The 113,429-nt window shown below is 66.9% G+C and carries 106 protein-coding genes, 3 pseudogenes and 1 riboswitch (2 of these 110 running past the window's edge); of the genes and pseudogenes, 73 read left to right on the top strand and 36 right to left on the bottom strand.

The features are described from left to right. Positions 1-342, top strand: the 3' portion of a protein-coding gene (locus tag BXA03_RS01400) for a DUF6806 family protein (protein WP_076503385.1). Its footprint begins 300 nt before the window's first position; 342 of the gene's 642 nt are visible here — the last part of the coding sequence; its start codon lies off the left edge, out of view; the stop codon is at positions 340-342. 23 nt (positions 343-365) lie between these two features. Here the strand turns inward: BXA03_RS01400 and BXA03_RS01405 are convergent, their stop codons facing one another. The 3 genes from BXA03_RS01405 to BXA03_RS01415 are packed head-to-tail and all read right to left on the bottom strand — an operon-like array spanning position 366 to position 3,560. Next, complete coding sequence (locus BXA03_RS01405; protein WP_143476181.1) at positions 366-1,136, bottom strand: PA3715 family protein; 771 nt, start codon at positions 1,134-1,136, stop codon at positions 366-368. A 21-nt stretch (positions 1,137-1,157) separates the two neighbouring features. Beyond that, positions 1,158-2,003, bottom strand: a complete 846-nt coding sequence (murI, locus tag BXA03_RS01410; RefSeq protein WP_076503387.1) for a glutamate racemase — start codon at positions 2,001-2,003, stop codon at positions 1,158-1,160. A gap of 3 nt (positions 2,004-2,006) precedes the next feature. Next, positions 2,007-3,560 (bottom strand): fumarate hydratase, encoded by a 1,554-nt coding sequence (locus tag BXA03_RS01415; RefSeq protein WP_076503388.1) that lies wholly within the window; start codon positions 3,558-3,560, stop codon positions 2,007-2,009. A 245-nt stretch (positions 3,561-3,805) separates the two neighbouring features. Between BXA03_RS01415 and BXA03_RS01420 the strand changes: the two genes are divergently transcribed. The 9 genes and pseudogenes from BXA03_RS01420 to BXA03_RS01445 form a co-directional block, all read left to right on the top strand. Then, complete coding sequence (locus BXA03_RS01420) at positions 3,806-4,495, top strand: sugar transferase (protein ID WP_083715810.1); 690 nt, start codon at positions 3,806-3,808, stop codon at positions 4,493-4,495. A 109-nt stretch (positions 4,496-4,604) separates the two neighbouring features. Beyond that, positions 4,605-5,603: a hypothetical protein gene (locus tag BXA03_RS26450; RefSeq protein WP_143476182.1), complete on the top strand. Its 999-nt coding sequence runs from the start codon at positions 4,605-4,607 to the stop codon at positions 5,601-5,603. Position 5,604: 1 nt separating this feature from the next. Next, positions 5,605-6,312 (top strand): hypothetical protein, encoded by a 708-nt coding sequence (locus BXA03_RS26455; RefSeq protein WP_143476183.1) that lies wholly within the window; start codon positions 5,605-5,607, stop codon positions 6,310-6,312. Between the two features lie 29 nt (positions 6,313-6,341). Beyond that, positions 6,342-7,835, top strand: coding sequence for a lipopolysaccharide biosynthesis protein (locus BXA03_RS01425; RefSeq protein ID WP_083715811.1), 1,494 nt, complete (start codon positions 6,342-6,344; stop codon positions 7,833-7,835). Between the two features lie 92 nt (positions 7,836-7,927). Continuing rightward, on the top strand, positions 7,928-9,142 hold the full coding sequence (locus BXA03_RS26460) for a hypothetical protein (RefSeq protein ID WP_143476184.1): 1,215 nt from the start codon (positions 7,928-7,930) through the stop codon (positions 9,140-9,142). Continuing rightward, complete coding sequence (locus BXA03_RS01430; RefSeq protein WP_159444693.1) at positions 9,139-9,897, top strand: glycosyltransferase family 2 protein; 759 nt, start codon at positions 9,139-9,141, stop codon at positions 9,895-9,897. Before BXA03_RS26460 ends, BXA03_RS01430 begins: the two co-directional genes overlap by 4 nt. Positions 9,898-9,927: 30 nt before the next feature. Beyond that, positions 9,928-11,046, top strand: a complete 1,119-nt coding sequence (locus BXA03_RS26285; protein WP_083715813.1) for a glycosyltransferase — start codon at positions 9,928-9,930, stop codon at positions 11,044-11,046. Between the two features lie 48 nt (positions 11,047-11,094). Further along, on the top strand, positions 11,095-12,303 hold the full coding sequence (locus tag BXA03_RS26290; RefSeq protein ID WP_083715836.1) for a glycosyltransferase: 1,209 nt from the start codon (positions 11,095-11,097) through the stop codon (positions 12,301-12,303). Positions 12,304-12,614: 311 nt separating this feature from the next. Beyond that, positions 12,615-13,223 (top strand): annotated as a pseudogene (locus BXA03_RS01445) (transposase); the annotation flags it as partial. A gap of 25 nt (positions 13,224-13,248) precedes the next feature. Here BXA03_RS01445 and BXA03_RS27525 read toward each other — a convergent pair. Together BXA03_RS27525 and BXA03_RS01450 are read right to left on the bottom strand one after the other, a co-directional pair. Beyond that, the gene (locus BXA03_RS27525) at positions 13,249-13,386 is read right to left on the bottom strand and encodes a hypothetical protein (RefSeq protein ID WP_200803317.1); all 138 of its coding nucleotides are present in this window, start codon (positions 13,384-13,386) and stop codon (positions 13,249-13,251) included. A 146-nt stretch (positions 13,387-13,532) separates the two neighbouring features. Continuing rightward, positions 13,533-14,321, bottom strand: a complete 789-nt coding sequence (locus tag BXA03_RS01450) for an ATP-binding protein (RefSeq protein WP_234983560.1) — start codon at positions 14,319-14,321, stop codon at positions 13,533-13,535. Between BXA03_RS01450 and BXA03_RS01455 the strand changes: the two genes are divergently transcribed. Beyond that, on the top strand, positions 14,244-15,593 hold the full coding sequence (locus BXA03_RS01455; protein ID WP_076503392.1) for an IS5 family transposase: 1,350 nt from the start codon (positions 14,244-14,246) through the stop codon (positions 15,591-15,593). The genes BXA03_RS01450 and BXA03_RS01455 overlap by 78 nt on opposite strands. A 22-nt stretch (positions 15,594-15,615) precedes the next feature. On the opposite strand, the gene BXA03_RS01460 is transcribed toward BXA03_RS01455, so the two are convergent. From BXA03_RS01460 to glmM, 8 genes and pseudogenes are all read right to left on the bottom strand, one after another. Further along, positions 15,616-15,816: an ATP-binding protein gene (locus tag BXA03_RS01460; protein ID WP_076503393.1), complete on the bottom strand. Its 201-nt coding sequence runs from the start codon at positions 15,814-15,816 to the stop codon at positions 15,616-15,618. A gap of 16 nt (positions 15,817-15,832) precedes the next feature. After that, positions 15,833-17,374 carry an IS21 family transposase gene (gene istA, locus BXA03_RS01465; RefSeq protein WP_076503394.1) on the bottom strand — a complete coding sequence of 514 codons (1,542 nt, stop codon included), beginning with the start codon at positions 17,372-17,374 and terminating at the stop codon, positions 15,833-15,835. Between the two features lie 162 nt (positions 17,375-17,536). Further along, positions 17,537-18,711, bottom strand: a pseudogene (locus BXA03_RS01470) (IS5 family transposase); the annotation flags it as partial. Positions 18,712-18,882: 171 nt separating this feature from the next. Then, positions 18,883-19,704 carry an IS3 family transposase gene (locus BXA03_RS01475; protein ID WP_076503395.1) on the bottom strand — a complete coding sequence of 274 codons (822 nt, stop codon included), beginning with the start codon at positions 19,702-19,704 and terminating at the stop codon, positions 18,883-18,885. Continuing rightward, positions 19,701-20,015, bottom strand: coding sequence for a DUF1153 domain-containing protein (locus BXA03_RS01480; protein WP_076503396.1), 315 nt, complete (start codon positions 20,013-20,015; stop codon positions 19,701-19,703). Before BXA03_RS01480 ends, BXA03_RS01475 begins: the two co-directional genes overlap by 4 nt. A gap of 246 nt (positions 20,016-20,261) precedes the next feature. Next, positions 20,262-21,227, bottom strand: a pseudogene (locus tag BXA03_RS01485) (IS5 family transposase); the annotation flags it as partial. Positions 21,228-21,367: 140 nt separating this feature from the next. Then, positions 21,368-22,390, bottom strand: coding sequence for an acyltransferase family protein (locus BXA03_RS01490; protein WP_076503397.1), 1,023 nt, complete (start codon positions 22,388-22,390; stop codon positions 21,368-21,370). A 57-nt stretch (positions 22,391-22,447) separates the two neighbouring features. Then, positions 22,448-23,776 carry a phosphoglucosamine mutase gene (gene glmM / locus BXA03_RS01495; RefSeq protein WP_076503398.1) on the bottom strand — a complete coding sequence of 443 codons (1,329 nt, stop codon included), beginning with the start codon at positions 23,774-23,776 and terminating at the stop codon, positions 22,448-22,450. Positions 23,777-24,067: 291 nt separating this feature from the next. On the opposite strand from glmM, the gene gmd reads away from it, so the two are divergent. Then, positions 24,068-25,186, top strand: coding sequence for a GDP-mannose 4,6-dehydratase (gmd, locus tag BXA03_RS01500; RefSeq protein WP_076503399.1), 1,119 nt, complete (start codon positions 24,068-24,070; stop codon positions 25,184-25,186). Between the two features lie 44 nt (positions 25,187-25,230). Here gmd and BXA03_RS01505 read toward each other — a convergent pair whose 3' ends face one another. The 3 genes from BXA03_RS01505 to BXA03_RS01515 form a co-directional block, all read right to left on the bottom strand. Beyond that, positions 25,231-26,214, bottom strand: coding sequence for a GDP-L-fucose synthase (locus tag BXA03_RS01505; RefSeq protein WP_076503400.1), 984 nt, complete (start codon positions 26,212-26,214; stop codon positions 25,231-25,233). A gap of 768 nt (positions 26,215-26,982) precedes the next feature. Then, positions 26,983-27,777, bottom strand: coding sequence for a peptidoglycan recognition protein family protein (locus BXA03_RS01510; protein ID WP_076503401.1), 795 nt, complete (start codon positions 27,775-27,777; stop codon positions 26,983-26,985). A 298-nt stretch (positions 27,778-28,075) separates the two neighbouring features. Next, positions 28,076-28,714 (bottom strand): TIGR00645 family protein, encoded by a 639-nt coding sequence (locus tag BXA03_RS01515; protein WP_076503402.1) that lies wholly within the window; start codon positions 28,712-28,714, stop codon positions 28,076-28,078. Between the two features lie 193 nt (positions 28,715-28,907). Here BXA03_RS01515 and acs point away from each other — a divergent pair, with 193 nt between their 5' ends. From acs to BXA03_RS01540, 5 genes are all read left to right on the top strand, one after another. Beyond that, the gene (acs, locus tag BXA03_RS01520; protein WP_076503403.1) at positions 28,908-30,911 is read left to right on the top strand and encodes an acetate--CoA ligase; all 2,004 of its coding nucleotides are present in this window, start codon (positions 28,908-28,910) and stop codon (positions 30,909-30,911) included. 172 nt (positions 30,912-31,083) lie between these two features. Then, a complete protein-coding gene (gene galE, locus BXA03_RS01525) occupies positions 31,084-32,088 on the top strand; it encodes a UDP-glucose 4-epimerase GalE (protein ID WP_076503404.1) in 1,005 nt (334 codons plus the stop codon). Positions 32,089-32,133: 45 nt separating this feature from the next. Next, positions 32,134-33,561, top strand: coding sequence for a mannose-1-phosphate guanylyltransferase/mannose-6-phosphate isomerase (locus BXA03_RS01530; protein ID WP_076503674.1), 1,428 nt, complete (start codon positions 32,134-32,136; stop codon positions 33,559-33,561). A 172-nt stretch (positions 33,562-33,733) separates the two neighbouring features. Next, positions 33,734-34,291 (top strand): Signal transduction histidine kinase, encoded by a 558-nt coding sequence (locus tag BXA03_RS01535; protein ID WP_076503405.1) that lies wholly within the window; start codon positions 33,734-33,736, stop codon positions 34,289-34,291. A gap of 134 nt (positions 34,292-34,425) precedes the next feature. Then, positions 34,426-35,346 carry an SDR family NAD(P)-dependent oxidoreductase gene (locus BXA03_RS01540; RefSeq protein ID WP_076503406.1) on the top strand — a complete coding sequence of 307 codons (921 nt, stop codon included), beginning with the start codon at positions 34,426-34,428 and terminating at the stop codon, positions 35,344-35,346. A 90-nt stretch (positions 35,347-35,436) separates the two neighbouring features. On the opposite strand, the gene BXA03_RS01545 is transcribed toward BXA03_RS01540, so the two are convergent. Both BXA03_RS01545 and BXA03_RS01550 read right to left on the bottom strand, forming a co-directional pair. Continuing rightward, positions 35,437-37,668 (bottom strand): hypothetical protein, encoded by a 2,232-nt coding sequence (locus BXA03_RS01545; RefSeq protein ID WP_234983561.1) that lies wholly within the window; start codon positions 37,666-37,668, stop codon positions 35,437-35,439. Next, positions 37,665-38,030 (bottom strand): HPF/RaiA family ribosome-associated protein, encoded by a 366-nt coding sequence (locus tag BXA03_RS01550; RefSeq protein WP_076503408.1) that lies wholly within the window; start codon positions 38,028-38,030, stop codon positions 37,665-37,667. Before BXA03_RS01550 ends, BXA03_RS01545 begins: the two co-directional genes overlap by 4 nt. A 267-nt stretch (positions 38,031-38,297) precedes the next feature. On the opposite strand from BXA03_RS01550, the gene ylqF reads away from it, so the two are divergent. From ylqF to BXA03_RS01565, 3 genes are all read left to right on the top strand, one after another. Beyond that, positions 38,298-39,302: a ribosome biogenesis GTPase YlqF gene (ylqF, locus tag BXA03_RS01555; protein WP_076503409.1), complete on the top strand. Its 1,005-nt coding sequence runs from the start codon at positions 38,298-38,300 to the stop codon at positions 39,300-39,302. 5 nt (positions 39,303-39,307) lie between these two features. Beyond that, positions 39,308-40,762, top strand: a complete 1,455-nt coding sequence (locus BXA03_RS01560; protein WP_083715815.1) for a SulP family inorganic anion transporter — start codon at positions 39,308-39,310, stop codon at positions 40,760-40,762. An 89-nt stretch (positions 40,763-40,851) separates the two neighbouring features. Continuing rightward, complete coding sequence (locus BXA03_RS01565; protein ID WP_076503410.1) at positions 40,852-41,793, top strand: M14 family metallopeptidase; 942 nt, start codon at positions 40,852-40,854, stop codon at positions 41,791-41,793. A 21-nt stretch (positions 41,794-41,814) separates the two neighbouring features. Here BXA03_RS01565 and BXA03_RS01570 read toward each other — a convergent pair whose 3' ends face one another. Beyond that, entirely contained in the window at positions 41,815-42,078 is a 264-nt protein-coding gene (locus BXA03_RS01570) for a c-type cytochrome (protein ID WP_076503676.1), read from the bottom strand. 145 nt (positions 42,079-42,223) lie between these two features. On the opposite strand from BXA03_RS01570, the gene BXA03_RS01575 reads away from it, so the two are divergent. Next, positions 42,224-42,481: a TIGR04438 family Trp-rich protein gene (locus tag BXA03_RS01575; RefSeq protein ID WP_076503411.1), complete on the top strand. Its 258-nt coding sequence runs from the start codon at positions 42,224-42,226 to the stop codon at positions 42,479-42,481. A gap of 42 nt (positions 42,482-42,523) precedes the next feature. On the opposite strand, the gene ilvD is transcribed toward BXA03_RS01575, so the two are convergent. Beyond that, complete coding sequence (gene ilvD, locus BXA03_RS01580) at positions 42,524-44,215, bottom strand: dihydroxy-acid dehydratase (RefSeq protein ID WP_076503412.1); 1,692 nt, start codon at positions 44,213-44,215, stop codon at positions 42,524-42,526. A gap of 98 nt (positions 44,216-44,313) precedes the next feature. On the opposite strand from ilvD, the gene BXA03_RS01585 reads away from it, so the two are divergent. Then, on the top strand, positions 44,314-45,261 hold the full coding sequence (locus tag BXA03_RS01585) for a LysR family transcriptional regulator (RefSeq protein WP_076503413.1): 948 nt from the start codon (positions 44,314-44,316) through the stop codon (positions 45,259-45,261). On the opposite strand, the gene bfr is transcribed toward BXA03_RS01585, so the two are convergent. Further along, complete coding sequence (bfr, locus tag BXA03_RS01590; RefSeq protein ID WP_076503414.1) at positions 45,262-45,756, bottom strand: bacterioferritin; 495 nt, start codon at positions 45,754-45,756, stop codon at positions 45,262-45,264. A 177-nt stretch (positions 45,757-45,933) separates the two neighbouring features. Between bfr and lgt the strand changes: the two genes are divergently transcribed. Next, positions 45,934-46,755, top strand: a complete 822-nt coding sequence (gene lgt / locus BXA03_RS01595) for a prolipoprotein diacylglyceryl transferase (protein ID WP_076503677.1) — start codon at positions 45,934-45,936, stop codon at positions 46,753-46,755. Between the two features lie 6 nt (positions 46,756-46,761). Here lgt and BXA03_RS01600 read toward each other — a convergent pair whose 3' ends face one another. From BXA03_RS01600 to mprF, 5 genes are all read right to left on the bottom strand, one after another. Beyond that, positions 46,762-47,946, bottom strand: a complete 1,185-nt coding sequence (locus BXA03_RS01600; protein WP_076503415.1) for an MFS transporter — start codon at positions 47,944-47,946, stop codon at positions 46,762-46,764. Between the two features lie 119 nt (positions 47,947-48,065). Continuing rightward, a complete protein-coding gene (locus BXA03_RS01605) occupies positions 48,066-49,103 on the bottom strand; it encodes a GlxA family transcriptional regulator (protein ID WP_076503416.1) in 1,038 nt (345 codons plus the stop codon). Positions 49,104-49,186: 83 nt separating this feature from the next. Further along, on the bottom strand, positions 49,187-50,131 hold the full coding sequence (locus BXA03_RS01610; protein WP_076503417.1) for a pseudouridine synthase: 945 nt from the start codon (positions 50,129-50,131) through the stop codon (positions 49,187-49,189). Between the two features lie 126 nt (positions 50,132-50,257). Then, the gene (locus BXA03_RS01615; protein WP_076503418.1) at positions 50,258-51,751 is read right to left on the bottom strand and encodes a virulence factor family protein; all 1,494 of its coding nucleotides are present in this window, start codon (positions 51,749-51,751) and stop codon (positions 50,258-50,260) included. A gap of 31 nt (positions 51,752-51,782) precedes the next feature. Beyond that, entirely contained in the window at positions 51,783-54,398 is a 2,616-nt protein-coding gene (mprF, locus tag BXA03_RS01620; RefSeq protein ID WP_076503678.1) for a bifunctional lysylphosphatidylglycerol flippase/synthetase MprF, read from the bottom strand. Between the two features lie 101 nt (positions 54,399-54,499). On the opposite strand from mprF, the gene BXA03_RS01625 reads away from it, so the two are divergent. The 4 genes from BXA03_RS01625 (at position 54,500) to BXA03_RS01640 (ending at position 59,443) form a co-directional block, all read left to right on the top strand. Beyond that, entirely contained in the window at positions 54,500-55,966 is a 1,467-nt protein-coding gene (locus BXA03_RS01625; protein ID WP_076503679.1) for a malonyl-CoA decarboxylase, read from the top strand. 82 nt (positions 55,967-56,048) lie between these two features. After that, a complete protein-coding gene (locus BXA03_RS01630) occupies positions 56,049-57,038 on the top strand; it encodes a Bug family tripartite tricarboxylate transporter substrate binding protein (protein WP_076503419.1) in 990 nt (329 codons plus the stop codon). An 11-nt stretch (positions 57,039-57,049) separates the two neighbouring features. After that, positions 57,050-57,826, top strand: a complete 777-nt coding sequence (locus tag BXA03_RS01635) for an enoyl-CoA hydratase/isomerase family protein (protein ID WP_076503420.1) — start codon at positions 57,050-57,052, stop codon at positions 57,824-57,826. Between the two features lie 69 nt (positions 57,827-57,895). Then, positions 57,896-59,443: a malonate--CoA ligase gene (locus tag BXA03_RS01640; RefSeq protein WP_076503421.1), complete on the top strand. Its 1,548-nt coding sequence runs from the start codon at positions 57,896-57,898 to the stop codon at positions 59,441-59,443. Positions 59,444-59,699: 256 nt separating this feature from the next. On the opposite strand, the gene BXA03_RS01645 is transcribed toward BXA03_RS01640, so the two are convergent. Both BXA03_RS01645 and BXA03_RS01650 read right to left on the bottom strand, forming a co-directional pair. After that, positions 59,700-60,125, bottom strand: coding sequence for a universal stress protein (locus BXA03_RS01645; RefSeq protein WP_076503422.1), 426 nt, complete (start codon positions 60,123-60,125; stop codon positions 59,700-59,702). Between the two features lie 73 nt (positions 60,126-60,198). Further along, entirely contained in the window at positions 60,199-60,642 is a 444-nt protein-coding gene (locus BXA03_RS01650) for a universal stress protein (protein ID WP_076503423.1), read from the bottom strand. A 104-nt stretch (positions 60,643-60,746) separates the two neighbouring features. On the opposite strand from BXA03_RS01650, the gene BXA03_RS01655 reads away from it, so the two are divergent. From BXA03_RS01655 to BXA03_RS01695, 9 genes are all read left to right on the top strand, one after another. Beyond that, on the top strand, positions 60,747-63,110 hold the full coding sequence (locus BXA03_RS01655; RefSeq protein ID WP_076503424.1) for a heavy metal translocating P-type ATPase: 2,364 nt from the start codon (positions 60,747-60,749) through the stop codon (positions 63,108-63,110). Between the two features lie 12 nt (positions 63,111-63,122). After that, the gene (ccoS, locus tag BXA03_RS01660; RefSeq protein ID WP_017761492.1) at positions 63,123-63,260 is read left to right on the top strand and encodes a cbb3-type cytochrome oxidase assembly protein CcoS; all 138 of its coding nucleotides are present in this window, start codon (positions 63,123-63,125) and stop codon (positions 63,258-63,260) included. A 68-nt stretch (positions 63,261-63,328) separates the two neighbouring features. Beyond that, entirely contained in the window at positions 63,329-64,768 is a 1,440-nt protein-coding gene (ccoN, locus tag BXA03_RS01665; protein WP_043118453.1) for a cytochrome-c oxidase, cbb3-type subunit I, read from the top strand. A gap of 19 nt (positions 64,769-64,787) precedes the next feature. Further along, complete coding sequence (ccoO, locus tag BXA03_RS01670) at positions 64,788-65,420, top strand: cytochrome-c oxidase, cbb3-type subunit II (protein WP_076503425.1); 633 nt, start codon at positions 64,788-64,790, stop codon at positions 65,418-65,420. A gap of 22 nt (positions 65,421-65,442) precedes the next feature. Beyond that, positions 65,443-65,580, top strand: a complete 138-nt coding sequence (locus BXA03_RS01675; protein WP_017761489.1) for a CcoQ/FixQ family Cbb3-type cytochrome c oxidase assembly chaperone — start codon at positions 65,443-65,445, stop codon at positions 65,578-65,580. Positions 65,581-65,617: 37 nt separating this feature from the next. Further along, the gene (ccoP, locus tag BXA03_RS01680) at positions 65,618-66,541 is read left to right on the top strand and encodes a cytochrome-c oxidase, cbb3-type subunit III (protein WP_076503426.1); all 924 of its coding nucleotides are present in this window, start codon (positions 65,618-65,620) and stop codon (positions 66,539-66,541) included. Between the two features lie 67 nt (positions 66,542-66,608). Beyond that, entirely contained in the window at positions 66,609-68,057 is a 1,449-nt protein-coding gene (gene ccoG, locus BXA03_RS01685) for a cytochrome c oxidase accessory protein CcoG (RefSeq protein ID WP_076503427.1), read from the top strand. A 43-nt stretch (positions 68,058-68,100) separates the two neighbouring features. Continuing rightward, positions 68,101-68,397 carry a FixH family protein gene (locus BXA03_RS01690; RefSeq protein ID WP_076503428.1) on the top strand — a complete coding sequence of 99 codons (297 nt, stop codon included), beginning with the start codon at positions 68,101-68,103 and terminating at the stop codon, positions 68,395-68,397. Then, entirely contained in the window at positions 68,394-68,657 is a 264-nt protein-coding gene (locus BXA03_RS01695) for a hypothetical protein (protein ID WP_143476185.1), read from the top strand. The genes BXA03_RS01690 and BXA03_RS01695 overlap by 4 nt, the downstream gene beginning before the upstream one ends. 87 nt (positions 68,658-68,744) lie before the next feature. On the opposite strand, the gene fnr is transcribed toward BXA03_RS01695, so the two are convergent. Further along, on the bottom strand, positions 68,745-69,464 hold the full coding sequence (gene fnr / locus BXA03_RS01700; RefSeq protein WP_076503429.1) for a fumarate/nitrate reduction transcriptional regulator Fnr: 720 nt from the start codon (positions 69,462-69,464) through the stop codon (positions 68,745-68,747). Between the two features lie 197 nt (positions 69,465-69,661). Here fnr and hemN point away from each other — a divergent pair, with 197 nt between their 5' ends. From hemN to BXA03_RS01745, 9 genes are all read left to right on the top strand, one after another. After that, positions 69,662-71,083: an oxygen-independent coproporphyrinogen III oxidase gene (hemN, locus tag BXA03_RS01705; protein WP_076503430.1), complete on the top strand. Its 1,422-nt coding sequence runs from the start codon at positions 69,662-69,664 to the stop codon at positions 71,081-71,083. Positions 71,084-71,127: 44 nt separating this feature from the next. Beyond that, positions 71,128-71,883 carry a sulfite exporter TauE/SafE family protein gene (locus BXA03_RS01710; protein ID WP_076503431.1) on the top strand — a complete coding sequence of 252 codons (756 nt, stop codon included), beginning with the start codon at positions 71,128-71,130 and terminating at the stop codon, positions 71,881-71,883. Between the two features lie 421 nt (positions 71,884-72,304). Then, complete coding sequence (locus BXA03_RS01715) at positions 72,305-74,476, top strand: hypothetical protein (RefSeq protein WP_076503432.1); 2,172 nt, start codon at positions 72,305-72,307, stop codon at positions 74,474-74,476. 133 nt (positions 74,477-74,609) lie between these two features. Continuing rightward, positions 74,610-75,230 (top strand): hypothetical protein, encoded by a 621-nt coding sequence (locus tag BXA03_RS01720; protein WP_076503433.1) that lies wholly within the window; start codon positions 74,610-74,612, stop codon positions 75,228-75,230. Continuing rightward, the gene (locus tag BXA03_RS01725; protein ID WP_234983562.1) at positions 75,230-75,877 is read left to right on the top strand and encodes a hypothetical protein; all 648 of its coding nucleotides are present in this window, start codon (positions 75,230-75,232) and stop codon (positions 75,875-75,877) included. Before BXA03_RS01720 ends, BXA03_RS01725 begins: the two co-directional genes overlap by 1 nt. 43 nt (positions 75,878-75,920) lie before the next feature. Continuing rightward, positions 75,921-76,520: a hypothetical protein gene (locus BXA03_RS26975; protein WP_076503682.1), complete on the top strand. Its 600-nt coding sequence runs from the start codon at positions 75,921-75,923 to the stop codon at positions 76,518-76,520. A 5-nt stretch (positions 76,521-76,525) separates the two neighbouring features. Next, a complete protein-coding gene (locus BXA03_RS01735; RefSeq protein WP_076503434.1) occupies positions 76,526-77,011 on the top strand; it encodes a hypothetical protein in 486 nt (161 codons plus the stop codon). Beyond that, positions 77,008-77,874 (top strand): fimbrial biogenesis chaperone, encoded by an 867-nt coding sequence (locus BXA03_RS01740; RefSeq protein ID WP_234983563.1) that lies wholly within the window; start codon positions 77,008-77,010, stop codon positions 77,872-77,874. The genes BXA03_RS01735 and BXA03_RS01740 overlap by 4 nt, the downstream gene beginning before the upstream one ends. Continuing rightward, entirely contained in the window at positions 77,871-78,494 is a 624-nt protein-coding gene (locus BXA03_RS01745; RefSeq protein ID WP_143476186.1) for a hypothetical protein, read from the top strand. The genes BXA03_RS01740 and BXA03_RS01745 overlap by 4 nt, the downstream gene beginning before the upstream one ends. 15 nt (positions 78,495-78,509) lie before the next feature. On the opposite strand, the gene BXA03_RS01750 is transcribed toward BXA03_RS01745, so the two are convergent. The 3 genes from BXA03_RS01750 to BXA03_RS01760 all read right to left on the bottom strand — a co-directional run bounded on the left by BXA03_RS01750 (position 78,510) and on the right by BXA03_RS01760 (position 80,278). Continuing rightward, on the bottom strand, positions 78,510-79,325 hold the full coding sequence (locus tag BXA03_RS01750; protein WP_076503436.1) for a sulfite exporter TauE/SafE family protein: 816 nt from the start codon (positions 79,323-79,325) through the stop codon (positions 78,510-78,512). A gap of 393 nt (positions 79,326-79,718) precedes the next feature. Then, positions 79,719-80,036, bottom strand: a complete 318-nt coding sequence (locus BXA03_RS01755; RefSeq protein WP_076503437.1) for a cell division protein ZapA — start codon at positions 80,034-80,036, stop codon at positions 79,719-79,721. Continuing rightward, entirely contained in the window at positions 80,033-80,278 is a 246-nt protein-coding gene (locus BXA03_RS01760; RefSeq protein WP_076503438.1) for a DUF904 domain-containing protein, read from the bottom strand. Before BXA03_RS01760 ends, BXA03_RS01755 begins: the two co-directional genes overlap by 4 nt. 192 nt (positions 80,279-80,470) lie before the next feature. Further along, a riboswitch (cobalamin riboswitch) is annotated at positions 80,471-80,618 on the top strand. A gap of 121 nt (positions 80,619-80,739) precedes the next feature. Between BXA03_RS01760 and BXA03_RS01765 the strand changes: the two genes are divergently transcribed. The 10 genes from BXA03_RS01765 to BXA03_RS01810 are packed head-to-tail and all read left to right on the top strand — an operon-like array spanning position 80,740 to position 90,277. Further along, on the top strand, positions 80,740-82,668 hold the full coding sequence (locus BXA03_RS01765) for a TonB-dependent receptor domain-containing protein (protein WP_076503439.1): 1,929 nt from the start codon (positions 80,740-80,742) through the stop codon (positions 82,666-82,668). Continuing rightward, complete coding sequence (locus BXA03_RS01770) at positions 82,653-84,023, top strand: cobyrinate a,c-diamide synthase (RefSeq protein WP_076503440.1); 1,371 nt, start codon at positions 82,653-82,655, stop codon at positions 84,021-84,023. Before BXA03_RS01765 ends, BXA03_RS01770 begins: the two co-directional genes overlap by 16 nt. Further along, on the top strand, positions 84,023-84,598 hold the full coding sequence (locus BXA03_RS01775) for a bifunctional adenosylcobinamide kinase/adenosylcobinamide-phosphate guanylyltransferase (protein WP_076503441.1): 576 nt from the start codon (positions 84,023-84,025) through the stop codon (positions 84,596-84,598). Before BXA03_RS01770 ends, BXA03_RS01775 begins: the two co-directional genes overlap by 1 nt. After that, the gene (locus BXA03_RS01780) at positions 84,595-85,497 is read left to right on the top strand and encodes an ABC transporter substrate-binding protein (protein WP_083715817.1); all 903 of its coding nucleotides are present in this window, start codon (positions 84,595-84,597) and stop codon (positions 85,495-85,497) included. Before BXA03_RS01775 ends, BXA03_RS01780 begins: the two co-directional genes overlap by 4 nt. After that, on the top strand, positions 85,497-86,510 hold the full coding sequence (locus tag BXA03_RS01785) for a FecCD family ABC transporter permease (protein ID WP_076503442.1): 1,014 nt from the start codon (positions 85,497-85,499) through the stop codon (positions 86,508-86,510). The genes BXA03_RS01780 and BXA03_RS01785 overlap by 1 nt, the downstream gene beginning before the upstream one ends. Further along, positions 86,507-87,310 carry an ABC transporter ATP-binding protein gene (locus BXA03_RS01790; protein WP_076503443.1) on the top strand — a complete coding sequence of 268 codons (804 nt, stop codon included), beginning with the start codon at positions 86,507-86,509 and terminating at the stop codon, positions 87,308-87,310. Before BXA03_RS01785 ends, BXA03_RS01790 begins: the two co-directional genes overlap by 4 nt. A 21-nt stretch (positions 87,311-87,331) precedes the next feature. Further along, positions 87,332-87,901: a cob(I)yrinic acid a,c-diamide adenosyltransferase gene (gene cobO, locus BXA03_RS01795; protein ID WP_076503444.1), complete on the top strand. Its 570-nt coding sequence runs from the start codon at positions 87,332-87,334 to the stop codon at positions 87,899-87,901. Between the two features lie 6 nt (positions 87,902-87,907). Beyond that, the gene (gene cbiB / locus BXA03_RS01800) at positions 87,908-88,855 is read left to right on the top strand and encodes an adenosylcobinamide-phosphate synthase CbiB (protein ID WP_076503445.1); all 948 of its coding nucleotides are present in this window, start codon (positions 87,908-87,910) and stop codon (positions 88,853-88,855) included. After that, on the top strand, positions 88,855-89,895 hold the full coding sequence (locus BXA03_RS01805) for an aminotransferase class I/II-fold pyridoxal phosphate-dependent enzyme (protein ID WP_076503685.1): 1,041 nt from the start codon (positions 88,855-88,857) through the stop codon (positions 89,893-89,895). Before cbiB ends, BXA03_RS01805 begins: the two co-directional genes overlap by 1 nt. Before the next feature lie 52 nt (positions 89,896-89,947). Continuing rightward, positions 89,948-90,277, top strand: coding sequence for a hypothetical protein (locus BXA03_RS01810; RefSeq protein WP_234983564.1), 330 nt, complete (start codon positions 89,948-89,950; stop codon positions 90,275-90,277). A gap of 97 nt (positions 90,278-90,374) precedes the next feature. Here BXA03_RS01810 and BXA03_RS01815 read toward each other — a convergent pair whose 3' ends face one another. Together BXA03_RS01815 and BXA03_RS01820 are read right to left on the bottom strand one after the other, a co-directional pair. Continuing rightward, a complete protein-coding gene (locus BXA03_RS01815) occupies positions 90,375-90,974 on the bottom strand; it encodes a GbsR/MarR family transcriptional regulator (RefSeq protein ID WP_076503446.1) in 600 nt (199 codons plus the stop codon). 16 nt (positions 90,975-90,990) lie between these two features. After that, entirely contained in the window at positions 90,991-91,413 is a 423-nt protein-coding gene (locus BXA03_RS01820) for a cupin domain-containing protein (RefSeq protein ID WP_076503447.1), read from the bottom strand. 101 nt (positions 91,414-91,514) lie between these two features. Between BXA03_RS01820 and aroC the strand changes: the two genes are divergently transcribed. The 4 genes from aroC (at position 91,515) to BXA03_RS01840 (ending at position 95,802) form a co-directional block, all read left to right on the top strand. Then, the gene (gene aroC / locus BXA03_RS01825) at positions 91,515-92,651 is read left to right on the top strand and encodes a chorismate synthase (protein WP_076503448.1); all 1,137 of its coding nucleotides are present in this window, start codon (positions 91,515-91,517) and stop codon (positions 92,649-92,651) included. Further along, entirely contained in the window at positions 92,651-93,835 is a 1,185-nt protein-coding gene (locus BXA03_RS01830) for an MFS transporter (RefSeq protein WP_076503449.1), read from the top strand. The genes aroC and BXA03_RS01830 overlap by 1 nt, the downstream gene beginning before the upstream one ends. Next, entirely contained in the window at positions 93,832-95,049 is a 1,218-nt protein-coding gene (locus BXA03_RS01835; RefSeq protein ID WP_076503450.1) for an MFS transporter, read from the top strand. The genes BXA03_RS01830 and BXA03_RS01835 overlap by 4 nt, the downstream gene beginning before the upstream one ends. Positions 95,050-95,130: 81 nt before the next feature. Then, positions 95,131-95,802 (top strand): DsbA family oxidoreductase, encoded by a 672-nt coding sequence (locus BXA03_RS01840; RefSeq protein WP_076503451.1) that lies wholly within the window; start codon positions 95,131-95,133, stop codon positions 95,800-95,802. On the opposite strand, the gene opgC is transcribed toward BXA03_RS01840, so the two are convergent. Then, entirely contained in the window at positions 95,756-96,904 is a 1,149-nt protein-coding gene (gene opgC / locus BXA03_RS01845) for an OpgC domain-containing protein (RefSeq protein ID WP_083715840.1), read from the bottom strand. The genes BXA03_RS01840 and opgC overlap by 47 nt on opposite strands. Positions 96,905-97,229: 325 nt before the next feature. On the opposite strand from opgC, the gene BXA03_RS01850 reads away from it, so the two are divergent. The 4 genes from BXA03_RS01850 (at position 97,230) to BXA03_RS01865 (ending at position 102,114) form a co-directional block, all read left to right on the top strand. Continuing rightward, on the top strand, positions 97,230-98,708 hold the full coding sequence (locus tag BXA03_RS01850; RefSeq protein ID WP_234983565.1) for a DUF1800 domain-containing protein: 1,479 nt from the start codon (positions 97,230-97,232) through the stop codon (positions 98,706-98,708). Between the two features lie 8 nt (positions 98,709-98,716). Then, a complete protein-coding gene (locus tag BXA03_RS01855; protein WP_083715818.1) occupies positions 98,717-99,952 on the top strand; it encodes a DUF1501 domain-containing protein in 1,236 nt (411 codons plus the stop codon). 58 nt (positions 99,953-100,010) lie between these two features. Further along, entirely contained in the window at positions 100,011-101,066 is a 1,056-nt protein-coding gene (locus BXA03_RS01860) for an NAD(P)H-dependent flavin oxidoreductase (protein WP_076503454.1), read from the top strand. 148 nt (positions 101,067-101,214) lie between these two features. After that, on the top strand, positions 101,215-102,114 hold the full coding sequence (locus BXA03_RS01865; protein WP_076503455.1) for a DUF3014 domain-containing protein: 900 nt from the start codon (positions 101,215-101,217) through the stop codon (positions 102,112-102,114). 145 nt (positions 102,115-102,259) lie between these two features. Here BXA03_RS01865 and BXA03_RS01870 read toward each other — a convergent pair whose 3' ends face one another. Then, complete coding sequence (locus BXA03_RS01870) at positions 102,260-103,072, bottom strand: outer membrane protein assembly factor BamD (protein WP_076503456.1); 813 nt, start codon at positions 103,070-103,072, stop codon at positions 102,260-102,262. A 48-nt stretch (positions 103,073-103,120) separates the two neighbouring features. Between BXA03_RS01870 and BXA03_RS01875 the strand changes: the two genes are divergently transcribed. From BXA03_RS01875 to BXA03_RS01920, 10 genes are all read left to right on the top strand, one after another. Next, positions 103,121-104,110, top strand: coding sequence for an RluA family pseudouridine synthase (locus BXA03_RS01875; protein ID WP_076503457.1), 990 nt, complete (start codon positions 103,121-103,123; stop codon positions 104,108-104,110). Positions 104,111-104,275: 165 nt separating this feature from the next. Then, the gene (gene scpB, locus BXA03_RS01880; protein WP_076503458.1) at positions 104,276-105,043 is read left to right on the top strand and encodes an SMC-Scp complex subunit ScpB; all 768 of its coding nucleotides are present in this window, start codon (positions 104,276-104,278) and stop codon (positions 105,041-105,043) included. Next, entirely contained in the window at positions 105,036-106,580 is a 1,545-nt protein-coding gene (locus BXA03_RS01885) for a pseudouridine synthase (protein WP_076503459.1), read from the top strand. Before scpB ends, BXA03_RS01885 begins: the two co-directional genes overlap by 8 nt. 252 nt (positions 106,581-106,832) lie before the next feature. Then, positions 106,833-107,258 carry a nucleoside-diphosphate kinase gene (ndk, locus tag BXA03_RS01890; protein ID WP_076503460.1) on the top strand — a complete coding sequence of 142 codons (426 nt, stop codon included), beginning with the start codon at positions 106,833-106,835 and terminating at the stop codon, positions 107,256-107,258. A gap of 25 nt (positions 107,259-107,283) precedes the next feature. Then, entirely contained in the window at positions 107,284-108,438 is a 1,155-nt protein-coding gene (rlmN, locus tag BXA03_RS01895) for a dual-specificity RNA methyltransferase RlmN (protein ID WP_076503461.1), read from the top strand. After that, positions 108,435-109,286: a type IV pilus biogenesis/stability protein PilW gene (gene pilW, locus BXA03_RS01900; RefSeq protein WP_076503462.1), complete on the top strand. Its 852-nt coding sequence runs from the start codon at positions 108,435-108,437 to the stop codon at positions 109,284-109,286. The genes rlmN and pilW overlap by 4 nt, the downstream gene beginning before the upstream one ends. Next, positions 109,279-110,214, top strand: a complete 936-nt coding sequence (locus BXA03_RS27485) for a helix-turn-helix domain-containing protein (RefSeq protein ID WP_083715819.1) — start codon at positions 109,279-109,281, stop codon at positions 110,212-110,214. The genes pilW and BXA03_RS27485 overlap by 8 nt, the downstream gene beginning before the upstream one ends. 61 nt (positions 110,215-110,275) lie before the next feature. Continuing rightward, the gene (gene ispG, locus BXA03_RS01910) at positions 110,276-111,571 is read left to right on the top strand and encodes a flavodoxin-dependent (E)-4-hydroxy-3-methylbut-2-enyl-diphosphate synthase (protein WP_076503688.1); all 1,296 of its coding nucleotides are present in this window, start codon (positions 110,276-110,278) and stop codon (positions 111,569-111,571) included. Between the two features lie 17 nt (positions 111,572-111,588). After that, positions 111,589-112,887 carry a histidine--tRNA ligase gene (gene hisS, locus BXA03_RS01915; RefSeq protein ID WP_076503464.1) on the top strand — a complete coding sequence of 433 codons (1,299 nt, stop codon included), beginning with the start codon at positions 111,589-111,591 and terminating at the stop codon, positions 112,885-112,887. Between the two features lie 8 nt (positions 112,888-112,895). Continuing rightward, positions 112,896-113,429 carry the 5' portion of a YfgM family protein gene (locus BXA03_RS01920; protein ID WP_076503465.1) on the top strand. The gene runs 135 nt beyond the window's last position, so the window shows 534 of its 669 coding nt (coding positions 1-534); it begins with the start codon at positions 112,896-112,898; its stop codon lies off the right edge, out of view.

Raw genomic sequence — 113,429 nt, forward strand, 5'->3', positions numbered from 1 at the left:
GTGAGCTTCTACGACACCGAGTTCGACGAAGAGGAAGACGGCGACCCCGAGGCCGACTCCCGCGACGACTTCGTCATGCTCTTCGTGGGCCCCAACCCCGCCGCCATCATGCAGGTCCAGCGCGACCTGCTCGTGGAAGACGTGGTGCACCTCATGGAGCGCCACTTCGACGGCGCCGAACTCGGCGGCGTCGTGGGCGAGATAGACAAGCTCTTCAGCGACCGTTTCGACGCACTGGTCAATTCGCTCGAAATTGGCCGGCCCCCGCGCGGTGGCGGCAGCAGCGGCGGACCGGGTGCCGGTGGGCACGGCAGCGGTCGCCGACCGCGGCACCTGCACTGAACGGTCGGCGCCCAGCGCGCCGATCAGGGCGCGCGCAGCGCAGGCGGAATTTCATAGCGGCCATTGCGGGCCTTGAGCGTCACGGTGCTATAGCTCGGCGGCTCCGCGAGCTCCTGACAGTCGCCGGCCGCATCCAGCACCATGTTGCGTACCAGCGTGATGCGCCTCACCGTCAATTCCGCCCAGGCGTCCGATGAACGAGCGGCAGGCGGGCGCACGCCGAACTGGCTGCGCATCTCCTCGAAGCGCCCATGGCAGCTCAGGTCCCAGCGACCGGAGTCGCGCCGCAGCACCAGTTCATCCAGCACCGGCCTGATCGTCTTGCGGTCGTAGGCGAACAGCCGCAGCGTCTCGGCAAAGTAGGGCTTGGCAGGGTCCTGGCCACGGTAGAGCACCCGCAAGCCGAAGGCATGCACCCCGTCCGAGAGCCGGTACCTCCCGGTGTCCACATGCAGTTCCTGCACGCGCAGGTCGGCGTCCTCTATCAGCAGTTCTGGCATCAACAGCCGCGCGGCGATCTGGTCGCGCTCGGTGTTTCCGTTGTCGGGCCGCTGCACCACCACCAGCTCGACATCGAAGGTGCGCGCGCCGCGGTCTGTCACCGCGTGTTGCAGTGGCAACACAACGATGGTTTTTCCGACGAATGTGGACCAACTTTTGCAATCGCTGAGCGTGGCGTCGCTGGCGCGGTGGGGATGGGTCTGCGCAAGCATCCGTTCTGCCAAACCGCTGTCACACGCCGCTGTTGCGATACCACTTGCCAAGCTCAGTGTCATCAACAGAAACAGTGTCAAGAATGATTGCACCATCTCGTATCATGCCGCGCCAGAGTGGCGCATCGGCGCACCTTGTAGGTGTGGTTGCCTCACCAATTGAGGGATAAGAAGCCAGCGATCGGCCGCCCGATGCAGATTTCCACCGTCTCCGCTGCTCAGCAGTGTCAATCCGCCGCCGGTGTCCTCCGGCTGGTCGAGCTTCGCCTCGGCGAGGAGGCGGGCGGTCTGCTTTGCCACGGGCTCCCCGGTTTCGACGAAGCGCACGCCGCCGCCGGCAGCCGCCGTGAGATGGACCTGGGCAAACGGGTAGTGCGTACAGCCCAGCACCACCACATCGACTTGGCCGACGTGGTCGCCCAGCGGGCCGACCTCCTGGATGTAGCGTTGGCACAACGCTCGAACGCTTTCTGTGTCGGCCTGCTCGATGGCATCGGCCAGGCCGTCGCAAGCCACCGTGCGCACAGTGTGGGCAGCGCCAGCCAGTCGCTCGACCAACACGCCGAACTTGCGACTGGCCAGCGTGCCGCGGGTGGCGAGCACCGCCACGTGCCCGGTGCGCGTCAGGGCCAGTGCGGGCTTGAGGGCCGGCTCCACCCCCACGATGGGCATGCCGGGCCACGCCTCGCGCAGCAGGTGGATGGCCGCCGCGGTGGCCGTGTTGCAGGCAACCACCAGCGCCTTGACGCCGTGTTCTCGCACCAGCAACTCGGCGACCTGCAGCGTCCGGTCGACCACGAAGGCGTCGCCGCGCTCGCCGTAGGGCGCATGCGCCGTGTCCGCGTAGTAGATGAAGCGCTCGCCCGGCAGGCGCGACCGCAGCGCGGCCAGTACGCTCAGGCCGCCCACGCCGCTGTCGAACACGCCCACCGGCGCGCTGCGCTCCATCGCTCAGGCCGAAGCCAGTTCGATGCCCTTGAACTCGCCCGTGGCGATGCGCTTGCTCCACTCGGCCGGGCCGGTGATGTGTGCGCTGGTGCCGCCGGCGTCCACGGCCACCGTGACGGGCATGTCGACCACGTCGAACTCGTAGATGGCTTCCATGCCCAGGTCTTCGAAGCCCACCACCTTGGCCTGCTTGATCGCCTTGCTCACCAGGTAGGCAGCGCCGCCCACGGCCATCAGGTACGCGCTCTTGTGCTTCTTGATGGCCTCGATGGCGACCGGGCCGCGCTCGGCCTTGCCGATCATGGCGATCAGGCCCGTCTTGGCCAGCATCATGTCGGTGAAGCCGTCCATGCGGGTAGCGGTCGTCGGACCAGCGGGGCCCACGGCCTCGTCACCCACCGGATCGACCGGGCCCACGTAGTAGATGACGCGGTTGGTGAAGTCCACCGGCAGCTTCTCGCCCTTGGCCAGCATGTTCTGGATGCGCTTGTGCGCGGCGTCGCGGCCGGTGAGCATCTTGCCGTTCAGCAGCAGCGTGTCGCCCGGCTTCCAGCTGGCGACGACCTCGGGCGTGAGGGTGTTCAGGTCGACGCGCTTGCTCTTGTTGTAGTCGGGCGCCCAGTCGATCTTGGGCCACAGGTCCAGCGATGGCGCCTCGATGAACGAGGGGCCGGAGCCGTCCAGCACGAAGTGCGCATGGCGCGTGGCTGCACAGTTGGGAATCATCGCCACCGGCTTGCTGGCCGCGTGCGTCGGGTACATCTTGATCTTGACGTCCAGCACCGTGGCCAGGCCGCCCAGGCCCTGCGCGCCAATGCCCAGGGCGTTGACCTTCTGGTAGAGCTCCAGGCGCAGTTCTTCGACCTGCGTCAGTGCCTCGCCGCGGGCCGACCTGGCCTGCAGCTCGTGCATGTCGAGGCTGTCCATCAGGCTCTCCTTGGCCATCAGCACGGCCTTTTCGGCGGTGCCGCCGATGCCGATGCCCAGCATGCCCGGCGGGCACCAGCCGGCGCCCATGGTCGGCACCGTCTTGAGCACCCAGTCGACCACGCTGTCGCCCGGGTTGAGCATGACCATCTTGCTCTTGTTCTCGCTGCCCCCGCCCTTGGCCGCCACCGTCACGTCGACGGTGCTGCCGGGCACGATCTCCGTGAAGATCACGGCGGGCGTGTTGTCTTTGGTGTTCTTGCGGGCGAACTGCGGGTCGGCGACAACCGATGCGCGCAGCATGTTGTCGGGGTGGTTGTAGCCCTGGCGCACGCCTTCGTTGATGGCGTCGTCGAGGCTGCCGGTGCCGAAGCCTTCCCAGCGCACGTCCATGCCAACCTTCAGGAAGACGTTGACGATGCCCGTGTCCTGGCAGATGGGCCGGTGGCCGGTGGCGCTCATCTTGCTGTTGGTGAGGATCTGCGCCATCGCATCCTTGGCGGCGGGGCTCTGCTCGCGCTCGTAGGCCTTGGCCAGGTGGGCGATGTAGTCGGCGGGGTGGTAGTAGCTGATGTACTGCAGCGCCGCTGCGATGGACTCGACAAGGTCGGACTTGGAGATCGTGGACATGGAAGCGTGTCGTTGTGGATCGGGGGAGCCGCGGATTATCTGCGCCCCAAGGCAGCGCGCCGGACCTGCGCAAGGGGACGGGGCATGCGGCGTATGCCTACATGCTGCAGTGCGTCAAGTGAGGAGACTCCTCAAAAATTTGTTAAGAGACTGTTAAACGCAGTCTCGTATGATGCGGGTTTACGCCTAGCCCTAGGCGGAGTACAGCCCGGACAAGCCAACAATTTCACACAAATTGCCCGACCATGAAGCCTCCCTATAACGAACTGAGCCTAGGCGCCGGTTTCAGCCATCCGCACGCCGTCCCGACGCAAGGGACTGTGTCTCGCTTCTTCAAGCGCGCGATGGACATCGTGGGGGCGCTGATCTTCTTCGCGCTCCTCGGGTGGCTCTTCATGATCATCTGGGCACTGGTCCTCATGACCACGGGCGGCCCCGCCATCTACAAACACCCCCGCATGGGCCGGGGCGGTCGCGAGTTCAAGTGCCTCAAATTCCGCTCGATGGTCACCAACTCCGAAGAGGTGCTGCGCCACCTGCTGGAGACCGACCCCGCCGCTCGCGCGGAGTGGGAAGCCACCTTCAAGCTCAAGAACGACCCGCGCATCACCCGCTTCGGTCGCTTCATCCGCAAGACCAGCCTGGACGAACTGCCCCAGTTCTGGAACGTGCTGATGGGCGACATGAGCCTGGTCGGCCCGCGCCCCGTGGTGCGCAAGGAACTGGAGCAATACTACGGCCTGTATGCCCCCCTGTATGGCAGTGTGCGTCCGGGCATCACCGGACCCTGGCAGGTTGGTGGGCGTTCCGATCTGAGTTACGGTGAGCGAGTCGCTCTGGACGTGAGCTATGTACACACCCGCAGCGCTTTTGGTGATATTTGCTTGCTATTAAAGACGGTGAGTGTATTTGTGAAACACAAAGGCTCCTACTAACTTCGCACCTCAGTTTATTTATTTAATAAAATAAATATTAGCTCGTGGTCAACAGCAAATGCCGCAAACGCGGCATTTGTTGTTTAAAAAACGTATTATCTAAAAATTTATGATGTTCCAAATAAAAAAGATTCTTAGAATTTTTAAGATCGAAACTAAGAATCTAATTAAGATTAGAAATATACAATGTGGCAAGGTCACATTATCGTATGACTCATCTCCTCCATATTACATTAAGGAATGGTACAACTACTGTTTACGCCTACTCACCGAGGCAGCACGTGCATCAGAAGCGTCATTCAATATAGTTTTAGGGGAACATCAGCCTAGAATAAAAAACGGACGGCCAACATATCGAATTGCTCTTCAAATTGAACATACGTTGGTTAGGGAAGGAGGGCGCGACAGCGAGGGAGCAGAGGCTGGCTCTATACGAATTGATGACTCAACGGCAGAAACATATCTTGTTCGACTAGTAAATTTAGGCGCGCTTGAAGCAGCGGACATCATCCTAGATTACAGCCGAGCGAATTTAATAAACGTCAAGCATTCCCCTGCCTACGTTACGCTAACAAAAAAACACTTTTATTTCGTACCGCTAATAAATGATGACGCTTCACGAGCAATAGCAGATAGGACGCATCAGTGCATAACCATGTTCGGCAATCCTGATATTGGCCGCCGAAAAAAAATACTCGAAGAACTCGCGAAAGTCGTTCCAGTAAAAAACATAAACGGAATTTATCGGGGCGTCGCGAAAGTCTATCAGTCAACTAAAACAATAATAAATATTCATCAGACTGAGCATCACTGCAATGCTGAAGAGCTACGTATTGTACCGGCCGCCCTCAATGGTGCCATCGTTATTGCTGAACGCTCGCCGTTGACGGAAAAGATATTTACCCGTCACTTTGCTATCTGGGCGTCGATTGAGAACATCCCAAAAGTAACCGCCGAAGTTGTTAAAAATTATCCTGAATTCTATCAAAAAATGTTCAGCGAAAAATTTATGAATCGTGTTAGAAGACTAAGTATAAGAAATAGTTTGGCGGCTAAGAAAATAATAAATCAATTAGAAAAAAAATCCGTAGATCAGCGAATTATCTGACATGGCAGTAGACTCAATTCCTCTGGTTCTGACTGGTACTATAACCCCACGCTCCATTCTGACCGCTTACGCGAATCCAACTCAAAGAAGGAACGAATACCTACTTGCGCTTAGATACTACTCCGAACATGCTCAAGTGTATTTTGTTGAAAACTCCGGCTACCAACTTAATGAAGACGCTGATTTCACTAGCATTCCTAATTGCAAATTAATAGAGCTGGCGCCGAGCGATGAATTTGACAAAGGAAAAGGCTTTCAAGAATTTTTAATGCTGGATAATTGGATCGATCAGTTCGGACAAAATCATAAAGGATTTATAAAAATTACTGGTCGTTATTTGGTGCAAAACATCAATAAAATAATTCATGATATTCAATTTGGCAAAAAGAACAAGATAATTATAGAGCGACTTGCTTCAAACCTTGGCGTTGCACTTACAGATGTTTTTTACATTGCTACGGAACAATATAACGAACATTTGAAAGGATGTTATAAAGAGGCAAACGACAAGCTCGGTGTATATATCGAGCACGTAGTAGGAATAAAAATTCGTGATTTGTTAAATGTAGAGGTTTTTCCAAACCTCCCGAAGAAAGCGGGTATAAGCGGCTCGACCGGTCAACCGTTACCCGAAGGAATGAAAAAAGCAATACAAAGGGTGATAAGAAATAGCCTTTATCCGTTGCAACCGCGTTACAGATTAATTTGAGGCTATAGAAATATTAGCAGGCTCTCGCCATGAAAAAATTGATAAAACGTAATCTGATTGCAAACTACGCGGGTCAGATGTGGGTCGCATTCATCGGCTTGGCGTTCATTCCTACTTACATAAAAATACTCGGCATTGAAGCATATGGGATAATCGGAATTTTTTCGGTTATTCAAGCTTGGATGTTTATGCTGGACATGGGCATGACGCCAACACTAGGGCGAGAGATGGCTAGCATTCAGAATAATCCTGCTAGCAGGCAAGGCGTCCGAGATTTACTTCGAACCATCGAAATCCTTGCCGTTGTGCTATCGGTGGGCGTAATAATTTTGCTAGCGCTATCTGCCTCATGGATATCCGCAGTATGGCTCAAGCCGGCTCAAATTTCCAAAGGGACGATAGTCCACTCGTTTCAAATAATGGGCATAGTTGTCGCTTTAAGATTTCTTGAAGGTCTTTATCGAAGTTCATTAGTAGGTCTGCAGCGCCAAGTCCTGTTTAATACCGTTAGCGCGGCAACGGCGACTCTCCGAGCCGTGGGCGCCGTTGTTGCCTTAAAGTACATATCCCCGACCCTAGAAATGTTCTTTATTTGGCAAGCTATCATCTCCCTGTTGTCAACCCTTGTGCTGGCGGCATGCAGTTATGTTTATCTGCCCAAGGCGCCTCTCAAAGCCAAATTCAGCGTGCCTTCTTTAAAACGAGTAAAAAATTTTGCGATAGGGATGATTGGTGTGAATATCATGACATCAATTTTCACTCAGTCAGACAAGGTATTCGTCTCTAATCAAATAGAGCTAAAAAGTGTTGGCTATTATATGCTTGCAACAACTCTGTCAGGTTCGTTGTTTATGCTTGTAGGACCAATTACACAAGCATATTATCCTAATTTTTGCAGGCTGCACTCAGAAGGGAATGAAAAGGCGCTGATTAATAGTTTCCGAGGTGGTTCCAATTTGGTTGCAATAATAGTTGGATCTGCAGCGTCAATATTGTCAATTTTTGGATCGTACATAGTGCTAATATGGACCGACGACGTCGCGATGGCTCAAGCTTCTGGCGCCATCCTGACGCTACTAGCAATAGGAAACTTAGTTAATGCAATTACCTGGACTCCGTTGCAGCTTCAGTTAGCTCACGGCTGGACTACCTTAGCTTCTCGCAGCATGGCAGTTAGCCTTATGCTTGGCGCTCCCTTGTACTTTTTACTTTCAAATGGCTACGGCGCGATTGGTGTTGCGAGTACGTGGGTCTTTATAAACATTCTTTATCTCGCATTTGTGACATCTCAAATGTTTAAAAAAATCGCTCGCGGTATCCGCTTTCAATGGATGGTCTCAGACACAACGTATCCGATATTGGCGGCGTTCATCACGTCTTATTTATGCGCTAAGCTATATCCAAGTGAAGTAGAGAAATCAATGCAGATTATATTTATTTTCGCTTGCGGCGCAACTGTACTTTTGGTCGCTTCTGCTCCAACAATGCTAAGAGTAAAAAATAAATTCATTAGTCAAAATTAAATTATTTTAAATGAAAATTTAATAAAATCATAAACTGTCGAAAAATAATAATGGAATCAATACAAAAAAAAGGGAAGTTCGTCTTGATTCTGATGGCACTGATTTACCTTTTTGATCAGCGAATCGGTGACTGGAGTGCGGTCAATGCGGCAGGATTTATTGCATTCTGCATTGCGCTATTTTTTCTAAAAGCCACTTCCGAAAGGACTGGTAAAGTAAAAAAGAACTGGATTTATTTGCTATTGGCAATAATAGCCTACAGTTCGACTGCATATTTGTTGAATGATCAGTGCTCCGTTGAACTAAAGGGCGCTTTGTCTTTAACCCTGCTATGTATCGCATTCTACATATTGGGAGACGGTAATTTCGGGGAATTTGTACGGTCACGTTTTTTTTCGAATTTTGTAATGCTATTGGCCTCGAGCTTCGTAATCCTAAATTACGTTGGAATCACTCCTTTTAGGTCTGATAGGAATTCCGGCCTCTTCTTCGAAGCGTCACATTTGGCGATATACCTTCTTCCATTTTTGGCCTATAGACATCTTAAGTCTAAAAAAGATTTAATAACTTGGATGACTACATTAATCATGTTGGTTTTCTCATCCTCGACTACTCTGATTGTAGGTTTGCTAATTATATTTGTGATAAAATTTATTAAGCGATACAATCGTCGGCTTATCATCGCGAGCAGTGCGGCCGCGTTAATAGTCGGGGCACTTATCGGAATTTTATTGAGCGGTGCTATTGATGCGCCTGAGTTGCGAGCCCGAGTCATTAACTTATTTATTGGGGGCGACGCATCAGCCGCGGACCACGAAAATTTAAGCTCATTAGTTTGGTTAAACGGTTGGTCGCAGATGACCGAAACCCTCCGTTTAACTAACGGAATAGGTCTGGGTTTCAACCAAATGGGCTGTGGAAACTTCATGTACGTCGGTAAATACACCGCCCTCATATCAGATGCAATTCTCGGTATTATTTTGAACGCCGAAGACGGTTCTTTTATGTCCTCTAAGCTCGTTTCAGAATTAGGGTTTCTTGGATTTTTAATAATTGCATTTCTGCTAATCAAGGCCTGGCGTGCGCTGTTCAAATTCATACGGGTGGAGGCTGGAATGAGACAGCCTGATACGTACGATGTTTTAATAAGAGCTTCAGGTGCAATTTGTCTTATAGGCCTACTTTTTGTGCGCGCACCTGGCTCGTATTTTTCCCTGCCGGTCTATGCCGCTATGTCGATGCTTTTTTCTAATCAATTGATTAGATCTAACCGTATTCGAAAAAACTCTGAATCGAGTCCAACGTGAATTTGACGAAAGAATTGCCATTAATTTCGGTCATTATAAGTGTCTTAAATGATTTAAAGAATTTAAAAGAGACACTTTTGCACCTGTCGGAGATTGAGTATAAAAATCTTGAAATCGTAGTCGTAGATTGCGTTTCTACCGACGGCACCCGTGCATTTCTGGATGCTTATGCCGACAAAAGGCTTCGATATATATCCGAACGTGATAATGGGATATATGATGCTTGGAATAAAGGCGTGCGTTTTGCTAAGGGCGACTATCTGGCATTTTTGGGTGCAGGGGATTATTACAATAGGAGTGGACTACAGAAACTAGTGCAGTGCGCGACCGAACATCCGACTGCAGAACTCATCACCGGAAAAGTGCTTGTTCACAATGGGGTGAAAATTATTAAAGAAAGAGGGAGCGCTTGGAGTTGGCGCAAGTTTCGGAACAACATGAATATTGCGCATCCCGGAGCCCTCCACTCTAGAGGGCTCTTTGAGCGGGTGGGAAGCTTTGATGTGTCGTTTCGGATCGCAGGGGACTATCAGCTGCTTCTCAGGGCCGGCGAGACGTTAAGAACCGCATATTTGAATGAGCCTGTGGCGCTCATGTTATCGGGTGGAATCAGCCACGGTGGGCGAGACGCAATATTTGAGGCTCATCGCGCGAAGGTCTCCACGGATTCCGTGGCGAGGCTCAATGCCAATTTGACCACAGCTTGGATGTTATTTAAATTTTATATAAAACAAGCACTGCGCCAGAAATTATAGGATCGCCCCTGGAAATTTTAAATTTTGATTATGTTTGCCCAAAAAAAACATCGCTCGTTTGGAAATATCTCTCAAGTTTGCGTGGTAGGAATGTTTCCCCCGCCACTGAACGGGATGTCAGCCGTAACGTCAATGATTCATTCTTTGTTGGTTGCATACGGATCAGAGAATGTGGAAACTATTGACTGTTCCCCTAAAGTCTACCGACTGAGAACACCGGTCGCTCGCGCGCGAAAATTCATTAGAATAATAGGTTTGCTATATAAATTTCATCTCTGGTGTATTAGCCGGGAAGGTGGAAAAATATATCTTTCTGTTTCTGGTCGTCTTGGGCAGATTTACGACCTCTTATTCGTATGCATTGCTAGGTTTCACGGAAAAAATGTATATCTCCATCATCATGGCTACCTATATATTGAAAGAAAAAATTTTCTAGCTAGCATTTTATTCAAGGTTGCCGGAAAAAGCGCTATTCACATAGCAGCTTGCGAAAAAATGGCGCTTGAACTAGCCAACATGTATTCAATAATTTCGAACACCAGAGTGATATCAGGTGTAATTTGCTTGCCGGAGGTTGAGAAAGTACCGTCGGTACGAGCGAAGCTCAGGACGGTGGGTTTCCTAAGCAATATTTCTGCGGAAAAGGGGATATTTGAGTTCATAGATTCGGCCATTGTTTTGTCCAAGGTATTCCCGGAGTTAAATTTTATCATTGCTGGTCAATTTCAAGACGCTTCTTCAGAGCGGGCAGTTACAAATTTCATCCAGCAAGTGAAATCAGCACATTATGTGGGCCCTGTTTACGGTAACGACAAGACAGGCATGCTCGACTCCATAGACTGCTTGCTTTTCCCTACCCATACTGAATCAGAAGGCCTCGTCATTCATGAGGCACACAGCAGATGCGTTCCCGTTATAGCAAGATCCACAGGATGTATTGCGTCATTTAACGAAAAGGGTTTGAATTTGACTGCATCCGATGCAACAGACTTTGTCGAGCAAGCCGTCGCTATCATTTCTAAATGGATTAGCGTAAGTGAAGATTTCTTAAAGCTATCGGCTAAGGTATATCATAACCATTTAGAATTTCGTAAGAAAAACGATAAGGCCGTCAGAGAAATTGTTAAAGAAATTGCAATCGAGCGATGAAGTTCCTAAAGCAATATTGATTAAATCGTCGCTGCTCATTATTTTATCATGATCCTATTTTTGTCGCCATTTTTCGCGCCTGAACCAATTTCTACCGGAAAATATAATGCTTCTTTAGTAGAAGGCTTAGTCTTAGCGGGTGAAAAGGTCACAGTGGTATGCGGGTATCCAACTTATCCAGATTGGCGGCCACGTAAATGCAACGATGGTGATACTACGTATTCTGTCGTTCGTGGCGGTCTCGCAGTAAGATATCCAAAGTCTCCAATATTGCGCCGAATTATTTTGGAGAGTTGGTTTTTCATTTTTATCGCAATAACTATTTTAAAATTTAAGAAAAATGTTGATCGAGTGATTTGCGTTTTACCTCCCAGTCTTTATATACTGCCAATTTTATGGAAATTCTCAAAAAAAATTCCTGTCATTGGTGTGGTTCATGATCTTCAAGGTATACATGCTGAAGCCAGCCCCTCAGGTTTTAGGCGGTTTGTCGCCACGACGGTAAAGGTCGTCGAGAGGGCTTTGTTTCGCCGATTGGATAAGCTCATATTCCTTTCTGAGTCAATGAGAAATGTCGCTATTAAAGAATATGGCGTTGACGGAGATAAAGCAGAAGTATGCTACCCCTTTGTAACAATGTCAAATTGTAAGGGGGAATCGAATTTTTTTGAAGATTACTCAAATGGCGATGAAAATGTTGCTCATGTTGTTTATTCGGGCGCATTGGGTGAAAAGCAGAATCCGGCGCAATTGTTTTCTTTCTTTCTGAATTTGGCAGAAAACGATGAAGGCATCCATTGTCATATTTTTTCTTCTGGGCCCGAGATTGAAAAGATGAAAATTGCCTTAGATCTCAAAGGTGGTTCCTCCAGGATGCATTTGCACGATCTTGTTGCCGAGGATAAATTGCAGAGCCTATATCTGTCATCAACGATCCAAATAATACCTCAGAGAGTTGGCACTGGTGATGGTTCTCTCCCGTCTAAGCTACCTAATTTAATTGCTGCAAAATGCCGAATTTTGGCCATATGCGATGATGATTCAGAGTTGGCTACCTTGGTCGGTAAATATAATCATGGGCATGTCTGTTCCGGTTGGCAATTGCAGATGTTTTCTGCAAAGGTTTATGAAGTTTTAAAATTGAGAAATTGTGATCTAGCACCGTCCGCTAGTGTTGGTGAACAGGCCCGTAGTTCGGATGCTGAGGGAGTTCAGTACATTTTTTCTAGACAGCGTACGATAGACGCCCTACTGTAATGAGGTTAAAAAATTTGGCGTACAAGCTCGCGTAAGAAATAGTTAAAGATAGCTGCGAGTGAGTTGCCGTTGAAGTTGTAGGCTTCGGCGGATTTAACCTGAAGTGCGATAGCTGCGAGAAACTACAGCCAACATGTTCCGAGCATGTCGACCAAGAGATATCACAAACTGCAGTCTGAGGATCGCATGATGCTAGCAATTCGGCCCTGCAAAACCCCTCCCTCCCGCAAGAATGCCGGCCTTCTTGCGCGTTACGGTGCACCGAATCCCCAGGAATCGTTGTACAGGCAGCTGATTTCTAAGCGGTTTGCATGGCTGAGCGTAGCGACACGCCCGACTTCTTTCGCCCCCGTCTGGCCGAAATGATCAACCTTCGCATCCGCTGGCGGTGCTGGTGAGCCGGCTGCCCTGGGCGCAGATCGAAGCGGCTCTGGCGCCTTACTTCGCACGTCGCGCACGCGCCGGCCGGCTGCTCGAATAAGACGATCTCTTCGGCCCTCACTGCAGCTTGCCGGCGCCGGTGTCGCCGCGGCAGGGCGCCCGCGCCTTCCCATCCGCCTGATGGCCAGCCTGTTGTACCTGAAGCATGCCTACACGCTCAGCGACGAGGAACTGGTCGAGCGATGGGCCGAGAACGTGCAATGGCAGTTCTTCAGCGGCATGACCTACTACGAGCCGCGCCCGCCCTGCAATGCCACGCAGATCGGACGCTTTCGCGCCGCCATCGGCGAGGCCGGCAGGAGTTCCTCAAGGCCACCATCGACACGGCCGTGTCCGCCAAGGCGATCGGTCCCGCCGAGTTCGAGTGGGTGATCGTGGACATCACGGTGCAGGAGAAGGCCATCGCGCACCCGGTGGATTCGCGCCTGTTGGAGATCGCGCGCCACAAGGTGGTGGCCGCAGCCCGGCGTGCGTGTATTGAGTCTGCCTTGAACAATCCCGTTCTCAGCCGCAGGCAGGTCGGTTGTTGAGCGAATGGGCGATCAGCGCGGCGATGACCTTCTGCACCGAAAGCCCGATGCGGGCGCAATAAAGCCGCAGGGCGGCCAGGATCAGGCGCAGGTTGTGCCCGGCGCCGCACATCACCGCGTGCAGCGCATCTCCCAGCGCGCCCTTGAGCGGGTTGCGAGCCAGGTGCGTATTTCGGCGATCGTGACCGCTGATTTCGGGATCGTGACCGGCGCGAGGCTGTAGAGGCGGGTTGCGCGGGGTCAGTGTAGTTTTGGGGCTTACTGGGTCTGTTCGGGGCCTCCCTTGTCGTTGGGCTGAGCGCTGCCCGCAGCGCGGCGCAGCGAGTCGCCCCTGAGGCTGAGGCGGTGCTCCTTGGCCAGCAGTCGGTCCAGGATGGCATCGGCCATGGTCGGGTCGCCCAGCCAGGCATGCCAGTGCTCCACCGGCAATTGCGTGGTCAGGATCGTGGCGCGAGCGGCGGTGCCGGCACGGTCGTCAATGACCTCCAGCAGGTCGGCCCGGCTTGCCGGCTCCAGCGGGGCCAGGGCCCAGTCATCGAGCACCAGCACCTCGGTGCGCGCCAGATTCGCCAGCCACGCCGCAAAGCCACCCTTGCCGTGCAGGATGCGCAGTTCCTCGGCCAGGCGCGGCACCCGCAGGTACAGCGCCGAGTGCCCCCGCCGGCAGGCCTGCTGCGCCAGCGCGCACGCCAGCCAGCTCTTGCCCGAGCCCGTCGGGCCAATGATGGACACCGTCATGCCCTGCTCGACCCAGCGCGACAGCGCCAGCTGCGTGAAGGCGTTGCGCTCCAGGCCCCGGCCGGTGCCAGCCTGAACGTCCTCGATGCAGGCTTGCGGGTACTTCGTCCGCCCTGAACAACTCGCAAGTCCCTGATGAACCTGTAGATTCCTTACTTTCGCTGGTGCGCAATTTGCAAGGTAATAGGGTGTAGAGCGCCATTTCCCTGCAATTTCTGACGAGGTTTGTGCATGAGACCCAAGCCAGCAGCGCCCGAGAGCGAAGACCTGTTCCGCTCTCGCCTGGACCAGCAGATCAACATGCGCCACGCGCTCGTGCGCCTGGCCGGCCTGATCGACTGGGCCGAGATCGAGCGCACCTTCACCGAGCCTTTCACGTCCGCGCGAGGGCGGCCGGCCCTGGCGCCGCGCCTGATCGCGGGCTTGCTCTACCTGCAGCACACCTTTGATGCCTCCGATGAAGCTGTGGTCAGCACCTGGGTCGAGAATCCGTATTGGCAGTACTTCTGCGGCGAGGTGTTCCTGCAGACCGAAGCGCCCATCGATCCGAGCAGCCTCACGCGCTGGAGGAAGCGCATCGGCGAGCAAGGCGTGGAGACCCTGTTGATGGCAACCATCGAAGCAGCCCGGCGCGGTGGCGTCGTAAAGGCGTCCAGTGTGGATCGAGTCATCGTCGACACCACTGTCATGCCCAAGGCGATCGCGCACCCCACCGACAGCGCTCTGCTGGAGAAGAGCCGGCAGCACTTGGTGAAGGTGGCCGAAGAACATGGCCTGAGCCTGCGCCAGAACTACAACCGCATCGCACCACGACTGGCCACCCAGATCGGACGCTACGCCCATGCCAAGCAATTCAAGCGCATGCGCCGTACGGGTCGTACCCTGCGCTCGCGTGTCGGCCGGGTGCAGCGCGAGGTGGCGCGTCGGCTCGGTGAATTGCCCGAGAAGGCGCAGGCCAAGGTGAAGGACCTGCTGGCTCGCACCGGCCGCATCCTCACGCAGCGCACCAAAGACAAGAACAAGCTCTACGCCTTGCACGCCCCCGAGGTCGAATGCATCTCCAAAGGCAAGGCCCGAACGCCCTACGAGTTCGGTGTGAAGGTGAGCATCGCGACGACCTTGAAGGAGGGGCTGGTCGTTGGAATGCGCAGCATGCCGGGCAATCCATACGACGGTCACACGCTGGCCGAGACACTGGAGCAGGTGAGCATCCTGGCCGAGCGCAAGCCGATCATCGCCATCGTGGACAAGGGCTATCAGGGCGTGGAGATCGAAGGAGTCCGGATCCTGCGCTCGGGCCAGAAGCGAGGTGTCACACGGACCTTGAAGGCAATGATCCATCGGCGCAGTGCCATCGAACCGGCGATCGGTCACATGAAGACGGATGGGCGCTTGGGCCGAAACCCGCTCAAGGGAGCGCTTGGCGATGCGCTGCACGCGGTGATGTGCGGCGCCGGGCACAACCTGCGCCTGATCCTGGCCGCGCTGCGGCTTTATTGCGCCCGCATCGGGCTTTCGGTGCAGAAGGTCATCGCTGCGCTGATTGCCCATTCGCTCAACAACCGACCTGCCTGCGGCTGAGAACGGGATTGTTCAGGGCGGACTACTTCAGTCGGGCGCGTTTGAGCAGGGCCGCCAGGCGCTTGTCGTGGCGGTGATGCAGCTCCCGGTCCACCAGCAGCGCCAGGCGCTCCTCGAAGCCCAGGCCCGCGCAGGCGCTGTTGGTGAGCTGCTCCTGCAGACCTGCGGCCATGCCGGCCAGGCGCAGTTCGCTCAGGCGTTGCAGCGTGTCGTTGATCAACATGTCGACCGCCCCCTGCTCAGTGGTAGTAGCCGGGGCCACGGACGTTGTCGTGGGCGGGGCTGACCCAGGCGGCGTCTGCTGGTGCGTCAGTGCCGGCGCTGGACACCCGGTCCGTCCCGCGCGCCAGGATGTCGCGCACGTGGCGGTAGTAGACAGCGTCGATCTCGATGGCCTTGGCGCACGCGGCCTCCAGACGCGTCGGACCGTAGCGCTTGGCCAGGCTCAGCAGCCCCAGGCAGCCGCGGTAGCCGTGCTCGGGGTGGCGGTGGCGCTCGAGCATCGTGGTCACGAAGCGGCCAGTGCTCGCGCCGATGCTGGCGCCCCAGTGGATCAGCCGCTGAGGCGTCCAGTCCTTGTGGGCGCGGTGGGCCGCGGGCATGTGGTCGTCGCGCGTGGTGAAGCCGCCGCGCCGGTCGCTGCGGGCATGCACGGCCACGCGCTCGCCGCGATGCATCAGCTCGACCAGGGCATCGCCGATGCGGGCCTCCAGCTTCGTGCCCACCAGCGCGTGCGGCACGCTGTAGCGATGGCCCTCGACCTCGACGTGGTAGTCGATGTGCACCGTCACCGCCTTCCAGCGCGCCCAGGTCCATGGCTGCGTGGGCAGCGGCCGCAGCGCCGGGGCGTCGATGGCGGCGAACAGGCTCGCGCGCGTGGCGTCGAGCTTCTGCATGCGACGGCCGTTGAGCAGCGCCAGCAACTCGCTGACGGCCAGGTCGGCGGCCCGCACGTCTGCCAGGCGCTGGTGGCGCAGCCGCGCCAGGATCCAGCGCTCGACCACCTGCACGGCCGATTCCACCTTGGCCTTGTCCTGCGGACTGTAGGGGCGTGCCGGCAGGATCGACACGTCGTGGTGGCGCGCGAAGTCCAGCACGGTGTCGTTGGCGCGCGGCTCGTAGCGGTCGGGCTCGGCGATCAGCGCACGGGCGTTGTCGGGCACGATCATCTGCGGCACGCCGCCAATGAAGCGTAGCGCCCGGCCGATGGCGCCCAGCCACGAGCGCATCGACTGGTCCGCCGTCACGCAGGCGAAGGTATAGCTGGACGCCCCCAGGGCCGCCACGAACACCTGGCCGCGAGCGCCGTCGGCCAGTGCCAGGGTGGGCCCCGCGTAGTCCACGAACAGCTTCTCGCCGGCGCGGTGCTGCTGGCGCATGGAGCGCTTGAGCGTCCTGGCGTAGCGCTTGTAGTGCTCGCAGAACTGGGTGAAGCCCCAGGTGCGCTCGCCGGGGTGGGCGGCGCGGTATTCCTCCCACAGCAGCGTCAGCGTCACGCCCTTGCGGCGCAGTTCGACGTGCACGCGGGCGAAGTCGGGCTGGGCCACGCGGCGCTGCTCGGCCGAGGTGCCGAACAACCGCCGTTCCAGCTCGGCCTGGCCCAGCGGCTCGACGGCCTCCCAGCGGTTCAGGCCCGCAGCGCCGGCCAGCGCCACGTACTTCGTCACCACGCCCTTGGAGACCGACAGGCTCCGGGCGATTGCTTCATGCGACAGGCCGCCGTGCAGCTTCAGTCGCAATACATCCTTGATCATGCGTATGTCCATCGTTGGCGGTGCCATCGGCGCTCCGGCTAAAGGCCGGCAGCCTATGGCCCCGCGGGTCAGTCATACGCAACCCTTTCATTCCCTTCAGACCTCGCCGGTCACGGCACCGGTCCACTCGGTCACGATCCCGAAATCGCCGGTCACGATCCCGGAACGGGCGGTCACGATCGCCGAAATACGCACCAGGCGCCCGTCCATCTTCATGTGCCCGATGGCCGGCTCGATGGCGCTTCTTCGCTTGATCATGGCCTTGAGGGTTTTGCTCAGGCCCCGCCTCTGGCCGAGCGCAGGATGCGCACGCCCTCGATCTGCATGCCCTGATAGCCCTTGTCCACAATCGCGGTCGCCGGCGGCCTGTCCGTGCCGGTCAGGATGCCCACCTGCTCCAGCGTCTCGGCCAGCGTATGGCCGTCGTACGGATTGCCCGGCATGGAGCGCATGCCCACCACCAAGCCCTCTTTCAACGTGGTGGCGATGCTCACCTTCACGCCGAACTCGTAAGGGGTTCGGGCTTTGCCCTTGCTGATGCACTCCACTTCGGGGGCGTGCAGGGCGTACAGCTTGTTCTTGTCCTTCGTGCGCTGGGTCAGGATGCGACCGGTGCGCTGCAGCAGATCCTGAACCCGGGCTCTGGCTGCCTCTGGCAACTCGTGCAGTTGGCGCTGCACCTCGCGATGCACGCGGCCCACGCGGGTGCGCAGCGTGCGCACGGCCTTTCTCATGCGCTTGAACTGCTTGGCGTGCGCGTAGCGCCCAATCTGCGCGGCCAGGCGCGGCGCCACGCGCTTGTAGTTCTGGCGCAGCCGCAGGCCGTTGTCCTCGGCGGCCCTGACCAGGTGCTGGCGGCTCCTGTCGAGCAGCCGGCTGTCGGTGGGATGGGCAATGGCCTTGGGCATCACCGTGGTGTCCACGATGACCTGCTGCACGCTGGCCTTCTGGATCACGCCACCACGCCGGGCGGCGTCGATGCTGGCGGCCAGCAACGCTTCCACACCTTCTTCTCCGACATGCTGGCGCCAGCGCGTGAGGCTGGACGGATCGATGGGCGCCTCGGTCTGCAGGTAGGTCTCGCCACAGAAGAACTGCCAGTACGGGTTTTCGATCCAGGTGTTGACCACGGCTTCGTCGGAAGCATCGAAGGTGTGCTGCAGGTACAGCAGCCCGGCGACCAGGCGCGCCGACAAAGCGGGACGGCCGCGCCCGGAGGTGAACGAGATCGCGAACGTGCGCTCGATCTCGGCCCAGTCGATCAGTGCCGCCAGCTTGACCAGCGCGTGCTTCATGTTGATCTGCTCGTCCAGCCTTGGACGGAACAGCTCGGCCGTTTGCGGCTGCGAAGGCTTCGGGCCCATCGGAAATCCTCGGTGGAAATTGCAAGAAAACAGGTTCTGCTGAGCCTATACCTTGCAAATCCCGCGCCCACCCAGCCGCAAAACTTCGCGCAAGATCAACGGCTTACGGGTTGTTCAGGGCGGACTAACGATGCCTGCAGCAGTGTATTGACCCAGCGAAACCTGCTCAGGTCATGCCGCTAATGCAAACGCTTCAGCAGGGGTCCTCATGTTCAGCGCCTGGTGCGGGCGCCGGTGGTTGTAGAAATGGATCCAGTCGCCGATCACACGGCTGGCGTGTTGCAGCGATTCGAATCGATGTCGATGCACGCACTGCTCCTTGAGCGTACGGATCACCCGCTCGACCAGCCCGTTCTGCTCGGGGCTGTGCGGCGTGATGAACTCCTGGCGCAACCCGTAGCTCCTGACCAGCGCCGTGAAGCTGCGGCTGGTGAACACCAGGCCGTTGTCCGAGCGCAGCAGCAACGGTGTCGGCACCCGGCCCAGCGTGCCGAACCGCGCGATCAGCGCCTGCTCCAGCGCCGACTCCGCCGTCTTCGATCTCCCGCTGCGCGATAGATGCCAGCCCAGCAACTCCCGGCTGTGGCAGTCGATCACCAGCGCCATCGTCGTCCAGCCATCACGCCCCGCCCACACCCCGCACATGTCGGTCGACCAGCGTTCGTTCGGCGCTTTTGCCACCGAAGGCAACGATTGAATCCTTGGGCGAAAGCCTACCGGTCGTTTGCGCACCTGCCAGCCCTTGAGCTGGAAGATGCGCTGCACAGTGTTCTTGTTGAATCCGAGCAGGTGCGCCACCGTGCGGTAGCCGAATGAGGGGTTCTCCTCGATCATGGCCTTGACCGGCATGACCAAATGCTCCTGCAGCTTCGGTGCTGCCTTCACCGGCTTGTAATACACGCTGCGGCGCGGCACGCCAAACCAACGGCACAGCTTGCTGATCGAGACGATGATGCCTTCGGCCTGCAGTCCCTGGCGGATCGTCTCGATCACTTCTCGTCCTCGCCCAGCAGGGACTGCAATTTTTTTCGGGCACGCAACTCCAGCATCGCCTCGCCATAGGCCTCCTGCAGGTCCTTGAGCTGGCGCTCGTACTGCTCACGCACATCCTGCGGGTTCGCCTTCAGGGCGTTCTCCATGCCCTTGCGACCATCCTCCACCCAGCCCTCGATCTCCGAGGGCGGCAGGTCGTAGGCACGGCTCGCCTCCGACACGCTCGTCTTGCCCTGGATGATCTCCAGTACCAACGCCGTCTTGCGCTTGGCCGTCCAGCGCTTGATCTCTTCTTCCATCAACGTACTCACGGTGTCTTCCTTTCAAAGATAACACCTGAGCAGGTTTTCACTGGGTCGATACAGCAGTTCACTTCTGTTGACCATGCCACTCAGCCTGGCACCCCATCCGCCTTGATGCTGGCAGGTGACGCTGTTTCCTCGCGGAAGCCAGCGGGGCCCGAGGGCCAGGTACGTTGTCCCCGTGGCTTCACACGCCACCGTTACCAGCAGCGCATGCACAGGTAGGCTACGGCCGACGGAACGGCCGGTCTCGTCACCAGCCTTGTGAGCGGGCGAGACAATGATGTGTGCGACTTCACGTCGCACCTTGCTGATGCACTCCACTTCGGGCGCGTGCAGGGCATAGAGCTTGTCCTTGTCCTTGGGGCGCTGGCGGCGGATGCGCTCGGCGCGCTGCACCAGCGTTTGCAGATTCGACAGGGCGACTGCGGCCATTTCGCTGCTGACCTGCCCGATCTTGCGCTGCACCTCGCGCAGCACGATGCCCAGGATCGTGCGCTGGCGCTTGAGCACCTTGCGCAGGCGCTTGAACTGCCGGGCGTGGGCATAGCCGCCAGCACGCCGGCGCAGTGTCTTGGCTTCTTTGACGAAGGTCTGCTTCAGGGCGATGCCCGCACGCCTGGCCGCGGCCACCACCTTGTGGCGCGCGATCTCCAGCAGGCGCGAATCCACCGGGTGGGCGATGGCCTTCTCCTGCACCGTGGTGTCCACGATCACCCGCTCGAATTCGGCGGGCCGGATCGCCTTGGAGGACACGGCCGTGTCGATGGTGGCCTTGAGCAGTTCCTCCACGCCGGCCTCGCCGATGGCGGCGCGAAAGCGGCCGATCTGGGTGGCATCGCAGGGCAGGCGCGGCTCGTAGTAGGTCATGCCGCTGAAGAACTGCCACACGACGTTCTCGGCCCAGCGCTGGACCAGCTCCTCGTCGCTGAGCTTGAAAGCGTGCTTCAGCTACAGCAGGCTGGCCATCAGGCGGATGCGAAGGCGCGGGCGCCCTGCGGCGGCGACACCGGTGCCGGCGAGTTGCAGCGAGGGGCCGAAGAGATCGTCTTGTTCGAGCAGCCGGCCGGCGCGTGCGCGGCGTGCGAAGTAAGGCGCCAGTGCCGCTTCGATCTGCGCCCAGGGCAGCCGGCTGGCCAGCACCGCCAGCGGGTGGCGAAGGTCGATCATCTCGGCCAGGCGTGGGCGGAAGAAGTCGGGCGTGTGGCTGCGCTCGGTCATGCAAATCCCTCAGAAATCAGCTGGCTGTACAACGATTCCTGGGGGATTCGGTGCACCGCACGGCGCCAGGAATCCAGTGTTCATGCGGGGTGGCGAGGTTTTGCAGGGCCGACTAGGTATTCACGCATTCTACTGAGTGTTCATTCAGAAACCGATATATTTTTTTTCTTGGTTTTTCTATTGAAAAAAACATTATTGTTTTGAATTATTTTTTTTATTTCGATGGATGGTTTTTCGATAACGTACCAACTTGCAGCTGCAAAAGGAACTGTCAATAGAAAAACTATGAGCATCGAGAGGTAGAGATTGATGGTTGGAAAATGCCAGAGAATAATTTTATTTATGGGCCAAGCATATAGATATATACCGTAAGATAAATCTGGAAGCCTATTAAAACCAAGCAATCTTTTGCCGTTATGGGCGTAGTAAATAATTAAATATCCCCAAAGCGTAACAACCGCTGGCTCCGCTAGGGGGGCTACAGGCAAAATTAGCAACAAAAAAATCAAGCAGATGCAGGCGTAAACTTTTGTCCATTTTATTGCATCTTTATATATATAAAAACAGCCGCCAGCTGTGAACGCCATTCCGCAGCGAAAATAGAGATCGAATGGAATATCGGAGATTGATAGTCGGTTTAGAACATGTACTGTGGTACATCCTAAAAATACTGCGGGCCACACAAACCTCCTCGAGTAAATGCCCATAATCCCAGTGGCTAAAACTAGAAGGTAGCACTTGAATTCGTAGGGGATCGACCACAATGAGCCGTTTAATACGGCATAAGGCGTGCCCTGAAAAGTTGCAGGCGTTCCCGCCAAGCGCAGTTTAAGAAGCGATAAAAGGAACTCGGCCCAGTTTATACTTTTTAAGTATCCGGCAGTGCTGTAAATTGGCCCTATCACGAAAACGCAGAAAATGCATGAAATAATAAATCCAGGGTAGATTCGCAAAATCCGGCTTGTTAAAAATGTCACTAGAATTGGCTTATTAGACCAACTCTTGAAAATTAAATAGCCACTCAGAACAAAGAAGCTGTCAACTGCCAACTCACCTGCGGAAATAGTCCCAAAAACATTTGTCAATAATTCCTGACTCCGGTCGCCAGTTTTTAATTCGGCGGCGTGCGCCACAATAACTAAAGTAGCGAAAAAAAATCTCAATAAATTGAAATTGTTTTTCTGATCATGATTTATCATAAGTGACTATGCAATAGTGGCTTACGGTATCGTCGCAGTAATTCGATTCGCAAGCGCTTCCGCTTGTGCCGCGTCGCGCGCCTCCACCATCACCCGCAGCAGCGGTTCGGTGCCGCTGGCGCGGATCAGCACGCGGCCTTCGTCGCCGAGTTCGGCTTCCACGCGGGCGCTTTCCTCGGCCAGGGCGCGGTTGGCCTTCCAGTCCTGCCCCGGCGCCAAGCGGACGTTGACCAGGCTCTGCGGGAAGAGCTGGACATCGGCCAGCAACTCGGCCATGCCCTGGCCCCGGCGCACGACGGCCTGCAGCACCTGCAGCGCACTCACCAGCCCGTCGCCCGTGGTGTGGCGGTCCAGCGCCAGCAGGTGGCCGGAGCCTTCGCCGCCCAGCAGCCAGCCGCGGCGCTCCAGTTCCTCCAGCACGTAGCGGTCGCCCACCTTGGCCCGCACGAAGCCGATGCCAGCCTTGCGCAGCGCCACTTCCACCGCCTTGTTGGTCATCAGTGTGCCGACCACGCCTTCGACCGGCAGGCCGCGCGCGACGCGGTCCATGGCCATCAGGTAGAGCAGTTCGTCGCCGTTGAAGAGCCGGCCCGAGGCATCGACCATCTGCAGCCGGTCGGCGTCGCCGTCGAGGGCGATGCCGTAGTCGGCGCCCTGGGCCTTCACCTCCGCCACCAGCGCGCCAGGATGCGTCGCGCCGACGCCCTTGTTGATGTTCAGGCCGTCGGGCCGCACGCCGATGCTGGCCACGTCCGCGCCGAGCTCATGGAACACGTTGGGCGCCACCTGGTAGGCCGCGCCATGCGCCGCGTCCACCACCAGCCGCAGGCCGCGCAGGCTGAGGTCCGTGGGGAAGGTGCTCTTGCAGAACTCGATGTAGCGGCCGGCCGCATCGGCCAGGCGCCGCGCGCGGCCGAGGCCGGCGGAATCGACCCACACCGGCGCCTCGGCCAGCGCCGCCTCGACGTCGGCCTCCCAGTCGTCGCTGAGCTTGGTGCCCTGCGCGCTGAAGAACTTGATGCCGTTGTCGGGGTAGGCGTTGTGGCTGGCGCTGATGACCACGCCCAGGCTGGCGCGCTGCGCGCGGGTGAGGTAGGCCACGCCCGGCGTGGGCAGCGGGCCGAGCAGCAGCACGTCCACGCCGGCGGAATTGAAGCCGGACTCCATGGCGGACTCCAGCATGTAGCCGGAGATGCGCGTGTCCTTGCCGATGAGCACGGTGGGCCGGGCCTCACTGCGCTTGAGCACGCGGCCCACGGCATGCGCGAGGCGCAGCACGAAGTCGGGGGTGATGGGCGGCTGGCCCACGGTGCCACGGATGCCGTCCGTGCCGAAGTATTGTCGGGTCATCAAACAACGGTGTGTGAAGAAACCTCTGATTGTCGCAAACGGGTGCTGCTAAGCTTCACACTTTTCTACTTTGAACAACGGACAGTCTCGTAGAGCCCTCTCATGTGGCAAGCGAAGCACCCTAGTTACCCTCATGCGAAGCCCTTCAGGTCTAGTTCAGCAATCGCATACGGACACCGCCGTGGCATGTAACATCCGCAATTGCTGCTGCACTTCGGGGCCTTCATGTTTATAGGTAGATTTATAAGTGCCAAAAAATTAGTTAGTTAATAAATTGTCAAAATTTAAAATATGAAAAAAGCTCTAATAACCGGTATTACAGGTCAAGACGGTTCGTATCTTGCAGAGTTTCTCCTTGAAAAAGGCTACGAAGTTCATGGCATCAAGCGGCGTGCGTCCCAGTTCAATACACAGCGGATCGATCATCTTTACGAAGACCCGCATGTAGAACATCAACGCCTCAAGTTGCATTATGGTGATCTCACCGACAGTTCAAACTTGACGCGCATCCTGCAGCAAATTCAGCCAGACGAAGTTTATAACTTGGGTGCCCAATCGCACGTGGCAGTCAGCTTTGAGTCGCCGGAGTACACCGCAGACGTCGATGGCATGGGCACTCTCCGACTGCTAGAGGCCATCCGATTCCTTGGCCTTGAAAAGAAGACACGCTTTTACCAGGCCAGTACCTCTGAACTTTACGGCTTGGTTCAGGAGATTCCCCAGAAGGAAACTACGCCATTTTATCCGCGCAGCCCGTATGCGGTGGCGAAGCTGTACGCCTATTGGATTACGGTGAATTACCGTGAGGCCTATGGCATGTACGCATGCAACGGCGTCCTTTTCAACCATGAGTCGCCGCGACGGGGTGAAACCTTCGTAACGCGCAAAATCACACGTGGTCTCGCCAACATCGCTCAAGGGCTGGAGCAGTGCCTCTACATGGGCAACATGGACGCGCTTCGCGACTGGGGTCACGCCAAGGACTATGTCCGCATGCAGTGGATGATGCTCCAGCAGGACAAGCCCGAAGATTTTGTCATCGCGACTGGGGTGCAATATTCCGTTCGCCAATTCATCCTATGGTCGGCTGCGGAACTGGGGGTCTCACTGCGCTTTGAGGGGACCGGGGTGGAGGAGCGGGGTATTGTCGAGAAGATTGAAGGTGACCATGCACCGGCCTTGAAGGTGGGGCAAACCATCGTCGCCATCGACCCACGCTACTTCCGGCCCTCTGAGGTGGAAACTTTGTTGGGCGATCCGACCAAAGCCAAGGACAAGTTGGGTTGGGTGCCGGAGATCACCGTGCAGGAAATGTGTGCCGAGATGGTCGCTGCGGACTTGGCAACCGCCAAGCGCGACGCGATGTTGAAGCGTGAGGGTTACAAGGTTTCTACTTCTGTAGAAAACTGAGCTGATCGCTTGTAAATAAAAAAGGCGCTTTTAGCGCCTTTTTTTCAAGCCGTCCGCAAACTTTGATTGGACAAAAAGTCCTTGTAGGCAAGGCGCAGTCCGTCCGTCAGCGACACGCTCGCTTCCCAGCCCAGCTTTTCCAGACGCGAAACGTCCATTAGCTTGCGCGGCGTGCCGTCGGGCTTCGAGGGGTCTGTCAGGATCTCGCCGTTATAGCCAACCGTCTGTGCCACCAGTTTGGCGACGTCCAAAATGGATACGTCCTCGCCGCAGCCCACATTGATGTGGCTTTGCATCGGCTTGGTGTGCTGGCGATAGGTCTCTGCGTCTAGGTTCATGACGTGGACCGTCGCGGCAGCCATGTCGTCCACATACAGGAACTCGCGCTTGGGCGTTCCCGTTCCCCAGATGGTGACGCTCGGCGCATTGTTGAGCTTCGCTTCATGAAAACGGCGGATCAGGGCCGGCAGCACGTGGCTGTTTTCGGGGTGGTAGTTGTCGCCCGGGCCGTACAGGTTGGTGGGCATCACGCTTCGGTAATCAATGCCATGGCTCTCGCCGTACTGGCGGTTGTAGCTCTCGGTCAGTTTGATGCCGGCAATCTTGGCAATGGCGTAGGGCTCGTTGGTGGACTCCAGCGTGCCGGTCAGCAGCGCGTCTTCGCTCATCGGCTGGGGGGCCATGCGCGGGTAGATGCAGCTGCTCCCCAGGAAGATGAGCTTCTTGACGCCTGCGGCGAACGCCTGATGGATGACGTTGGCTTCCATCATCAGGTTCTCGTAGATGAACTCTGCGGGAAAGGTGTTGTTGGCGTGGATGCCGCCGACCTTGGCCGCCGCGAGGTACACCTCGGCGATGCCTTCGGCCTGGAAGAAGTCCCGGACCGCCGCCTGGTTCGTGAGGTCAAGCTGCGCATGGGTTCTCATCACGATGTCGGCCTCGCCGGCGGCATGCAGATGCCGAACGATGGCGCTACCCACCATGCCGCGATGGCCGGCGACATAGATGCGCTTGGAAGAAGTGGTCATGGAAGAGAGGGGTTGGCCCGAGAGGGCACTTCGTGGATCGCGTTCACGCTCGACCAAGGGCGAAGGTGAACAACTGTGGCCCGGATGGCACTTCGTATTCTACGAAGCGGCAATGGGTCTTATCGGTGGCAACGGGCCCAAGGCTGCCGCAGGGAGACTGTCAAATTGAGGCGGGGTTCGCTGCCGTTGCGCCGTAGCCGCCTGCGGCGAGCCCATTCCAGTTGTTCACCGAACGGCTCGACAGTCCGCAGCCTCTTCGATAGATGCGTGAGCGCCTTCAAGCCCACCTGCGGTCGGCGTTTTTATTTGGGCAGATGGCCGAGGCTCAGCTACCCGTCGGCACCTGAGCTTCCACCCGATGCACAAACGCTTTCCGTAGCTGCAGGCGCCCATCTCCCTGCACCTAACGCGCCAGTATCGGAAGGATCAGCGCGCCTCCGCATCCCAAGCGCGTGGCGCCGGCTGCACGTGGTAGGCGTAGGTCACGACCACCGGGCGCGGTGGACCGCTTGGTGCCCCGCCTCGGGCGACCAGCCGAAGATGCGGACAAGCGTGCGGTGGGCGGCGCGGCGTTACTCGTGGCGGTCTTGCGTGTGATGAAGAAGTTCTGGCCCTCGGCCGTTAGGGTGGAGCGCGTGGCGGTAGCTGCCGGCGCGCGTCGGCCGTGTTGGCGTTCGGTGGCCTGCGTGGGGCGCACTGTGCGGAGGGTGGGTGCGGTGGCACCGACGGTGCAGCGACACCGGCTAGGGCGGCGGTCATGGGCAGACCTCAGGGCGCCGCCACTTCCACAACTTCCTGCAAGGGCGCCCAGGTCTTCTGGGCGGCCTTGACGTAATAGGCGCCTTCCAGCGGCTCGCTGCCGTAGAAGAACTCGCCAGCCACCGACCTGAGCTTGTCGCGCACTTCTGCAGACGGTCGGCCGCTGGCCACCAGGAAGTCGTGCACAGGCACGCACCACCGACCCGCGGTGTACTGCCACTGGTTCCAGGCGAAGCCCGGGTCTGGCGGGTTGGGTGGGGCGGCGGCCGGCGCCTGGCCGGACTGGGCGATCAGCTCCAGCACCCAGGCTTTCTCCACCTTGCGGCCTGGGCACTTCTTGGTGGTCTGCGGATCGTCGCGATGAAAAAGCACGGTGTCCGCCGTAGGCGTCAATTGCAGCCAGTCCATCAAGGCCGAGGCCGCCGCGGCGGCGGTCTTCCAGCAGGCAAGCCCGCGTCCGGAGAGAGGGTCTTCCACGTCGTAATTGCCGAGGACTTCGATGCCGATGGCAAGGCGATTGAAGCTGACGGCATGCACACCCGGCTTGCGCAGGTCGCTCATGCCGAAGATTTCGTCCTCGTCGATGAACAGGTGGGGGCCGGCGCTCCACCCTTTGTCTTCCGCATAGAAGTGCTGCAGGTTGTGGATGTGCTGAACCAGCAAGCCCTTGGGGCGGTCGGCCAAGCTGGGCGAGCCGGTGTGGTGAAGGGTGATGGCCTTGCACCAGGCCGGCCGTTCCAGCGTGTGCAGGTACTGCGCAAAGGAATTCGTGCTCCAGACTTTGCCAACGTTCTCGTAGCCCATGTTGCCCTCCTGTCGATGAATATGAACGCGCCTTCGGCCGCAAGGCCGCGCCGGCGAACGCTCGGGAGAGCGTCATGGCGCGTGCGATGCTTGACTGGGGATGCGCGGCGATTCTGGACAGTGGGTTGGGCGATTTCATCCGCCATATGCGGTATGTCGCAGCAGGGCAGCAGGCGGATGATGAAAGGTTGGCCCGCGGGGCGACGGATCTGCCGGCCGCATGCAGTAAAAAACCCGCGCCGGCTTTCGCTCGGGCGGGTTTGTCTTTGCCGCAGACCGTTTGCGGCGCGACAGGCGCTCAGTGCCCGCCGTTCTTCTTGCTATGCGACGCCGCGCTGCTCATCAGCTTGTCGGTGTACGCAATCGCCATCGCCGAAAGCAGGAAGGCGACGTGGATCACCGTCTGCGCGATCAGCACCTTCTCGGTGTAGTTGTCAGCGTTGATGAAGGTCTTGAGCAGGTGGATCGAGCTGATGCCGATGATCGACATCGCCAGCTTGACCTTGAGCACCGAGGCGTTGACGTGGCTCAGCCATTCGGGCTGGTCGCGATGGCCTTCGAGGTTCATGCGGCTCACGAAGGTTTCATAGCCGCCCACGATCACCATGATGAGCAGGTTGCTGATCATCACCACGTCGATCAGCGCCAGCACCACCAGCATGATCACCGTCTCGTTGAGCGTGGTGATGGGCGCGGTGGTCTTGTAGCCGATGCTGGTGATCAGGGCCTGCAGCGCGTTCTGGTTGCCGAAGGCAGCCTCCACCAGGTGCAGCAGCTCGACCAGGAAGTGCACCACGTACACCGCCTGCGCCACGATCAGGCCCAGGTACAGGGGCAATTGCAGCCAGCGGCTGGCAAAGATCAGGTTGGGCAGGGGGCGCAGGGGAGAGGTGCGCTTGACGGGCGCGGGCGGGGTGGGGTCGTTGAGGTCGGCCATGATGAAAAAATGAGCAGCAGCGCCGGAAGCGACGCGCTGCGAGAGGGAGCGGGATTCTAAGAACTCCCTGACTGCGGGCTGAGTTGACAGGGTTCGCTAGAGTCAGAGCCTCGTAAGACGCCCGCATGACAGTACGCCGCGTTCCCCCTTCGGCATTCAAGACCGGGCCCACCGGCCCTCAGGAGACAAGACCATGAGCAGCAGCAGCTCGGCTTCCACCATCCAATCCGTGCTCGTCGAAAACCGCGTCTTCGAGCCCAGCGCCCAGGCGCAGCAGGGCGCCCGCGTGTCGGGCATGGCGGCCTACCAGGCCCTGTGCGACGAGGCCAATCGCGACTTCGACGGCTTCTGGGCCCGCCAGGCGCGCGATCACCTGAACTGGAGCAAGCCCTTCAGCCGCACGCTCGACGAGTCGAATGCCCCCTTCTACAAGTGGTTCGACGACGGCGAACTCAACGCCAGCGCCAACTGCCTCGACCGCCACATCGGCACCCCGGTCGAGAACAAGACGGCCATAGTCTTCGAGGCCGACGACGGCACTGTCACGAACGTCACGTATAATGAGCTGCTCTCGCGCGTGAGCCGCTTCGCCAATGCGCTCAAGGCGCAGGGCATCGGCAAGGGCGACCGCGTGATCGTCTACATGCCCATGGGCGTGGAAGGCGTGGTCGCCATGCAGGCGTGCGCGCGCATCGGCGCGACGCACAGCGTGGTGTTCGGCGGCTTCTCGGCCAAGGCGCTCAACGAGCGGATCATCGACGCGGGCGCCGTGGCGGTGATCACGGCCAACTACCAGCTGCGCGGCGGCAAGGAGCTGCCGCTCAAGGCCATCGTCGACGACGGCATCGCCCTGGGCGGCTGCACCACGCTCAAGACGGTGCTGGTGTACGAGCGCACGCCCTCGGCCTGGAACAAGGTCGAAGGCCGCGACAAGACCTTTGACGAGGCGCTGCAGGGGCAAGGCGACGACTGCCCGCCGGTGGCGGTGGGTGCGGAGCATCCGCTCTTCATCCTCTACACCTCGGGTTCCACCGGCAAGCCCAAGGGCGTGCAGCACGCGACCGGCGGCTACCTGCTGTGGGCCAAGATGACGATGGAATGGACCTTCGACATCCGGCCCGAGGACGTCTTCTGGTGCACCGCCGACATCGGCTGGATCACCGGCCACACCTACGTGGCCTATGGCCCGCTGGCCGCGGGTGCCACGCAGGTGGTGTTCGAGGGCATTCCCACGTACCCGAACGCCGGCCGCTTCTGGCAGATGATCGAGAAGCACAAGGTCAGCATCTTCTACACGGCGCCCACGGCCATCCGCTCGCTGATCAAGGCGGCCGAGTCGGACGAGAAGGTGCACCCCAAGAACTGGGACCTCTCGTCGCTGCGCATCCTGGGTTCGGTGGGCGAGCCGATCAACCCCGAGGCCTGGATGTGGTACCACCGGAACATCGGCCACGAGCGCTGCCCCATCGTCGACACCTTCTGGCAGACCGAGACGGGTGGCCACGTGATCACGCCGCTGCCGGGCGCCACGCCGCTGGTGCCGGGCTCCTGCACGCTGCCGCTGCCGGGCATCATGGCCGCCATCGTCGACGAGACGGGCAAGGACCTGCCCAACGGCGCCGGGGGCATGCTGGTCATCAAGCGGCCCTGGCCCTCGATGATCCGCACCATCTGGAACGACCCCGAGCGCTTCAAGAAGAGCTACTTCCCCGAGGAGATGGGCGGCACCATCTACCTGGCCGGCGACGGCGCCGTGCGCAGCGAGGACCGGGGCTACTTCCGCATCACCGGCCGCATCGACGACGTGCTGAACGTCTCCGGCCACCGCCTGGGCACGATGGAGATCGAATCCGCCCTGGTCGCCAAGACCGACCTGGTGGCCGAGGCCGCCGTGGTGGGTCGCCCCGACGACGTGACGGGCGAGGCGGTGTGTGCCTTCGTCGTGCTCAAGCGCGGCAGGCCCACGGGCGAAGAGGCCAAGCAGATCGCCAACGAACTGCGCAACTGGGTCGCCAAGGAAATCGGGCCCATCGCCAAGCCCAAGGACATCCGCTTCGGCGACAACCTGCCCAAGACGCGCAGCGGCAAGATCATGCGCCGCCTGCTGCGCAGCATTGCCAAGGGCGAGGCGATCACACAGGACACCTCGACGCTGGAGAACCCGGCGATCCTGGAGCAGCTGGCGCAGACGAACTGAGGGCGCTGCCAGAGGGGCTGCGTTCTGGCGTGTGCTGGAGCAGCCTCACTAATTGTTTCCAACATCCTGCGCGGGTGATGCGGATTGACAACGGTCGCCTGTCCGCCTCGGCAACAATCCGAGCCTTCGTCCTTGCGTTCTGGCAAGACATATTCACAGGCTCCAACGCTTCATGATCCTCGTCACTGGCGGCGCCGGTTTCATCGGCTCGCACACCTGCGTCGCACTGGCCGCGGCCAACCGGCCCTTCCTCGTCCTCGACAACTTCGACAACAGTCGCCCCGACGTACTCACGCGGGTCGGCCAGATCATCGGCCGCGAGGTGCCTTTCGTCGAAGGCGACATCCGTGACGAGGCCCTGGTGCGCAAGGTGCTCAAGGAGCATGGCATCACGGCCGTGATCCACTTCGCTGCACTCAAGGCGGTGGGCGAATCGATGGCCCAACCGCTGCGCTACTACGACAACAACGTGGCCGGCACGGTCACGCTGCTGCAGGCGATGAAGGAAGTCGGCGTCCGGCAGATGGTGTTCTCATCGTCTGCCACGGTGTACGGCGACCCTGACACCGTCCCGGTGCGCGAGGATTTCCCCTTCCGGCCCGCCAATGTCTACGGCCACACCAAGGCCATGATGGAGCAGATGCTGGCCGACCTGTGCGCGGCCGAGCCCGAATGGCGCGTGGCGCGGCTGCGCTACTTCAACCCTGTAGGTGCCCACGAAAGCGGCCTGATCGGGGAGGACCCGCAGGGCATCCCCAACAACCTGATGCCCTATGTGGCGCAGGTGGCGGTGGGACAGCGTGCAGAGCTCAATGTCTTTGGCAACGACTACCCCACGCCCGACGGCACGGGCGTGCGCGACTACATCCATGTGATGGACTTGGCCGAAGGCCACGTGGCCGCGCTCGATTACCTGGACCGCCAGCCCGGCCTGCTGACCGTCAACCTGGGCACGGGGCGGCCTGCTTCGGTGCTCGATCTGGTCCATGCCTTCGAGCGGGCCTGCGGCAAGCCGATCCCCTTCAAGATGGCGCCGCGCCGTGCGGGCGATGTGGCCGAGTACTGGGCCGATCCTGCGCTCGCACGACAATTGCTCGGGTGGCAGACCCGTCGCGACATCGACGCCATGTGCGCCGACGTCTGGCGTTGGCAGAGCGGGCGCAAAGCTGCCCACTGACCCACCCAACAACAAGACCTCTTTTCCTTTTTTGCTTTGACCACCATGATCCCAGTCATCCTCTCCGGCGGCTCCGGCACGCGTCTCTGGCCTCTGTCGCGCGCGGGCTACCCGAAGCAGTTCCTGGGGCTCACTGAAGAGCAGACGCTGTTCCAACTGACGGTCGCACGTCTGGCGGGCCTGAACGGCAGCCAGCCGATCCGGCCGCTGGTGGTGTGCAACGAAGGCCACCGCTTCATCGTGGCCGAGCAGTTGCGCGAGAAGGGCCTGACGGCGCAGGCCATCGTGCTGGAACCCGTGGCCCGCAACACGGCGCCGGCCATCGCTGCCGCCGCAGTCGCCGCCATGGCCGACGGGCAGGACCCGGTGCTGCTGGTGCTGGCCGCCGACCACGCCATTCCCGACACCGCCGCCTTCCACGAAACCGTGCGCGCCGGCCTGGCCGCCGCCGACGCGGGCAAGCTCGTCACCTTCGGCATCGTGCCGACGGCGCCCGAGACCGGCTACGGCTACATCAGCGTGGCCAACCGCATGGATGCCGCCGCGCCGGTGGCGCCCATGGCCGTGCAGGCCTTCGTCGAGAAGCCCGACCTGCAGACCGCGCAGGGCTACCTCGAAGGCGGCCGCCACCTGTGGAACAGCGGCATGTTCCTGTTCAAGGCCTCGGCCTATCTGCAGGAGCTGGAGCGCTTTGCGCCCGCCATCGCCAAGGCGGCGCGCGAGGCTGTTGCCAAGGGCAAGAAGGACCTGGACTTCGTGCGACTGGACTCCGAGGCCTTCTCCGCCTCGCCCGAGGATTCCATCGACTATGCCGTGATGGAGAAGACCGACAAGGCCGTCGTCGTGCCGCTGCGCGCCGGCTGGAGCGACGTGGGCGCCTGGAACGCCGTGTGGGAAGTCAGCGCCAAGGACGCGCAGGGCAACGCCTTCCGCGGCGACGTGGTGGCGCACGAGGTGCGCAACAGCCATGTGCATGCCGAACACCGACTGGTGTCGGTGCTGGGCATCCAGGACGTGGTGGTCGTCGAGACGGCCGACGCCGTGCTGGTCGCCAGCAAGTCCAAGGTGCAGGACGTCAAGAAGATCGTCGAGAAGCTCAAGGCCGACGGCCGCTCCGAGGCGTCCGCCCACCGCAAGGTGTACCGGCCCTGGGGCGCCTACGACTCCATCGACCACGGCGATCGCTACCAGGTCAAGTGCATCACGGTGAATCCTGGTGAGAAGCTGTCGGTGCAGATGCATCACCACCGCGCCGAGCACTGGATCGTGGTGTCGGGCACGGCCAAGGTGCAGATCGGGGACAAGGAGATCCTGCTCTCCGAGAACCAGTCCACCTACATCCCGCTGGGCGTGATCCACGCGCTCGAGAACCCCGGCAAGATTCCGCTGGAACTGATCGAAGTGCAGTCGGGCGCCTACCTGGGCGAGGACGACATCGTCCGCTTCTCCGACCGCTACGGCCGCGTCGGCTGAAGCCAGCCTTGGGCCGGTGACGCGGTGGTCGCGTCGCCGATGGTCCGCTGTCTGCGCTTGGCAGCGAAGTGCCGGTCTGGCCCCACAGGGGTCGTCGCCACGCGCCGACAACGCCGCTCGCCGCCCTCACGGTACAAGACGGGGTTTTCCAAACTCATCGAGAGGAAGCCCCATGGGTCTGCGCTCCATCGTCCTGTTCGTCATCGCCCTCGTCATCGCGGCCCTTGCTGCGCTGAACTGGGGCACGCTGTCTGCGCCCACGGTCATGTCCCTGGGCGTGACCACGGTGACGGCCCCGCTCGGTCTCGTGATGCTGGGGCTGACTGTGTTGCTGGCTGCCTTCTTTCTGGCCTACGTGCTGTGGCTGCAGGGCACCGTGCTGGTGGATGCCCGCCGCCACACCAAGGAACTGCAGGCCCAGCGCGAACTGGCCGACAAGGCCGAGGCCAGCCGCTTCACCGAACTGCGCAACTTTCTGGAAAGCCAGGAGAACACGCACATGGCCCGCAACGGTGAGCGCCATGCCGCCGTGCTGGCCCGCATCGAGCAGCTGGAAGCCACGCTGCGTCAGCGCGCCGAACAGGCCGACAACACGCTCGCCGCGCACATTGGCCAGCTGGAAGACCGGCTGGACCGTCGTGCCGCCGTGGGCACGGCCGGCGCGCCTGTCGCCGTGACGCCGCTCGGTGCCGCGCCCGCGGCGCCGGTCAGCTACGAATCACGCCTCTGAGCCCGGGTGCGACGGCGGCGCCGGTGAGGCGCTGCCGCGTGCGTCCGCGTGGGCGACAGGGCCCGGCGCTTGCGGCCGGTACAGTGCGCGTCTTCTTGCCTTGAAACGAGACAGCCCCTGAAAGGATCGCGCGCATGACCACCACTCCTACCCTCGACTTCCACGGCCGCGTGGCCATCGTGACCGGCGCCGGCGGTGGCCTGGGCCGCCAGCATGCGCTGGCGCTGGCGCGTCGCGGCGCCAAGGTCTTGATCAACGACCTGGGCGGTGCGGTGGACGGGCAGGGTGGCTCCGCCACCGCCGCGGAGCGGGTGGCCCAGGAGATCCGCGACATGGGCGGCGACGCGCTGGCCAATGGCGCTTCGGTGACCGACTTCGCGGCCGTGCAGGCGATGGTGCAGCAGGCGGCGGACGCCTGGGGCCGGGTCGACGTGCTGGTCAACAACGCCGGCATCCTGCGCGACAAGAGCTTCGCCAAGATGGAGCTGGACGACTTCCGCCTCGTGGTGGACGTGCACCTGATGGGCGCCGTGCACTGCACCAAGGCCGTGTGGTCGATCATGAATGCCCAGAAGTACGGCCGCATCGTGATGACGAGCTCGTCGTCGGGTCTGTACGGCAATTTCGGCCAGAGCAACTACGGCGCCGCAAAGATGGCCCTGGTCGGCCTGATGCAGACGCTCAGCCTGGAAGGCGCCAAGAACAACATCCACGTCAATTGCCTGGCGCCGACGGCCGCCACGCGCATGACCGAGGGACTCATGCCCCAGGAGGTGCTGGATGCCCTCAAGCCCGAGGCCGTGGTGCCGGCCATGCTGGTGCTGGCCCACGAATCGGCACCCACCCGCACGGTGCTGTGCGCCGGCGCCGGCACCTTCGAGGCCGCGCACATCACGCTCACGCAAGGCGTGCATCTGGGCCTGGGCGAAGTGGTGCCGGAGCAACTGGCCGCGCGGTTGGCCGAAGTGACCGACCGCAATGGCGAGCAGGTGCCGCAAAGCGGCTCCGCCCAGGGCACCAACGAGGTCAGCCAAGCGATGGCCGCCCACCGCTGAGGGGCGCGCTCTTCAAGACCGTTCGCGCGAAGCCTGTCGAAGCACCGCACTCCGGCTTCGAGTTGGCGCAGCCAGGACGGTCAGGCGAGATCACCTGTTCGGCGTGAGCGCGGGCGCGCCGACGGCTGGCGCGTTGATGGCCGGCTGTGCGGGCTGCGGCAGATGCGCCTCCTGCCAGCCCGAGCGCCATGCCCATACCGTGGCCGCCCCCACCACCAGCAGCACGCCCAGACCCACCAGCCAGCCGCTGCTGCGGTCGGCATACGGGTCCTTCAGCACCCGCTTGGCGCCATGTGGCAACTTGGCCATCCTCGAAAGCGATCCGCCCAGGCGCACGCTCACCTTCATGCGGCCGTTGATGGCCCAGCCACTCGCATCCAGGATAGGCCCCAGGCTGCGCTGGCGCAGCTTGATCCAGGCGATCAGCATGCTGGGCCCCGAGATGGCCACCACCATGCCCACCAGCGCGATGGGGATCCACGGCCCCAGATCCACGAATTTGGTGAACATGGCCACCAGCACTGCACTGATGCTGCCCATGGCCACGCCGAGCGCCGCCACAGTGCCCACATCGATGCGGCCTGGCAGCTTGGGCGATGCTGCAGGTTGGCCGGCGGTGGCGGGCGGCACGGCCTTGTCGGCGGTGGCCACCGTGGTCGCCACGCTGCTCAGGCTGGCCTGGGCGGTGGCTTCGCTGGCTGCGGCCCGCTTGGCCACCTGCTCCTCGACCAGGCGGATGAACTTCTTGTAGGGCGCGACGAAGGCCTGCGCCACGCTGGTCGGGTTCTCGATCATCTGGGTGATGGTCGCGTCCCAGTCGCGGCCTTCGCGGTCGTAGAACACGCCATTGCGGCCCACGAACAGGAAGTCGGTGTCGCCGGCCGTGAAGGCGGCCACGATGGTCATCTTGTCCTTGCCGCGCGTGCATTCGCAGTAGGCGAGGCAGGTCTTGGCCAGCCCGGCGAGCATGGCGTGCTTCTTGGCATCTGCCACGCGCACCACCAGGTCGCAGCTGCGGCCGTCCAGGTACAGGCGGCCCGCCTGGAAGATGGCGCCGCGCCGGGCATAGAAGTCCTCGAAGGAGACGAAGTTGCGCAGCAGCCGGTAGAGGTCGCGCTTGAAGCGCAGCAGCCGCTCCAGGTCGACCAGGCGCTTGTTGTGCGCCTCTTCGGCCTCGTCCCGCGCCAGCAGGTCCAGCACCGCGGCCTCCGCGGCCAGCCAGGCCTGCAGGCGCTCGGGCGGGGTGTCGGCTGCATTGCCCAACCGGGTCGGCGGGCGGCTCGCGAGCCAGCGGCGGCAGGCGGCAAGCCGTTCACGAAGAAGGGCCCATTGGCCCTCGTCGATCGCCTCGAGCGCAGTGCCTAGCAGGGGCGCGACCGCGCGCTCGCGCAGCTTGGCCAGCGCATCGGCCCAAGCTGGATTGACGCGGCCGGCCATCGGCAACGTCCGGCCGGGTGCGACCGGCGCCAGGGGCAGGGCGGCCAGCGCGGGCGAGTGCGTGTCGATGGCGCTGCCTGCCAGCACGTCGTAGGCCGCGGCGGCGGGGTTGAGCGCCGGCACCGCCTGCGGGTCGAAGGCCGCCACATTGCAGCGGGCAAAGAAATCGTCGACCTTGGCCTCGACCGCATCGAGGGCGGCTGCGGCGGCCAGCGTTGCTTCGCCGAGCGGCATGGTGGCGTCGTCGCTCACGGCCTTGGCCTGCCAGTCCATCAGGGCGTGGGCCTGCGCGAAGAAGGCCTCTGCCTGTGCACGCTGGATGCCCTTCGTGCCGCTGCGGTCCATCACGCCGTCCTGGGTCCGGATGATGTCGTCGATGACGGCGCTGATGGCCTCATCCTGTGCGGTGGCGGGCGTGATCACGCCATCGCCGTTGAACCGGAGCGAGGCCAGCAGCTCGCTGCGCCCGGTCACGTCGTCCAGGGTAAGTGCGGCGCCTTCGTCCTTGCCGACGATCCGCAGGATGCGGCGGCATTCCGCCTGCAGCGCGCTGGCTTCGGCGATGTCGTCGGCCGACAGGGTGTCGCCGCCGGCAATCAGCAGTTGCGGATCGCGCAGTTCGCGACACACCCATTCGCATGCGGCGATCAGTTCAGGGGGACGGATTCGCACATCGTCATTGGTGTCGATGAGTGCCAGGGTGCGGCTGTCGAATTCGAGGCCCTGCACCGGGCAGGCCAGGGCCACCCAGAGCTTGCGGTCGAGTTCGCCGATGCGGGCGATGTCCTGCCCGTGGCGCAGAAGAACCTGATCGACACCGCCGGTGCGGGCGAATTCCCAGACGTGGCGCCCCGGGGCCACTACGTCTGGCGCGTCAGTGCTCAACCGTCCAGGCCGGCGTCGGCGCCAGCGGTGCGGATGGTGGTGCGGTCGCGGTGGTCGGTCCGCTTGCCGATGGCGCTGTCCAGTGCGCGCTTGAGCTTGTCCAGCGCGCCGCGGAAGGCCTCGTCCTGCGTGGGAGCGTCCTGGGTCGTGGCGATGGGGGCATGGCCGGCCAGGCGGGCCTCCACGGTGCAGCGCTTGTCGGCCTGGCCGCCGCGCGCGGCGTTCTCGTCGCTCAGGTGCACCTCGACACGGGTGACTTCCCCGGCGAAGCGATGGAGGTGCTGACGCAGTTCGGCGTCGGCCCAGCGCTCCAGCGATTCCTTGTTCTCGATGCCGTTGCCGGTGTTGACCTGGATCTGCATGAAAGGGGGCTCCTTTGTCGGTGAGGGCGGGAGGGCAGGGCGCCGTCCCAGCCGTTGAGGCGAATTTGCACTGTGCCGCAGGCCGCGCCGGACTGGCGTAGGCCAAGGCCAATGCGTGCAAGAGGGCAGGGCCGGCGGCAAGCGGCGACAATCCGGCCCCTCCGCCACCGTGGCGCGCCGCCGCGCCACGCCTTCGGCCCCGCCCCTTGGCAGGCCTGCGCGCCCCAGCCGCCGCCCTCTTACGAATCCCACGCACCGACTGCTGCCATGACGATCCAATGGTTTCCCGGCCACATGCATGCCACCCGCAAGGCCATCACCGAGCGGATGAAGACCACCGACGTCGTGATCGAGCTGCTGGACGCGCGCCTGCCCGGCTCCAGCGCCAACCCGGCGCTGGCGGCCATCACGGCCAAGAAGCCGCGCCTGAAGATCCTGAACAAGCAGGACCTGGCCGACCCGGTCCGCACCGCCGAATGGCTGGCCCACTACCAGGCGCAGGAGGCCACCGGCGCCATCGCGCTGGACGCGAGCCAGACGCCGCCGGCCCAGCGCGCGGCCATCATCGAGGCCTGCCACCGCCTGTCGCCCAACCGCGGCGGGCTGGCCAAGCCGATGCGGGTGCTGATCTGCGGCGTGCCTAACGTGGGCAAGTCCACCCTGATCAACACCCTGAGCCTCAAGCGCCAGGCCAAGGCCGCCGACGAGGCGGGCGTGACCAAGCAGGAGCAGCGCATCCTGCTGGCCGACGACTTCTACCTCTACGACACGCCCGGCATGCTGTGGCCCAAGATCATCGTGCCCGAGAGCGGCACCCGCCTGGCCGCCACGGGTGCCGTCGGTCGCAACGCCTACGACGACGAATCGGTGGCGCTGGACGTGCTGGCCTACCTGAAGGCCCAGTACACCGAGCCGCTTCGGGCCCGCTACAAGCTGCCGGCCGACAACGCCCAGCTCGCGCTGTGCACCCAGCCGGACGAGGACATCCTGGCAGCCATCGGCCGCAAGCGCGGCGCGCTGCTGGGCGGCGGCCGCATCGACATGCAGAAGGCCGCCGAGGCGGTGCTCACCGACCTGCGCGGCGGCGTGCTCGGCCGCATCACGCTGGAGACGGTCAACCAGTTCCTCGGCTGGCTGGCCGCAGGCCGCAAGGCCGAGGCCGAACTCAAGCGCCAACGCGCCGCTGCCCTGCGCGCACGGGGCCGAGGGCGCGATGCGGATGCCATCGAGCAGGACGAGAACTGGGGCGGTCCTGCCGAAGAGGAGGGCTGAAGCAGATGTCCCGACACCCCCACCCCTTCCGCGCCGAATGGGCGCCCAGCATTCCGCGCGAGCTCATGGCCGGCGCGGTGGCCACATTCGCGCTCATCCCGGAAGTCATCGCCTTCTCCTTCGTGGCGGGCGTGGACCCGGCCGTCGGCCTGTTCGCCTCCTTCGTCATCAGCATCGTGATTGCCTTCGCGGGCGGGCGGCCGGCCATGGTGTCGGCGGCGGCCGGCTCGGTGGCATTGGTGGCGGCGCCGCTGGTGCATTCGCATGGCGTGCAGTACCTGTTCGCGGCCGGCGTGCTGGCGGGGCTGGTGCAGATGCTTTTCGGCTGGCTGCGGCTGGGTACGCTGATGCGCTATGTGTCGGGCTCGGTGCGCACCGGCTTCGTCAATGCGCTGGCCATCCTGATCTTCTCGGCGCAGATGCCGCACCTGGTGGGCGCCAACCTGGCGACCTGGGCCGCGGTGGGCGTGGGGCTGGTCATCATCTACGGCCTGCCGCGCATCACGACGGTGGTGCCGTCGCCGCTGGTGAGCATCGTGGTGCTCACGCTGGCGGCCCAATGGCTGAACCTGCCGCTCAAGACGGTGGCCGACCTGGGCCTGCTGCCCGACGGCCTGCCCAGCTTCGGCGTGCCGCAGGTGCCGCTGTCGTGGCAGACGCTGCAGCTGATCGCGCTCCCGGCCCTGGCCATCGCCATGGTGGGCCTGCTGGAGTCGCTGATGACCGCCAGCGTGGTGGACGAGCTGACCGACACGCCCAGCGCCAAGAACCGCGAGGCCACCGGCCTGGGCCTGGCCAACGTCGCGGCCAGCTTCTTCGGCGGCATCGCCGGCTGCGGAATGATCGGCCAGACCGTCAGCAATGTGCGCTATGGCGGGCGCGGCCGGCTGTCGACGCTGTTTGCGGGCGCCTTCCTGCTGGTGCTGATGGTGCTGCTCAAGCCCTGGGTGTCGAAGGTGCCGGTGGCGGCGCTGGTGGCGGTGATGGTCATGGTGTCGGCCTCGACCTTCGACTGGGGCTCGGCGCGCGCGCTGTGGCGGCATCCCAAGCTCTCCAGCGTCGTCATGCTGGCGACGGTGGTGGTCACGGTGCTCACCGACAACCTGGCCGCGGGCGTGGCGGTGGGCGTGCTGCTGAGCGGCGTGTTCTTCACCTTCAAGGTGGCGCGGCTGATCGCGGTCGAGCCGGCGGAAGAGGGTGGGGCGATGGTCTACCGCGTCGCGGGCCAGGTGTTCTTCGCCTCGGCCGACATGCTGGTGGACGCCTTCGACATCCGCGACATCGAGGGCCGGCCGGTGCGCATCGACCTGACCGACGCGCATTTCTGGGACATCACCGCCGTCAACGCGCTGGACAAGGTATGCCAGCGCCTGCGCAAGCACGGCAGCGCCGTGGAGGTGGTGGGCATGAACGCGCAGACCCGCGCGCTGGTCTCGCGGCTGGACCTGGCGATCGAGTAGCGGCTCGACGCCAGGCGGCGCCCGGCCTGTCGTGCCCGGCCTGTCGCGACCGGCCAGCGCCGAAGCGCCGGCCTCGCCACAATGGCTGAATGACCGCTCCTACTCCCTCATTTGAGGTCCTGCCGCGTGACCTGTCCGCCTACCGGCAGGGCAACACCGGCATCGACTATGTCCACCGCTTCGAATCGGGCCAGCCCGGCCCGCACGTGCTGGTCAACGCCCTGACCCACGGCAACGAGATCTGCGGCATGGTGGCCGCCACGCACCTGCTCGACAGCGGCGTGCGGCCCGTCAAGGGCACGCTGACGATCAGCTTCTCCAACGTCGCGGCCTACGAGAGCTTCGACATCGAGCGGCCCTTCGACAGCCGGCAGCTGGTGCACAACATGAACCGCATCTGGTCGGCCGAGATGCTCGACGGCGCCGAGGACAGCCCCGAGCTGCGCCGCGCCCGCGAACTGCGCGCCGTGGTCGATGCCGCCGACCATGTGCTGGACATCCACTCCACCAGCCAGGACGTGCAGCCTTTCTGGGTCTACCCCGCCTATGCACGCAATGCCGCCGTCGCCTTGGCGCTGGGCCTGCCGTCGGTGCATCTGGTGATGCCGCAGGGCCTGGGCTCGGGCACGCCGTTGATCCAGTACGGACGGCATGGCGTCGACGGTGATGGGCCGCAGACCGCGCTGGTGGTGGAGTGCGGCCAGCACTTCGCGCAGTCCGCGGCGGACCTGGCCACGAAGGTGGCGCACGACTTCATTGCCCATTTCGGCCTGATCGCGCCGCGCGAGGGTCGCCAGCCGCCGCTGCGGCAGCGCCGCTTCGAACTGCTGGAGACGCACATGGTGCACACCAAGGCATTCCGCTTCGAGCGCCCGCTGGTGGGCTTCGAGACCTTCGCCAAGGACGAACTGATCGCCACCGACGGCGAGCGGCGCATCGTCTCGCCCTGCGACGGCTGCACCGTGTTCATGCCCACGCGCGACGCCATCGTGGGGCGCGAGGCGGTCTACCTCACGCGGCCGGTGGCCTGAGGGTCCAGAGCCGTTCGTGGCTCACTTCAGCGTCAGCACCCAGGCGGCCAGCTTCTTCGCATCGGCCTCGTTCACCTGGGTGTTGGCCGGCATGGGCACCGGGCCCCATGCGCCTGCGCCGCCCTTGACGATCTTGGTCGCCAGCATGTCCGCCGCGCCCTTCTGGTCCTTGTAGCGTGCCGCCACGTCCTTGAAGGCGGGCCCGATGACCTTGCGGTCCACGGTGTGGCAGGCCATGCAGTTCTTGCTGGTGGCGAGCGCCAGGTCGGCATGGGCCGTCGGCATCAGGCCGGCGATGCCGGCCAGGCCGAGTGTGGCGATCAGCCATCGCTGGCCGGACACGGCGCCTGCAGGGCGGCCGACGGCGTTACAGTCGTTTGCAATCTGGCTCGTGCTGCGCGCGGCGGGCTGTCGGAACGAGGAGCGGAACATGTGGCTGTTGGTCGTGGGGTTGTTGGCAATCGCGTTGAAGTACTTCGAGGTCGGCCTGTTCGCCGGGCTCGCCTGGTGGATCGTACTGTTGCCTTTTCCGGCCGCGATGCTGTGGTGGGCTTTTGCCGATTGGTCCGGCTACACCGCCCGCCGGGCCATGGAGCGCGATGACGCCCGCCGGCAGGATCGCGTCGACCGCCAGCGCGACGCGCTCGGCCTGGGCACACGCCGCGGCAGCGCGCGGCGCAAGCCCTGAAAGACCGGGGCCTCTCCCCGCTGGAGAGCGGCCCCGGCAGGCTCAGAAGCGGTCGAGCACCGCGCCCAGGCTGGCGCTCGACGCGTTGAAGGCGAACTTGGCCTGCACGCCGCGGGTGTAGCGAGGGGCCGGCGCCTTCCAGGCGGCGCGGCGGCGGGCGATCTCGTCTTCGGGCACGTTCAGTTCCAGGCGCAGCGTCTTGGCGTCAATGGTGATGGAGTCACCCTCGTGCACCAGCGCGATGGTGCCGCCGGCCGCCGCCTCGGGCGCCACGTGGCCCACCACCATGCCCCAGGTGCCGCCGGAGAAGCGGCCGTCGGTGATCAGGCCCACGCTCTCGCCCAGGCCGGCGCCGATCAGCGCGCCCGTGGGCGCCAGCATCTCGGGCATGCCGGGGCCGCCCTTGGGGCCCAGGTAGCGCAGCACCATCACGTCGCCGGCCTGGATCTTGCCGGCCAGGATGGCCTGCAGTGCCGACTGCTCGTCGTCGAACACGCGGGCCGGGCCGGTGATCGCGGGGTTCTTCAGGCCGGTGATCTTGGCCACGGCGCCCTCGGGGCTCAGGTTGCCCTTCAGGATGGCCAGGTGGCCCTGGGCGTACAGCGGCTTGTCGATGGGCCGGATCACCTCCGGATTGGGCGGCACGTCGGGCACGTCCTTGAGCGTCTCGGCGATGGTCTTGCCGGTGATGGTGATGCAGTCGCCGTGCAGCAGGCCGGCGTTGAGCAGCAGCTTCATCACCTGCGGAATGCCGCCCGCGCGGTGCAGGTCCACGGCCAGCCAGCGGCCGCTGGGCTTGAGGTCGCAGATGACCGGCACGCGCTGGCGGATGCGCTCGAAGTCGTCGATGCTCCATTCCACGCCCGCCGCATGGGCGATGGCCAGGAAGTGCAGCACCGCATTGGTGGAGCCGCCCGTGGCCATGATGACCGACACGGCGTTCTCGATGGCCTTGCGGGTGACGATGTCGCGCGGCTTGAGGTCGCGCTTGATGGCCTCGATCAGCACCTTGGCCGATTCCTTGGCCGAGTTCTGCGTCTCGTCGTGCGGGTTGGCCATGGTCGACGAGTAGGGCAGGCTCATGCCCAGCGCCTCGAAGGACGAGCTCATGGTGTTGGCCGTGTACATGCCGCCGCAGGAGCCGGTGCCGGGGATGGCGCGGCGCTCGATCTGCAGCAGGTCCTCGTCGCTCAGGTTGCCGGCGGCGTTCTGGCCCACGGCCTCGAACACGCTGACGATGTTCAGGTCCTGGCCCTTGTAGTGGCCCGGCAGGATGGTGCCGCCGTAGACATAGATGGCCGGCACGTTGGCGCGCAGCATGCCCATCATGCCGCCGGGCATGTTCTTGTCGCAGCCGCCGACCACCAGCACGCCGTCCATCCACTGGCCCTGGACGCAGGTCTCGATGCAGTCGCTGATGACCTCGCGGCTGACCAGCGAGTACTTCATGCCCTCGGTGCCCATGGCCATGCCGTCGGAGATCGTGGGCGTGCCGAAGATCTGGGCGTTGCCGCCGGCTTCCTCGATGCCGGCCACGGCCGCGTCGGCCAGCTTCTGCAGGCCGGCATTGCAGGGCGTGATGGTGCTGTGGCCGTTGGCCACGCCCACCATGGGCTTGGCGAAGTCGTCCGCCTCGTAGCCGATGGCGTAGTACATCGAGCGGTTGGGCGCGCGGCTCTTGCCTTCGGTGATGTTGGCGCTGCGGCGGTTGATCTTGATCGGTGGGGTAGCCATGGGGGAAGTCTCCGCGGTTCGTGGGATGGGCGGCATTCTCGGTGCGGCGTGTGATTGCTTCCAATCCTATTTGGCGGACGGATTGATATGCTGGACGAATGAAGGAAGAGGCCCTGATCGAATTGCGCGCCTGGCGGCAGTTCCTGGCCGTGGCCGAGGAACTGCACTTCGGCCGCGCGGCGCAGCGGCTGCACATGACGCAGCCGCCCGTTACCCAGGCCATCGCCCAGCTCGAGCGCGCGCTGGGCGTGCAGCTCTTCGACCGCACGCGCCGGCGCGTGGCGCTCACGGCCGCGGGCGAGGCGCTGGTGCCCGAGGTGCGGGCTCTGCTGGCCCAGGCGCGGTCATTGCCGGCCCGGGCGCGGGCGGCCGACTCGGGCGAGGCGGGGCGGGTGCGCCTGGCCTTCGTCTCCACCATCGGCTTCGACCGGCTGCCCGGCTGGGTGCGTGACTTCCGCGACCACAGCCCGCAGGTGGCGCTGGAACTGGTCGAGGCCACCGGCGACGTGCAGCTGGAATCCCTGGCCCGCGGCGACATCGATGCCGGCCTGCTGCTGCATCCGCCCGGCGCCGCGCCGGCCGGGCTGGCCCGGCTGGCGGTGGCCCAGGAGCCACTGGTGCTGGCGCTGCCGGCCGCCCAAGCCCTGGCGCAGCAGGCGCGTCCGGCCATTGCCGAGGTGATGGACGAGCCGCTGGTGCTGTACCCACGCCGCATCCTGCCCGGCGTGCACGACGCGGTGATGCAGCTCTATGCCGCCCATGGCCGGCGCCCACGCGTGGCGCAGGAGGCGATCCAGATGCAGACCATCGTCAACCTGGTTTCGGGTGGCCTCGGCGTGGCCTGGGTGCCGGCCAGCGTGACGGCCTTCAGCCGGGCTGGCGTGGTCTACCGGCGGGCGGAGGAACTGAGGGAGCGAGGGGGGAAGAAGGTGACGCTGCCGTCCTGCGAAACCAGCCTGGTGTGGCTGGCGGAGCGGCAGCCACCGGCCCTGGCGCGCTTCGTCCGCTTCCTGCGGACGCGGGCCGAGGCCGGCGAGGCCGGCTGATCAGCCGGCCGAAGTGGCGGAGTCGCCTTCGCCCATCTGCGACTGCAGGTAGTTGGGCAGGCCGATCCTGTCGATCAGGCCCAGCTGCTTCTCGAGCCAGTAGGCATGGTCTTCCTCGGTGTCGTGCAGCTGGGCGACCAGGATGTCGCGGCTGACGTAGTCGCCCACGCTCTCGCACAGGGCGGCGCCCTTGCGCAGGGCGTCGCGCACCTCGTACTCGGTGTCGAGGTCCTTGCGCAGCATCTCCTCGACGGTCAGGCCGGGGGTGAAGGCCTTGGGGCTCATGTCGGGCCGGCCGCCGAGCATCAGGATGCGGCGCATCAGCGCGTCGGCATGCTCGGTCTCTTCCTGCATCTCGTGGTTGATGCGCTCGTACAGGCGACCGAACCCCTGGTCTTCGTAGTTGCGGGAATGGATGAAGTACTGGTCGCGAGCGGCGAGCTCGCCGCGCAGCAGGTCCTTCAGGTAGTCGATGACTTGGGGGTTGCCCTGCATGGTGTGATTCTTCGAAGACAAAAACGCCGCGAGTATCCGCCCGTGCTCTGCTTTGGCGAAGCGCACGCGGGCAATGCCCCCCACGCCGCGTTCTGCATGCGGATGCGGCAGCCGATCAGACGCATTCGCAACGGCGCGTCAGCGCCTCGCCATGGGGCGGCGGGCACAATGCGCGCCATGCTGATGTACCCCCATATCGACCCGGTCGCCCTGCAGATCGGCCCGCTTGCCGTGCACTGGTACGGCCTGACCTACCTTGCGGCATTCGGTCTGTTCTTCTTCCTGGGCACGCGCCGGCTGCGGCACGAGCCCTACGCCTCGATGACCGGCAGCGCGGCCTGGACGCGCAAGGACGTGGAGGACATCCTCTTCTTCGGCGTGCTGGGCGTGATCGTGGGTGGCCGGCTGGGCTACTGCCTGTTCTACAAGCCGGGCTACTACCTGTCGAACCCGCTGGAGATCTTCATGGTCTGGCGCGGCGGCATGAGCTTCCATGGCGGGCTGATCGGCGTCATTGCCGCGATGGCGTGGTTCGCGCGGGCGCGCGGGCGGCGCTTCTGGCAGCTGATGGACTTCGTGGCGCCCTGCGTGCCGACGGGCCTGGCGGCGGGCCGCGTGGGCAATTTCATCAACGGCGAGCTGTGGGGCCGCTTCTCATCGCCGGATCTGCCCTGGGGCATGGTGTTTCCGCAGAGCGGCTCGATGCTGCCGCGGCATCCGTCGCAGGTCTACCAGTTCCTGCTCGAAGGGCTGCTGCTGTTCGTGATCCTGTGGCTGTATGCGCGCAAGCCGCGGCTGGAGCGTCGGGTGTCGGCCGTCTTCCTGATGGGCTATGGCGTGATGCGCTTCGTGGCCGAGTACTTCCGCGAGCCGGACGACTTCCTGGGCCTGTTGGCGCTGAACATGAGCATGGGCCAGTGGCTGTGCGTGCCCATGATCCTGGCCGGCATCGTGCTCTACGCCACGGCGCCGAAGCAACCGCGCTTGGCCAACGCCTGAGCCGGTTCAGGCCGGGCGAAGCAGCGCCGGCCGGGTCGACCACAGGAGCCAGGCGGCCCCGGCCAGCATCGGCAGCATCGCGGCATTGATCGCCGTCCAGCCGATGCCCGACTGCAGCGCACCGGAGGCGAAGGACATCGCCGCCGCCGTGCCGCCGTTGGCGAATTCCATCAGCGACTGGGCGCCGGCCCGCTCCGACGGCGCATGCGCTTCGGTCAACAGCGTGGTGCCGGCCACGATCATCAGGCTCCAGCCTATGCCCAGCAGCAGCGAGCTGGCCGCGAACTGCACCAGGGCCACGCCCGACAGGGCCAGCGCGGCACTGGCCACCAGCACGGCGATGCCCACGGCGGCCACCCGGCGACTGCCATGCCGGTCCACCAGGGCGCCGGCGAAGAAGGCGGGCAGGAACATGCCCAGCACATGCCACTGGATCACCCGCGCCGACGATTCGACGGCGAAGCCGCAGTCCGCCATGGCCAGCGGCGTGGCGTTCATCACCAGGATCATCAGCCCGTGGCCGACCCCCGTCATGACGATGGCGGCGCGCAGCGCGGGGCGGGCCAGCAGCGTGCGCCAGCGGGTCGCGGACGCCTGGCCGGCCGCGGGGGTGGCCGCTGCGACTTCCGGCAAGCGGGTCAGCAGCAGGGCGGCGACGGCGGCCAAGCCGGCGATGGCCAGATAGGCGCCGGCAAAGGGCGTGATCAGCCAATGCCGTGCGGCGAGCGCCAGCGACGGGGCGAACACGGCCGCGCACACGCCACCGGCCAGCACGCAGGCGGCGGCCCGGCCGCGCCATTCGGCCTCGACTGCCTCCAGCGCCACATAGCGGTAATAGGCCGACGAAGCCTGGTACACGCCCACGCCCGCAATGCCCAGGCCGAAGAGCGCGAAGCTGTCCGCCACGATGGCAATGCAGGCCGTGAGCCCGCCCGCCACGCCGACCAGCGCCCCGGCCACCAGCACCCGCCGCCGGCCGTGGCGCTGCATGGCCGCCGCCAGCGGTCGCACGGCGACCAGGTTGCCGGCCACCAGCAGCGCGAGCGGTAGCGTCGCCAGCCACGGCAGCGGCGCCAGCCGGGCGCCGACCAGCGCGGTCAGGGCGATGCCGATGATGGAGCAGGACCAGTAGAGCGCCTGGCCAATGAAGAGCAGGCGCAGGCTGGCGTGGGTGCGGAGCAGGGTGAGCATGGCGGGTGGTGGTTGCGGTGGTGGGAGTTCGGTCGGGTGGCACGTCGTGAGCGCGCGCGGCCCCCACCCAGCCTCCCCCAGAGGGGGAGGGGCCATAGCCGGCAAGGCCGGGAGGCGGGTCAGGCGCTGGCTCGCGCCGGATCGACGACGCCGCTGCCGAACCGCTCCGCCCAGGCCTGCGGCCCTACGCCGTAGTGCTTGTGGAAGCTGCGGCGCAGGTTCTCCGGATGGCCGAAGCCGCACAGCCGGGCCACCGTGGCGACCGAGGCCTGGCCCTGGGCCATCAGGGCGCTGGCCGTCTCCACCCGCAGTCGCTCGATGTAGCGGGCGGGCGAGGTGCCCAGCTCCTTCTGGAAGGCGCGGGTGAGCGTGCGCGGCGGCAGGCAGGCCTGGGCCGCCAGGCGCTCCAGCGACAGGTCGCCGCCGAGCTGGCCGGGCAGCCAGTCGAGCAGCGCGGCCAGACGGGGCGTGCGGCGCGGCTCGGGCGCGAGCAGGGCGCTGAACTGCGCCTGCCCGCCCGGCCGGCGCAGGAACATCACCAGTTGCCGCGCCACGGCCAGCGCCATCGGCCGGCCCAGGTCGGCCTCCACCAGCGCCAGGGCAAGGTCGATGCCCGCTGTCACGCCGGCCGAGGTGAAGACATGCCCGTCCTGCACGCTGCCGGGTTCGAAGGTGTGCAGGCAGTCGGGCTCCACCTGCACGGCCGGATGCCGCTCGCGCAGCTGGGCCAGCCGCGACCAGTGCGAGGTGGCGCGGCGGCCGTCGAGCAGGCCGGCCTCGGCCAGCAGCAGCGCCCCGGAGCAGACCGAGCCAAGGCGTCGCACCAGGGGCTCGGCGCTGCGCAGCCAGTCCAGCAGCGCCGCGTTGCCGCGCTGGGCGATGACGCCGTCGCCGCCGGGCACGAGCAAGGTGTCGATGTCGTCAGCCGCCACGGTGGGCCAGGCGTCATCGGGCACGAGGCGCATGCCGGCGGACGTGGCGACGGGCACAGGCGTCTCGGCGAGCAATTGCAGCCGGTACGGCGCCGCCCGGCGATGGCCGTGCTGCGCCACGTCGTTGGCGGTGGCGAAGACCTGCATCGGGCCGGTGACGTCCAGGCTCATGCAGTCGGCATAGAGCAGGCAGGCAATGGTGCGGGGCGAGGCGGCGGCGGGCATGGCGGGAAGTGTGGGCCCCCGCGCGCGTGGCCACAAGGACAATCAGCCCACGGATCTGGCCACTTTTCGATGGCCGATGCCGCTCAGTCCGCGGACGGCCAATCCAGGGAGAGCGCACTGCGGAACGCGCGTGCCTCTCCGGTCACCGGATCATCGAAGGCGAGGCCGCGCGCGAGCAGCCGCAGCGGGTCCTGCCAGTCGTCCGCCCCTTCCGGCCGCAGCACCGGATAGATGCCGTCGCCCACGATCGGCACGCCCAGCGCCTCGCAATGCGCGCGCAACTGGTGCTTGCGGCCGGTGTGCGGGGCCAGGTCGAGCAGCGCGACGTCGCCGCGCACCTCGCGCACGGCGATGGCGGTCTCGGCGTTGGGCTCGCCGGGCACCGTCTCGCTGCGCATGAAGACGTCGGCCAGCCGGCTGCGGTAGACCGCCGGCAGCGGCGCGGGCGGCGGCCAGTGCACGATGGCCTCGTACTGCTTGCGCACCGCCCGTTCGGCGAACAGCCGCTGGTAGGCGCCCCGCGTGGCCGGCTGCACGCTGAAGACGACCAGTCCAGCGGTCTCGCGGTCGATGCGGTGGATGGGCACCAGCGTGTCCAGGCCCAGGCGCTGCTTCAGGCGCACCAGCAGCGTTTCGCGTACATGGCGGCCGCTGGGCATGACGGGCAGGAAGTGCGGCTTGTCGGCCACCACCAGCTGCTCGTCGCGGAACAGCACCGTCTCCTGGAAGGGCACGGGCGCCTCGTCGGCCCATTCGCGGTAGTACCAGACGCGCAGGTCCTTGCGGTAGGGTGTGTGCGCGTCGAGCGGGCTGCCGTCGCCGGCCACCACGCGACCGGCGGCCATGCGGGCCTGCCAGTCGGCACGCGGCACCATCGGAAAGCGTTCAGCCAGGAAGGCCAGCACCGTCGCCCAGTCGCCGGGCGGCAGCGCCACGCAGCTCGGGCCCAGGCCCTCGTCCACCGGCAGCGGGCGGGGCTGGGCGGCTCGGCGGGCGCTGCCGGATTTGCGGGCGGGGCGGTCGGACATGGGCGGCGATTGTCGTGATGCAGGCCGGTCCGGCGTCGCGACGACCGAAGGCGGCGGCGCCCCAAGGCGCGGCGGTCGGGGCGCATGCGGCCAAGCAGCCGTCCTCAGCGCATGCGCTGACCGCTTTCAGCGCAAGGGCGGTGCCGCCTGCAGCACCTTGGCCGCGAGGTCCTCGTAGTTCTCGCCCAGGTGGTGGCCGCCCGGCATGGGCAGCACCTTGGCCTGCGTCGCATCCAGCCGGGGGCAGAGCGAATCGGCTTTCTCCTCGGTACCGTAGACGCACAGCGTGAGGCCCGCGGGCAGGCGCTTCGCCTCGGGGGCGATCGGCTGGTCGCCGCTCTTGCCGATCCAGTTGCTCACGTGGAATTCGAAGGCGGCCTTCTCGCCGGGGCCCAGCAAGCCGAGCAGCTTGACGCTGGCGCGGGTGCGCTCCGGCAGGCGGTTGTAGGCGAAGGGCAGCACGTCGGCGCCTTGCGAATAGCCCAGCAGCAAGACCTCGCTGCGGCCCCAGCGGGCGGCGTAGTAGCGGATCAGCCGGTCCAGGTCCGCGGCCACGCCCTCCGGCGTGCGGCGGGTCCAGAAGTAGCGCAGCGAATCCAGGCCCGCGACGGGAATGCCGTCCTTGGCCAGGGCGGCGGCCAGGCGCTTGTCGATGCTGGCCCAGCCGCCGTCGCCCGACACCAGCACGGCGAAGCGCTTGCCCGGGCCCTGCACCGGCACTTCGGTCACGGGCAGGTCGGCCAGCTGGCTGGGCGGCAGGGCGAGGCCGGCGCGCTGCGCGGCCATTTGCGCGAATGCTGCGTCGAAGCCGGGCGGCAGTGCGTCGGCCAACTGGGCCTCGGCAGGCGCGACCCAGCGGGCATTGGGCACCTGGGCGGTGAAGGCGGCCGGCGCCTGCGGACCCGCGGCGCAGGCCGCGGCACGCGGATCCGCGCCCATGGCCGTCCAGGCGCCGGCCAGGCGCTTGGCGGGTTGCAGGTCGAAGGCGGGCTCCAGCGGCCGCAGCGTCTGCGCAGGACGGCCGGGCTGCGTGGATTCGCCGGCGACCGGACGGCTGCGGAAGTTCTCGTCCCCGCACATCGGAAGCGGCAGTGCCAGGCGCGGGCAGAAGTCCAGCGACAGCGCGCCGGTGTAGGTGTCCGCAGGCGACTGCGCGAGCAGGCCGTAGGCCAGCGCCCCGGCTTGGCCGGTGCCGACCAGGATCGGCTCGATGTAGGTGGGGAGCTTCTCGCCGGCCTGCACGAAGCGCGCGAAGTTCTCCAGCGCGCCAGGGCCGTGCACGCACTGCTGGCTGACCGCCGCGAGGCTGCGGTAGAAGCCCAGGCCGGGCACGGCGATCACCATGGCGCCCTGGGCGGTCATGGCCTGCACCAGGCGCAGGTCGCGTGGCGAGGGCGCGTCGCCGCCAGTCAGCAGCACCACGAACTGCTGCACCGCTCCGGCGGGGCGGTACAGCGGCACGTCCTTGAAGATCTCGCGGGTGATGCGCTTGGCCGGCTGGGGCAAGGTGCCGCCGGCGGGCACGGGGACGGACGGCTGGGCGATGGCGGCGCAGGCCATCAGAAGGCCCGAGGCGGCGGCCGCCAGGGCGCGGCGCAATAAGGAGGTCGGCAATGTCATGCGAAGGAAATCAAAAGCGGGCAGCGCGGCATCACTTGCCGATCACGCCCTTGGTGCCGCCGCCAATCAGCGCGGCCAGGTCCAGCAGCACCCACAGCGGTGCCACGCCGCCGGGCGCGGCCAGGTAGCGCGGCTCCCACACGGGCTCGAACTTGTCCTTGAAGCTGCGCAGCCCGCGGAAGTTGTAGAAGCGCTCGCCATGCTCGTAGAGCAGACGCCCCAGCCGCTGCCAGCGCGGCGCGTGGCGGCGTTCGGCCATGCCGGCCATGGGCGCCATGCCCAGCGCAAAGCGCTGGAAGCCGCGGTCCTTCAGGTGCAGTAGTACCTTGGCGAAGAGGAAGTCCATGGTGCCGGGCGGCGCATCGGGCAGGTGGCGCATCAGGTCGACGGCGGCCTCCTCGGCCGGCGCGGTGACGAGCAGGTTGGCGAAGGCCAGGATGCGGCCCTCGCGCCGGGCCACGGCCACCGGCAGGCGGCGCAGGTATTCCTCGTCGAAGCGGCCGACCGAGAAGCCCTTCTCGCGCGTTTTCTGGCGCGAAAGCCAGGCGTCCGACACGGCGCGCAGCTCGGGCAGGGCGGCTTCCAGCGCGGCGCCCTCGATCACCTCGAACACCAGGCCCTCGCGCTCGCCCCGGTTCATGCCCGAGCGCAGGTTGGCGCGCTTGGCGCCCTTGAGGTCGAACTGCGGCAGTTCGATGTGCGCATGCTCGCCCAGCTTGAAGGCCTGCAGGCCGCAGTCCAGGTACAGCGGCAGGCTGGCCGGGCGCACCTGGTAGAAGGCCGGCCGCCCGCCGTGGGTGCGCGCCATCTCGACGAAGCGCCAGGCCAGCTCGGCCCATTCGGCCTTGTCGCCCGCCGGGCCGTACAGCGCGATCCACGAGCGGTTCTGCTTGCCGTACATGAGGAAGCTGCGGCCCGAGGGCGAGAACAGCAGGTGCTTGTCACCGGTGAGCGCGAAGCAGGCTTCGGCCCGCGGGTTGGCGGCCACGATGGCGGCGGCGCGGTCCAGGTCTTCGGCCGTGGGCGCGGCGGCATGCCCCACGGGCGGGCGCAGCAGCTGCCACAGGCCGTAGGCCATGCCGGCTAGCGCCACGCCCAGCAGCGCGCGCAGCGAGCGCGGCGCCTGCGCGTCCAGCTCGAACTGCCACCACAGCCGATGGCTGTAGGCCACTTCCTGGTAGGCGAAGAAAAGCAGCCACAGCGAGGCCGCCAACACCGCGCCCAGGCCGATCAGCCAGCCGGGCTCCAGCCGCATCGACAGCAGCGACGAGCGGCGGTCGAACTGCTTGCGCGAGACCACCAGCAGCACGGCCAGCGTGGCCAGCAGGCCGGCCTCATGCAGCGCGATGCCCTTGGGCAGGGCCAGCACCGCCGAGACGACGGCCAGCACCAGCGCCGCCCACCAGGCCGCATCGAGCCGGTGGAACAGCCCGCGCGCCACCAGCAGCAGCCCCAGCCCGGCCACGCTGCCCAGGAAGTGCGAGGCCTCCACCAGCGGCAGCGGCACGTCGAGCGTGGCCAGCAACTCGCGCGCGTCTTCGGTGAAGGGCGTCACGCCCGAGGCGATCAGCCACAGCCCGGCCACCAGCGTCAGGGCGGCCAGCAGTCGCGGGCTCAGCCGCGTGGCGGCGCGGGCGATGGGCGTGCCCACCCCGCTGCGCAGCTCCCAGCCCAGCACCAGGGCCGTGGCCGCCACCAGCGGCACGATGTAGTAGATGCCGCGGTAGAGCACGAGGGCGGCCAGCATCGACTCGGCCGGCACGTCGTTGCGGGTGGCCATCAACATCACCGCCTCGAACACGCCCACGCCGCCCGGCACGTGGCTGATGATGCCCGCCACGATGGCGATGGCATAGAAGGCGGTGAAGGCCGGCAGGTCGATGCGCTCGCCCGGCAGCAGGAACCACAGCGCGGCGGCCGAGGCCGTGAGTTCGAAGGCCGAGATGACCAGCTGCCGCACCGCCAGGCCGGCCGGCGGCAGCCGCAGCCGCCAGCGGCCGGCGAGCTGAAGGCTGCGCTGGCGGCGGCACAGCGCCAGGAACACGGCCACGCCGATCAGCACGAGGGCCGAGCCGGCCTGCAGCAGCTCGGCCGGCAGGCGCACCAGGTCGGCCACCTCGGGCGCCCCCCACAGCAGGGCCACCGCGCCGAAGGCCGTGATGCCCAGGCCGAAGGCCGCCGCGTTGAACACCACTACCTGCGCCACCTGGTGTGCCTTGAGCCCCGCCGCCGTGTACAGCCGCGTGCGCACGGCCCCGCCGGTCAGGGGGCCAAGCCCGATGGTGTTGGACAGCGCATAGGCCGTGAAGGAGGTCAGCAACACCGTGCCGGGTTTCACCCGGGCATGGGCATAGGCGAGTGCGGAGAAGTCGTAGCCGGTCAGGATGAGGTAGCTGGCCGCGGTGGCCATCAGCGCGAGCAGGATGTCCAGCTCGTGGGTGCCCGCAATGGCCTTCATCACGTCGTCGTAGCGCACCTCGTTGGCCAGGCCGCGCAGCGCGGCGGCGAGCAGCAGACACAGCAGCACGGCCGCGGCAGCGATCACCCAGGGCTTGGCGCGCTGCCAGCCGAGGGCGACGGCTGCTGTAGGAACAGGTCGCGTCGCGTCCCGGGCGGTGTCGGTGGGGGAATGGGAAAGCTCGGTCACGGTGTACAAAGAGGGTGCCCGTCGGCGTGCGCCGCTGGCATCAAAGCACAACGCAGGCCCGGGCCCTCGCGTTGTCCCGGTTGATCAAATTTGTGAATCCGATGAGCAAAACCCCACCCGACTGGCTGTCCAAGGGTGTCTCGATGCTGCGTCCTGGCGCGCCGGCCAAGGACCCGGCGCCTGCCCGGCACGCGGCACCCCCGTCGGGCGACAGCCGCCCGCCCCGCACCCTGAGCGAACGCATGGCCGCCACGCTGCGCCGCCATGGCGAGGCCCTGCCGCCCCGCGCGCTGCGGCGCCTGCTCGAAGAGCTGCAGGGCGTGACCGACAGCCGGACCAGCGAGGTCGAAGCCGGCCGCCGCGCCCATGCCGTGATGACGGCCTACCAGGCGCTGACCGCCGACGAGCGCCGTGACGTCTGGCTGCTGATGGCCGAATGCTTCGCCCCCGATGGCGCCAAGCTGCGCACCGCGCGCGAGCAATACGAAGCCGCCGAGTCCGGCTCGCCCGAGCAGGCGCAGGCCGAGGCCAGGCTGCGCCGCGCCTCGGCGTCGCCCCGGGCCCGTCTGCTTCAGCGCTTCGCCATCCCCGAGGAAGGACTGCGCTTCCTAGTCGGGCTGCGGGCCGAGCTGCTGCCCGCCGTGCGCAAGGACCGCCGGCTGGCCGCGCTCGACGCCGAGCTGGAGCAGCTCTTTTCCACTTGGTTCGACGTCGCCTTCCTCGACCTCAAGCGCATCAGCTGGGATTCGCCCGCCTCGCTGATCGAGAAACTGATCGAGTACGAGGCGGTGCACGACATCAAGAGCTGGTCCGACGTCAAGAACCGGCTGGACGACACCGACCGCCGCTGCTACGGCTTCTTCCATCCGAGGCTGCCCGGCGTGCCGCTGATCTTCGTGGAGGTGGCGCTGACAGACGCCATCAGCGAAGCCATCGCGCCGCTGCTCGACGAGGCCGCCACCGCAGCGCCCGCGCACAAGGCCTCGACGGCGATCTTCTATTCGATCAGCAACACGCAGACCGGCCTGCGGGGCGTGAGCTTCGGCGATTCGCTGATCAAGCGCGTGGTGGAGACGCTGCGCGAGGAATTCCCCAAGCTCAAGAACTTCGCGACCCTCTCGCCGATTCCGGGCCTGCGCCAATGGCTGGGCGGCCAGGCTGCCGCGCTGCTGCCGCGCCTGCCCGACAAGCAGGCCCAGGCGCTGGGCCGGCATCTGGGCAGCCTGCCGCCCACGGCCGACCGCCTGCTGGCGGCGCTGGACGATGCGCCTGCGCTGGGCGAGCGCTCGCCGCTGCGTCAGACGCTGCTGCACCTGGCGGCCGAGTACCTGGGTCGGGTCGGCCAGGATGGCAAGCCGGCCGACCCGGTGGCACGCTTCCACCTCGGCAACGGCGCGCGGGTCGAGCGGCTCAACTGGGCGGCCGACCTGTCGCCCAAGGGCGTCAAGCAGTCCTGGGGGCTGATGGTCAACTACCTGTACGACCTCAAGCGCCTGGACAAGCACCGCGCTTCGCTCGCCGACGGCAAGGTGCCGTTGTCGGGCGACATCGAGGGGCTGCTCCTCTGAGCCCTGTCTGAAATTCGGGCCGATCCCATTCCATAAGCGCCGCCGGCCCCGGCGCATCCAAGACGAGAGACGGAGACAAGCCATGACCCCCCAACCGATCCATCGGCGCAGCCTGCTGCGCCTGGCCGCGGCCGGCGCCGCTGCCGCCTGCGCCGGCGTGCGCGCGCAGAGCACCTGGCCCAGCCGGCCCGTGACGCTGGTCGTGCCCTTCCCGGCCGGTGGAGGCACCGATGCCTTCGCGCGGCCACTGGCAGCGCAGTTCACCAAGGCGACCGGCCACACGCTGGTGATCGACAACCGCGGGGGCGCGGGCGGCACCGTCGGCGCCAGCATCGCCGCCAAGGGTGCGCCCGACGGCCACACACTGTTCATGGGCGCCGTGCACCATGCCATCGCGCCGGCCATCTACCCCAGGCTCGACTACGACATCGAGCGCGACTTCGTGCCGCTGATGCTGCTGGCCAACGTGCCGCAGGTGGTGGTGGTCAACCCGCGGCGCGTCACGCAGCCGGGCATCAAGGAATTCATCGCCTACGCCAAGCAGAACCCCGGCAAGCTCAACTACGCATCGGCGGGGGCGGGCACGTCACACCACCTCGCCGGCGAGCTGTTCAAGCTGCAGACCGGCACCTTCATCACCCACATCCCCTACCGCGGCGCCGGCCCGATGCTGCAGGACCTGATCGCCGGCAACGTGGACTGCGGCTTCGACGGGCTGGGCTCGTCGGCCCAGCACATCAAGGCCGGACGCATCAAGGCGCTGATGGTTTCGGGCGCGCAGCGCAATGCCGCCTTCCCCGACGTGCCCAGCGCCAGCGAGTCGGGCCTGCCCGACTACACCGTCACCACCTGGTACGGCCTGTGGGCGCCCAAGGGCACGCCGCCCGAACTGGCCGCGCGCATCACCGAGGATATGCGCCGCACGCTGGCTGCCGATGAGCTCAAAACCATCTGGGCCAGCAACGGCTCGGAGATCCCCAACCTGACCGGCGCGGCCTATGGCCAGTTCGTTTCGGCCGAGGTCAAGCGCTGGGCGGCGGTGGTCAAGGCCTCGGGGGCCAAACTCGAATAGATTCGCCGTCCATGAGCGACAAGAACGATGCGATCGACCTGGCGCGTGAAGGCGCCATCGCCACCCTGACGCTGCGCAACCCCGGCCGGCTCAACGCCATGACGCGCGGCATGTGGCACGCGCTGCGGGCCGCCGCCGAGGGCCTTGCGGCCGACGCCAGCGTGCGCTGCGTGGTGGTATGCGGGGAGGGCGGCGCCTTCTGCGCCGGGGGCGACATCTCCGAGTACCCGGCCTTCCGCTACGACGTGGCGAGCCTGCGGCACTTCCACGAGGAGGAGGTCTGGGGCGCCCTGGCGGCGCTCCTGGCCTGCCCGGTGCCATTGGTGGCGCAGATCGAGGGCGCCTGCATGGGCGCAGGGCTGGAGATTGCCAGCTGCTGCGACATCCGCCTGGCGGGCGCCGGCGCCCGCTTCGGCGCGCCCATCGCCAAGCTGGGCTTCCCGATGGCGCCGCGCGAGGCCGCGCTGGTGCGCAGCCAGATCGGTGACGCCCTGGCGCGCGACATGCTGCTGGCCGCCGGCGTTCATTCGGCACCGCGACTGCTCGCGGCGGGTTTCCTGCTCGATGTGCTGCCCGATGCCGAGGTGCCCGACGCTGCCTGGCGCCATGCCCAGCGCATCGCCAACCTGGCACCACAGGCCGCCCGGCTGCACAAAGCCACCTTCCGCGCCCTGGCCGCGGGCGAGATGAAGCAACTGCTGTCGGGCGCCTACGACTACGCCGACACGGCCGAGCACCGCGAGGGCATCGACGCCTTTCTCGCCAAAAGGCCGCCCCGCTTCGGCTGAATCCGGGAATACTCGGCCCCTGCCCAAGAACCCCTCCCCCTCCAACCGCCCCTTCGTCTTCCGCCCTTCATGAGCTCCACGCCCAACGCCAACCTCTTTGCCGCGCTGCGCGCCGCCTTCCCGCACGACCTGGACGAGATCGCCGTCGAAACCGATGACGGCCTGGCCTATTCCTGGCGCGACCTGGAGCGGGCCAGCGCCATGATCGCCAACCTGCTGGGCAGCCTGGGCCTTAAGCCGGGGGCGCGGGTGGCGGTGCAGGTCGAGAAGTCGGTGGAGGCCATGCTGCTGTACCTGGCCACGCTGCGCGCGGGCTATGTGTTCCTGCCGCTCAACACCGCCTACCAGCGTGCCGAGATGGAGTACTTCATCGGCAACGCCGAGCCCGAGGTGGTGGTGTGCACCAGCGCCACCCTCGACTGGGTGGAGCCCATCGCCAAGACGGCGGGCACGCGCTGGGTGTTCACGCTGAACGACGACCGCACCGGCACGCTGCTGGGCCATGCGGCCACCTGCAGCGCCGAGCACGAGATCGTGCGCAAGGCCGACGACGACCTGGCGGCCATCCTCTACACCAGCGGCACCACCGGCCGCAGCAAGGGCGCGATGCTGTCGCACCGCAACCTGCGCAGCAATGCCGAGGTGCTCAAGACCTACTGGGGCTGGACGCACGGCGACGTGCTGCTGCATGCGTTGCCCATCTTCCATGTGCACGGCCTGTTCGTCGCCATCCACGGCGCGCTGCTCAACGGCAGCAAGATGCTCTGGTTCGGCAAGTTCGACCCCAAGCGCGTCATCGCCAAGCTGCCCGAGGCGACGGTCTTCATGGGTGTGCCCACGCTCTATGTGCGCATGCTGGCCGAGCCCACGCTGAGCCTGGCGGCCTGCGACAACATGCGCCTGTTCATCAGCGGTTCGGCGCCGCTGCTCATCGAGACCTTCAACGACTGGCAGACGCGCACCGGCCACACCATCCTGGAGCGCTACGGCATGAGCGAGACCATCATGCTCACCTCCAACCCCTACACCTCGGTGCAGGGCGCGCGGCGCGGCGGCACGGTGGGCTTTCCGCTGCCGGGCGTCAAGCTGCGGGTGCGGGCCTACGAAGACGGCAAGCCGCCGCGGGACTGCGAGCGCGACGAGATCGGCAACATCGAGGTGACCGGCCCCAACGTGTTCGCCGGCTACTGGCGCATGCCCGAGAAGACCAAGGAGGAGTTCACGCCCGACGGCTTCTTCAAGACCGGCGACGTGGGCAAGGTCGACACGCTGGGCTACGTGACCATCGTGGGCCGCAGCAAGGACCTGATCATCAGCGGCGGCTACAACGTCTACCCGGCCGAGATCGAGGGCTACATCAACGAGATGCCCGGCGTGGCCGAGAGCGCGGTGGTGGGCGTGCCCCATCCCGACTTCGGCGAGGTGGGTGTGGCCGTGGTGGTGGGCAAGCCGGGCGCCTCGCCCGACGGCGAGGCCATCGTGGCCGAGCTCAAGGCCAAGCTGGCCAACTTCAAGATCCCCAAGCGCTGCTTCGTCGTCGACGAGCTGCCGCGCAACCAGATGGGCAAGGTGCAGAAGGCCTTGCTGCGCGACCAGCACAAGGCCCTGTTCACCTGATTCGGCAATCGGCTTGCCCAGCATGAAACCGGCGCAGCCCGATTGATCGAAGGGCCGCGCAGCAGGCCATGCGAGAGCACCCGAGGAACTGGCTTTGCCAGGCCTCTGAGTGCGCCCCCCTCCAAGCCGAAGGCGCCAGAGAGGGGCGGAGGGCCGCGGCTCCGAGCCTGCCTGCGCAGGCTTGGACGTGCCCGAAGAGCAGCCGCCTCTGGCGGCCGCCTGGAGCCGCGAAGCGGCATGGGGAGTGGCGCAGGTTTTACTGCACCAGCAGCACCGGCAGGTCGGTTTCGGCGATGACCTTGGTGGCCACCGAGCCCATCAGCGCGCGGCCCAGCGCACCCTGGCCGCGGGTGCCCATCACGATCAGGCCCGCGCCCCCTTCCTTGGCGGCGCGCACGATCTCCTCGGCGGCCTGCCCGTGGCGGGTCTGCACCGAGGCATTGGCAATGCCGAGGCCCTGCAGCTGCTGCTTCACCGGATCGATCACCTTGGCGCCTTCTTCGTTGTAGTACTCGGCCAGGGTGTCCTTCGCGATGTGGCGGCTGGCATGCGGCGGCAGGCCGGGGCACACGTGCACCAGCAGCAGCTCATGGCCATCGACAAACATGCTTCGCTGGGCGGCGATGTAGTCCAACGCCTTGCGTGTGAACTCACTGCCATCCACGGCGACGACGATCTTCATTGCTCTTGCTCCTTATGTGAGTGAAGACATGCGCCTCGAGGGCGCAGCCCAGTGTGGGGCCGGGGCCGGCTGCTCAGCGCAATACCAGCACGGGCAATGTGGAATGGGTGAGCACATGCTGCGTCTCGCTGCCCAGCAGCAGGCGCTTGATGCCCTTGCGGCCGTGCGATGCCATCACGATGAGATCGGCCTTGTGCTTGCGCGCGGCACTGATGATCGACTCGGCCACCAGGTCGGACTTGACCACCGCACCGCGGGCCTTCACGCCCTTGGCCTGGACCTGCGCCACGGCCTTGTCGACCAGCTCGCGTGCCTGCTCGGACCACTGCTTCTCGATGCGCGCCACGTCCTGCGTTTCAAACACCACGGCACCTTCGAGGTAGCTCACCGGGTAGCGCGGCACCACGTTCAGCACCACGATCTCGGCGCCGCTGCTCTGTGCGAGCGCGGTGGCGTGCTGGACGGCTTTCTTCGACAGGCTGGAGCTGTCGGTGGGGACGAGGATGCGCTGGTACATGGTGTGGGCTCCGTGTTGATGTGACGCGAGCTTAGGCAGCCGACCGCGGACGAAACTTGACCAAGGTCAACGCTCTGGAGAGTGGGTTCGCGCAGCATCGGTGCATGCAAGCTGCCCTTCCTCTCGGCTCGATCGGCGCACCGACCCAGGCCGACATCCAGGCCCTCGATGCGCTCGACGATCCGGCCGAATGGTCTGTCTTCGGCCGCGAGTTGCATGCCGGAGGCGACTGGGAGTCGCAGGTGGGCGTGGAGGGCATCCACTGCGCAGCCTGTGCCTTCACCATCGAGGACGCGCTGCTGCGCCTGCCCGGCGTGCGCAAGGTGACGGTCAATGCCGCGAGCCGGCGTGCCCGTGTCGTCTGGTCGCCGGCACAGGTGCAGCCCTCGCGCTGGTTCGCGGCCGTGGCCGAGGCGGGCTACCGCTTCGCGCCCGCCGCCGATGCATCGCTGCGCATCGCTCGCCAGAAGGAGGCCCGTCGCGCGCTCTTCCGCTGGCTGGTGGCCGGTCTTTGCATGATGCAGGTGATGATGTATGCGCTGCCGGCCTACGTGGCCGGCCCGGGCGAGATGACGCCCGACATCGAGCGCCTGCTGCGCTGGGCCTCCTGGGTGCTCACGCTGCCTGTCATGGCCTTCGCCTGTGGGCCTTTCTTTGGCAGCGCCTGGCGCGATCTGCGCCACGGTCGTATCGGCATGGACGTGCCCGTGGCGCTGGGCATGGCCATCGCCTTCGTGGTGAGCACGGCGGGCACCTTCGACCCCGAAGGGCCGCTGGGCCACGAGGTGTATTTCGACTCCCTCACCATGTTCGTGTTCTTCCTGCTCACGGGTCGCTGGCTGGAGTCGCGGCTGCGCGACCGCACGGCCGGTGCGCTCGATGCACTGGCCGGCCGGCTGCCGGAGACGGCCGAGCGGCGGCAGATCCATGGCGGCTTCGAGCGCGTGCCGCTGCGGCGCGTGCAGGTGGGCGACGTGCTGCGCGTGCGGCCGGGCGAAGCCTTCCCGGTCGACGGATTCGTGATCGAAGGCGACACGCTGGCGGACGAGGCGCTGCTCACCGGTGAGTCGCGTCCCGTCGCCAAGCCCCATGGCGAGACGGTGCATGCGGGCAGCCACAACCTGTCGGCGCCGGTGCTGGTGATGGTTCGGCAGGTGGGCAGCGGCACGCGCTTCGCGCAGATCGTCGCGCTGATGGAAAGCGCGGCCATGCAGCGCCCGCGTCTGGCTGCAATGGCAGACCGCATCGCACGGCCCTTCCTGCTTGCGGTGGTGCTTGCGGCGGGGGGCGCCGCACTGTGGTGGTGGCCGGTGGACCCGGGCCATGCGCTGATGGTGGCGGTGTCGGTGCTGATCGTGACCTGCCCCTGCGCGCTTTCGCTGGCGACGCCCGCAGCGATGCTCGCCAGCGCCGGTGCGCTGGCGCGGCGTGGCGTGCTGGTGGCCCACATGCAGGCGCTGGAATCGCTGGCCACGGTGCAGACGGTGGTCTTCGACAAGACCGGCACGCTCACGCGCGGTACGCCACGGCTGGACCGCGTCTACAGCCGCCGCGGCACGCTGCCGGGCGATGCGCTCGAACTCGCGGTGGCGCTGGCCGAAGGCTCGCTGCACCCAGCCGCGCGGGCACTGCGCCAGGTCTGGGACGCGCAGCATCGCCTGCCGCCCGCATGGCGTGCCGAAGCGGTGCAGGAGCTGCACGGTCAGGGCCTGCAGGGCATCCTGCGGCCGCAGCACGCCGATGCGCCCGTGCGCCATGTGCGGCTGGGCAGCGCGGCTTTCTGCGAGGCCCGTGCGCTGCAGACCGACGCCATGCAGGTCCACCTGAGCGACGACGAGGGTTGGGTGGCCAGCTTCGCGCTGGCCGAAGACCTGCGGCCGGAAGCACCGGCCGCGATGGCGCGGCTCCGGGCCCAGGGCCTGGCGCCGCGGCTGCTGTCCGGCGACCGCGAGGCCGCGGCGCAGCGGCTGGCGGCCAGCGCCGGCATCGACACGGCACGCGGCGGCTGCAGCCCCGAGGACAAGCTGCACGAGGTGCGCCGCCTGCAGGCGCAGGGCAGGGCGGTGGCCATGGTGGGCGACGGCCTCAACGACGGGCCGGTGATCGCACAGGCCGATGCTTCCTTCGCCTTCGGCAACGCCGTGCCGCTGACGCAGGCGCGGGCCGACTTCGTGGTGCTGGCCGATTCGCTGCACGCGGTGCCCGACACCGTGGCGCAGGCGCGGCGCACGCTGCGCATCGTGCGGCAGAACCTGGCCTGGTCCGCCGCCTACAACGCGCTGTGCGTGCCCCTGGCGCTGGCGGGCTGGCTGCCGGCCTGGCTGGCCGGCCTGGGCATGGCGCTCAGCTCGTTGGTGGTGGTGCTCAACAGTGCACGCCTGTCGCGCATGGATGCTGCACAAAGCGAACCGGCAGTGGCCTCGGCGGAGCGCATGCCTGCGGATGCCACGCTGGTGCCGCAAGGCTGAAGGAGAAGGGCGATGGACATCCTCTTCGTGCTCGTACCGCTGTCGGTGCTGCTGGTGCTGCTGATCATCGCGGGCCTGTGGTGGGCGGTGGAGCGCGGCCAGTTCGACGACGTGGAACAGGAAGGTGCGCGCATTCTGCAAAGCGATTGATCTCCGTCAATCGACCCGCGCGAACCGAGTCGGACACTGCCTACAAGTTCCTCAACCTGGTTCCCAAGATGCAGTCCTCCCACTCACCTGCGGCGCTCTACAACGACACGGTCGTCCGCCAGTTCTCGCTGATGGCCGTGGTCTGGGGCGTGGTCGGCATGCTCGTCGGCGTGATCATCGCCGCCCAGCTGACCTGGCCCGATCTCAACCTCGGCATCCCCTGGCTGAGCTACGGGCGCCTGCGTCCGCTGCACACCAACGCCGTCATCTTCGCCTTCGGCGGCTGCGCGCTTTTCGCCACGAGCTACCACGTGGTGCAGCGCACCTGCCAGACGCGCCTGTTCGCGCCGGGCCTGGCGGCCTTCACCTTCTGGGGCTGGCAGGCCGTCATCGTGGCCGCGGCCATCAGCCTGCCGCTGGGCTACACCACCGGCAAGGAATACGCCGAACTCGAATGGCCCATCGACATCCTGATCACGCTGGTGTGGGTCTCGTATGCCATCGTGTTCTTCGGCACGGTGGGCACGCGCAAGGTCAAGCACATCTACGTGGCCAACTGGTTCTACGGTGCCTTCATCATCGCCGTGGCCCTGCTGCATGTGGTCAACAGCGCCGAGGTGCCTGCGGGCTGGATGAAGAGCTACTCGGCCTATGCCGGCGTGCAGGACGCCATGGTGCAGTGGTGGTACGGCCATAACGCGGTGGGCTTCTTCCTCACCGCCGGCTTCCTGGGAATGATGTACTACTACATCCCCAAGCAGGCCGAGCGCCCGGTCTACAGCTACCGCCTGTCGATCGTGCACTTCTGGGCGCTGATCTTCACCTACATGTGGGCGGGCCCGCACCACCTGCATTACACCGCGCTGCCCGACTGGACGCAGTCGCTGGGCATGCTGTTCTCGCTCATCCTGCTGGCGCCCAGCTGGGGCGGCATGATCAACGGCGTGATGACCCTGTCGGGTGCCTGGCACAAGCTGCGCACCGACCCGATCCTGCGCTTCCTGATCGTGGCCCTGTCCTTCTACGGCATGTCCACCTTCGAGGGCCCGATGATGTCCATCAAGACGGTCAACGCCCTCAGCCACTACACCGACTGGACCATCGGCCACGTGCACTCCGGCGCGCTCGGCTGGGTGGGCCTGATCTCGATGGGCTCGCTGTACTACCTGATCCCGCGCATGTGGGGCCGCACCACGATGCACAGCATCAAGGCCATCGAGCTGCACTTCTGGATGGCCACCATCGGCATCGTGCTCTACATCGCCGCCATGTGGATCGCCGGCGTGATGCAGGGCCTGATGTGGCGCGCCATCAACCCCGACGGCACGCTCACCTACACCTTTGCCGAAGGCGTGAAGGCCACCTTCCCCTTCTACGTGGTGCGCCTGCTGGGCGGCCTGCTGTACCTGGGCGGCATGCTGGTCATGGCCTGGAACGTGTGGATGACCGTGATCTCGGGCCGTGCGGTGCGCGCCACCATCCCGGCCCCACAAGCGGCCCATGCCTGAACGAACGGAGCACAAGAACATGAGCCAGACGACGCCCTCCACGTCCACCGGCTTCTCGCATGAGAAGGTCGAGACCAACAACTTTTTGATGATCGTGCTGATCCTGCTGGTCGTCGCCGTCGGCGGCCTGGTGGAGATCGTGCCGCTGTTCTTCCAGAAGTCCACCACCGAGCCTATCGCCGGCCTCAAGCCCTACACGGCGCTGCAGCTGGCCGGCCGTGACATCTACCTGCGGGAGGGTTGCTACAACTGCCACTCGCAGATGATCCGCCCCTTCCGCGCCGAGACGCTGCGCTATGGCCACTACTCGGTGGCCGGCGAGTTCGTGTACGACCACCCCTTCCAGTGGGGCAGCAAGCGCACCGGCCCCGACCTGCAGCGCGTGGGCGGCAAGTACAGCGACGAATGGCACCGCATCCACCTGAACAACCCGCGCGACGTGGTGCCCGAATCCAACATGCCGGCCTACACCTGGCTGGAGAAGAACACCGTCGACGCCGCGGCCCTGCCGGCCCACATGCGGGCCCTGCGCAAGGTGGGCGTGCCCTACACCGACGAGGACATCGCCGGCGCGCAGGCCGCCGTCGAGGGCAAGACCGAGATGGAAGCCACCATCGCCTACCTGCAGTCGCTGGGCCGGGCCCTGAAGTAAGCGAACGAGGAGTACCCACATCATGGACCTGACCACCCTGCGTTCCATCGCCACCGTCGTGTGCTTCGTGCTCTTCCTGGGCATCGTGGCCTGGGCTTATGCGCGGCGCAACCGTGCCGGCTTCGAGGAGGCAGCGCGGCTGCCCTTCGAGCAGGACTGAGCGCCCCGCGCCAACGCATCGAACGAGAGAGATCACGATGAGCGATTTCATCAACAACTTCTGGTCGAACTACGTCATCGCCGCCACGGTGCTGAGCATCCTGGGCTGCGCCATCCTGCTGTGGCTCACCGGCCGCAAGCGCGTGGTGTCGGACAAGGACAACACCACCGGCCACGTCTGGGACGAGGACCTGCGCGAAGCCAACAACCCGCTGCCGCTGTGGTGGGTGGGCCTGTTCATCATCACCATTGTCTTTGCGGTGGGCTACCTGGCCTTCTTCCCGGGGCTGGGCAGCGTGCAGGGCAAGCTGGAATGGAGCTCGGCCGGCGAGTACAAGGCCGAGGTCGAGAAGGCCAATGCCGAACTGGCCCCGGTCTACGCGCGCTTTGCGAGCGCGCCGGTGGAGCAGGTGGCGGCCGACCCTGCGGCGCGTGCCATCGGCGAGCGGCTCTTCATGAACAACTGCGCCCAGTGCCACGGCTCGGACGCGCGCGGCAGCAAGGGCTTTCCCAACCTGGCCGACAACGACTGGCTGCATGGCGGAACGCCCGAGAAGATCATCGAGACCATCGCCGGTGGCCGCGTCGGCGTCATGCCGCCCATGGCCGCGGCGGTGGGCAGCGCGGACGACGTGAAGAACGTGGCCAACTACGTGCTCAGCCTGTCGGGCAGCCCGCACGACTCGGTGCGCGCCGGTCTGGGCAAGCCCAAGTTCGCGGTCTGCGCAGCCTGCCACGGCGCCGACGGCAGCGGCAACCAGGCGCTGGGCGCCCCGCGGCTCAACGACAACATCTGGCTGCATGGCTACGGCGAGGCCGCCATCATCGCCATGATCAACAACGGCAAGCAGAACGTGATGCCGGCGCAAAACGAGCGGCTGACCGAGGCGCAGATCCGCGTGCTCGCAAGTTACGTCTGGGGCCTGTCCCACAACGTCGCCACGGCGTCCGCCAAGCCCTGAGCGGCTTCATGACCACCCGCGCCTGACCATTCCACGCAACCAGGGCGCCTGCGGGCGCACCACTGCCATGTCCGCATCCTCCAACGCGCCGACACCCGGCCCGCGCCGCGTCATCCCCATTGCCGCGGAGCCGCCGGCCGAGGAGGCCGTGTCGCTCTACGCCGCCAGCAGGAAGATCTATCCGCGTGCGGTGCAGGGCGTGTTCGCGCGCTGGCGCTGGGCGATGGTGTTCGCCACGCAGCTCGTGTTCTACGGCCTGCCCTGGCTCAGCTGGGGCGAGCGGCAGGCGGTGCTCTTCGACCTGGCATCGCGGCGCTTCTACCTCTTCGGGCTGGTGCTCTATCCGCAGGACCTGATCTACCTGTCGGGCCTGCTGGTCATCTCGGCGCTGTCGCTCTTCCTGTTCACGGCGGTGGCCGGGCGGCTGTGGTGCGGCTATGCCTGCCCGCAGACCGTCTACTCCGAGATCTTCATGTGGGTGGAGCAGAAGATCGAGGGCAGCCGCACCGCCCGCATGCGGCTGGACGGCGAGTCGCTCTCGATGGAGAAGCTGGTCAAGAAGGCCTATAAGCACATCGTTTGGCTCGGCATCGCCATGTGGACCGGCTTCACCTTCGTGGGCTACTTCACGCCGGTGCGCGAGCTGGGGCTGGCCTTCCTGCAGACGCAGATGGGCTCGTGGGAGGTGTTCTGGGTCTTCTTCTATGCCTTCGCCACCTACGGCAACGCCGGCTTCATGCGCGAGCAGGTGTGCAAGTACATGTGCCCCTATGCGCGCTTCCAGAGCGCCATGTTCGACCGCGACACGCTCATCGTCACGTACGACCCGGGCCGCGGCGAGCCGCGCGCGCCGCGGGGCCGCAGCGTGGACCACAAGGCGCGCGGCCTGGGCGACTGCATCGACTGCGACCTGTGCGTGCAGGTCTGCCCCACGGGCATCGACATCCGTCAGGGCCTGCAGTACGAATGCATCGGCTGCGGCCAGTGCGTGGACGCCTGCAGCACCGTGATGGAGAAGATGAACTACCCGAAGGGTCTCATCCGCTACGACACGGTCAACGGCATGGCCGGCCACTGGAGCCGTGCGCAGCTGTGGCGCCGCGTGCTGCGGCCGCGCGTGCTCATTTATGCCTCGGTGCTCATGCTGCTGGTGGTGGGCATGCTGGTCAGCCTGGTGGCCCGCACGCCGCTGAAGGTGGACGTGGTGCGCGACCGCGCTTCGCTCGCGCGCATCGCCGAGGGTGGCCGGCTGGAGAACGTCTACCGCCTGCAGATCATGAATGCCACCGAGCGGCCGCAGAAGTACCACCTGGCCGCCCAGGGACTGGAGGGCATCGCCGTCTCGCCCGACACACCGGTGGAGGTCGGTCCGGCCGAAGCCCGCTGGGTGGCCGTGCGGCTGAGCATTCCCTACGGCAGCGCCGCGCCTGGTTCGCACAGCGTGCGCATCGAGGTGGGCGAGGAGGGCGGCGGCGCCCATGTGGCCGAGAAGGCCGCCTTCCTGGTGCCACGCTGATGGCCCGGCACATCGACTTCGCATCCATCACGACGAGGACCCCATGACGAATCCGACGACGCTTGCTTCCAATCCCCTGGTCGAGCCCTCCAGCGGGCCCTGGTGGCGCCATCCCCTAATGTGGATGGTGGTGGGCGGTCCCGCGGTGGTGGTGGTGGCCGGCTTTGCCACGCTGTGGCTGGCGGTGCACCGGCCCGATCCGGTGATCGAGGCCGACTACTACCGCCGCGGCATCGAGATCAACCGCACGCTCGCGGCGCAGCATGCGCTCACGCCAGCCCAGCAGGCGCGCAATCACGTCACGACGCCAGTCCACGACCTGCCGCCGGTGAGTCCATGAAGCAGCCACACGCGGTGATGGCCATCGCTTGGCCGGCCTTCCTGGCGGCCAGCGCCCTGGAGTTCCTCGTCTTCGGCTTCGTCGATCCGTCGGAGCTGCGCTGGTTCGGCCATGCGCTGGAAATGCCGCGTCAGGCGGTCTATGCGCTGGGCTTCTTCGGCTTCTGGCTGGTGGCCATGGTCTGCAGCGCGACGACGGCGCTGCTGATGCGCACGCCCGCCCAGGTCAATGCGCAAGCCTCGCCCTCCGGGCAGGATTGAAGGCGTACCCACGAAAAAAGGACGCCATGGGCGTCCTGTTCGCAGGTCCGGGAGAGCCGCGCCGTCGGTCCGCGGCTGCTGAAGCCCTCAGGCGCAGACCGTGGGATTCACCATCCGCCGCAGTGCTTCCGCATCGAGGATGCGCACATGGCGCTGATTGACCTCCACGATGCCGTCGTCCACGAACTTGGAGAGGGTGCGGCTCACGGTCTCGAGCTTCAGGCCGAGGTAGCTGCCGATTTCCTCCCGGGTCATGCGAAGCACCAGCTCGGAGGCGGAGAACCCGCGCGCATGAAGGCGCTGCACCAGGTTCAGCAGGAAGGCCGCCAGGCGCTCCTCGGCGCGCATGCTGCCGAGCAGCAGCATCACGCCATGCTCGCGCACGATCTCGCGGCTCATGATCTGGTGCACATGACGCTGAAGCGCCGACACCTCCCGCGACAGCTCCTCGATGCGGTCGAAGGGCATCACGCAGACCTCGGAATCCTCCAGCGCCACGGCGTCGCAGGTGTGGCGGTCGTTGACGATGCCGTCCAGGCCGATGATCTCGCCGGCCATCTGGAAGCCGGTGACCTGGTCGCGGCCGTCCTCGGAGGTGATGCGGGTCTTGAACACGCCGGTGCGGATGGCGTAGAGCGAGACGAACTGCTCGCCGTTGTGGAACAGCAGTTCCTTGCGGCGCACCTTGCGGCGCGTGGCCACGAGCGAATCCAGGCGCAGCAGCTCCTCGGGAGAGAGGCCGACGGGCATGCACAGTTCGCGCAGGTTGCAGTTGGAACAGGCGACTTTGATGGATTCTGGGGTCATGGTGTGTCCGGCTCTCTCTGGATGGGAACGGCGACGCGGTCGTCTGCGCGAGCGGTCTGTCGTCCCGGTGCTCCCCTTTGCGGCGTATTTTCCGACAGCGATCAACTTTCTGTTTGATGTGGATCAAGCGTCCGTCATCGCCGGGCCCGCACAGTAGAGGCAACTACCGGGGCACCTACCCGTGTCCCCCTGCTGCGATGAGTTCCCTGCCCATCCCGTCCTCTTGCGTGGCCGAGCCCGCGGTGTTGTCGACGTCGCTGCTGCGACGCTTCGACGTGCCGGGCCCGCGCTACACCTCCTACCCCACGGCCGACCGTTTCGTGGAGGCCTTCGGTCCTTCCGACTACGCCCAGGCCCTGGTCCAGCGGCGCGAGGCCGCCGGCGCGCGCGCCTTGCCGCTGTCGCTGTACGTGCACATCCCCTTCTGCGAGTCGCTGTGCTACTACTGCGCCTGCAACAAGATCGTCACGCGGCATCACGCCCGGGCGGCGGAGTACCTGCAGGACCTGCTGTGCGAGCTGCGCCTGCAGGTGGCCGAGCTGGGCCGCGGCGCGCCGGTGAGCCAGCTGCACCTGGGCGGGGGCACGCCCACCTTCTTCAGCGACGGGGAACTCGCGACGCTCATGACGGCGCTGCGCGAGTCCTTCGACTTCCTGCCCGGCGCCGAATGCTCCATCGAGGTCGACCCCCGCACGGTCGATCAGGGGCGCCTCGCGCATCTGGCCGCCCTGGGGTTCAACCGGCTGAGCTTCGGCATCCAGGACTTCGACGCGCAGGTGCAGAAGGCGGTGCACCGCATCCAGCCTGCGGGCGAGGTGTTCGCGCTCATGGCAGCCGCCCGCAGGCTGGGCTTCGTGTCGATCAATGCCGACCTGATCTACGGGCTGCCGCGGCAGAACAGCAGCTCCTTCGAACGCACGCTGGCGCAGGTGGTGGATCTGCGGCCCGACCGCATCGCTCTGTACGCGTACGCGCACCTGCCGGAGCGCTTCAAACCGCAGCGCCGCATCCTGTCGCAGGAGCTGCCCGATGCACCCACCAAGATCGACATGCTGTCGCGCGCGATCGGCGTGTTCGGCGAGGCCGGCTACGTCTACATCGGCATGGACCACTTCGCGGTGCCGGAGGACGCCCTGGCCGTGGCCAAGCGCCAGGGCCGGCTGCACCGCAATTTCCAGGGCTACAGCACCCAGCCGGACTGCGACATCATCGGTCTGGGCGTCTCGGCCATCGGCCGCGTGGGGGCCAGCTACAGCCAGAATGCCAAGACACTCGAGGACTACCGCGACCGGCTGCAGCAGGGGCACCTGCCCGTGGTGCGCGGTCTTGCCCTGGGGCGTGACGACGTGGTCCGCCGCGCGGTGATCATGGCCATCATGTGTCAGGGTCGCATCGACTTCGAGACCATGGGCGCGGCCAACCTGGTGGACTTCCGCCGCTACTTCGCGGCCGAGCTGGACGCGCTGCAGCCGCTGGCCGAGCAGGGCCTGGTGCGGCTCGACGAGCGCGAGCTCGAGGTCACGCCCGCCGGTTGGTACGTGGTGCGTGCCATCGCCATGGTGTTCGACCGCTATCTGCAGGCCGACCGGGCACGCAGCCGCTTCTCGCGGGTCATCTGAGCCGTCCGCATGCGGCGACACGGCACGATGGCCTGGACCCGACCATGACGGCCGTTGCAAGCCTGGCCGTGTCGGCCCTGCTGTTGGGTCTTGCCAGTGCGCCACATTGCGTGGCGATGTGTGGTCCCGCCTGCGGGGCGATCACAGGCGGGCCCGTGCACCAGGGTCTTCCGGTCGTCTCTTTCTCCACTGCACCCCCTGGCCCAGCGCCGGTCGGCGTCCTGGACCGGTCATCGGCGCCCGGACGCGCCAGCGTGATCCTGCATGCGGGGCGGCTGCTGGGCTATGCCACCGCGGGGGCCGCCGTGGCCAGCGCCTTCGACGCGCTGGCCTGGTTGAGCAACAGCGTGGCGGCGCTGCGTCCGGTCTGGCTGCTCATGCACGCCGCAGTGCTGGCCTGGGGGCTGCTGATGGTCGCCAGTGGCCGTCAACCGGTGTGGTCGCTGCCCCCGGTCAGCAAGGTGGTCCAACGGTTGAGGCAGGCGCGGCGCTCGGGGCCCGGGCTGCTCCTTCTCGGCACCGGCTGGGCGTTGATGCCTTGCGGGATGCTGTACTCGGCGCTGCTCCTGGCCGCCCTGGCCGGCGATGCGCTGGGCGGCGCTGCGGTCATGGCCCTGTTCGCCGTGGGCGGCACGGCGGCGCTGGTGGCCGCGCCGTGTCTGTGGCGCCGGACGCGCGCACGCTTCGGCCGTTGGGGCGATGCAACGGCCACCCGCGTGGCCGGACTCCTGCTGACTGCAGTGGCGGGGCGGGCACTCTGGATCGACCTGCAGGCCGAAGTGGCGCGCTGGTGTGCCTGATTGGGTGGCTGGCGTTGCCGAAATCGCCAGCATCTTTGACCTTCTGTTTGCATTGCGTGGGCTTTTCCGCGCAATGCGCCGAACGAAGCGGCAGATCGCTTGGTCGCCGGTGTGTGTGCCCATAAAGTTCTAAGACCGCTGTCACCGTCTGCATCTCGGCGCGGGTCTGCGGCGCGCTCACCGATCAAGCCGCCGTCGCCTGCGCAGCACAGCAACTTCAAGGAGGGGCCTTCCAAAGGCCAAAGCGTTTGCTGGCAATGCGCGCCATGTCGTGTCGTCTGCCCACCTGCTGCGCCTGCAAGGCACGTCGGGTGGGCATCGCGCTGTCCGCCCGATGGGCGGACAGGCGCAGGTGAGGAGCGCGCATGTGGCCGGCGGCCCACTCACCCGTTGCGCACTGCTCATCGTTGCAGGAGCGGCCATGACCTGCATGGCCACGCATGCGCAGGAATTCGCGTCGGGCAGTCTGCGCGTTCAGCCCATGAGCCGCTTCGAAGCCGAGCAGGCGCGTCTGCGCAGCCAGCTCGAGCAGGCCCCGCCCACCTACATCGACCGCGTGATGGACGACAGCGAGCTCGCGGCCGGCGACGCGGCGCCTTCCAACGGTGCGTCGCAGGCGCTCGGGCTGCGCACCTGGCTGGTCGAGTCGCGCGCCGGCTGGGGCCACGCGAACGACGGCGGTGGCGCCCTGCGCGCCTCAGAGGCGGGCGTCCGCACGGAGTACCGGCAGGAGCTGCCCGACTATGGCGACCTGCTGTTCCAGTACGACGGCCGCGCGTTCAGCGGCGATCCGCAGGCGGGCCTGTATGGCGCGGGCATGCTGGGGCAGGCGGGCAGGGCGCGCAGCGACCGTGTGAATCTCCGGGTGCTGGGCCTGCCGCTGACGCCCCAGCGTTTCGTCGACCTGACCGCGGGTGACTTCTATGCGGAGCGTACCGACGGCCTTCAGCGGCATGACCGCCTGGCCTTCGGCAGCACGCCGCTGCGGGGCGCATCGGTCCGCCTGTTCGATGCGGACGGCGAAGTGCGTGCGGGCGCCGGGGTGCGTGGCTGGCTGGTCGGCAGTCCGTATCCGGGCTTCGAGCGCAGCCAGGGGGCGCGTGCGTGGTTGGGCGCCACCCGGCGCATCGACGGCGATGCATTCGCGGCCGTGCAGGTCGAACAGGCGACCGCCGTGCCCGCGTACTACACCGACGCGGCCACTGGCCTGGGCAGTGGCGCCAAGGACGTGCGCAGCGTCGCCGCCTCCATCGGCCGCGACCCCTGGCCGCTGCGCGACGGTGAGCCGAGGCTGCGTGCGACGCTGGTCGCGAGCCAGGTGCAGTCCGGTACACCCGAAGTCGCACGCGGCTCGTCGGTCGGCCTCTTTGTCGAGGGCAGCCTGCGTCTGGGGGCCTACCGGCATTCGATGGGCCTGTACGCCGCGCGGCCCAATCTGCATTTCGGCGATGCGCCGCTGATGACCGGCACGCAGGGCGGCCACTGGCGTGTTGACCACAGCACCTCGCGGATGAGCTGGGGTGCCGGCATCGACCTGGACCGGGCACCGATCGACCCGGCGCGCAGCGGCCCTGAGCGCACCCGCCGCGCGATCTCGGTCAACGGCCAGTACGTTCTGGGGCGCGAGACCACGCTGGGCGCAAGCGTCTATGGCACCGATATCTCGCAGCAGGCGTCGCGCGACGCCGGCTCCGCCTGGCTGGAGGACCTTGCCAGCACGGCACCGACGTCCAGCAGCCAGCGCAGTCTTGCCGCGTCGGTGTACCTGCAGACGCGGGTGATGGGGTGGCCCCGCAGTCGCCTGGGCCTCACCGTGCAACGCAACCGTGCCATCGCCGCAGACAGTCAGACAGCGACGGGTCAGGAACTGGTGTGGGAACAGGACTGGCTCGATGCCCGCACGTCCTCCCGCGACGCAGAGCTCACCACGCTGCTGGGCTATGCGCGCGACGAGAGTGGCGGCATGTTGCGTCATTACCCGACCGCTGGCGTGCAGTTCCGCGGGCGGGTCTTCGGCAACGTGGACTGGCAGGGCAACCTGCGCTACAGCTCGCGCAGCGGCGGGCTTTCCACCAGCCGGGGCCTGTCCGGCTCGGTGTCGGTGGAGCAGTCCTGGCCGGCGGGCTGGCGCCTGGGCGCCACGCTCAGCCTGAATCAGGCGCGTGCCGCACTGGTCCAGACCTCCTTCGACGCCCCCCAGGTGTACCGCAGCGACGAGAAGGCGCTTCAGGTGTACCTGCGCTGGCAGGGGCGCACGGGCGAAGCCTTCACCCCGATCGGCGTCCGCACCGGCGCCGGAAGTGGCGACATCGAGGGTCGTGTGTTCTTCGATGCCAACCGCGACGGATTGCCGCAGACGGCCGAGGGACCGGCGGCCGGTGTCGAGGTGGTCCTCGACGGCCGCTTCCGCACCACCACCGACCGGGACGGCCGCTTCCAGTTCCGCAGCGTCACCACAGGCCGCCATCAGCTGAGCATCGCGGTCGAGAGCGTGCCGCTTCCCTGGGCAGACCGCGCCGGCGCCCTCGCAGTCGAGGTCCCGTTGCGTGGCATCGGGTCCGCGTCCATGCCGCTCGTGCAGGCCGTGCCGTGATGTCGCCCGTGTCCCCGTCACTGCGCCAGCCGGCCGGCGTCCGGTCGACCGTCCGCGACCCACCGCGATGTTGTCGATGCGCTGCCACCGCGACCGCTCCCGCCACCGCCCCCACACATTCAGAGAGGAAATCATGACCACCCCCCTACAGACCGTTCTGCACCGCGCCGCCGCGTTGGCGCTCGGCATCGGCGCGCTCGCCAGCGGCTCGGCGCTGGCGGAATCCACCTATGGCTATGCCTCGTCGGGCACCGGCACCGTGACCGCCACGGCGCGGGTCAACCTGTCGGTCACCATTCCCAAGCTGATCCTGCTGCGTGTCGGCAGCGCCAACACCGTGGTCGATACCCTGTCGTGGACCTCGACCTACAGCATCCCGGCCACGCCCACGGTGCCGGTCGCCGGCAACAACACCGCGGTCAGCTGGGATGCCAACGCACCCACGGTCACCGCCGGCACGCAACCCACTGCGTTGTCGGTCACGGCGTGGACCAATGCGGGCGCAGGCACGATCAACTGTTCCGTTGCCACCTGGAGCCCCGCCACCGGCGGACCGCTGAACAGCAACTTCACCATCACCTCGACCGGGACCCTGCCGCACCCGGGTGCCAACCTCGGCGCCTGCGCCTCCACCAGTTTCCCGAGCAACTCGCTCGCTTCCAGCACCTGGGCCTATCAGCTGGGCGGCACCCCGTCCGCATGGACCGCCGGCGCCTACAGCACCGTGGTGACCTACACGGCGACGGGCGTGTGATGACCGCAGTCCGCACTGTTGCCTCTGGTGCGAGGCTGAGCCTGCCGGTCCGCCGGATCGTCGCGCTGGGTGTGCTGATGGCCCTGGCGGGTATCGGCAGCGTGAGCCGGGCCGAGTCCACCTACGGCTACGCGGCAACCGGCTCCGGCACGCTGACGGCGACCGGGCGGGTGAACCTGTCGCTCACCGTGCCGAAGCTGATCCTTCTGCGGGTGGGCGCCGCCAGCACGACCCAGACCAACCTGGCCTGGACGCCCACGTTCAGCATCCCCGCCGTCCCCACGCCGCCAGTGACGGGCAACAACACTGGCGTCAACTGGGATGCCTCGGCCCCTACCGTGAGCATCGGCACGCAGCCCGGAGCCGTCGCCGTCACCGCCTGGACCAATGCGGGCAGCGGCACGATCAACTGCGCGGTGGGTACCTGGTCGCCGGCCACGGGCGGACCGCCCAATGCCAGCTTCACCGTCACTGGAACCGGGACGCTGCCCCACCCGGGCGCCAACCTGGGCGCCTGCACCTCGACGGCGTTCACCAGCAATTCCCTCGCGAGCGGCACGTGGACCTACGCGCTGGGCGGAACGCCCACCAGCTGGAGCGCGGGTGCCTACAGCGCCGTGGTGACCTACACCGCCTCCGGCGTCTAGAGCCTGGGCGATGTTCAGCCAGTTCGGGGGCAGGTTGCGGGCGATGCGATGCGCCGCCTTGGGTGCGGCCGCGGCAGCGGTGCTGGGCGTCGCCGCCCCGGCCCATGCGGTGATCCTCACCACCTTCGTGTCGGTGACGCAGGGCATCACCTTGCGCGTGGGTTCGGCCGGCGGCACGGTGGACGAGGTCACTTTCGATGTCAGCAACGCGGATGTGGCGCCCAGCCCGGGGGTCGTGACGGGAGGTGGCGTGGGCGCGGTGTTGGTCACGGTCTCCGCGGACAAGACCGGCCTCTTCTCGCCCTCCACCGTCACGCTGACCGCCTCGTCTGCGGCGGGACTGCCCTGCATCACCGTGACCACCTGCGCGAGCACCGTCATCCCCTTCTCCAGCATCGGCTGGGTATCGAGCAACCTAGACACCGGCACCAACGCGGGCAACGACATCCAGACGGGCAGCTTCAACGGCTCCGCCAGCCAGCAGCTGGCGCAGTTCGGATTGCCGAACTTCATCCAGACCTTCCTGCAGGGGTCCAGCCGCACGCAGATGAGCAACACCCTTACGTTCAGCTACGCCAACAGCACGCTGTATCCGGCGGGCAGCTACCAGGGCCGCGTGACCTTCACCGCGGCGATGAACTGAGGCCCGTGGCGAATCGCGCGATCCGGACGCTCTGGGCGCTGTCGCTGTGCGTGGCCGGCGTCATGCCCGCCTGGGCCGAGCGGCTGGACGATTCGGCATCGCCTCGTGCGCGGGTCCAGGCCACGATCGAGGCCACGGGTGCGGCCGCCGGCTCGCCGTATGTTTTGGCCACGTTCAGGGGCGTCGAGTACAGGCTGGCCACCGGGGCCTATGTCGGACGCCGGGCGCGTATCTCGCTGGTCGTGCCGATGCTCATCGATGGTCTGCGGTCGCCTGCCGGCCTGCGGCTCGAATGGCGCGGCGCGGGCGCCTTCGCGTCCGGCGCGGCGGGGCCGGGCGAGCGCCGTGTCGTGTGGGTGGGCACGGTGCCCGCGCCCTGGATGGTCGAACGGCTGGATCTGCGGATGCAGCTCGACCTGCGCGAATGGCGCGCGACAAGCCTGCGCGCGCTCAATGTCGAAACCTACTTCGAGATCGAGGTGATGCCATGACCAGGACACCGACCGCCACGGACGGGCGCTTTTCTGCGGGCTGCGGCGCGTCCGTGCTGTCGTTGCGCCGGCTGCTTTCCCTGGCGGCACTGGCACTGCTTGCCGGTGGCGCCGGCGCCGCGCCGTTCGAACTGGGCGTTGCGCCGTCGCGATTCGAGCTCGGCGCGAAAGCCGGCGGACGTGTGGGCCAGGTGCTCGACATCCAGAACATGGGCAATGCACCGGTCGAGCTCAGCGTACGCACGCTCGACTGGACGTACAACGCGCAGGGGCAGATCGGCTATCACGACGAACTGCTGCCCGGCAGTTGCCGGCCCTGGGTGCTGCTGGAGCGGCGCTCGCTCAAGCTCGGTCCGATGGAGAAGCGCACGCTGCGCTTCCAGGTCGATGTGCCGGAAGGCACGGCGCGCAGCGAATGCCGTTTCATGCTGGCCGTCGAAGGCGTCGAGCCGGCCTATCAGGCCCTCGTGCGCGAGAAGGGCATGGCGCTGCGTCTTCCGGTGAGCGGCCGGATCGCGGTGGCGGTGTACCTGGCGGTCGGGGGCGCCGCGCCGCGCCTTGTGCTGGAGGACGCCGGCGTGCGCGAGCATCAGGGCCGCCGCCAGCCGGTGGTGGTGGTGCGCAACGACGGCGATGCCCATGGCCGGCTGGGCGGCGCGCTGGACGTGCGCTCGGCCGATGGGAAAACGCAGGAGTGGATCCCCGAGAGCACCCCCATCATGCCGGGGCAGACGCGACTGCTTCCCCTCAGTCCCCGCGCGGACGATGGTGTCGTGCCGACGATGCTGCCGCTGCCCGTGAAGGCCTCGGGGCTCATCGACTGGGAGGAGGGCAGCTTCCGGGTGGAGGCGGAGTTCCGGTGACAAGCGCGACGCGGCCGTGGCTGTCGTCGATGGTCCTGGCGGCGTTGGGCAGTCTCGGCGGCGCTGCCGGCGCCGAGCAGGTCAGCGACACAAACAGCCCCTACAGCGTCTCGGCGCGCCTCGACTTTCGCATCAACATCGGTCGCTACCTCTATGTGCGGGTGGGACCGACGGGCGCAGGACTGGCGACGGTGGCTTTCGCCGCAAGCGCCACATTGCCCAACGCGCCCACCACGGCCGTCACCGGCAACAACCAGCCGGTGCCCTGGAACGGCGCGGCGCCCAGCTTCAGCACCACGGCCAGCAACAACGTGCTCCCGGTCCAGATCGGCAGCAATGCCGGAACCGTCAGCCTCCAGGCGACGGTCCTGTCGGCGCTGAGCAATGGCGTCTCGACGCTGCCGATGAACAGCATTGCCATCGCATCGGACAACGCGGGACTGCCTGCGCCAGCGCTGCCGGCAGCGGGAACGGGCAGCGCCTCGACGGTCACGGGCACGGCCTTCGGCGGACTGGTGACGCAGCAGAGCGCGAACTGGACCTTCACCTTCACCGCCACGCCGGCGATGAGGGCCGGCGCCTACTCGGGGCAGGTCGGCTTCACCGCCAGCGTGCCCTGAGCCGCCGCGTGTCGGTCAGGCGCTCAGGCCCTTCCAGAGCATGTAGGCCGCCAGCACGTAGAGCACGCTGGCGAAGACGCGCTTGAGCTTTTTGACGGGCAAGGCATGGGCCGCCCGTGCGCCGAGGGGGGCCATCAGCACGCTGCACACCGCCACGACCAGCAGCGCCGGCAGCCAGATGTAGCCGAAGGCACCCGGCGGCAGGCCCTGCACCGACCAGCCGCTGGCCACGTAACCGGCCACATTGGCGACCGCGATTGGAAAGCCCAGGGCCGCGCTCGTGGCAACTGCGGCATGGATGGGCACGTTGCACCATGTCATGAAAGGCACGCTGATGAAGCCACCGCCCGCGCCCACCAGCCCCGAGATGAAGCCGATGAGCCCGCCCGCGGCAAGCTGGCCGCCGGTGCCGGGAATCTGGCGGCTCGGCGCGGGCTTCTTGTCCAGGAACATCTGCGTGGCCGAGAAGCCGACGAACAACGCGAAGAAGATGGCCAGCACCGAGCCCTTGAGCAGCGCGAAAACGCCCAGGCTGCCGACCAGGCTGCCGATGACGATGCCGGGCGCCAGACGGCGCACGATGTCCCAGCGCACCGCGCCGCGCTTGTGATGAGCGCGGACACTGCTGATGGAGGTGAACATGATGGTCGCCATCGAGGTGGCGATGGCCATCTTGACCGACAGGTCGGCCGAGGCGCCGCGCGTGCTCATGATGTAGGTCAGGAAGGGCACCATCACCATGCCTCCACCAATGCCCAGAAGGCCGGCCAGGAAGCCGGCGCCCAGGCCAAGCAGGCCGAGTTCGACGATCAGCAGGGGTTCGATGCTCATGGGGGAGGGTCTCCGGAGTGTTGTTATGCGTGCGGTGCGAGGCCCGCCTGTGCGTGAGGATGCCGCGCACATGACAACGGCCCCGCGCGGGGGCCGTTGAAGGAATAGGTGTCTGCGAATGCGACCGGACCGTCATCCTGAACGCAGGGTTCAGGTGGGCGAGGGCAGCAAGGCATTGGGTTCATCTGACGCGAGATGATCACGCTTGCCAGGCGATGTACCAAGCCCGGGCTCCATAGAGCATTGGTTCAAGGAAATATAAAGCCCGGCGGCACCGCAGACGAGTCCATTCTATGCCTCGCATGCGGCCTGTCTGCAGTGTCCCGTGTGTCGTGTTGGCCTTGTTGGGCGCGAGTTGCAAGTCGGCCCGAGACGTGCGTAAAAGCTGGGGCGCTACAGCAGCAGTCCGTCGCCGGCCAGGGCCTGATCGAGGCGGCGGATGAGGTGGGCCGCGCGATCGGAATCGCCCTGATCCATCGCCGCAGGCAGGGGTGTAGGCGCAGGCGCCGATTCGCGCTGGATCAGATCGTACGCCAGGTTCAGGGATGCGAGCACGGCGATGCGCTCGCGGGCCTTCACCTTGCCTGCATCGCGGATGCTGCACATGGCTTCGTCCACCCGCGCGACCGCCTCGCGCAACGCGGCTTCGCCGTCGTCGGGGCTGGCCAGCAGATAGCTCTGGCCCATGATCCGGACTTCGATCTGATTCATGGCGTGGGCGAGGTGGAGGAGGGAAGCGGGGCGTCGGCGCCCAGGTCTGGAGGCAGGCGCTCCAGCATGGCGTCGATGCGGGTGCGGGCCGTCGTGAGCCGGGCCCGCAGGGCGTCGCGCTCGCGGGTGAGCGCATCGACCTGCTGCACCAGCAGCGCATTGGTGCGCCGCATTTCCTCGTGGCGGACGAGCAGCCGTTCCACGCGCTCGGCGATCTGATCGATGGGGCTCGGTGCAGACATGGACGGCGATTGTAGGGGTCGGCCTGTCGGCCTCTGCCTACAATGCGCGCCGTTGTTGGTGCTCGCGGCGCGGTTCGCGCGTCGCAGTTCAACGGGAAGCAGGAGCCCGCGCGCGTGCCAGCGCGCACGGCCGGCACCGTGATCCAGCCCTTTCGCCTCGCGGCGCAAGGCGCCCCGGATCCGGCGCCGTCCACCGGCAAGCCTGCGCTGCCCCCGCAACGGTGAAGCAGCCGGCGCATGTGTCTTGCACATGCGCCACGTCGTCCAAGCAAGCCACTGGAGATCGTCGACACGCGATCCCTGGGAAGGCGGCCGGCGCGTGCTGCCAGCCCGGATACCGGCCAACACAGGCGGCGGCCGCGCTCCCGTTCCTTCGGGACGGAGCACGGTCGTCATGACGTCCCATCGCCGGCGGGGAGGCCGGCCAGGGACATGCTTCACGGAGCCTCGGCTTCCACATCATGATCACCCGCGTTGGTTCTTCCGCGCGCGCCTTGTCGCGCACCCGTCCCCTGTCGCCGCTGGCGGCCGCCATTGCCCTTCTTTCGCCCCTCGGCGCGCTGGCTCAGCCCGCGACGCTCCAGGAAACCGTTGTCACCGCCACCCGTGTCGAGCAGCCGCTGTCGGAGCTCGTCTCCGACGTGTCGGTGATCGACCGCCAGACCATCGAGAACAGCGGCGCCACCGGCGTGGCCGACCTGCTGGCCCGCCTGCCCGGCGTGCAGATCTCGCGCAATGGCAGCATCGGCAACACCACCAGCGTCTTCCTGCGCGGCGCCGAGACGCGCTTCACCGCCGTCTACCTCGACGGCGTGCGCATCGACTCGCAGTCCACCGGCGGCGCCACCTGGGAGGCGCTGCCCCTGTCGCAGATCGACCGCATCGAGGTGCTGCGCGGCCCGGCCGCGGCCGTGTATGGCTCGGACGCCATCGGCGGCGTAGTGCAGCTCTTCACCCGTCGCGGCGAGGAGGGCTTCTCGCCGACGGTGAGCGTGGGTGCGGGCAGTCGTGGCCTGCGCGATGCGCAGGTGGGGCTGTCGGGCAAGTCCGGCGCCTTCGACTACTCGCTGGGCGCGGGCTACACCACCACGCGCGGCTTCGACGTGCGCACCGGTGCCGTCAACCACAACACCGACGCCGATCTCTACCGTTCCAGCTCGGCCAACGTGCGCCTGGGCTGGCAGATCAACGCCCAGCACCGCATCGAGGCCACGGTGCTCGACAACGAGACCACCGCCGGCTATGACGCAACGTCCGGCACCAGTTACCGGCTCGCCACCGCCACCGACGATCGCAGCCTCTACCACCTGCGCACGGCGGGTCTGAACTGGACGGCGCAATGGACCGAGCACTGGAAGACGCTGCTGCAGGTGACCGACAGCGACAGCCGCTACGAGACCACCTCGGCCAGCGTGGCCCGTGGGTATGCCGGCTATCCGCGCACCACCTACATCACCGAGACCCAGTTGCGCGGCTACCTGCTGCAGGCCGAGGGCAAATACGGCCCGCATCGCTTCACCGCCGCGCTCGAGCGCCGGGAGGACGAACTGCTCAACCCGTCCCTCACCGATTGGCGCAGGACGCTCAACCGCGACCGCGCGCAGGACGCGCTGGCACTGGGCTATGGCTTCCATCAGGGCGCACACACGCTGCAGCTGAATGTGCGCCATGACGACGACAGCGAGTTCGGCGGCAAGACCACCGGCAGCGCGTCCTATGGCTACGAGTTCGTGCGCAACTGGCGCGTCACGGCGGCCGCCGGCACGGCCTTCCGCGCGCCCACGCTGTACCAGCGCTTCAGCGAATACGGGGACGCCAGCCTCAAGCCCGAGACCGGCCGCAATGCCGAGGTGGGCCTGCGCTACGGCGACGGCCGCAGCAACGCGAGCCTCGTGGTCTACGAGAACCGCGTGCGCAACCTGATCGTCTTCACGGGCAGCAACACCTCGTGCGGTCAGCCCTTCGGCTGCTACGCCAGCGTGGGACGCGGCGTGTACCAGGGCGCCACCCTGGCCGCCGACCATCGCTTCGGCGAGCACTTCACCCTGCGCGGCTCCATCGACGTGCAGGACCCGAAGGACTCCGATACCGGCCGTCAGCTGCCGCGCCGTGCCAAGCGTTACGCCACCTTCGGCGCCGACTGGACGCAGGGCATCTGGACCGTCGGGGCCGAAGTGCAGCTGGCCTCGCGCCGCTTCGACGACACGGCCAACAAGATCGTGCTGGCCGGCTACGGCCTGCTCAACCTGTACGGCAGCGTGCAGCTGCGGCCGGACCTGCGCCTGGTCGCCCGCCTGGACAACGCCACCGACAAGACCTACGTGCTGGCCAACACCTATGCGACGGCCGGCCGCACGGCCTACGTGGGCCTGAAGTGGACGCCGCGCTGACCGACGACGGCCGCGCGTCCGCCACCTGCGCCGCGGTGCTGGTGGCGGCGCCCGCCTCGGGCCAGGGCAAGACCACCGTGGCCTCGGCCCTGGCGCGGTTGCATGCGCGCCAGGGCCGGCGGGTCCGGGCCTTCAAGTGCGGGCCCGACTTCCTCGACCCGCAATGGCTGGCCCTCGCCACCGGCGCACCGGTGCATTCGCTGGACCTGTGGATCACGGGCGAGGCCGATGCCCGCGCCCGCCTGCATGCCGCGGCGAGCGAGGCCGACCTGATCGTGGTCGAGGGCGTGATGGGCCTGTTCGATGGCGAGCCCAGCGCGGCCGATCTGGCCCAGCGCCTGGGCCTGCCGGTGCTCGCCGTGATCGACGCCGGCGCCATGGCCGGCACCTTCGGCGCACTGGCGCACGGGCTGCAGAGCTATCGCCCGGGCCTGCCCTGGGCCGGCGTGCTGGCCAACCGCGTGGCCGGCGAGCGCCACGGCGAGATGCTGCGTCACTCGCTGCGCAACCCGGCGCACTGGCTGGGCGGGCTGCCGCGCAGCGCCGACTTCGGCCTGCCCGAGCGGCACCTGGGCCTGGTGGCCAGCGCCGAGCTGGACGACGGTCTGGCGCGGCTCGATGCCGCGGCCGACGCACTGGCCGCCACGCCGCTGGGGCAGGGCGGGCTCGCGGCCTTGCCGCAGGTCGATTTCGCCGCACCGCCTGCAGCCGCGCCCCTGCCGGCGCTGCTGGCGGGTCGCACCATCGCCGTCGCCCGCGATGCGGCCTTCTGCTTTCTGTACGCCGCCAACCTCGACCTGCTGGCGCAGCTCGGCGCGCGGCTGGCCTTCTTCTCGCCGCTGGCGGGCGACGCCTTGCCAGAGTGCGACGCGCTGTGGCTGCCGGGCGGCTATCCCGAGCTGCATGCCGAGCGCCTCGCTGCGCGCACCGACCTGCGCGAAGCCCTGCACGCGCATGTGGCGCAGGGCCGTGCGATCTGGGCCGAATGCGGCGGCATGATGAGCCTGTTCGACGAACTGGTCGACAGGGAAGGCCGCAGCCACCGCCTCTGGGGGCTGCTGCCCGGCCGCACGGTGATGCAGCCGCGCCTGGCGGGCCTGGGCTCGCAATGGCTGGCCATCGACAGCGGGCTGCTGCGCGGCCATACCTTCCACTACTCCCGCTGCGAGACGGCGCTCGTGCCCGTTGCACGGAGCGCGCGGCCCGGTGCCGAGCCCAAGGCAGACGCTGGCGAGGCGCTGTACGCGCAAGGGCCGGTGCGGGCCAGCTATTTCCACGCATGGTTCCCGTCCGACCCGGCGTCGACGGCACGGCTCTTCGACGGCCGGCCCCTGCTGCGAACATCGGCGCCGTGATGACCGACAACGCCCACCATTTCATCCTCGGCGGCCAGAAGAGCGGCAAGTCGCGCCGCGCGGAATCGGCGGCCGCCGACTGGCTGGCGGGCGCGTCCGGCCGGCGGGCCGTGCTCATCGCCACGGCCCAGGCCTGGGACGCCGAGATGACCCGGCGCATCGCCCGCCACCGCCTGGACCGCGCCGAGCGCGTGCCCGGCCTGGAGACGGTCGAAGAGCCGCTGCGCCTGCCCGAGCTGATCGGCGCGCTGAGCCGCCCCGACACGCTGCTGGTGGTCGACTGCCTCACGCTGTGGCTGACCAACCTGCTGATGCCGCCCGAGCTGGACCCGCAGCGCGCCGCGCTGCCCGACTGGCGCACCGAAGCCCTGCTGCTGGTCGAGGCGCTGTCGCTGGCGCCCGGGCCCGTGGTGCTGGTGGGCAACGAGATCGGTCTGGGCGTGATCCCGCTCGGCGAAGAGACCCGTGCTTTCGTCGATGCACTGGGCCAGCTCAACCAGCATGTGGCCGCCAGCTGTGGCCGCGTAACGCTGATGGTGGCGGGCCTGCCCCTGACCGTGAAGGACAACGCATGACCCTCTGGCCCATCCTGCGCACCGGCCGCTCCCTGAGATCGGCCTTCGCCGTCCTGCTGCTCGCCGCCAGCGTGCCGGTCCTGCACGCGGCGCCAGTCGAGGTGGTGGACGAGCGTGGCGCCACCGTGCGCCTTGCCCAGCCGCCGCAGCGCATCGTGACGCTGCTGCCCTCGCTCACCGAGACGGTCTGCGTGCTCGGCGCCTGCGAGCGGCTGGTGGGCGTGGACCGCTATTCCAACTGGCCGGCGCCGGTGCGCAGCCTGCCGCAGGTCGGCGGCGGCATCGATCCCAATGTCGAGGCCGTCGTGGCCCTGAAGCCCGACCTCGTGCTGCTGGCCAAGTCCTCGCGCGTGGTCGACCGGCTGGAGGCCCTGGGCCTGAAGGTCGCGGTGCTGGAGCCCAAGACCCAGGCCGACGTGGAGCGCGTGATGGCCAAGGTCGGCATGCTGCTGGGCCGGCCGGGCGCGCCCGCGCTCTGGCAGCGCCTGCAGGGCGAACTGGAGGCCGCCGCGCAGAGCGTGCCGCCCGCGCGCCGCGGCCAGCGCGTCTACTTCGAGGTCAACAACGGTCCCTATGCGGCGGGTGAGAGCTCCTTCATGGGCGAGACGCTGGCGCGCCTGGGCGCGCGCAACATCGTGCCGGCGGCGATGGGACCCTTTCCCAAGCTCAACCCCGAGTTCGTGGTGCGGGCCGATCCGGAGCTGATCATGGTCGGTGTGCGCAGCGCCGCCGGCATGGAGCAGCGCCCCGGCTGGGCCGGCATCCGCGCCGTGCGCGACGGCCGCATCTGCCGCTTCAGCGCCGCGCAGGCCGATGTGCTGGTGCGCCCCGGGCCGCGCATGGGTGAGGCCGCCCGCCTGATGGCCGACTGCCTGGCCGGCCGCCCGCTGGCCGAGTGATGGCGGCGCACTTGCAACAGGGCCGCCGCGCCCGCGTGCTGACACTGGCCGTCCTGCTAGCCGCGCTGCTGCTGGGCGCACTGGGCGCGGCCGTGGGCAGCACGGGCGTCGAGCGCCTGTGGCAACTCGCCGACGACCCCATTGCCTGGCAGATCGTGCGCGACATCCGCCTGCCGCGCACCGTCGGCGCCTGGCTGGCGGGTGGGCTGCTCGGCCTCGCGGGGGCCGTGGCGCAGGGGCTGTTCCGCAATCCGCTGGCCGATCCCTGGCTGCTGGGCAGCGCCTCGGGCGCCGGCCTGGGCGTGGCGCTGGCGCTGGGCGCCATCGGCGGCTCGCCCGCCGCGGCGGCCTGGGGCGTGCGGCTGGGGCTCACCGGGGCCGCCTTCGCGGGCGCGGTGGCGGCCGTGCTGCTCACCCTGACCCTGGCCCGCGGCGCCCAGCACACGCTGCGCCTGCTGCTGGCCGGCGTGATCGTGGGCATGGTGCTCGGTGCCATCAAGGACCTGTTCACCCTGTCCTCGGCCGACATCCTGCAGGCGCTGGTCGTCTTCATGCTGGGCAACACGGCGCTGGTGGGCTGGAGCGCGTGCGCCATCATGGCCCTGGCCCTGGCGGGCTGCCTGCTGGCGGCGCGGCTGCTGGCGCCGGTGCTCGACGGCCTGGCCCTGGGCGAGGCCACCGCCGCCAGCCTGGGCCTGCCGCTGCCGGCCATGCGCGCGGCGCTGGTGGCGGTGCTGTCGCTGGCCACCGGCGCGGCTGTGGCGCAGACGGGGCTGATCGCCTTCGTCGGCCTGGCGGCGCCGCACCTGGTGCGCTCGATCATTAAGACCACGCATGCGGGGCTGCTGATGCTGTCGGCCTTCATGGGCGGCCTGCTGCTGATGGCGGCCGACCTGTTGGCCCGCTGGCTGATCGCGCCCCAGGAGCTGCCGGTCGGCGTGCTCACGGCCGTGCTCGGTGGCGGCTACCTGCTCTTCCTGATGCACCGGCGCGCGCGCGGAGCAAGCCGATGAGCGCCCGCCCGACTGTCGAAGGCGGGGGCGGGCCGGTGCTGCTGGTCCGTGGCGTCGAGGCGCGTCTGGGCGGCGCACCGGTGCTGCATGGGGTGGGCCTGCAGCTGCAGGCTGGCCGCTGGACCAGCATCGTGGGTCCCAACGGTGCAGGCAAGTCCACGCTGCTGCGCGCCATGGCGGGACTGCTGGCGCCATCGGCCGGCGAGGTTCTGCTCGACGGCCGATCGCTCGCCCATTGGCCGCACCGGGCCCGCGCTCGCCGCCTCGCCTGGCTGGCGCAGGGCGGCGCGGCCGACCCGGCCGCGGACGACCTCACGGCCTATGACGTGGCCATGCTCGGCCGGCTGCCGCACCAGCGCTGGCTGGCTGCACCTTCCGACGCCGACCATGCCGCCGTCGAACAGGCCCTGCGCCAGACGCAGGCCTGGGACTGGCGGGGCCGGCCGCTCTCGCAGCTCTCGGGCGGCGAGCGCCAGCGCGTGCTGCTGGCCCGCGCGCTGGCGGTGGAGGCGGGCGTGCTGCTGATGGACGAGCCGCTGGCCAACCTCGACCCGCCGCACCAGGCCGATTGCCTGGCCCTGGCCCGTGCCCTGGCGGGTGCGGGCCGCACCGTCGTCACCGTGCTGCATGAACTGCATGCGGCCCTCGCCGCAGACGACCTGGCCGTGATGGCTGGCGGCCGGCTGCTGCACCATGGCCCCTGCGGCGACAGTGCGACCCACGCCGCGGTCGAGGCCGTGTTCGACCACCGCATCCGCATCCACCGCGTCGACGAGCAGTGGGTCGCGCTGCACCGCTGAACCTTCACCCGAGAACCTGCCATGCAGACCGAAACCCCGCCCCAGACCAAGCCCTACGAGAAGCCCGAAGGCGAGCGCCGCGGGCTGCTGATCGTCAACACCGGCGACGGCAAGGGCAAGAGCACCGCCGCCTTCGGCCTGGCCATCCGGGCCCATGGCCGCGGCAAGCCGGTGCGCATCTTCCAGTTCATGAAGGTGCCCAGCGCGCGCTTCGGCGAGCACCGCGTCTTCGAGCAGCTCGGCATTCCCATCGAGGGCCTGGGCGACGGCTTCAGCTGGAAGAGCCAGGACCTGGAGCGATCCGCCCAACTGGCGCGCGACGGCTGGGCGCGGGCGGCGGCGGCCATCAGCTCGGGCGAGCATTTCCTGGTGGTGCTGGACGAGATCACCTATCCCCTGATCTACGGCTGGCTGCCGCTGGAGCCGGTGCTGGACGTGCTGATGCACCGCCCGACGTCCGTGAGCGTGGTGCTCACCGGCCGACGCTGCCCGCAGGAGCTGATCGACATCGCCGACACCGTGACCGAGATGCGCAAGATCAAGCATGCCTTCGATGCGGGCATTCCGGCGCAGCGCGGGATTGAGGACTGAGGCTCCGTGAGCGACGGCCCGGTCGTATTGGTCGCTGCGCTCTGGCTGGCGCTGGCCGTCGACCGTTGGCTGGGCGAGCCGCCCGCGCGGCTGCATCCGGTGGTGGGCATGGGCGCCTGGCTGGCCTGGGCGGGTCGTCATGCGGCGCCGTTGTCGGGGGATGCGCGGCGTGCGGCGCCTTTCGTGCGGGGTGCGCTGGCGTGGCTGGTGGGGGCCTTCGTCGCTGGCGCGCTGGGGCAGGCCGTGCAGGAGATCGTCAAGGCCTTGCCAGCGATGCTCGCCGCGCTCGGGCTGGCCCTGTGCCTCAAACCTTTGCTGGCCTGGCGCATGCTGCGCGACGAGGTGGCGGCGGTGGAGTCGGCGCTGGGCCGCTCGCTGGCCGAAGGCCGCGAGCGGCTCGCGCGCCTGGTGAGCCGCGATGTGCAGCGCCTGGATGCTGGCGATGTGCGCGAGAGTGCCATCGAGTCGCTGGCCGAGAACCTCAACGACTCGGTGGTGGCGCCGCTGTTCTGGTTCGCCATCGCCGGCCTGCCTGGTGCCGCGCTCTACCGGTTCGCCAACACCGCCGATGCCATGTGGGGCTACCGCGGCGAGCGTGGCGGGCGGGACTGGACCTGGGCCGGCAAGTGGGCGGCCCGGGCGGACGATGTGCTGTCCTGGGTACCGGCCCGGCTGACGGCCCTGCTGCTGATGCTGGCCGCCGGGTACCTCCCCGCAGGGCTGCGGCAGGAGGCGGCGCGCACGCCGTCGCCCAACGGCGGCTGGCCCATGGGCGCGATGGCGCTGCTGCTCGGCGTGCACCTGCGCAAGCCGGGGGTCTACACGCTGCACCCGGGCGGACGGGCACCGCAGGCGCAGGACACGCATCACGCACTGGTCCTTGCTGGACGGGCGACCTTCGGTGCGGGCGTGCTGGCCACCCTGGCGTTGGCCGTGCGGGGGTGGACGTGGTGATGCGGGCGACGGTGCATGGGGGCCCGGATGCGGACGGTGTGCCCGTGCACGACTTTTCCACCAACGCCAATGCCTGTGGCCCTTGCGCGACGGTGACGGCTGCGCTGAGCGCGGCCGATCCCAGGCGCTACCCGGACCCTGCGGCGACAGCCCTGCGGGGCCGGCTGGCCGCATGGCACCAGGTGGCTCCCGAGCGCGTGCTGGTGGCGGCGAGTGCCAGCGAGTTCATCATGCGCATCACGGTCGCCATGGCCTTGCGCCGGCGGGGCGAGGGGCCCGTGCAGGTGCCTGTGGCAGCCTATGGCGACTACCGGCGCGCGGCCGAGGCCCACGGGTTGCCCGTGCAGGTCGACGACGGCAGCCGTGGAGTCACGCAAAGCCCGCCGATCCTGGCCTGGACCTGCGAGCCATCTTCCCCCCGGGGTGATGCGGTGCCGGACCTGGCTGCGCGGATCGATGCCCTCATGCCGGCCACGACGATGGTGCTGGACTGCGCCTATGCGCCCTTGCGGCTCGAGGGCGCTTCCGCATTGACCGCCGCGCAGCGCGACCGCTGCTGGCAGCTGTGGACGCCCAACAAGGCCCTGGGCCTGACGGGCGTGCGAGGCGCCTATGCCATCGCCCCGGCCGAGGCGCCACGGCAACTGATGCACGACCTGCATGCCTTGGCGCCTTCGTGGCCGCTGGGCGCCCATGCCGAGGCCATGCTCCAGGCCTGGACGGCGCCGGACGTGCAGGAATGGCTCGTGACGCATTGCCTTCCGGCGCTGCAGGACTGGAAGCGGCGCCAGATCGCCGGTTGCGAAGCGCTGGGCTGGCAGGTCGAGCCCGGCGTCGCCAACTTCTTCTGTGCCCGGCCGGACGTCGCGTCGCTGGGCGAGGCGCTGCGCCGCCTGCGCGCGCACGGCATCAAGCTGCGCGACTGTGGCAGCTTCGGCATGCCTGGCTGGGTCCGCCTGGGCGTGCTTCCACCGGCCAGCCAGGACGCACTGTTCCACACGTGGAAGCAGGGCGGCTGTAAGCAGCGCCAGGGCGGTTGACGGCCGACGCCTTGCGACATCGCACTGCTGCTTCGGTCAACACGATGGCGCGATGGCCGACAGTCCGCGGTGCGGCGTCCGCGGCACGCTTGGCGCATCGTTCACAGATTCGGAGAAAACCATGCGTCAAACCTTTTTCGGCATTGCGACCGCCCTTTCGCTGATCGCCTTTGCGGGTGCCAGCCATGCGCAATTGGGCAAGGCAGCCTCCGAGGCGTCCGACGCCGCGGAGCACAAGATCGATCAGAAGCGCGCCGAGAGCGACGCGAAGAAGAGCGGGCCGGTGGGCAAGGCGGTCAACAACGTCAAGTCCGAGTACCACAAGAACCGCTCCAAGAAGTCGGCCGACAAGGCCAAGGACGCGCTCAAGGGCAAGGATTGAGTGCGCGCGGGCAATGCCCGCCAGCGCGGACCGGAGCCGCGTCACCCAGGGAGAAGGGCTGCTGCAATGCAGCCCTTTTTGCGTGTGGGGGCGCCGACTAGGCTTGGTCGTCTTCACCCTGCCCGGGCAAGGCCGCGGGCCGGCCGCCCATGTCGAGCACCCGCGTCACGGCAGCACCCATGCCCATGAGCCGCATGGCCGTCTCGGGCGACAGGCGCTGCACGTCGTCGAGCCAGCGCAGGAGGCGCTCGACCAGGTCGTGCATTTCGCGCATGCGCTGCTGCGCATGACGTTCCTCCTCGGTGGCGGCGTCCTGCATCAGGGCGTTGCGCAGCATCGACAGCGTGGGCTCGATCTCGCGTCGGCGCCGCTCTTCCACCAGCACGCGGAAGATCTCCCAGACACTGCCCCGCGCTTCGAAGTACTCGCGCCGGTCGCCTGGCAGCTGTCGCAGCTGTGTCAGACGCCAGGCCTGCAGTTCCTTCAGGCCCATGCTCACGTTGGAGCGTGAGAAGCCCAGGGCCTCGCTGATCTCCTCGGCGTTGAGCGGCCGTTCGGACAGGAAGAGCAGGGCATGGATCTGCCCCACCGTGCGGTTGATGCCCCAGCGACTGCCCATCTCGCCGAAATGCTCGACGAAGAGGCGGTGCATGTCGGGGAGCGAGGCGCGGGCGTCGGCGGAGCGGTTGTGGGGCATGCGCCGATTCTGGGCGCTACTTCCAGGGCGTGGGTGCCGGTATCTCGCAGACGGGTTCCACGTCCACGCTCTTGAAGTCGGCCGGGGAGACGATCTCGAGGTATTCCATGTCCGGCGAGTAGTCGAACAGGTAGTGGCGGATGCCCGGCCGCTGGTGCACCACGTCGCCGGCTTCCACCAGGGTTTCCTTGTCCTCGTACATGAAGCGGGCCCAGCCCTTGACCATGATGACGATCTGGAAGTCCGCCTCGTGCCGGTGCCAGCCGGTCCCTGTTTCGGGCGCCATGTTGGCCTTGACCAGGTGCGCGATCACCTTGCCGTGGGTGGCGTCGGCGATGCCGAGGTCGCGGTAGAGGAAAAAGTCCCGCAGCCCGCCCGACTTGTAGTCGGTGTCGCCAGGCTTGACGTGCGAAAACTCCGTGGTGGTCCGATCCAACATGAGGCGCGCTCCTTCCTTGGTGAGTGGTGCGGCGCAGCACGCATAAAGCGTTCCCGCAGCGGGACGCCCCGGCATCGGCACGCACCGATAATCGCGCGCCTATGAGCGGCAACACTTTCGGCACCCTGTTCGCGGTGACCAACTTCGGCGAATCCCACGGCCCCGCGATCGGCTGCGTCATCGACGGCTGCCCACCCGGCATGGCCCTTTCGGAGGCGGACATCCAGCCCGACCTGGACCGCCGCCGCCCCGGCACCAGCCGGCATGTCACGCAGCGCAACGAGCCCGATGCGGTGCAGATCCTCTCCGGCGTGTACGAAGGCAAGACCACCGGCACGCCCATCGCGCTGTTGATCCAGAACACCGATCAGCGCAGCAAGGACTACGGCGAGATCGCCCGCCAGTTCCGCCCGGGCCACGCGGACTTCAGCTATTTCAAGAAGTACGGTATCCGTGACCCGCGCGGCGGCGGTCGCTCCTCGGCCCGCCTCACGGCGCCGATGGTGGCGGCCGGCGCGGTGGCCAAGAAATGGCTGCGCGAGCAGTACGGCACCGAGTTCCGCGGCTGCATGACCCAGATCGGCGAGCAGGTCATCGGCTTCGAGAGCTGGGACCACGTGCCCAACAACCCCTTCTTCGCACCCGTGGCCGACGTGTCGGCCCTGGAGGCCTACATGGACGCGCTGCGCAAGGCGCAGGACTCGTGCGGCGCCCGCCTGCGGGTGGTGGCCACGGGCATGCCGGCCGGCCTCGGCCAGCCGCTGTTCGACAAGCTCGATGCCGACATCGCCTACGCCATGATGGGCATCAACGCCGTCAAGGGCGTGGAAATCGGCGCCGGATTCGCCAGCGTGACGCAGCGCGGCAGCATGCATGGCGACGCCATGCGGCCCGAGGGCTTCGACAGCAACAACGCGGGCGGCGTGCTGGGCGGCATCAGCACCGGGCAGGACCTGGAGGTGGCCATCGCCATCAAGCCCACCAGCTCGATCACCACACCCCGCACGTCGGTTGACGTGGACGGCCGGCCGGTGGAGGTGGTGACCAAGGGCCGCCACGATCCGTGCGTGGGCATCCGCGCCACGCCCATCGCCGAGGCCATGCTGGCGCTGGTGGTGATCGAGCACGCGCTGCGGCAGCGCGCGCAGTGCGGCGAGCCGGGCGCGGCCTTTCCCGTCGCGCGCACCGACAAGGCCGACGCCGATCGTCCGGAGGGCCTGAAGGCCTCGTTCCTGTAGTGGCCGGCCCGGCCGCTCCACCTGCCGCCGCCAGCCGGCGTCCGCTGCTCGCCTTCGCGGGGCTGTCGGCCAGCTATTTCGCGCACATCGGGTTCTTCAACCCGTACTTGCCGCTCTGGCTGCAGAGCCTGGGACTGCCGATCTTCACCATCAGCCTTCTGACCTCGGTGCAGTCCTTCACCCGGGTGTTCGCGCCCTATGCCTGGGGCACACTGTCCGACCGCACCGGCGAGCGGGTCAAGCTGCTGCGCATCAGCGCGGCCGTGGCACTGACGGGCTCACTGGGCCTGTGGTGGAACGGCGGGCCGTGGTGGGTCGGGCTGGTGCTGCTCGTGATGTTCACCCACACCAGCTCGATGATGTCGCTCACCGAGGCGGCCCTGGCGCACCTGGTGGCGGGGGACTGGGGGCGCTATGGCCGTATCCGGCTGTGCGGCTCGGCGGGCTTCCTGGTCACCGTGTTCCTGGCCGGGGCGTGGTTCGACCACTTCGGCATGGGGCACTTCCCGGGGTGGGCGCTGGTCACGCTGGGGCTGGTGCTCTTCGCCACGCTCAGGCTGCCCGATCACCGCGAACCCGTCGCCGCCCGCGGCGTGGTGCACGAGCCCGTGGGGCCGGTGCTGCAGCGGCCGGTGGTGCGCTGGTTCTTCGCCTCGCTGTTCTTCCATGTCACGGCGCACTTCGCCATCTACGGCTTCTTCTCGCTCTACCTCGACTCGATCGGCTATGACAAGGCGGCCATCGGCGCGCTCTGGGCGCTGTCGGTGGCAGCCGAGGTGGCCTGGTTCGGTCTGCAGGGCCGGATGGTGCGGCGGCTGCGCATGCCGCAGTGGCTGCTGCTGTGTGGCGCGGCGGCCGTGCTGCGCATGGGTCTGACGGCCGGGCTGGGCCAGTGGGTCTGGGCGCTGGCGCTGGGCCAGATGCTGCATGCCCTGAGCTTCGCGGCGCACCACACCACCTGCATCGCGATGGTGACCGAGCACTTCCCGGGCCGGTTGCGCGGACGCGGGCAGGCGCTGTTCACCGTCATCGGCTACGGCTGCGGCGGCGTGCTGGGCATGCTGGCCGGCGGCGCCGTGGCGCAGCAGCTGGGTTACGTGACCATGTTCTGGGCCGCGACGGCCCTGGCCGTGGTCGGCACCCTGTGCGCGTGGCGTGCGGTGGCCATGGAGCGCCGGGCATGAGCGGCGCGCCATCCAGCCAGCCGCGCCGGGGCATCGCCTTCGCCATGCTGCTGCCGCTGCTGCTGGCCGCGCAGCCAGTGGCGACCGACAGCTACCTGCCCGCGCTGCCCGAGATCGCGCGCGACCTCGGCTCGGCCAGCAGCAGCCTGACGGTGTTCATCCTGGCCTTCGGCGTGGCGCAGTTGCTGTGCGGCCCGCTGGCCGACCGCTTCGGGCGCCGGCCGGTGCTGCTGGCCGGCCTGGGCGCCTACGCCGTTGCGGCGCTGGGCTGTGCGCTGGCAGGCAGCGTGCTGCTGCTGGCGGCCGGCCGGGCCGTGCAGGGTTTCGCCATGGCCGCCATCCTGGTGTGCTCGCGGGCCGCGGTGCGCGACCTGTACCCCGCCCACCAGGGGCCGCAGGTGATGGCCCGCGGGCTGAGCGGCCTGGGCGTGGTGGCGCTGATGTCGCCGCTGCTTGGTGCCTGGGGCGTGCAGGCGCTGGGCTGGCGCTGGGTGCTGGTGGGCATGGCGGTCTACGCCCTGGTGCTGCTGGGACTGTGCTGGCACTCCTTCGCCGAGACGCACAGGCCGATGCAGGGGGACGCACCCGATGCCTCCGCGCCCCGCGGCAGCGCCCGCGAGGTCTGGCGCAACAGGCCCTTCCGCGCGTGGGCGTCGCTGGCCGCCTGCACCTATGGCGGGCTGTTCTGCTTCCTGCTGCTGTCGCCCATGGTCTACATCGGCTACCTCGGCATGTCGCCGGTCATGTACGGCTGGGTGCCGGCGGGCGGCTCGGTGGTCTACATCAGCAGCACGCTGCTGTGCCGGCGGCTGCTGGCCCGGGTGGGGCCGGTGCGCACGGTGCAGATCGGCTCGGTGCTCAGCCTCACCGGGGCCAGCATCCAGGCGCTGGGCTGCCTGCTGCTGCCGCATTCCCCCTTGCCGCTGCTGGCCGGACATGCGGTCTATGTCATGGGCCACGGCATCCATCAGCCCTGCGGCCAGGCCGGCGCGGTGGGCGACCTGCCGCACCTGGCTGGGCGTGCCGTGTCGTGGTCGGGCTTTTTGATGATGCTGATGGCCTTCTGCGCCGGGCAGACCGCGGCGCTGTTCGTGGATGCACGCTACTCGGCCGGTGCCTGGCCGATGGTGCTACCGCTGCTGCTGGCGGGGCTGGCGCTGGTGGGCATCGCCTACGGCTGGCTGCCACGGCTGCAGGGTGCACGCCGGGGCTGATCCTCGGCGGCCGCATCTCCGGCGTCGTGACGCAAAGGCCCGGACGGTGCAGATGTCGTCGGCCGAACGCAGAATGCGCGCATGAACACCCTGCGTATCGATTTCGTCTCTGATGTGTCCTGCCCCTGGTGCGCCGTCGGCCTGTCTTCGCTCCAGACCGCCATGGAGCGCGTGGCGCCCGATGTCCAGGTCGACCTGCACTTCCAGCCCTTCGAGCTCAATCCGGACATGGTGCCCGAGGGCGAGGATTCCATCGAACACCTGAAGCGCAAGTACGGCATCGACGAGTCCCAGGTGCGCGCCAACGGCGAGGTGCTGCGCCAACGCGGCGAAGCGGTGGGCTTTCCCTTCAACCTCGACATGCGCAAGCGCGTGTGGAACACCTTCGATGCACATCGCCTGCTCCACTGGGCGGAGCTGGAAGGCGCGGACAAGCAACTCGCCCTGAAGAAGGCCCTGTTCAAGGCCTACTTCCTCGATGGTCTGAGCCCGGCCGATCATGAACTGCTGGTGCGCCTGGCGGCCGAGGCGGGCCTCGACGCCGAGCGCGCGCGTGCCATCCTGACCAGCGACGAATACGCGGACGAGGTGCGCGCGACGGAACGGATGTTCACTCAGGCCGGCATCCATTCGGTGCCGGCCATCATCCTCAACCGGCAGCACCTGATCTCCGGCGGCCAGCCGCCCGAGGTGTTCGAGCGGGCGATCAGGCAGATTGCGGGCGCGCAGCCTTCTTCCGTGATGGAGGCTTGACCCGCGCCTCCCATCGGGCCACGCCGACGGCCACCGCATAGAGGCTGCTGAACACGACAGCCAGCATCAGCGCGTCGCCCCACCACGGCCGGGCGTGGAAGTCGCCGCCCCAGACGACCAGCACCACGAACACGGCGATCAGGTGAGCGCAGAACACCGACAACGATGAACTCCCCAGCGTTTCGAGCACGCGGGGACGCGGCAGGTGCTGCATCCACGTCGGACCGAAGCGCAGCACCACGATGCACAGGGCCACGAGGTTCAGCATCCGCAGGGGCGCCAGGCGCCACTTGTCGAACCACAGGTTCAGCATGTCGTGGCTGCCGAAGGGTGCCTGACCGGTCGGCCCGAAGTGCCGCCACAGCACACCCACCACCGCGATGGCCACCGCCGCGCGGACGATGCCAGTCGGGAATTGCAGCTTCGGTGGCACCGGGTCGTGCCGGCTGCAGCCCAGCCACAGGCCCGCAAACCAAAGGAACTGCCAGGCCAGCGAGTCGAAGGCGCCGGTCTCGTCGAGGGGAACGGGAACGCCCAACAGCCCCTGCGCAGCACGGTAGAGCAGGTTGGTGAAGCCGAACTCGGCCAGCAGCCACAGGCCCGCGCTCACCATGAGCGGCCGCTTCCAGCCGTGGCGCATGCCATAGGCCATGACCCAGGGGCTGGCCAGCATGAACAGGATGTACATGGGCAGGATGTCGAGCAGCGCCGGCTCATGCACCAGCGCCAGCGCCCACACGAAAGCCTGGTGCGGATACGCCATGAAGTAGCGCACCCGCTCATGCACCGCCGGCTGGTCGGCCCGCAGGCCCAGCCCGGCGATGACGAAGAAGAGGAACAGCAGCAACGCCGCCTGGCAGAGGTAGACCGTTACTGCGCGCCGCCAGAACGCCTGGCGCATGGCCGGCACGCCTTTCTGATGGCCGATGCCGCCATAGACCAGACCGCAGACGAAGGCCGACAGAAGCACGAAGCCCTCGGCGGCCGAGACGAAGCCGAAGGGCTGACCCAGCGGATCCGTCAGGCGGGACGGCAGATGCGTCACGGTCATGAGCACGAGCATGAGTCCGCGGAGCGCGTCGATTTCCCAGAGGCGGCGCATGTGGAAGGGCAGGAGGAGGGTGGGTGCCGACGCGGGCATGCGTACGGGCAACTGGAGGATGGCGGAGCATCTGGGCTGCTGCGCTCCCGCACCGTGGGTTGGCAACGGCAGGCGTTGTAGGACGCCGGGGCGCGGTCAGCCTGCCGTCGGATTGGTTTCTTTACATGACAGCGGCGGGTGCTGCGTCAACCTGCCAGCACGCCGGTGTGTTGAGAGCAGACCGCGCCCCCGTGCGCCTTCGGGAGTTCATATGCGGCTTTTCTTCGGTCGTCGCGCCGTTCTCGCTGCACTCTGCGGCACTGCGCTGTTGCTGGGCTGCGGCGCAATGACGACGTCGATTCCCACGCCGCAGGACCCCGCCGCCCGGCTGGCCTGGATCGACCGGCTCAGCTGGGGCCTTTCCACCTACACGGTGGCCCAGGTCGAGCGCGCGGGCGCGGCCCGCTGGCTCGACGGCCAACTGCGTCCGGCGCCACCAGCGCCGCTGCCGCCGGCCGCGCAGGAACAGGTCGAAGCCATGAGCATCAACACCGGGCCGCCCGGCGCGCTCGCCATCCGGCTTGAACAGGAGCGCCGCGCCGCTGACGCGCTGCCCGACGACGAGGCCCGCCAGGCGGCTCGTCAGGCCTACCAGAAGGCCATGAACCAGGCGGGCCGCGAAACGCAGCAGCGCTTTCTGCTGCGGGCGCTGTACGGCCCCGATCAGCTGCGCGAGGTGATGAGCTGGTTCTGGGCCAACCACTTCTACGTGAGCGTGCGCAAGGGGCCGGTGCGCCCGCTGCTGGCCGATTTCGAAGACCGCGCCATCCGCCCGCATGCGCTGGGACGCTTCCGCGACCTGCTGGGCGCGGTGGAGCTCGACCCAGCCATGCTCGTCTATCTGGACAACCAGCAGAACGCCGCTGGTCGCATCAACGAGAACCTGGCGCGCGAGCTGATGGAGCTGCACACGCTGGGCGTTGACGGCGGGTACACGCAGTCGGACGTGCAGGAGATGGCGCGGGTGCTCACGGGCGTCGGCATCAACCTGCAGCCTGCCGACGCACCGCCACCCAGGCTGCCGCCCGCGCTGGCCGGCCAGTGGGTACGCCGTGGCGCCTTCGAATTCAACCCCGCCCGCCATGACCGCAGTCCCAAGACGCTGCTGGGGCAGCCCCTGCGCGCCACCGGCCTGGCGGAAGTGGACGAGGCGCTGGACCGACTGGCCCGTTCGCCGGCCACGGCCCGGCACATCTCGCGCCGGCTGGCGACCTACTTCGTCGCCGACGATCCGCCGCCCGCGCTGGTGGAGCAGATGGTGCAGACCTTCCAGCGCACCGACGGCGACATCGCGGCCGTGATGCGCACGCTGCTGTCGTCCCCCGAATTCACGGCCTCGCTCGGCCGCAAGTTCCGCGATCCGCTGCAGTACACCGTGGGGGCCGTGCGCCTGGCGTACGGCGACCGGGTCATCGCCGACACCGGGCCCTTGCTGGGCTGGGTCAACCGGCTGGGGCAGGCGCCGTATGCGCACGAGACGCCCGACGGCTACCCGCTGCGGCAGCAGGACTGGGCCAGTGCCGGCCAGATGAGCGCGCGGGTCGACGTCGCGCGTTCGCTGGGTGCGAACGGTGCCGTGCTGATGCGCACCGAGCCCCGGCAGCCCGTGGAAAAGCCTTCCTACCCGCCGATGGCACAGTCGCCGCTGATGAGGCAGCTCGAGCCGACCCTGGGCTTGGCGACGCGGCAGACACTGGCCAAGGCCGCGTCGCCGCAGGACTGGAACACCTATCTGCTCGCCTCGCCCGAGCGCATGTACCGATGAGGCCGCCCATGACACGCACGCAGCTCGCATCCGCTTCCCGTCGGCGCCTGCTCCAGGCAGGGGCTGCCCTCTCGCTCACCGGCCCCGTCGGCCGGCTGTTGGCCGCGCCGTCGGCCGAGGGCGCCCGGCTGCTGGTGGTCTTCCTGCGCGGGGCCTATGACTGCTGCAATGTGCTGGTGCCCACGGGCAGCGACTTCTACTACCAGAGCCGGCCGAGCATCGCCATCCCCCGGCCGGGGCAGCCCGACGGCGCGCTGGCGCTCGATGCCGACTGGGGCCTGCACCCGGCATTGGCGAGCACCGTGCTGCCGCTCTTCCAGCGACGGGAGGCGGCCTTCATCCCCTTCGCGGGAACCGACGACCTCACGCGCAGCCATTTCGAGACGCAGGACGGCATCGAACTCGGCCAGGCCCTGGGCGCCCGGCGCGACTACGGCTCCGGATTCCTCAACCGGCTGGCCCAGGTGCTCGGTGCCGGGCCGCTGCAGGAAGTGGCGCCCATCGCGTTCACCGACCAACTGCCGCTGTCGATGCGCGGCGCAGCCCGCGTGGGCAACATGGGGCTGGGTGGGGCAGGCGGCCGCGGCCTGGATGCACGCCAGACGGCCGACATCGCCGCGATGTACAGCCAGAGCCCGCTCAAGGGGAATGTGGCGGAAGGCTTCGCGCTGCAGGACGAGGTGCGCCGCAGCATCCAGGCCGAGATGGACCAGGCCAGCCGCAATGCCATCAGCGCGAAGGGCTTCGAACTGGTGGCGCGACGCATGGCGCGGCTGATGCGCGACCGCTTCGACCTCGGCTTCGTCGACGTGGGTGGCTGGGACACCCACGTCAACCAGGGCGGCAGCACGGGCTACCTCGCCAATCGCCTGCAGGAACTGGGGCGCGGCCTTGCCGGTTTTGCGGAGGAACTGGGCGAGCCGGCCTGGCGCGAGACGGTGGTGGTCGTCATCAGCGAATTCGGTCGCACCTTCCGCGAAAACGGCAACAAGGGCACCGACCACGGGCACGGCACCGTCTACTGGGTGCTCGGCGGCGGGCTCTCGGCCTCGGCAGGCGGACGGGTCGTCGGCACGCAGCAGGCGCTGACGGCGCAGACGCTGTTCCAGAACCGTGACTGTCCGGTGCTCAACGAATACCGCGCGGTGCTGGGTGGGTTGTTTCAGCGGATGTACGGCCTGTCCGCGCAGCAGGTGTCGCAGGTCTTTCCGGGCGCGGCGCCGCGGGATCTGAACCTCGTCTGACGGCCGGCGGCGTCCGCGGGTGCGCACAATGCTGCGATTCCCATTGCCGGACCCCACGATGCCCGCCTCCGAACTCGCCCGCCTGCTCGGCATTGACCTTCCCATCATCCAGGCGCCCATGGCGGGCGTGCAGGACAGTGCACTGGCCATTGCCGTCTCTCGAGCCGGAGCCCTGGGCTCGCTGCCCTGCGCCATGCTGGCGCCGGACGCCATGGCGCGCGAGGTGGCGACGATCCAGGCGGCGACCGACCGGCCCTTCAACCTCAACTTCTTCTGCCATGTGCCACCCGAGCCCGATGCGGCGCACGAAGCGCGCTGGCGGGGGCGCCTGGCCCCGTATTACGCCGAGTTTGGCATCGACCCCGCAGGCATCGGCGTGGGCGCCGGTCGCCAGCCGTTCAGCACCGCCCTGTGCGACCTGATCGAGCCTCTGCGGCCTCCTGTGATGAGCTTCCACTTCGGCCTGCCGGCGCCCGAGCTGCTGGCCCGGGTCAAGGGCTGGGGCGCCCGGGTGCTGGCCAGTGCGACGACGGTGGACGAAGGCCTGTGGCTGCAGGCGAACGGCGCCGATGCCGTGATCGCGCAGGGCCTGGAAGCCGGCGGGCATCGCGGCCACTTCCTGTCGGACGATCTGAGCCGGCAGAGCGGCCTGTTCGCACTGGTGCCGCAACTGGCGGCGGTGTTGGACGTGCCCGTCATTGCGGCAGGCGGCATTGTGGATGCGGCCGGCGTCGCGGCGGCCATGGCACTGCGCGCGGCGGGCGTGCAGGTGGGCACGGCCTACATGCTGTGCCCGGAGGCCACGACCAGCGCACTGCACCGTGCGGCCCTGCAGTCCGACGCCGCGCGGCATACGGCGCTCACTCGGCTGTTCACCGGACGCCCGGCGCGCGGCATCGTCAACCGCGTCATGCGCGAGCTGGGGCCGATGAGCCCGGACGCGCCGGCGTTTCCACTGGCCACTGCGGCCATCGCGCCGCTGCGCGCCAAGGCCGAGGCGGCCGGCCGCGGCGACTTCACGCCGTTGTGGTCGGGGCAGAACGCGGCGGGTTGCAGGCCGCTGCCCGCGGGTGAACTGACCCGCGTCCTGGCGCAGGGCCTGGGCGGCTTCTGATGGCGGGAACCTAGCGCCCAGGTGGCGATTCGCACCCGAAGCGCGCCAGGGGCGGACCGCCCTGTCACAACGGCTTACCGTGCGGTGGCGGTACAGGGCAGGGCGCCGCCCACAATGAGTCCGTCGCCGAAGCCCAGGAGAGTCCTGCATGTCCGAGCCCGATTTCCGTCCCCGTGCCGAACGTCCCGTCGGCCTGATCATTGCGCTGCTCATCGCGCTGGCTGCGGCCGGCTGGTTCGGCTGGCAATGGTGGCAGCAGCGGCACGCGCCTTTGCCGCCTGCCGCGCCCGTGGCCAGCACGCCGGCGCCGCCCGATGCCCCGTCGGCCGTGGTGCCCGCCCCCGCGGCTGCGCCGACGCCCCAGAACCAGGTCGCCGCCATTGGCGAGCCCGACAAGAACCTGCCCGCGCTCGGCGACTCCGATGCCCGCGTGCGCTCCGCGTTGGTCGAACTGCTGGGCAGCAAGGCCGTGGGCCAGTTCCTGCAACTGGACGACGCCGTCCGCCGCCTGGTTGCCACGGTCGACAACCTGCCGCGTGAGCAGGCGCCGGTGCAGCGATGGCCCGTGCGGCCCACCGACGGCCGGTTCCAGCTCCAGGGGCAGGGCGAGGCGCGCACCATCGCGCCCGACAACGCCGCGCGCTACACGCCGTTCGTGCTCTTCGCCGAGAACCTGGACGCCGGCAAGGTGGCGGGCGTATACGCGCGGCTCTACCCGCTCTTCCAGCAGGCCTACGAGGAACTGGGCTACCCCGGTCGTTATTTCAACGACCGGCTGGTGGCCGTCATCGACCACCTGCTGGCCGCGCCGGAGCCAGCGGGGCCGGTGCAGATCCGCGTGGTCGAGGTCAGGAGCGAGGTGCCGGGTGACCGTCCCTGGGTACGCTACGAATACGCGGACCCTCGCCTGCAGTCGTTGTCGGCCGGTCAGAAGCTGATGGTGCGGGTCGGTCTGGTCAACGAGCGGCGGCTGAAGGCCAAGCTGCGCGAACTGCGGGGCAAGGTGGCGACGGTCGTGCCGGCTTCTCCGGGCACGAACAAGCCCTGAGAACGCAGCGCCGTGACGCCGGACGCCGGCGTGCGTCGCGTGTACCCGGCCTGCGCGGACCCTCGCGGGCAGAAGCGTCGGCTCTTCAATGACGAAAGCCGCGCGAGGCGGCCTTCGATGAGCAGGGCGTGGCGTCAGCCGCCGGTCACCACATCTTCCACCACGGGTTGTCCTTGGTCTTGAAGCCCTGGGCCAGATAGCGGCTCTCAGGGTAGTTGGCGGTCAGCACCCGCTTGGTGTCATCACGCAGGTCGTTCATGCCCAGTGCGTCGTATGACATCACCATGATGTACAGAGCTTCTTCCAGCGCCGGCACCTGGCGATAGTCGGACAGGGCGATCTGGGCCCGGTTGATGGCGGCCAGGTAGGCGCCGCGCTTGTAGTAGTAGCGCGCCACGTGAACCTCGTACTGCGCGAGCGAGTTCACGATGTAGTTCATGCGCTGGCGCGCATCGTTGGCGTAGCGCGAATCCGGGAACCGCGTGACGAGTTCGCGGAAGGCCTCGAAGGATTCCTTGGCGGCCTTCTGGTCGCGCTCGGACAGGTCCTGGCGCGTCAGCCACGAGAACATGCCCAGGTCGTCATTGAAGTTGATCGTGCCCTTCAGATAGAGCGCGTAGTCGATGGCGGGGCTGGCCGGGTGCAGCTTCATGAAGCGGTCCAGCGTGGCGAGCGCCTGGGCCTTGTCACCGGCCCGGTACTGGGCATAGGCCTTGTCGATCTGGGCCTGCTGCGCCAGCGGCGTGCCGGCGGCGCGACCCTCGAGCTTCTCGAACAGCGGAACCGCCTTGTCATAGGCGCCGCCGTCGGCCTCTTCCTTGGCCTCGGAGTAGATCTTGTTCGGGCTCCAGTTGGCCGTGGGATCGGTCTTGGTGGAGGAGCAGCCCGCCAGCAGGAACCCGGCGGCACAGAGGGCGAGCCACGAGGGGACCGCCGATAATCGGGTGCGATACGTCACAGGCAAGCTTTCGTGAGTCAAACCCGCGGGATTATATCGACCCCCCCCTTGTCCCAGCCCGGGCCCGATGCCGAGGCCGACGAGCCTTCCGATGCGCTAGAAGAGAGCGAGCGACGCGCCTTCGTCATCTCCTCCGCTCTTCATGGACAGCGCCTGGACCGGGCGCTGGCACAGCTGATTCCCGAGTTTTCCCGCAGCTACCTCCAGCAACTGGTGGAGGAGGGTGCGGTGCAGGTTCAGGGCCGGACGATCCGCAAGTCCGCGACCTCGGTGCAGGCTGGGCAGGCCGGCGAGATCGAACTGCGGCCCACGCCGCAGAGCCAGGCCTTCCGGCCCGAGGCGATGGTGCTGCAGGTGGTGCACGAGGACGAGCACCTCGTCGTCATCGACAAGCCCGCCGGGCTGGTGGTCCACCCGGCGCCGGGCCACTGGAGCGGCACGCTGCTCAACGGCCTGCTTGCCCGCGACGCCAAGGCGGCTGGCCTGCCTCGTGCCGGCATCGTGCACCGGCTGGACCGTGACACCAGCGGCCTGATGGTGGTGGCCCGCACGCGCCAGACCATGGACGCGCTGGTGCGCATGATCGCGGCGCGCGAGGTGTCGAGGCAGTACCTGGCCATGGGCCATCGCACCTGGTCGGGGCCCGCCAGCCGTACGGTGGAAGCGCCCATCGGCCGCGACCCGCGCAACCGCCTTCGCATGGCGGTGGTCGACTTGACGCACAACGCCGGCAAGCCAGCCCGCACCCGCTTCGAGCGCCTGGACAGCCATGACCGCGGCTGTCTGGTGCGCTGCACGCTGGACACGGGCCGCACGCACCAGATCCGCGTGCACATGGCCTCCATCGGCCATCCGCTGGTGGGCGACGACACCTATGGGGGGGCGCCAGCGGCCGGCCTGCACCGCCAGGCCCTGCACGCCTTCCGTCTTGCCTTCTCGCATCCGGTCACCGGCCAGGCCCTGGAGCTGCGCTCGCCACCGCCCCCCGACTTTGCCGACGCCGTCAGGGCGTGGGGGCTCGACTACAATCGCGGCTGAGCGCCTCGCGGCGCGACCTCTGGCGGCCATCTTCTCGACTGGCCGCTCGCGCCTACAGGACGGCGGCCCGTCCTGGCGCACAGCCGCAGACGTCGGCGCCTTCTTCTCTCTCGGCTCTTCTGTCCCGGCGCGCATCGCGCGCTTCTTGCCTGGAACCTCGCCACCATGAATACGGCGGATGCCAAGCGCATTCTCGAAACTGCCCTGATGTGCTCGTCGCAGCCGCTGACGCTGCGCGACATGCGCGTGCTCTTCGACGAGGCGGTGGGCACCGATACGCTCAAGTCATTGCTCGCCCAGATGCAGGACGAGTGGGCGCAGCGCGGCATGGAACTGGTGGGCGTGGCCAGCGGTTGGCGCTTCCAGAGCCGGCCGGAGATGCGGGATTTCCTGGACCGCCTGCACCCCGAGAAGCCGCCGCGCTACACGCGCGCCGCACTCGAGACGCTGGCGATCATCGCCTACCGCCAGCCGGTCACCCGGGGCGACATGGAAGACATCCGCGGCGTCACGATCAACTCGCTGATCCTCAAGCAGTTGGAAGACCGGGGCTGGGTCGAGGTGATCGGTCACCGCGAAACCGTGGGCCGACCGGCGCTCTATGCCACCACGCGGCAGTTCCTCGACGATCTGGGCCTGGCATCGCTCGACCAGTTGCCCGCCATCGACGCGCCGCACCGTCCCGGCGACATGGCCCAGGCGCTGGCCGGCCGCGGATTGCCGCCCGAGCCCGAGCAGCCCGCGCTGCCCATGGAAACCCTGGCGGCACCGCCGGCCGATGCGCCTTCTGCCGAGATGGCCACGGCCACGGTGCCGCGGCTCGCGACCGGGGCGGACGTTGCCCGCTCTCCAGCCTCCGCCGAGGCTGCGCCCACGTCGCCCAGCGCGGCGTCCCCCGACACCAAACCTTTCCCGGAAGCCCCTCATGACTGAATCCGATCCTGAACAGGGCCTGCCCGCCACGGCTCCCACGGCGGCCGAAACCCCCGCGGCGGCGCCGCAGCCTGCCAGCGGCGAAGGGGTGGAGCCTGTGCGCAAGCGTCGCCCGCGATCCATGCGCGAGGCTGCGGCCGAGCCGGCCGAAGAGCCTGCTGATTCCGCCACTGTGCCGCCCGCAGAGGCGAAGCCCGAGGCTGCGGTACAGCCTGCGGCGCCTGAGCGGGCGAGCGATGGCAGCGCCGAAGCCGACGAGGATTTCGACGATGACGGCGATGGCGACGACGATCATGAAGACGCAGCGGACCGCTCCGAGGAGTCTCGCGAGCGTGCCCCGGCCGCGGAGCCGATCCAGTTCGCCGACGTCGTCTCCGGCGAATTCGATGCCGAGGTCGAAGAAGAGCCCGCCGGCGCCGTCGCCAAGCGCGTGCTGCTGCCGCAGGCGGATGCGCCCAAACTCCACAAGGTGCTCGCCCAGGCCGGCCTGGGCTCGCGCCTCGAGATGGAGCGTCTGATCCTTGAAGGCCGCATCTCCGTCAACAACGAGCCGGCCCACATCGGCCAGCGGATCCAGTACGGCGATCAGGTCAAGGTCAATGGCAAGCCGATCCGCTATCGGATCGCGCCCCCGCCCGCGCGGGTCATCGCCTACCACAAGCCGGTGGGCGAGGTCGTCACCCATGACGATCCGCAGAACCGGCCCACCGTGTTCCGCAAGCTGCCGCGGCTCCACCAGGGCAAGTGGCAGTCCGTCGGGCGGCTGGACCTGAACACCGAAGGCCTGTTGCTGTTCACCAGTTCTGGCGAGTTGGCCAATCGTCTGATGCACCCGCGTTTCGGCCTCGAGCGCGAGTACGCCGTTCGTGTGCTGGGCGCGCTGTCCAACGAGGAAAAGCAGAAGCTGCTGGATGGCGTGCGCCTGGAAGATGGCACGGCTCAGTTCGGCACCATCGAGGATGGCGGCGGCGAAGGCTCCAACTGCTGGTACCGCGTCACGATCTCCGAGGGGCGCAACCGGGAAGTGCGGCGGCTGCTCGAGGCGGTGGGCCATGCCGTGAGCCGGCTGATCCGCATCCGCTACGGGGCCATGGTGCTCCCGCGCGGTCTCAAGCGCGGCGCCTGGATGGAGCTGGACGAGCAGGACATCCGCGCGCTGACCCGCGCCGCCGGTGCCGAGATGCCGCGCCCGCCGGGCGACGAGCGCCGCGGCGGCGGGCCGGGTCGCAATGGCGGTGGCAAACGCAACGGCGTCAGCCGCAACGGCGGTCCGCGCGGACCGGCACCGTCCTTCGGCAAGGAGGGCGGCTGGGCCGGCAAGGGCAACAAAGGCGGCCAGGGCGGCCAAGGCGGAGCCCGGAAGGACGGCGGTGGGGGCGGCGGCAAGAATGCCGGCGGCAACCAGCCCGATCCGATGAAGACGTCGCTGGGCTACATCGGTGCCGACAGCTTCACCCGTCAGCGCAAGGACGCGCGCCGCGGCAATGGGGGTCCTCCTGGCGGCGGCGGTGGCTTCGGTCGCAAGCGCGGGCGCTGAGCGCCTGCTGAGCCAGATCCGCAGGCTTCGCTGCCTGTACGTTGGCCGGTGGACCTCCACCCACTCGCCTGTCTGCTGGCTTTGTTGAAGTAATACCTTCGAATGCTGCGTGCCCATCGTGGCGCGCGGATAAAATCGAGGGCTTTGCCAATAGGCGCCGGTCGAGGCGGGAGTCTGCACTCCCGTGAAGCCGTGCTTGGGGAACCTCTGGCAAACCTCTTTCCTCCCATTCAACCTCAGAGAAAAAAGCCCATGGCCATCGAACGTACCCTGTCCATCATCAAGCCCGACGCCGTCGCCAAGAACGTGATCGGCAAGATCGTCTCCCGCTTCGAGGCTGCCGGCCTCAAGATCGCCGCTGCCAAGCTGGTGCACCTGTCGCGCGGCGAGGCCGAGCAGTTCTACGGCGTCCACAAGGAGCGTCCCTTCTTCAAGGACCTGGTCGACTTCATGATCTCCGGTCCCGTGTTCGTGCAGGTCCTGGAAGGCGAAGACGCCATCGCCAAGAACCGCGACCTGATGGGCGCCACCGATCCCAAGAAGGCCGCCGCCGGCACCATCCGCGCCGACTTCGCCGAGAGCATCGACGCGAACGCCGTGCACGGCTCCGACGCCCCCGAGACGGCTGCCAACGAGGTCGCCTTCTTCTTCCCGTCGATGAACGTCTACAGCCGCTGAGGCTGAGGCCGCACCAGCCCTCGCCATGACCGCCACCAACCTGCTCGATTTCGATCTGGAGGGTCTGGCCGCGTTCTGCGAGGGCCTGGGCGAAAAGCGTTTTCGCGCCACGCAACTGTTCCGCTGGATCCACCAGCGTGGCGCCAGCGACTTCGAGCAGATGAGCGATCTGGCGAAGTCGCTCCGCGGCAAGCTCGCCGGCTGTGCCACCGTCACCGGCCTGCCCGTCCTGACGCAGCAGGAGTCGACCGACGGCACGATCAAGTGGCTGTTCAATGTCGGCAACGGCGATGCCGTCGAGGCCGTGTTCATTCCAGAGGAAGACCGCGGCACGCTGTGCGTGTCGTCGCAGGCGGGTTGTGCCGTGGGGTGCCGCTTCTGCTCCACGGGCCACCAGGGCTTCAGCCGCAACCTGAGCACCGGCGAGATCGTCGCGCAGCTCTGGTTTGCCGAGCATTTCCTGCGACGACACCTGGGCCGCGACGAGCGCGTCATCTCGAACGTCGTGATGATGGGCATGGGCGAGCCGCTGCAGAACTACGGCGCGCTGGTGCCGGCGCTGCGGACGATGCTGGACGACAACGCCTACGGCCTCTCGCGCCGCCGCGTGACCGTGTCCACCTCGGGCGTGGTCCCCATGATGGACCGCCTGGGCGCCGACTGCCCGGTGGCCCTGGCCGTGTCGCTGCACGCACCCAACGATGCGCTGCGGGACGATCTCGTGCCGCTGAATCGCAAATACCCGCTGGCCGAACTCATGAGCGCGTGCAAGCGCTATCTGGAGCCGGCTCCGCGCGACTTCATCACTTTCGAATACTGCATGCTGGATGGCGTCAACGACCAGCCCGAGCATGCCCGTCAGTTGATCGAGCTGGTGCGCACGAGCGGCGTCTCCTGCAAGTTCAACCTGATCCCCTTCAATCCCTTTCCGGCTTCAGGTCTGGTGCGCTCGCCTGCGCCGCGCGTGCAGGCCTTCGCGCGGCTGCTGGCCGACGCGGGCATCGTCACCACGGTGCGCAAGACCCGTGGTGACGACATCGACGCGGCCTGCGGCCAGCTGGCCGGCGACGTCAAGGACCGCACGCGTGCGGCTGAGCGCATGGCGCAGCGACGCACCGTGATGATGCGCAAGGTGCAGACCGAGCCGGAACATCCGACCGTCGGAGAAGCTGCACGATGATCTTGCGCGGGCCGCGCTCTCATTCCGCCCAGGCGCGCCTGCTGGCGCTCAGCTCGGTGCTTGGCATCGCGGCCTTGGTCTCCGCTTGCAAAAGCACCCCTCCGGCAGCGGTGGAGCCGCCGCCACCGCCAAGTGCGACACCCTTGCAGGTGGATCCGGTCGATCCTGCCGTGCAGGCCAAGCGTCGCGCGCAGCTGCGGCTGCAGCTGGCGCTGGGGTACTTCGAACAGGGGCAGAACCAGGTGGCCCTCGAAGAAATCGGCAATGCGCTGACCGCCGACCCGTCGCTGGGCGCTGCCTACAACCTGCGCGGGCTGGTCTACATGCGCCTGGATGATCCGGCTCAGGCGGAAGACAGCTTTCGCCGCGCCGTTGCGCTCAATCCGCGGGACGGCGATGCCCTGCACAACTACGGCTGGCTCATGTGCCAGCAAAAGCGCTATGCCGACGCCGTTCAGCGCTTTGGCGCAGCGCTGGCCGTGCCCGGCTACCGCGACGCCGCCCGTACCTGGATGACTCAGGGCGTGTGCCAGATGCAGGCCGGCGACAGTGCGGGCGCCCAGCGTTCGCTGATGCAGGCCTACGAGCTCGACAGTGCCAACCCCGTCGTGGGCTACAACCTGGCGCTGTTGCTCCACCAACGCCGCGACGACGTGCGGGCCCAGTTCTATATCCGTCGCGTGAACAACGGTCCGTCCGGCAACGCGGAATCGCTCTGGCTTGGCATGCGCATCGAGCGTCGGCTCGGCAACGCGGAGGCGGTGTCCCAGCTGGGCATGCAGCTGCGGCGGCGTTTCCCGGACGCGCGCGAGACGCTGGCCTACGAGCGTGGAAACTTCAATGAATGATCAGCCGAACGAGACGGCGCCGACCGTCCAGGGAGCCGTTCCGGCGTCGCCAGCCGTCCAGCCCACGGCGGGGCAGATGTTGCGTCAGGCCCGCGAGATGCACGGACTGCACCTGGAGGTCGTGGCAGCGGCGTTGAAGGTGCCCGTGCAGAAGCTTGCCGCGCTGGAGGCGGACGATCTGACGGCATTGCCGGATCCGGTGTTCGCCCGCGCGCTGGCGGCCAGCGTCTGTCGCGCCTTGCGCGTCGATCCGGCGCCCGTTCTTGCGCGTCTGCCCGGTGCGCCGCGTGCATCGTTGGCCCAGTCCGACCGCGCGGTCGGTGGCGCGATTAAGCCCCATACGCACCGCAACGCCGGTCTCGGGCGGACGACCCATGGCATTTCCGCGCCGCTGATCGTGGTGGTGGCCTTGCTGCTGGGCGCGGCGGCCCTGCTGTTCTGGGTGCCGCAGAGCGCCATCGACAAGGTGACCGCGGCCCTGGCGCCCCAGGGTGGGCGATCGCCATCCGCGCAGGTGGATCCCGCAGCGGCCGCCGAAGGGGCGGGCGCTGCCGCAGCCGACGGTGCTGCGAGCTCGCAGCCTCCCGCGACCGCACCGGTGCCCGCCGCCACCGCCTCGCAGCCCGCCGCTGCCGAGGTTGCGGCCACGCCGGCGCCGGCTCCCGTGGCGGCACCCGCGGAAGCTGTCCAGCTCACCGCCAAGGGCGAAGCCTGGGTGTCGGTGTCCGAGGCCGGCGGCCGCGTGCTGCAGCAGCGCACCTTGGCGAGCGGCGAAACGCTGGCCCTTTCCGGCAAGCTGCCGCTCGCGGTGATCATCGGTCGCGCGTCCGCCGTCGATGTGCTCGTGCATGGCAAGCCTTTCGACCTGACGCCCATTGCCCGCACGGGCGGCGTCGCCCGCTTCGAAGTCAAGGCGGAGGCCCCGTGATGCGGCGCCTGCGCCGTTTGCGCGCCAGCCCCTGTGCTGTATCCGCGCAGGAGTCTGCATGATGAGCTTCGACCGCATCCTCGATCCCGCCGCCCTTCCCATTGCCGCCGCCAGTCCGGCTGCGCGCCGTTCGCGTCAGGCGCGCGTGGTGTGGGGCCCGCGCGTGGTGACCGTGGGTGGCGACGCCCCGGTGCGCGTGCAGTCCATGACCAACACCGACACGGTGGACGCCATCGGCACCGCCATCCAGGTCAAGGAACTGGCCCAGGCCGGCTCCGAGATGGTCCGCATCACCGTCAATACGCCTGAGGCCGCGGCCCAGGTGCCCTATATCCGTGAGCAACTCGACCGCATGGGCGTCGATGTGCCGCTGGTGGGCGACTTCCACTACAACGGCCATCGGCTACTGACCGAATTCCCGGCCTGCGCGGAAGCACTGTCCAAGTACCGCATCAACCCTGGCAACGTGGGCAAGGGTGACAAGAAGGACCGGCAGTTCGGCCAGATGATCGAAGCCGCCGTGCGCTGGAACAAGGTGGTGCGCATCGGCGTCAACTGGGGCAGCCTGGACCAGGAACTGCTGGCCAGCCTGATGGACGCCAACAGCCGCCGCGCCCAGCCCTGGGACGCCAAGGCCGTGATGTACGAGGCGCTGGTGAGCTCGGCCATCGACTCCGCCCGCCTGGCCGAATCGATGGGCATGAACGGCGACCAGATCATCCTCAGCTGCAAGGTGAGCGGCGTGCAGGACCTGATCTCCGTCTACCGCGAACTGGCCCGCCGCTGCGATTACGCCCTGCACCTGGGCCTGACCGAGGCCGGGATGGCCACCAAGGGCACGGTGGCCTCGGCCACGGCGTTGTCGATCCTGCTGCAGGAAGGCATCGGCGACACCATCCGTGTGAGCCTGACGCCCCAGCCGGGGGAAGCCCGCACGCAGGAGGTGGTGATCGCCGCCGAGATCCTGCAGGCCCTGGGGCTGCGCGTGTTCGTGCCCAGCGTCACCGCCTGCCCTGGTTGCGGCCGCACCACCAGCACCACCTTCCAGGAGCTGGCCAAGCAGATCGACGACTACCTGCGCATGCAGATGCCGGTGTGGCGCAACCGCTACCCGGGCGTCGAGGCGCTGAAGGTGGCCGTCATGGGCTGCATCGTCAACGGTCCGGGCGAGAGCAAGCATGCCGACATCGGCATCAGCCTGCCCGGCACCGGGGAGGCGCCGGCCGCGCCCGTCTTCATCGACGGCGAGAAGGCGCTCACCCTGCGTGGCGAGAACATCGCCACCGAATTCCATCAGATCGTCGAAAACTACATCGAGAAGCGCTTCGGCCAGGCCGCCGCCACCGCTGGCGCCTGATCGAACCCCTGTCACCCATGGCTGAAAAGATCAGTGCCGTCAAAGGCATGAATGACATCCTGCCGCCGGAATCGGCGCGCTGGGAATGGCTTGAAGGCATCGTGCGCGAACAGATGGCGCGCCATGCATACCGAAACATCCGCACTCCGATCCTGGAGCACACGGCGCTGTTCGTGCGTGGAATCGGCGAGGTGACCGACATCGTCGAGAAGGAGATGTACTCCTTCGAGGACCGCCTCAACGGCGAGCAGCTGACGCTGCGCCCCGAGAACACGGCCAGCGTCGTTCGTGCGGTGACGGAGCATTCCTATCTATACGATGGCCCCAAGCGGCTCTGGTACACGGGACCGATGTTCCGCCACGAGCGGCCGCAGCGCGGCCGCTACCGACAGTTCCATCAGATCGGTGCCGAGGCGCTGGGCTTCGCCGGACCCGACGTCGATGCCGAGCTGATCCTGCTGGCTGCTTCGCTGTGGAAGGCGCTCGGCCTCACCGATGTCCGCCTGGAGATCAACAGCCTGGGCCAGCCGGCCGAGCGCGCCGCCCACCGCGCGCAACTGATCGCCCATTTCGAGCGGCATGCCGACAAGCTGGACGAGGACGGCAAGCGCCGCCTGCACAGCAATCCACTGCGCATTCTGGACACCAAGAATGCGGCGATGAAGGACGTGGTCGAGGCGGCGCCGAAGCTGCTCGACTTCCTGGGTGAGGCCTCGCTTGCGCATTTCGATGGCCTTCGCGCCATCCTGGACGCCAACGGCATCGCCTACACGATCAACCCACGCCTGGTGCGTGGGCTCGATTACTACAACCTGTCGGTGTTCGAGTTCGTCACCGATCGCCTCGGTGCCCAGGGCACGGTGTGCGCGGGCGGGCGCTACGACGACCTCATCGTGCAGATCGGCGGCAAGGCTGCGCCTGCCGTGGGCTGGGCGATGGGGGTGGAACGCGTGCTGGCCTTGCTGGAAGAGCAGGGCACGGCTTTTCCCGCACCTGCGCCCGACGCCTTCGCTGTCGTGCCCGATGCGTCGGCCATGCCCGTCGTGTTGCACACCCTGACGAAGTTGCGCGACATGGGCGTGCAGGTCCAGATGCATGCGGGTGGGCCGGACGGGCAGGGCAGCTTCAAGTCCCAATTCAAGCGGGCCGATGCCAGCGGCGCGCGCCACGCGCTGATCTTCGGCGCCGACGAGCTGGCCCGCGGCGAGGTCACCGTGAAATCGCTGCGCGACGGTGCGGGCGCCCAGTTGGCGCGCCCGCTGGCCGAGGTCGCGGCCTGGGGGCCCAGCCTACAATCCGCGGCTTCCCAAGACTGACCCCCCGTATGGCGACCCATCTCGATCTCGAAGAGCAGGAACAGCTCGACCGCCTCAAGCATTTCTGGAACCTCTACGGCAATCTGATCACCGGCGTCGTGATCCTGGCCGCCGTGGCGGTGCTGGGCTGGAACGGTTGGCACTACTGGCAACAGCGCCAGTCGACGCAGGCCGCCGCACTCTATGACGAGCTCGATCGCGCCGTGCAGGCGGGCGATCCCGCCAAGGTTCAGCGGGCCTTCGACGACATGACCAGCCGCTTCGGCAGTACGGTGTACGCCCAGCAGGCAGGCCTCTTGACCAGCAAGACGCTGGCCGACAAGGGCCAGGCCGACGCCAGCCGCGCGGCACTGACCTGGGTGGCCGACAAGGGCACCGACCCGGGATACCGTGCCGTGGCGCGTCTGCGCCTGGCTGCAGCGCTGCTGGAGACCAAGGCCTACGACGAGGCGCTCAAGCAGCTCGACGGCAGTTTCCCGGAGGAATTCAAGGGCCTGGTGGCCGACCGCCGCGGCGATGTGCTGTTGGCGCAGGGCAAGCGC

This window comes from Pseudacidovorax sp. RU35E (assembly GCF_900156165.1).
GTDB lineage: Bacteria > Pseudomonadota > Gammaproteobacteria > Burkholderiales > Burkholderiaceae_C > Xenophilus.

Coding starts and splice junctions, on each gene's coding strand:
- BXA03_RS01820 (WP_076503447.1), bottom strand. CDS start 91,413: ATGTTGGATCGGACCACCACGGAGTTTTCGCACGTCAAGCCTGGCGAC.
- BXA03_RS01655 (WP_076503424.1), top strand. CDS start 60,747: ATGCAAGCTGCCCTTCCTCTCGGCTCGATCGGCGCACCGACCCAGGCC.
- lgt (WP_076503677.1), top strand. CDS start 45,934: ATGCTGATGTACCCCCATATCGACCCGGTCGCCCTGCAGATCGGCCCG.
- glmM (WP_076503398.1), bottom strand. CDS start 23,776: ATGACCCGACAATACTTCGGCACGGACGGCATCCGTGGCACCGTGGGC.
- BXA03_RS01860 (WP_076503454.1), top strand. CDS start 100,011: ATGCCCGCCTCCGAACTCGCCCGCCTGCTCGGCATTGACCTTCCCATC.
- BXA03_RS01540 (WP_076503406.1), top strand. CDS start 34,426: ATGACCACCACTCCTACCCTCGACTTCCACGGCCGCGTGGCCATCGTG.
- BXA03_RS01425 (WP_083715811.1), top strand. CDS start 6,342: ATGAAAAAATTGATAAAACGTAATCTGATTGCAAACTACGCGGGTCAG.
- galE (WP_076503404.1), top strand. CDS start 31,084: ATGATCCTCGTCACTGGCGGCGCCGGTTTCATCGGCTCGCACACCTGC.
- ylqF (WP_076503409.1), top strand. CDS start 38,298: ATGACGATCCAATGGTTTCCCGGCCACATGCATGCCACCCGCAAGGCC.
- gmd (WP_076503399.1), top strand. CDS start 24,068: ATGAAAAAAGCTCTAATAACCGGTATTACAGGTCAAGACGGTTCGTAT.
- cobO (WP_076503444.1), top strand. CDS start 87,332: ATGCAGACCGAAACCCCGCCCCAGACCAAGCCCTACGAGAAGCCCGAA.
- BXA03_RS01565 (WP_076503410.1), top strand. CDS start 40,852: ATGACCGCTCCTACTCCCTCATTTGAGGTCCTGCCGCGTGACCTGTCC.
- BXA03_RS26285 (WP_083715813.1), top strand. CDS start 9,928: ATGTTTGCCCAAAAAAAACATCGCTCGTTTGGAAATATCTCTCAAGTT.
- BXA03_RS01675 (WP_017761489.1), top strand. CDS start 65,443: ATGGACCTGACCACCCTGCGTTCCATCGCCACCGTCGTGTGCTTCGTG.
- BXA03_RS01725 (WP_234983562.1), top strand. CDS start 75,230: ATGACCGCAGTCCGCACTGTTGCCTCTGGTGCGAGGCTGAGCCTGCCG.
- istA (WP_076503394.1), bottom strand. CDS start 17,374: ATGGCACCGCCAACGATGGACATACGCATGATCAAGGATGTATTGCGA.
- BXA03_RS01775 (WP_076503441.1), top strand. CDS start 84,023: ATGACCGACAACGCCCACCATTTCATCCTCGGCGGCCAGAAGAGCGGC.
- bfr (WP_076503414.1), bottom strand. CDS start 45,756: ATGCAGGGCAACCCCCAAGTCATCGACTACCTGAAGGACCTGCTGCGC.
- ilvD (WP_076503412.1), bottom strand. CDS start 44,215: ATGGCTACCCCACCGATCAAGATCAACCGCCGCAGCGCCAACATCACC.
- BXA03_RS01455 (WP_076503392.1), top strand. CDS start 14,244: ATGAGACCCAAGCCAGCAGCGCCCGAGAGCGAAGACCTGTTCCGCTCT.
- BXA03_RS01850 (WP_234983565.1), top strand. CDS start 97,230: ATGACGACGTCGATTCCCACGCCGCAGGACCCCGCCGCCCGGCTGGCC.
- BXA03_RS01650 (WP_076503423.1), bottom strand. CDS start 60,642: ATGTACCAGCGCATCCTCGTCCCCACCGACAGCTCCAGCCTGTCGAAG.
- BXA03_RS01885 (WP_076503459.1), top strand. CDS start 105,036: ATGACTGAATCCGATCCTGAACAGGGCCTGCCCGCCACGGCTCCCACG.
- BXA03_RS01515 (WP_076503402.1), bottom strand. CDS start 28,714: ATGGCCGACCTCAACGACCCCACCCCGCCCGCGCCCGTCAAGCGCACC.
- murI (WP_076503387.1), bottom strand. CDS start 2,003: ATGGAGCGCAGCGCGCCGGTGGGCGTGTTCGACAGCGGCGTGGGCGGC.
- BXA03_RS01600 (WP_076503415.1), bottom strand. CDS start 47,946: ATGCTCACCCTGCTCCGCACCCACGCCAGCCTGCGCCTGCTCTTCATT.
- BXA03_RS01710 (WP_076503431.1), top strand. CDS start 71,128: ATGACGGCCGTTGCAAGCCTGGCCGTGTCGGCCCTGCTGTTGGGTCTT.
- BXA03_RS01720 (WP_076503433.1), top strand. CDS start 74,610: ATGACCACCCCCCTACAGACCGTTCTGCACCGCGCCGCCGCGTTGGCG.
- BXA03_RS26460 (WP_143476184.1), top strand. CDS start 7,928: ATGGCACTGATTTACCTTTTTGATCAGCGAATCGGTGACTGGAGTGCG.
- BXA03_RS01805 (WP_076503685.1), top strand. CDS start 88,855: ATGCGGGCGACGGTGCATGGGGGCCCGGATGCGGACGGTGTGCCCGTG.
- BXA03_RS01865 (WP_076503455.1), top strand. CDS start 101,215: ATGTCCGAGCCCGATTTCCGTCCCCGTGCCGAACGTCCCGTCGGCCTG.
- BXA03_RS01530 (WP_076503674.1), top strand. CDS start 32,134: ATGATCCCAGTCATCCTCTCCGGCGGCTCCGGCACGCGTCTCTGGCCT.
- BXA03_RS01510 (WP_076503401.1), bottom strand. CDS start 27,777: ATGGGCTACGAGAACGTTGGCAAAGTCTGGAGCACGAATTCCTTTGCG.
- fnr (WP_076503429.1), bottom strand. CDS start 69,464: ATGACCCCAGAATCCATCAAAGTCGCCTGTTCCAACTGCAACCTGCGC.
- BXA03_RS01750 (WP_076503436.1), bottom strand. CDS start 79,325: ATGAGCATCGAACCCCTGCTGATCGTCGAACTCGGCCTGCTTGGCCTG.
- BXA03_RS01810 (WP_234983564.1), top strand. CDS start 89,948: ATGGCCGACAGTCCGCGGTGCGGCGTCCGCGGCACGCTTGGCGCATCG.
- BXA03_RS01785 (WP_076503442.1), top strand. CDS start 85,497: ATGGCGGCGCACTTGCAACAGGGCCGCCGCGCCCGCGTGCTGACACTG.
- BXA03_RS01690 (WP_076503428.1), top strand. CDS start 68,101: ATGACGAATCCGACGACGCTTGCTTCCAATCCCCTGGTCGAGCCCTCC.
- BXA03_RS01815 (WP_076503446.1), bottom strand. CDS start 90,974: ATGCCCCACAACCGCTCCGCCGACGCCCGCGCCTCGCTCCCCGACATG.
- BXA03_RS01630 (WP_076503419.1), top strand. CDS start 56,049: ATGACCCCCCAACCGATCCATCGGCGCAGCCTGCTGCGCCTGGCCGCG.
- BXA03_RS01605 (WP_076503416.1), bottom strand. CDS start 49,103: ATGCCCGCCGCCGCCTCGCCCCGCACCATTGCCTGCCTGCTCTATGCC.
- ccoN (WP_043118453.1), top strand. CDS start 63,329: ATGCAGTCCTCCCACTCACCTGCGGCGCTCTACAACGACACGGTCGTC.
- BXA03_RS01575 (WP_076503411.1), top strand. CDS start 42,224: ATGTGGCTGTTGGTCGTGGGGTTGTTGGCAATCGCGTTGAAGTACTTC.
- BXA03_RS01760 (WP_076503438.1), bottom strand. CDS start 80,278: ATGTCTGCACCGAGCCCCATCGATCAGATCGCCGAGCGCGTGGAACGG.
- BXA03_RS01505 (WP_076503400.1), bottom strand. CDS start 26,214: ATGACCACTTCTTCCAAGCGCATCTATGTCGCCGGCCATCGCGGCATG.
- BXA03_RS01570 (WP_076503676.1), bottom strand. CDS start 42,078: ATGCCGACGGCCCATGCCGACCTGGCGCTCGCCACCAGCAAGAACTGC.
- BXA03_RS01560 (WP_083715815.1), top strand. CDS start 39,308: ATGTCCCGACACCCCCACCCCTTCCGCGCCGAATGGGCGCCCAGCATT.
- acs (WP_076503403.1), top strand. CDS start 28,908: ATGAGCAGCAGCAGCTCGGCTTCCACCATCCAATCCGTGCTCGTCGAA.
- BXA03_RS01765 (WP_076503439.1), top strand. CDS start 80,740: ATGATCACCCGCGTTGGTTCTTCCGCGCGCGCCTTGTCGCGCACCCGT.
- BXA03_RS26290 (WP_083715836.1), top strand. CDS start 11,095: ATGATCCTATTTTTGTCGCCATTTTTCGCGCCTGAACCAATTTCTACC.
- BXA03_RS01855 (WP_083715818.1), top strand. CDS start 98,717: ATGACACGCACGCAGCTCGCATCCGCTTCCCGTCGGCGCCTGCTCCAG.
- rlmN (WP_076503461.1), top strand. CDS start 107,284: ATGACCGCCACCAACCTGCTCGATTTCGATCTGGAGGGTCTGGCCGCG.
- opgC (WP_083715840.1), bottom strand. CDS start 96,904: ATGCGCCGCCTCTGGGAAATCGACGCGCTCCGCGGACTCATGCTCGTG.
- ccoP (WP_076503426.1), top strand. CDS start 65,618: ATGAGCGATTTCATCAACAACTTCTGGTCGAACTACGTCATCGCCGCC.
- scpB (WP_076503458.1), top strand. CDS start 104,276: ATGAATACGGCGGATGCCAAGCGCATTCTCGAAACTGCCCTGATGTGC.
- ccoO (WP_076503425.1), top strand. CDS start 64,788: ATGAGCCAGACGACGCCCTCCACGTCCACCGGCTTCTCGCATGAGAAG.
- BXA03_RS01585 (WP_076503413.1), top strand. CDS start 44,314: ATGAAGGAAGAGGCCCTGATCGAATTGCGCGCCTGGCGGCAGTTCCTG.
- BXA03_RS27485 (WP_083715819.1), top strand. CDS start 109,279: ATGAATGATCAGCCGAACGAGACGGCGCCGACCGTCCAGGGAGCCGTT.
- BXA03_RS01740 (WP_234983563.1), top strand. CDS start 77,008: ATGACCAGGACACCGACCGCCACGGACGGGCGCTTTTCTGCGGGCTGC.
- pilW (WP_076503462.1), top strand. CDS start 108,435: ATGATCTTGCGCGGGCCGCGCTCTCATTCCGCCCAGGCGCGCCTGCTG.
- BXA03_RS01550 (WP_076503408.1), bottom strand. CDS start 38,030: ATGCAGATCCAGGTCAACACCGGCAACGGCATCGAGAACAAGGAATCG.
- BXA03_RS26455 (WP_143476183.1), top strand. CDS start 5,605: ATGGCAGTAGACTCAATTCCTCTGGTTCTGACTGGTACTATAACCCCA.
- ispG (WP_076503688.1), top strand. CDS start 110,276: ATGAGCTTCGACCGCATCCTCGATCCCGCCGCCCTTCCCATTGCCGCC.
- BXA03_RS01790 (WP_076503443.1), top strand. CDS start 86,507: ATGAGCGCCCGCCCGACTGTCGAAGGCGGGGGCGGGCCGGTGCTGCTG.
- aroC (WP_076503448.1), top strand. CDS start 91,515: ATGAGCGGCAACACTTTCGGCACCCTGTTCGCGGTGACCAACTTCGGC.
- BXA03_RS01645 (WP_076503422.1), bottom strand. CDS start 60,125: ATGAAGATCGTCGTCGCCGTGGATGGCAGTGAGTTCACACGCAAGGCG.
- BXA03_RS26450 (WP_143476182.1), top strand. CDS start 4,605: ATGATGTTCCAAATAAAAAAGATTCTTAGAATTTTTAAGATCGAAACT.
- BXA03_RS01755 (WP_076503437.1), bottom strand. CDS start 80,036: ATGAATCAGATCGAAGTCCGGATCATGGGCCAGAGCTATCTGCTGGCC.
- ccoG (WP_076503427.1), top strand. CDS start 66,609: ATGTCCGCATCCTCCAACGCGCCGACACCCGGCCCGCGCCGCGTCATC.
- BXA03_RS01460 (WP_076503393.1), bottom strand. CDS start 15,816: ATGTTGATCAACGACACGCTGCAACGCCTGAGCGAACTGCGCCTGGCC.
- BXA03_RS27525 (WP_200803317.1), bottom strand. CDS start 13,386: ATGTGCGGCGCCGGGCACAACCTGCGCCTGATCCTGGCCGCCCTGCGG.
- BXA03_RS01415 (WP_076503388.1), bottom strand. CDS start 3,560: ATGTCCACGATCTCCAAGTCCGACCTTGTCGAGTCCATCGCAGCGGCG.
- ndk (WP_076503460.1), top strand. CDS start 106,833: ATGGCCATCGAACGTACCCTGTCCATCATCAAGCCCGACGCCGTCGCC.
- BXA03_RS01780 (WP_083715817.1), top strand. CDS start 84,595: ATGACCCTCTGGCCCATCCTGCGCACCGGCCGCTCCCTGAGATCGGCC.
- BXA03_RS26975 (WP_076503682.1), top strand. CDS start 75,921: ATGCGATGCGCCGCCTTGGGTGCGGCCGCGGCAGCGGTGCTGGGCGTC.
- BXA03_RS01420 (WP_083715810.1), top strand. CDS start 3,806: ATGAAGCCTCCCTATAACGAACTGAGCCTAGGCGCCGGTTTCAGCCAT.
- ccoS (WP_017761492.1), top strand. CDS start 63,123: ATGGACATCCTCTTCGTGCTCGTACCGCTGTCGGTGCTGCTGGTGCTG.
- BXA03_RS01640 (WP_076503421.1), top strand. CDS start 57,896: ATGAGCTCCACGCCCAACGCCAACCTCTTTGCCGCGCTGCGCGCCGCC.
- BXA03_RS01715 (WP_076503432.1), top strand. CDS start 72,305: ATGACCTGCATGGCCACGCATGCGCAGGAATTCGCGTCGGGCAGTCTG.
- BXA03_RS01615 (WP_076503418.1), bottom strand. CDS start 51,751: ATGACATTGCCGACCTCCTTATTGCGCCGCGCCCTGGCGGCCGCCGCC.
- BXA03_RS01535 (WP_076503405.1), top strand. CDS start 33,734: ATGGGTCTGCGCTCCATCGTCCTGTTCGTCATCGCCCTCGTCATCGCG.
- BXA03_RS01840 (WP_076503451.1), top strand. CDS start 95,131: ATGAACACCCTGCGTATCGATTTCGTCTCTGATGTGTCCTGCCCCTGG.
- BXA03_RS01625 (WP_076503679.1), top strand. CDS start 54,500: ATGAGCAAAACCCCACCCGACTGGCTGTCCAAGGGTGTCTCGATGCTG.
- BXA03_RS01635 (WP_076503420.1), top strand. CDS start 57,050: ATGAGCGACAAGAACGATGCGATCGACCTGGCGCGTGAAGGCGCCATC.
- hisS (WP_076503464.1), top strand. CDS start 111,589: ATGGCTGAAAAGATCAGTGCCGTCAAAGGCATGAATGACATCCTGCCG.
- BXA03_RS01695 (WP_143476185.1), top strand. CDS start 68,394: ATGAAGCAGCCACACGCGGTGATGGCCATCGCTTGGCCGGCCTTCCTG.
- hemN (WP_076503430.1), top strand. CDS start 69,662: ATGAGTTCCCTGCCCATCCCGTCCTCTTGCGTGGCCGAGCCCGCGGTG.
- BXA03_RS01610 (WP_076503417.1), bottom strand. CDS start 50,131: ATGTCCGACCGCCCCGCCCGCAAATCCGGCAGCGCCCGCCGAGCCGCC.
- BXA03_RS01835 (WP_076503450.1), top strand. CDS start 93,832: ATGAGCGGCGCGCCATCCAGCCAGCCGCGCCGGGGCATCGCCTTCGCC.